Source organism: Williamsia muralis (assembly GCF_002735905.1).
Lineage (GTDB): Bacteria > Actinomycetota > Actinomycetes > Mycobacteriales > Mycobacteriaceae > Williamsia > Williamsia muralis_A.
Genome location: NZ_PEBD01000005.1, coordinates 115,004 through 230,346, shown reverse-complemented (window position 1 = coordinate 230,346; position 115,343 = coordinate 115,004). Strand labels below are relative to the sequence as shown.

Below are 115,343 nucleotides of genomic sequence, written 5' to 3'. Positions count from 1 at the left end.
GCAGTTCGCCGCATGGCCGACGAACGACGATCTCTACCTTGTTGCCGTGATGCGCAAGCGCGACCGTCTCAAGGAGTTCCGTAAGGACCCCGATACGAACATCCAGGAGATCGTGGACGCCATCGACCCGAAGTACGGAGAGAGCCTCCGTGACAACGGCACCCGGGTGGAGCGGTTGCGGCCGATGACCTACCCGGACAACTACCGCCGTACCTCTTTCGGCCCGGGGTGGGCCTTGGTGGGCGACGCCGGCTATCACAAGGACCCATTCACGGGCTGGGGCATCACCGACGCCTTCAAGTACGGCGAGATGCTCGCGCATCGCCTGGTGGAAGGCCTGGGCGGCCAGCGCCCGTTGTACGACGCCCTCGCCTCCTACCAAGCCGACCGGGACGCCCAAAGTGCCGGGACGTACGAACTCACCAAGAGCATCTCGGAGCTCTCCTTGACCCCGTACTACGACTCGGTCTTCCGGGCTGCGAGCAAGAGCCCTGAGTACACGACGAAGTTCTTCGGTCTCATTGCCGGTGGATACCCGGGTGAAGAGTTCTTCGCTCCAGACAATCTCGCAGAGTTGTACGCAACCGTCGATCTGCCGGTCGGCGATCGGCACCTGGTCCAGGCATGAGCGGCTACGGGCTATGTGCCATCGGCGACAGTTTCGTCGAAGGCCGGGGTGATGAGAATGCCGGTGGCGGCTTCCGCGGATGGGTTCCGCGACTTGCCGGCCAACTCGGCCTCCGCTCGGCCAAGGTCTGCAACCTCGGCGCGCACGGCGCCACCAGCTCCGTTGTGGTCAGCGACCAACTAGAGCGGGCAGTCAGTGCGCGGGCACCATTGACCGGAGTCATCGTGGGTGTCAACGATCTTGTCAGCCACTTCGATCGAAATCGATTCAGCGACAACGTAAACACCATCTTCGAGACATTGAGCGCTGTATCACCGACCGTGTTCACGGCCACCTACCCTGATATCCCGGCTCGTCTACCGGTTCCCGCATCGTTCGCCGATCTGCTCCGCGAACGCTTCCAGTACGCGAACACCGTACTGGCCGACGTGTGCGACCGGACCGGAACAGTACTGCTCGACATCGCTGCCGACCGGCAGTGGGCGCGCAGTGACCTCTGGTCGGCAGACGGATTGCACCCCAATGCGCTGGGACACAGCACTTTTGCGCAATCCATCGCGGCAACCATCGCACGGCGTGCGGACACGGACCTCGCGGCCTGACCCGATCGATCCTCGCACCACCAACTCCAGTGGAGACAGACGTGACACTCGCATCACCCCACGACACGGCGGGCCACGGCCCCGAATCGAGCAATCCCAGAAACGATTCGACGCCGTCCGATGTACCCGACACCGAATATGTGAACCGGCGGTTGGCTGACACCCCGATCGCGATCGTCGGCATGTCAGCACTGCTACCGGGCGCAAAGAACATCCGAGACTACTGGCAGAACATCGTCGACGGGAAGGACTGCACCACCGAGGTGCCGCAGTCGCGATGGGACCTGGAGGACTACTACGACGCCGACAGGACTGCGCCCGACAAGACCTATTCCAATCGGGGTGCGTTCATCCCGGACGTCGAGTTCGATCCTGTCGAGTTCGGTATGCCACCGAATCAGCTCGAGGTGACCAGCACCATGCAGACTCTGAGTCTCGGTGTTGTCCGTGACCTCCTCGGCGACGCCGGCGCCAAGGATTCCTCCTGGTACGACCCTTCGCGCACCGGCGTCGTCATCGGCACCACCGGTCCGGTGCCGCTGATGCACCCTCTTGCCGCCCGGCTGTCGACACCGGTCCTCAAGGCGGCCGCTCGTAGCTGTGGTCTCAGCGAGGCCGACACCGAGGCCGTTGCAGAAAAGTACGTGGCCGCCTTCGCACCGTGGGAGGAGAACTCGTTTCCCGGCCTCCTCGCCAACGTCGTCGCAGGGAGGATCGCGAACAGGTTCGGACTCGGCGGTATGAACTGCACCGTCGATGCCGCCTGCGCCGCCTCGCTCGCAGCCATTCGTACCGCGATCGCGGAGCTGGTCGACGGCAGAGCAGACACGATGATCACCGGTGGTGTCGACACCGAGAACTCGATCTTCATCTACCTCTGTTTCTCCAAGGTGGGCGCGCTGTCGCCTACCGGGCAGATCAGCCCCTTCTCCGACAACGCCGACGGCACGCTGCTCGGTGAAGGCATCTGCATGCTTGCCCTGCGTCGACTGTCGGACGCACGTCGGGACGGCAACAAGGTCTATGCGGTCATCAAGGGAATCGGGTCATCGAGTGACGGACGATCCAACAGCATCTACGCTCCCCACGCCGATGGCCAGCGAGTGGCGCTCCAACGTGCGTACGACGATGCCTGCTGCGAGCCTTCGTCGGTCGAACTGTTCGAGGCACACGCCACCGGTACAGCAGTCGGCGACAAGACCGAACTCACAGCACTCGGAAAGATGCTGCGTGCCAACACCGATGAGGAGGCGTTTGCTGCGCTCGGTAGTGTCAAATCGCAGATCGGGCACACCAAGGGCGCAGCCGGTACAGCCAGTCTGATCAAACTGGCGCTGGCTCTGCATCACAAGATCCTGCCGGGCACCATCAACGTGAGTCGTCCCAACCCGGTCATCACAGATGGCGCGCCGTACTACGTCAACAGTCTCACCCGTCCATGGGTGCTTGATCCACATCGCCCGGTGCGCAGGGCGGCGGTCTCGGCAATGGGATTCGGCGGCACGAACTTTCACATGGTTCTCGAGGAAGCCGATACGGACCGAAGTGGGGTGCGGACCTGGCACCAGACGCCGACGGCTTCGCTCTGGCACGCGCAGGACGTGCCGGCGCTCATCGAGGAACTCCAGAGCGGTTCGCCTGTCGACGGGGGCGACATCCCGGCAACCGACGCCAGGATCGGCTTCGTGTGGGTCGACGAGGAGCAGCGCAGCCGGCTCATCGAGGTCGCGTTGGAGACCTTAGCGCGCGACGCTGGCTCACCGGCCTGGAATCACCCAGAGGGCATATACTTTCGCCGGCATGCGCAGGCCGACCTCAAGGTGGGCGCACTGTTCTCCGGGCAGGGCAGCCAGTACGTCAACATGGCGGCGTCCTCGGCCATGAACCTACCCCCGGTGGCAGGGGCCTTGGATGACGCCAACGCCGCTTTCGAGGGTGTGGAGCGCCGACTCGGCTCCATCGTGTTCCCTCCTCCGGCCTTCGACGATGATGAACGGGCCGAGCAGGAGGAGCTACTCAAACTCACCGAGCATGCGCAACCGGCGATCGGTGCGGTATCGGTCGGTCAGTACCGATTCCTGTCAGAACTGGGCTTCACCGCGGAGGCGTTCGGCGGACACAGTTTCGGGGAGCTCGGCGCGCTCTGGGCGTCCGGCGCACTGGAGACCGGGGACTACTTCCGACTGGCGCGCGCTCGCGGCGCCGCGATGGCGAAAGAATCGGGCTCAGACCGGGGGGTGATGCTGGCCGTCCGCGCGTCGCGCTCCGACGTCGACGAGCTGGTCGACCGCACCGACGACGTTTACGTGTGCAATCACAACGCCCCCGACCAAGTGGTGGTCGGTGGTGGCAGTGACGCCGTGGCGGATTTCGCCGAACAGTGCGCTGAGCTCGGCTGGAACACAAGGACATTGCCGGTGTCGGCAGCGTTCCATACGCCGTACGTCGCACACGCCACCGGCACGTTCCGTGAGGCGGTGGACTCGGTCACCATCGGTGCCCCCCAGGGCGCGGTGTACGGAAACGATCCCGAACGTGTCTACGGACCCGATGCTGCAGGCAACGCCGACATCCTCGTCGACCAATTGATGCACCCCGTCGAGTTCGTGGCGGTTCTCCGAGGTATGCGCGACGCGGGCTGCACGACCTTCGTCGAGTTCGGACCCAAACAGGTGCTCACGTCTCTGGTTCGGCGCACGCTGGGCGATGAGGTCATCGCGATTTCCACCGACATCGGACCGATGGGAGACGGGGACCTCGGGCTCAAACGGGCCGCGGTCGCTCTGGCGGTGTTGGGGATGCCGTTGTCCGGCATCAATCGGTATCAGGCCGACCCGCCGGCCCCACCGCGCACGTCGGCGATGGCGGTCACCATCTCAGCACCGGAATACGTTCCGGAAACCCGTCGTAAGGCGTACGCCGACGTACTGGCCAACGGCTATCGGATCAAGACGGTCGGCGCCGACGACCTCGATGATCCCGTTCGACCCGATCCGGTCCACCCCGATCCGCTCGGTGCCGACGAACACCCGACGACCACACCACACACACCCGCAGAACGTCCTGAGGAGTTCACAGTGACACAACACCTTTCCCGCGCCGGGGACCCGAATGACGGTCACCTGAACTCGGCATTGAACCAGCACCTCGACACCCACCGCGAGTTCCTGGGGGCCCAACTCGGAATCGCTCGCGACCTCGCCGACGCGCTGCGTCGCGGCAACCTCGACGACGGATCTATCCGGGCGATCGAAGCGGTCAGCAATCAGTCGGTGGCGTTGAGCGACAGCCATTCCCAAGCGGCACACGTGTTGGTCGGGCTCGCCGAACTCGAAGCAGGGCTGTCGCCCGAGACAACTGCGGTCCCTGCCCGCGCTCGGCGGTCTGTCACCGTTCAGTCGTCGCCGGCGCCCGCCATCTCCGCACCAGTTGACACGGAGCCGGCACGGTCCGATCAGACGACGAACGCCCCGGCCGCGCACACTGCTCGTCAGGACAATGCCGCACCGGTCAGCACCACCTCGACGCCTCCGGCCGAGCCCTCGATACCCGGTTCAGATCTGTCGGAGCCGGCCGCCGAGCCCCCCGCGGCCCCAAGCGTGCCGGCAGTGGACGGACACGAGGCTGCTGCCGACGATCTCCACACCGCCCTTAGGGAGGTCATCGCCGAAAAGACCGGGTATCCGGTCGAGATGATCGGCAGCACGATGGATCTGGAGTCCGACCTGGGCGTCGACTCGATCAAGCGGGTTCAGGTGCTCGGAGCGGTACAGGAGCGGTTCCCGCACCTCCCGAGTCTGGGCCCCGAGCAACTCGGTGAGCTTCGAACGATCGACCAAATCGTCGAGGTCATCTCCGAGGGGAGTGATGCTTACCCAAAAGCGCCGGCCGCGGTGGCGCCGCGGCTCACTGATCACGCCCTGACCTCAGAGCAGACTGATCCGATCGACGTACTTCCATCGGCCGAACGAACACCGGTCGAACTCGTCGCCCTGCCTCGGATCGACCGCGCTGTCGACGTATTCACCACTGATCCGACCGCATCCCTGTTCATCGTCGGGAACGTCAGCTCCCGGCGCGTCGACGCGCTGTCCGAAGCACTGCGGGCACAGCGCTGGCGGGTGACAGGCTCACAAGCGCACTCCGGCACCCCCGGTTCGTCCGAGACTGCAACGGATCAGCCGACGGACTCGCAGGCTGACCTCTGCGTGGTGATCCTGGGTGAGCCGACAACGATCTCAGAGGCTCAACTAGATCTCTCCGACTCGATCCTCGCCATCAAGGCAGCCTCCAAAGCACTGATCCCGAAGGGCCGGCGCGCCGCGTTGCTGGCAGTCACCACCGTCGACGGTGCCCTCGGCTTCGGCGACCTCGATGTCGACCCGGTGGCGGCCATGGCCGCCGGCATCGGCGGTGCAGTGAAGACACTGGCTGCGGAACGCCCCGAACTGTTCTGCCGCGCAGTGGATGTCAATCCTCTGGTCGATCCGGACCAGTTAGCCCGGACGATCATCGACGAGTCACACGATTCGGCGGTCGACACCCTCGAGGTTGGTGTCGGTGAGCTGGGGGAGCGGCACACCCTGGTTCCCAGCGGACACGGGGCCCCGGCCACAGAGTTGTCTGCGGTCGGTGAGGACCCGCTCCACGACATGTCGGTAGGCGCAAACGATCTCCTGGTGGTGTCCGGCGGAGCCCGTGGCGTGACCGCCCTCTGTGTTCGTGAACTGGCCGCCCGCACCGAAGCCCGCTTCATCCTTCTGGGGCGCACCGATCCTTCACCGGACCCGGATTGGGCACAAGGAGTCGACGACGCCTCGCTACAGGGTGCGGCGATCAGGGCGTTGGCCGGAAGTGGACTGACGCCCCGCGACATCAACTCTCGCTGCGCCGGCGTACGGGCGGGACGCGAGATCCGGGAAACTCTGGACGCGCTGGGAGAACGTGGGCAATACCTGAGCGTCGATGTGACCGACGCCGACGCACTGCGCACTGCGCTTGCGCCCTACAGGCAGTCGGTCACGGGCATCATTCACGGTGCGGGCGTCCTTGCCGACTCACTGATCGCGTCGAAAGAGGATTCAGAGATCGCGCGGGTCCTCACCCCGAAACTGCGTGGGATCGACGCTCTGATGGACTCCTTGGACTCAGCCGCCGACGACTCGCCCGTCGAACACCTGGTGTTGTTCACGTCCGTGGCCGGGCTCTTCGGCAATCGGGGCCAGAGTGATTACGCCACCGCCAACGAAGCCCTTGGGCGATTCGCGGTTGCCACGAAGCGTCGGCACCCGGAACGTCACGTCACCGCGATCGATTGGGGAGCGTGGGACGCCGGCATGGTCGATGACGTGTTACGGGCGCACTTCCGCGACAACGGGGTCGAATTACTCCACCCACGGGCCGGCGCAGTGGCTTTCGCAGAGCAGTTCTCGGTAGAACGCAGGGACGATGTAGTGGTACTGATCGGTCCGACGCGTCCGTTGGCTTCCAGATCCGCCCCGGATCCGGTTGCCTTCACCGCACGCCGCGTCATCGAGGATCTGGCGCGCCACCCGATCATCGAGGCGCACCGGATCGGCGAGAAGGTAGTACTCCCTGCCACTTTCGCACTCGGCGCGATGATCAACGTGGCGGAGAGAGCGTTGCCGGGTCGATGCGTCCGAGGGGTCAGAGACTTCCGTGTACTCAATGGCGTCTCCTTTCCGTCGGGTTCGACGGCCCCGCAGCTGCTGGTACATGCCGAGCCGACACGCGACGCGACCACGTTGTCGGTCCGGGTCACGAGTGTTGACGGCGAACGCCTCATCCCTCATTACGTCGCTCAACTCCTGTTGGCCGACAACGAGCCGCCGATGATCACAATTGATCCCGATTGGGGCCACGTCGGCAAGAACGCTCAGTTCATCTACGACGAGGGGCGGCAGTTCCACGGACCAGCCCTTCGTGGGCTCGCGGAGGTCTTGGAGTTGTCCGAATCGCGATTGGTGGTCACCGCCTCGCTACCCGAAGCGGTTGTAGCGCTTGGTGCGTATCAGGGAATGTTGCACAATCCGGTGCAAGCCGACCTGATCCTGCAGGTGCCACCGGTACTCGCACACAGCGCGCTGGGAGCGGCGTGCCTGCCGATGGGCGTGGGTTCCATTGACTTCTACCACCAACTGCCGACCGGCGAGGCATTCACCGTCGTCGCCGACAATCTCAGGCGCGATGCGTTGTCGGCCACTGTTGATGCGGTGGCGATCGCGCAAGACAACACAGTCTTGCAACGCTGGAACGACGTTTCGGTGGTCACCGCGCCTGACCTTTCAGCATTGTTCCTTGAGTCGGCCCGACAGTGGAACTGACCACCGGGAACCACGCATCGAAGACAGGAAGATTTATGGCACACATCCGCTTTGACGGCATTGTGTTCAATCCCATACCTGCCAGACCCGCGGACGTGGTGGAGGCCGCGCCGAGATCCGCCGGCAACCGTACCCGCGAATCGCTCGCACCGCGTGAAACTGTGCCGGTGGGGGCGATGGCACCGCTGGCCGCAGTCCGAGACAGTGTTGTCCGTGCTCACCAAGCCACCATTGCTGCCGCGTCGGCTGTCGCACGGGCGACACTGCGCGATGGCCTCAACCCGGCACCGAGACAACTGGGGGAAAAGACGTGGCCCGAGACCGTAGACACGTTCTCCACCACTCGCGCTGCCGAACTCGCTGCTGTGCGCTGTTTTCGACCTCTGGCCCGATCTGCCAGACGGGAGCTGTCCTCTGAAGACATCGATGTACTCACCCGCGGTGGGATCGAGCAGGTGTTCGGTCCGACGCACCGCCAAACCGCCACCGATCATGCGACCGGCCGAACCATCGCCGCGAACAGCATGTTGACGGTCGCGTCCCACGGACAGGTAGAGAGCATCGAAGGTCTCGAGTCGTCGCCACGCGGGGCCGACTTCGGCGGCCTCACAGTGAGGTACAACGGTGACCCCGTTGCGGCCGCACGGTCCGCGGCCGAGGTTTTCGGTGTGTTCGTTGGTCTGCATCTGTGTATGTCCGATTGCGTGGCCGAATCGCAGGCACACGGCACCGCACCGAATCCACCTTCGTCACAACGATTGTCATTGCGCGTGGTGGAGATCGATCTCGTCCCGATTCCGCATCTACGGGCGCGCGTGAGTATTGATGGGTTAGAGCCGTCCCGGGACAACGGGTTCGATGTCACCGTTGACTTCATACCTCGCAATGGTGTCCCATTGGGTCCCGGTACCAACGGTCACCTGCAGGACTGGACCGGACGCGTGGCGACAACCGGCCGGCAGGCACTGTTGAGCGAGTTCCACATGGCGCATCTGGCCCGTGGTGATCAGGGGATCGCGTTCGGACCCGAGTTCTCGCGCTACACCGGCAACCGGGCCACCCGGCTGCCCACGGGAGGGCTGTTGCTGGTCGACCGGGTCACAGAGTTCTCCGGCACACGAGGCAATTGGGACGCCGGTGCGGACTATCGCACCGAATACGACGTGCCTGCCGACGCGTGGTACCTGGAGGACACTGCAAACGGATCTGTGCCGCACTTCGTCTACATGGAGACCTCGTTGCAGGCCGCTCTGCTGATGGGCTACTACCTCGGCCCCACGCTCGGGTCCACAGAGACCTTGCGACTCCGAAACCTCGGCGGAACCGCCACCGTCAGTCGCAGACTCGACCTCCGGGGAAAGACGGTCGATCAGAGTTCGACGCTCGTGTCGACGACGCTGATGCCCGGGTCATCGCTGCAGAGTTTCGACTACTCCCTTCGGGTGGATGGAGATGAGTTCTACAGCGGCACGACGATGTTCGGGTATTTCAGCGATTCGGCCCTGGACAATCAAACCGGGCTCGACGCAGGACGCCATCGACCGAACTGGCTCGAGACACTGGAGTCTGCACCGCAGATACGCACCATCGATGTGGCGGCACGTAGGGACCGGCGCGAACCGCTGTGCTCCACGGGGGCGTTGGCTCTGGTCGACCACGTCGATGTGGTCGACGGAGGTGGCCAGTACGGCAAGGGGTATCTGCACATGACCCGCGACATCGAGGCAGACGAGTGGTTCTTCGACTGCCACTTCTACCTTGATCCGGTGATACCGGGTTCGCTCGGCGTCGAATCGGTGATCCAGTGCATCCAAGAGTGGATGGTGGATGCCGGGATGCACCGGCAATGGCGTGACCCGCAGTTCCACATTCCCGAGAACGTGCCCTTCAACTGGAAGTACCGCGGTCAGTTCGTCCCGGACGACGGTCATTGTGAACTGGAAGTCCACGTGAAAAACATTCGCCCCCAGTTTAACTCGGTTGTTGTCGTCGCAGACGCGTCGCTGTGGAAACCGGGTTTGCGGATCTACGAACTCATCGACATCTCGGTTGAACTCAGGGAAGGGATCTGACATGGTTGCGCCCTCCACAACATCCGGGACCGATGAGATCGCCCAGACGACAGCAGCATTGTCAGACCTCTCGCGACCATGCTGGGTGATCCGGGACAAAGAAGACATCCGGGTGACGTCCGACGAGGCAGTCGCTGCGCGGTCAGAAGTGCTCGCTGCCGTCGGGCCGTTGACCCCTGACCGTCTCGGCGATCGATCCTTCCAGCATTTTCACGGTGTGCGGTACGGATACATGGCCGGCGCGATGGCCAATGGAATCGCGTCGCCCGATCTGGTCAGCGCGCTTGCCAAGGCCGGATACCTTGCCTCCTACGGCGCTGCAGGCGTCGTACCGGCGAAGGTCGATGCGGCGCTGTCCGAGCTGACGGCAACACTGCGCGATACCCCGTTCGCCTGCAACGTCATCCACAGTCCGAGCGAACCCGCTCTCGAGCGCGCCATCGTGGATGCGTGCCTGCGCCATCGGGTGACCTGCGTCGAGGCGTCCGCCTTCATGTCCATGACGGCGGAACTGGTCCGCTATCGAGTTCTCGGGCTCAGATCCGCTCCCGACGGGGAAATCGTCCGGGGGCACAGGGTGGTGGCTAAGGTGTCCCGGCTCGAGGTGGCAGAGGCCTTCTTACGGCCGGCACCCGCTGCGTTGCTGCGCCAGCTCATGGAATCGGGTGACATCACCGCGGAGTCGGCCCACCTGGCCGCATCGGTACCGATGGCCGATGACGTCACCGTCGAGGCGGACTCGGGAGGTCACACCGATCGCCGGCCATTGCTGGTGGCATTACCTGAGATCATCGCGCTGCGCGACCGCATCGCCGGGGAATCACCTCTCGCCGCGAATGTTCGAATCGGGGCGGCGGGCAGCATCGGGACGCCTGCGGCAGCCGCGGCGGCTTTCGGACTGGGAGCGGCGTACGTCGTCACAGGGTCGATCAATCAGGCAAGCGTGGAGGCGGGTACCTCCGCGGCCACGAAAGAGCTATTGGCCACCGCTGGTTCAGCCGATTGCGTGATGGCGCCGTCCTCGGACATGTTCGAGATGGGGGTGCAGGTGCAGGTACTGCGGCGAGGGACCATGTTCGCCGGGCGCGCCGCTCAGCTGTACGACGCGTACCGCGCTTACGACTCGATCGACGCGATCCCGCAGAAGGTGCGCGACGGGCTCGAACGCGACATCTTCCGCCGGCCGCTGGAATCGGTCTGGGACGAGTGCGTGCGTTACTTCACCGAACGTGACCCGAACCAGATCGCGGCCGCCCAGAACAACCCGCGTCGCCGGATGGCGCTCGTGTTCCGGTGGTACCTCGGCCTCTCGTCGGGATGGAGCATCGGTGGGGACGAGACCCGAACAGCGGACTACCAAGTGTGGTGCGGCCCGGCCATGGGAGCGTTCAATTCCTGGGCGGCCGGAACGCATCTGGCGTCCGCCCGCAACCGTCGCGCCGCGGACATCGCGCATCACGTCATGACCGGTGCCGCATTCCACACCCGGGTGGGCATCCTGCGCGGTGCGGGTGTGCACTTCCCGCCGCAGTGTGCGACCTACTGGCCGTCCCTGTAGTGCGTTCGACGAGGGAGTAGGCATGCCCGAGGTGGTGGTGGGCGGTACAACCATCGGATACCACGACACGGGTGTGCCGGCGGGCGTGCCCGGCGCGCAGACAGTGGTGTTTGCGCACGGATTGTTGTTCGACAGCAGGATGTTCGAGGCTCAGGTCGAGGTGCTGCGGGGACGCTACAGGTGTGTTGCCTTCGATTGGCGAGGGCAGGGAACTTCACCCCCGACAGTCGACGGGTATGACATCGAGACCCTCACCAGGGATGCGTTGGGCGTGCTCCGGGCTCTCGACATCGGGCCCGTGCACTGGGTGGGGCTCTCGATGGGGGGATTTGTCGGTTTGCGTCTCGGCGCCCGCCACGCCGAGATGATTCGGTCCCTCACTCTGTTGGACACCAGCGCCCGCGCCGAAACGCCCGGCACTGTCCGGGAGTACAAGCGACTGGCGTGGACGCAGCAATTGATCGGATTCGGACCGATCGCATCGATGGTCGCGCCTCACATGTTCGGCCCGTCGTATCGGCGAGATCCGCGGAACAAAGCATCGCTCGATCGCTGGCGACAAGCGGTGGGACAACGGAAACGCAGTTGCGTGCGCAAGGCGGTGTACGGGGTTGCCGAACGCGCCTCGGTAGATCACGAGATCGGCGCGATCGCCGTACCGACGCTTGTGCTCGTCGGTGCGGATGACGCCGCCACGCCACCGTCGGAGTCCGAACACATCGCATCGTCGATACCGACGGCCCGACTGCAGGTTATCGACAACTGCGGTCACAGCAGCACCGTGGAACAGCCGGGGGCGATTTCAGCTCATCTTGCGGACTTTCTCGCCGAGGTGTCCCGAACTCAGTGACCGACCCGCCGCCGTCGACAGCTGAATCGCTCGCGTCAGTTTTTCATCAGTCGGATGTTGCGCATGGTCACCAGCCCGGTGGCACATAACGTGTCACCGACCGCCGATGAAGTGAACACGTCTGCGGCAGCCACCGTGATGGTGCTGCCTGCCTTGAGTACTCGACCATGAACCACCAGCTTGTCGCCCTTTGCCGGTGCCAAGATCTTGATCGTGTAATCGACCGTCATGTTGATCCAGCCCGGTGGAAGCAAGGTTCCGGCGGCCGAACCGCCGGCGAAGTCTGCCAGTGAGCCGATGACGCCACCCTGAAAGAATCCGTTGTGTTGGGTCAGCTCCTGGCGGTAGGGCGCCACGAGTTCGACATCCCCGGGTTCGATGCGGGTGAAATCGAAACCCAGATGTTTGGCCGCGGGCATGCTGAGGACGACGTCCCTCACCGCTTGTTCGAAATCAGGGTTTGGAGCTTCCATGTCTACCGTCCTTTTCTGGGACTACTGGGTCCGAGTCGATGCGATGCGGATCGAAATCCCCTGCGAGATAACGACGTCGAGCTGAGGCTCGCATGATCTTCCCGCTGGTGGTCTTGTGGAGTTGTCCCGGCGTCACCAAGAGCACATCGCTGACGGTCACCTGGTGTTCGCGCGTGACCGCGCCTCGAATAGCGAACGAGATGTCGTGACACCGCGACTCGGGCAGTGGGTCTTGGCCTCTGATCTCCGCTATCACCACCAGGGCCTCCACACGGTCTCGTAGCGTGGAGAACGCAGCGCAACCACCAGGCCGGACCGACGGATGTGCCGACTGTACTGTGTGCTCGATGTCGTGAGGGTAGTAGTTCGTCCCGCGGATGATCACCATGTCTTTGAGGCGTCCCACAACGAAGAGTTCATCATCGATGAATGCGCCGAGATCGCCGGTGCGTAAGTACCTCGATCCGGGCGAGCCGTCGATGCGGGCACCGAAGGTTTCCGCCGACTCGTCCGGTCGACGCCAGTAACCTTGTGCCACATGGTCTCCGGCCACCCAGATCTCACCGATCTGATCGGCGCGGCATGGCCGTCGGGTATCTGGATCGATGATGCGAACATCCTCTCGCAGCAGGACCGTTCCCGATCCGACGAGGGTGGGCGACGATGGCACGGGACTGTGATTCTCCACCGGCACAAGGCGTTTACGACCGCGCTCCGCGGGATCGACCACGATGTGGCGAGAGCCCCTGCCTTTTCTCGCGGCCGTCACCAGGAGCGTCGCCTCGGCCAGGCCGTAGCAAGGCATGAACGCGGCTTCGGTGAACCCTGCGGGTTCGAATCGTTCGGCGAACCGTCGCACGGTGTCGTCGCGGATCGGCTCTGCTCCGTTGAACGCAACTTTCCAGTGGCTCAGGTCGAGTCCGGCGACCGTGGCGTCCGTAGCCCGCGCAACACACAGGTCGAAGGCAAAGTTCGGGCCTCCACTCGTGTGCGCGCGGTAACGCGAGATCGCCGACAGCCACGTCAGGGGCCGCCGGATGAACGCGGACGGTGACATCAGGACGCTGGTGGCACCGACGTAGAGCGGCTGCAGGACAGTGCCGATCAGCCCCTGGTCGTGAAAGAAGGGCGCCCACCCCACCACGGTCGATTGACTGTCATGGCCGAAAGCCGCCTGGATCATCCGTTGATTGGCGACAAGATTGCCGTGCGTGACCATCACCCCTTTGGGGGCCGAGGTCGAGCCAGAGGTGTACTGCAGAAAGGCGATGTCGCCGATCGCGGGGTGCCGCGCCTCCAGTTCCGCATCCATCTGGTCGGTGAAGTCGGTGCCTGTAGGTGGCATCTGGTCGACGACGATCCAGCTAATCGTCTGCACAGTCAGCGCCGGCAGCGCCTGTGCCGGCTCCAGCATCGAGCTCACGGTGAGGATAGTCGTGGGTTCACAGTCCCGCACGATGTTCGCTGTGGTGGTCCGCTGCCCATGTGCTCCCGGCGGTACAACCGGCACAGCGACAACTCCTGCGTACAGGCACCCGAAGTAGGCGACGATGAAGTCCGGACCCTGAGGGAACACCAGAACCGCGCGATCGCCGGGTCGGCAGCACGACAGCAGTCGCCACGCCACCTCCGTGGCCTGCCGGTACAGTGCCCCGTAGGTCAGCGTCACCGTCTCGACACCCGAATCATCTAGGAAGACATACGCTTTCCTGTCCGGATCAGAGTCTGCACGTTCACGCAGCAGCTGCGGCAACGTCGGCGATTCGGTAAGGGACCGTTGCGCTACATTCACTTCGCGGGCACCACGTTGTCGAGCGCGCGGACCATATGGGCAGCGATGGCGTCGCGGTGCTGCTGGTGGAAAAAGTGGTCCCCTGTGAACTCATGCGATCGAAATGCATTGTGTGAGTGTGCTGCCCAAGCTCGAACTTCCTCGGGGTCAACCACCGGATCTCCTGTCCCGTAGAAGGCCGTAATCGGACACGGCAGTGTTGTTGTGCGCCCGAACGTGTACTTCTCCGACAGTTCCAGGTCGGCTCTGATCAGAGCCAGCACGTACTGGCGGAACTCGGGGCTCGTTGCCTCGATATCACCCATGCCCCCCATCGTGCGCAGCGCTGTGATCAAGTCCGGTTCTGAGGCGTCGTGTATCGGGGTCCTACTCGGCGAACGATGGGGTGCACGACGTCCCGACACAAACAGGTGGACAGGTGCGGCACCGGCAGCACACAGCTCGTGCGCCAGTTCGAACGCCACCAGTGCCCCCATGCTGTGGCCGTACAGCGCAACCCGTGAGTCGAGAAGACAGATGTCGGAGACCAATGCACTGACCGCCTCGCCGACCCGGCGAAAGTGCGGCTCGGACGCTCGATCCTCTCGGCCAGGGAGTTGGGTTCGCACCACTGCGATGGTGGTGGGGAACAGGCCGAGCCATCGATTGAAGGACGCCGCGCCACCGCCGGCGTGCGGGACGCATACCAAATGGACAGGGGAGTCGTCGGCGCCCCTCAACAGCACGGACGTGGTCATGCCGCCTCATCGATCAGTCGAACCGGGAGCTGGGAGAGCCCGCGGACGATTAAACTGTCTGTCTGCCAGTCGACGTGCTCGGTCACCAGTTCCAGGCGCCGTCCGGAATCGCCGAAGAGAACGCCGATCGCAACCTCCGCCTGTAGCCGCGCGAGGAGGCCGCCGAGACAGCCGTGCATGCCGTGACCGAACGCGAGGTGCCGCTGACCGGTGCGGCTCAAGTCGAACTCATCTGGTTTCTCGAACACAGCGGGGTCTCTGTTCGCAGCCCCGATACAGAGCAGTATCTGGTCGCCGGCTTCCACCGCGCTCCCGCTGATCTCGACTCCGCGGGTGGCGACTCGTTTGGTCATCTGTAGCGGGCTCTGAAAGCGGAGGGTCTCTGCCACCGCAGCGGTTGCCAGGGACCGGTCCGACGTCAGCAGGTTTCGTTGCTCGGGATGCTGCAACAGGGCCAGCACAGCGTTCCCGATCAGCGACTTGGTGGTCTCGTTGCCGGCGACAAAACACATGATGCACAGGACGACGATCTCCTCGGATGCGAAGGCGTCGCCCCCTGAGGTCTTCGCTGCCAGTAGATTGCTGATCAGGTCCGTGCCGGGGTGCGCTTTGCGGTGAGCCACCAGGTCGTCGAACGCAGTGGTGAACTCCTCCACCACGTCGCATACGCGACTGAAGACCGCGACACTCATCAGGCCTGGTTCCAGCAGGAACCGGATATCCCGAGTCCACGGCCCGACCTGTGCACGAATGCTCTCCGGAACGTCCATCCAGTCACACATCACGGTCACGGGCAAAGGTGCGGCATAGTCACCGATGATGTCCATGCCGTCGTGCCGCGTCTGCTCGAACAACTTCTGCGCGACATCGACAATTCGCGGCCGTAGCGAGGCGACAGCTTTACTGCTGAACGCCTGATTGATCAGGCCGCGTAACCGCGCGTGGTCCGGATTGTCGGTGAACACCAGCGACTTCTCGCCCAGCCGCTCGATCCGCGCAAGGTTGCTCTGCGACAGACGATCTGCTTGCCGATTCACCAATTGTGGTATCACCGCTGAGCTGAACGTCCGGTCCATCAACACCGATTCGACATCTGCATGTCGGGTCAGCACCCACATACCCAGGGTCCTGTGCGGTGCCGCTTGCTGTTGAAGGGTGCGGTACTGACGATATGGATCGTCGCGAAACGCGGCGCTGAACGGGTTGAACCGTGGTACGGCCCGAACGGCGCCGGGGGGAGTGACGGAGGTCGGACCTCCGCCGGCTACCGATGATGTGGTGCCGGTCATCTCGACACCCCGCCGAAGTGGCCGTCGGCATAAGGCCGTAGAACTAGGCGCAGGAGACATATCTTGTTCATCCGGAAGCCGATTGCGGACATCCTCAGGTACCGCTCGTACCGAGCAACCACGTCCTCACCGACGAGGGCGTTGGCTTCCTGGCGACGGGCGCGAAGCCGCTGAGCCCACTGTTCGCAGGTCCAGGCGTAGTCGAGTCGGCCGTTGGCAACCGACTGCACCTCGAACAATCCGTCGGCGGCGCTGACTATCTCAGTCAACGTCGGAAGGTCGGCGTCGGGAAAGATCTCCTGTTGCATGAACGAATTGGCATCGCTCCGGGACATGTTCGCGTATGCGATGGTCTGCAGCGACAACGTCCCGTCTGTGTTGAGCCAGGTGCGGCACCGGGAGAAGAACTCGCGGTATATCCCGATCTTCTCCGTCGGGGTATCGTCTGGCCGGGCGAAATGCTCGAAAGCACCGATGGAGATGATTCCGTCGAAACGATCATCGGGCGCGAAGTCCATCCAGTTCGTGGTGCGCACTTCCACGCCGCGTAGGGCGAGCTCCCGAATGTGTTGATTCTGCGTCGCACTCAACGTCAGGCCCACCGCACGCGTCACGCCGTACTCCACCGACGCCTGCTCGAGTATCGCGCCCCATCCGCATCCCACATCGAGGATCGAACGCGCAGTGTCGGCCCGCACCGCCTCGAGGTGGAATCGGAGTTTGCGTTGCTGCGCGACATCGAGTGTGTCCGTGGCGGCAGTGGGCATGGCGCACGAGTACGACAGCGACGAATCCAGCCAGAGCCCGTAGAAATCGTTGCCGACGTCGTAGTGATGACGAATGGCGCGCGTGGCGGCGGACTTCCGCTCCTCTCCGGCGATCTCGTCGACCCGGGCGATCACAGTCGCACGGACCTCTCGTGGACGTATCCGGCCACTGCCCGGAGTGTCGGATTGTCGAACAGGGCCTCTGGCGGAACCTCGACCCCGAAATGTCCTTCGACGTCGATGAGTAGAGACACCGCCAGGGCCGAGTCGATGCCAAGCCGGTCGAAGGTCGCGTCGGGATTCACTCTGTCACCCGGCACTCCCAAGATGTTGCCGACGTAGTCCTGGCACCAACTGACAATCTCGTCGCTGCGAGTGTTCGAACTCTTGTCACTCATGCCGGCACTCCACTCGTCGAGGTGTCACAGGTGTTGTCGGGGATGCGTTTTGCTGCCTTACGTTCGTCGGACGGTAGGCCGACATCCCAGACGAGTCCGCACGCTGCCAGCAACCTGATGAGCCAGTAACCCGGGTCCAGCCGGTACCAGTCCAATCCGAACGAAGCCGACTCGGGGAAAGCATGGTGGTTGTTGTGCCAGGATTCGCCCAGCGTCACAAGGGCGAACACTCCGCCGTTGCGGCTGTTCTCCTTCGACGCGTAGGGCCGCGTACCGAACATGTGCAGGAAGGAGTTGATGGCCCAGACGATGTGCTCGAGGACGAACATCCGGACCAACCCACCCCACAGGAGCCCACTGATCACCCCGGTCCAGCTCTGGTACACCACACCGCCGATCACGGCGGGCAAGATGAGACCCAAGGCAACCCAGTAGTAGTACTGGCGCGCGACGCGGACAAGGGCACGATTCTTGATGAGGTCCGGTGCGTAGTGGACGACGTTCGGATATTCGTGTCGGCGCATCCACAGGAAGTGTGAGTGCATCAGACCTCGGAGACGTCCCTTGACGTCGGAACCATAAAGGTTGGGGGAGTGGGGGTCTCCGTCCCGGTCACTGCATTCGTGGTGTCGGCGATGCAGGGCGACCCACGAGACCACTCCTCCTTGACCCGCCATGGATCCGAGGATCACCAGCGCGGTGATCACCGACTGCTTCGCCTTGAAGGTGCGATGAGTGAAGAGCCGGTGGTAACCAACGGTGATTCCCAGGCCCGTCAGCAACCAGAGCGAGAAGAACAAGACGAGCTCGGTGAGTCCGAGGGGGTGTACGAAGAGGAACGCCAGCGCCGCTAGGGTTCCGACGATCGGGAGGATGTCGAACAGCAGAAAGTGCCGACGTTGCAGCCGGTGCAGATACGCATTGCTCACCGTCTTGGTTCGCGGGGCCTGCGGTGCGCGGGGACTGTCGGTCATCTGTTCCCTGCCTACGCGGACCGAAAGATGGGATACAGGCTGGGACCGCCGGGAAGTGTGATCTCGCCGCCGATTCGCTTCGATCCGAGACGTTCCCACAGTCGGAGACTGCGCAGCGACGAAGCCTCGGCGTACACCCCGAAACCGTGCGTGACACGGAGTTCACGGAAGGCGCCGATCAACATCTCGCGCGCTCCGGTACCGCGGGTTTCCGGTCGGATCGCTGCGTACAGCGCGTGAACGTGCAGCGGCAGATCAGTGGGGTGGTGCGCATCGAGAGTCTCCATGAGCGTGCTGACCCTGGGACCGCACGGTCCACATGCCTGTTCCAACTCGGCCAGGACCGCGATGTCGTCTTCTTCGCTCGATGCCTCTGTCCCCGACCAGACGAGCACGCCATCGTAGGACGCCGTCGCCGCGACGGCACCCCCGTTGTCGAGCAGCTGCCGTGTGGTGATGTCGAAGAACGCATCGAGGTAACGCGCCCGCTCCGGGACATCCTCCGGGATGGCCCATTTGATGACCGGGTCGTCGGCGAAGGCGCACGACAGCGTGGCGACGACTGCCTCGAGGTCGGGGTCCGAGGTGACTATGGGATCAGTTGATGAAGGTTGAGCAATGGTCATGGAACCAGAGGCCTTTCGGTGGTGTCGGTGTATGCCGTGATGATTGCCGCTGCGCAGGCGTCTATGTCCTCGACAGTGGTCTGCCAGTTGCACACCGACAGCCGCAACGTGGGGGTGCCACGCCAGACGGTGGGACTTGCCCAGCCCGTGCCACCGCGTTGCAGGGCTTCGACGATGTGGTCGAGACGAATCGAGGGATCATGAGGGTCGTCGGTGTCGAATACGACCAGCACCTGATTCAGTACCACGTCGTTGACTATCGAGATCCCATCGACGAGTACCAACTGATCGGCCAATCGTCTTGCCAGCGAACAGCATCGATCGATCAACTCGGCAACACCACGTGTTCCGAGGTGCCGCAACGTGGACCACAACACCAATCCACGGGCACGGCGAGACAGATCAGGTGTGTAGTCGGCGGGATCACGGGCACCATCGGGTGCGACGGTGAGATAGTCGGCAGTCGTGCGCAGCGCGGCGCGATGGGCCTCGGGATCGGCGCAGAAGACCAAACCGCAGTCGTAGGGCACGTTGAGCCACTTGTGAGCGTCTGTGGCCCACGAATCGGCCGACGCCAAACCCTCGACATGTTGTCGCGCAGTAGCACTCGCGGCCGCCCACATTCCGAAGGCGGCATCGAGATGCACCCATCCGTCCCGTGCATGCGCGAGTTCGGTGATGGTGTCCAACCGGTCGACCGATCCGGAGTCGACGTTCCCCACCTGACCGCAGACGATCAAGGGCCCGGTTGTGTTCGCGAGAGTCGCTTCCAGTGCCGGAATCGACATCCGGCCCTGATCGTCCACATCCACGGGGTGAATCTGCCCGGCCATGCCGAGAAGCCGAAGCGCCCGATAGACGGTCGTGTGGCAGCCGCGGCTGACCAGCACCCGGGGCACCGGAGCGCCGAACAGACCGTGGCGCTCCACATCCCACCCGGCCCTGGCCAGCACGGCGTGGCGGGCGGCGGCCAAGCCGCTGAGGTTGGCCATGGCGCAACCGGAGGTGATACCGGTCGATGTGCCCTCCGGTAGGCCGAACATGTCGACCAGCCACCGCGCCACCGTCTCCTCGACAACTGACGCTGTCGGACTGGTTGCGTAGAGCGCGCCGCACTGATCCCACACAGAGGTGACCCATTCGGTGGCTATGGCCACCGGGTATGCGCCTCCCATGACAAAGCCGAGAAATGTCGGAGCACCTGAATGCAGCAGCCCGGGTTCACCCTTGGTGAACAGCTCGCCGAGCACGGACCACGGGTCCAGACCGTGGTCCGGTAGTGGCCCGGCGAAGGAGGCCTCTAGCTCGGCGCGGGCCGTCACACGCTCGGAGTTGTCGTCGGCCAGATAGTTGATGCTGTAGTCGCACACTGCGCGCAGCAAGTTGTCGATGTCGGTGGCAGAAGCGCTCTGTAGTGTCCTCATCTCGCGTTCCAGTCTTCTGCGGGCCCGCCGCGGCAGGGGGTGACGGGGCTCTTTGTCATGGACCGATCGGGCAGTGCTATCGCCGGAGCTGATTCACTTGAGACCGCTTCGCACGAAGGCGTTGACGATGTGGCGCTGCAGGATGACATAGAGAACGAAGATCGGCAGGCAGGCCAGACCGGCCAGAGCCATCATCGGCCCCCACTGATCGCCTTCGGTGCCCATGAAACTCCGCAGGCCGAGTTGCAAGACGTCGTTGCTGGATTGGAGTACCACTGCGGGCCAGAAGTACTCGTTCCAGGAGTTGATGAACAACAAGATGGCCAGCGCCGCCAACGCCGGGCGCAGATTCGGAACCACGACTGTCCACAGGATCGACCACGAGGACCGTCCGTCCATCCGTGCCGCTTCGATCAGTTCCTTCGGGAACCCGGACATGTGCGTGCGCATCATCAGGACGGCGAGCGCTGAACTGAGAGTTGGGACAACCACCCCGGACAGTGTGTTGAGCAGCCCCAACTGGTTCAGCACAACGTAATTCGGCAGCATGGTGACCTGGTAAGGCACCAACCACGTGCCGACGAACGCCAGGTACAGCAGGCCCTGGAACTTGAACCGGTAGACCGCAAACGCGTACGACGCGAGGATCGCGATGAGAAGCTGGCCGCAGGTAGATGCAAGCGCAACACCAAAAGTGTTGAGCATCAACCTCGTCACATCGACTTTGTCGGCGGCGTCGAAATAGTTCTCGACCGACAGCGGCCACGGCAGTGGCGTCAAAGAGCTGACGTCGCCGGGCCGTCGGAGCGACGTCGCGACCAGCCAGTAGATCGGGAACATACACGCGAGTGCGATGACCGCCAGTGTGAGGTGTCCCCAGATGCGCGCGAGCACACCACGTCCCGCGCCCGCGGTCGAGGCGGACAATGTCGGCAGGGGAGGACGGACAGGCTCCGCCGTGTCCTCTGCCTTCAACATGCTGTCAGTTGTCATGGAAGGTGATCCGTTCCGACAGCCAGACCAAGAAGCCGGCGACAACGCCGAATCCGAGGAACAGGACGATGCCTGCCGCCGCGCTCAGGCCGGCATTGAATGAGTGGAATCCGTAGTCCCAGAGGAGGTAATAGATGTTTGTGGTCGCACCGGCCGGCCCACCCTGGGTCAGGGTGTCGATCAGCGGGAAACTCCACTGGGCGCTGAGCAGGATGGTCATGAGAGTGAGGAACACGAGAGTCGGCGACAGCAGTGGCAGGGTGATCCGCCGGCCGATCTGGAGCCGGGTCGCTCCGTCGAGCTGTGCGGCCTCGTCGTAGTCCGAGCTGATGCCGGCGAGACCGGCGGCCACTGCCAGCACCGCGAATCCGATCAGGTGCCATCCGGTGATGACGATGATCGCCAGTTGCGCCGTGTTCTTGTCGTAGATCCAGTTGTGGTCGGTTCCCAAGACCCTGTTGACGATTCCGCCACTGGGATCGAGCAACCAACGCCACACCGCTGCCCCTGCTACCGGCGCCACCAGGAAGGGCGCGAAGATGAACCCCTGGTAGATCCGCGAGCTTCGTACCGAGACACCCCGCATCGCGAATCCGATCACCACCGGAACCACCACGGTGAACGGCAGCAGACCGATGATGAGTACAACCGTCAGCCACACAGCATCACCGAGTGCCGGCAGTTCGAACAACTGCTCGTAGTTGTCGGTGCCCACCGACTTCATGGGACTTGCCGGAAGAAGGTTCCATGACACGGTGGACAACTGCACCGCTTGGACAAGCGGACGGTAGGTCCACACCACCAAGAGGATCAACGCCGGGGTGAGGTACAGATAGGGCACGACGCCCCGCGTGAGCCGCGACCACCGCCGGGACCGCACAGGCGGTACCGGGGTGGTTGTCGAACTGTGTACGGGCGTCGGTGTCTCGACCGGAACGAACATCGTGGATCAGTTCGCGTTCGGGGTGAGCGACCACAGTCGTTCGAGGGCCACCGACTGCGGTTCGCTGTACACATCCTCCACGCCGACGACGTCGACGGATGTGGCAACCGCAGATTCACCGAACAGATCGATCCGGCTGAACCCGAAACCGACACCCGCCCGGTGCCGTCCCTGCGGCGGTACCGGATCGGTGCGGTACGACAGCGGCGGCCCGATCCAGACCGGGATGCCCGATATCGCTGAGGCGCCCGTGTAGTGCGCGTGGCCGCAGAGGATCATTCGCACATCGGAGCCGGCGATGACCGACTCGAGCGCGCTCGGATCCGTCAGCCGGAGAAAGTCGACCGTGGCGACCGGCGACCGAACCGGTGGATGGTGCATCACCAGCAGCGTTCCGCGCGGAGCCCTGTCCTCTAATACCTTTGCCAGCCAGTCCAGCTGGACATCCTCGAGACTGCCGTCATGACGCCCCGGCGTGGTGCTGTCGAGTACCACAATGCGCAGTCCACCGATGTGATGGACCGCATCGTACGGCGCGCCGAGGTCGGTCGACCCATTGCGACTCAGGTCCAGGCCGATGCGGAACCCGGCGCGGTCATCGTGATTTCCCATCGCGTAACAGAGCGTTGCGCCGAGCCTCGCCGCGGTGGGCTCCAACATCGTTCGCAGCGTTCGGTAAGCCTCGGGGGACCCTGCGTCGGCGAGATCGCCGGACACGATGATTGCGTCCACCGACCCTTCCCACGCGTCCAGGTGGTCGAGAACCTTACGCAGATTCCGAGTTGTGTCCATCATCCCGTGCATCAGATCGCCGCCGCCGCTCAAATGCGTGTCGGTGAGCTGGATGACGGTGTGGTCGGGCCCGGTCATGACACCGGCAGAAGCGTGTTCGCCTGCTCCTGCGCGGCCGTCAAGGCAGTCGCCGGATCGGCACCCTGGAATACCGCGGACTCCACGGCAGACATCATCCCGTCGCGAATCTGCAGATATTCATTGCCGGGCATCGAGATCCACGGTTCCATCGACTTCAGCTGCTCCAGGTTCGGCTCGAGGAGCGGGTTCTGGGCCGCCCACTCCTGCAGTCCGGCCGGGTCGTCCATCAAACCGGTGCGCAGCGGGAGATAGCCGATGCCACTGGAGATCTTGACGTAGGCCTGTTCGCTGGTGAGGAACTTGATCAGCTCCCACGAAGCACGCTGTTTGGCGGGGTCCTGCGAGAAGATGAACAGCGAGGCACCGGAGTTGGTCGGCACGACGGGCTTGTCGCCGAAGCTCGGCATCGTCGTGGATCGCAAGTCCCATTTGTCTTGGGCGCCCTTGACGAACTGATCCTGAATGGCGCTCGTCTCCAGCAGCATTCCCATCTCGCCGCGAGCGAATGCTTCATAGCCCTGCTTTTGTGTCAGCTTCGGAGTGGCTCCCGAGTTGACCATCTGCTGTGCCATGCTGACCACCTCGACCGCCGCCGGATCGGCAAACGTCAGCGTGTCCCGGTTCTCGGAGATCACCCGGCCACCATTCGAGCGCACCAGGCTCTGGAAGCACCAGTCCTTGGCGGTCTTGGTCAGGCAGTCGATGTAGGCGCCGCCCTTGCCCGTCTTGTCCGCAATGGTCTTGGCAGCGACCGCAACTTCGTCCCAGGTACGCGGCGGGTTGTTCGGGTCCAGGCCGGCTTGCTGGAAAAGTGTTGCGTTGTAGTAGAACACCGGCGTCGAGAAGACGAACGGAACGCCGTATGTCTGACCGTCCCAGTCGCTCAAGGTCCGGGCAGTCGGAGCGAACGGGTGCGTGGTGCCCTCGAAGTTCTTGTCCACTGCGTCTTCGCCGACCAATTGATCCAGCGACTTTGCCTGGAGTTGATTCACCGTGAAGTCGAGATCGGAGAATCCCAGCTGTGCAACGTCAGGGGGATTGCCGGCGGTCATCTGATTGCGGATGCTGGAAATGGTGTCGGTGGCCGGGTTGGGACTGTTTCCAGCCGGCTTCTGCGGGGTGACGGTGATGTTCGGATGCTCTTTGGAGAAGTCTGCGAGCAAGCTGTTGAACGTGTCCGTCCACGCACCCGCCAGTCCGTAGTTGTAGCTCTCGAAGACGATCGAGACCTTCTGGTCGTCCGCCAATTCGGGAATGGCTGAGGTTTCTGTTTCGTCCGAGGTACTCGACAAACAACCGGTGAGCGTCAACAGTGACGCGATCAACGGCACGGCGATCTTGAGTCTGGCCTTCACGGCAGTGCTCCTACGTAAAAGAGAGTTGAGGATGGACGGGTCGTGCCGCCGGGTGCTGCCACTGCAGCCGCCGGCCGTTTTCGGGATCGAAGAGATGAAGATCGGAGCTGTCCGCGACGAGAGTGATCTCCGATCCGATGGTGATGTCGCGGACACCGCCGACCCGGGACACCCGGGCGCACAACGCGACCGAGTTGACCGAGCAGTGCAGCAGGACATCGCCACCGAGGTTTTCGGTGAGCGTCACCACGGCAGGAAGTCGCACCACGTTGCTGGTGGGGTCCTGGACGCGTTCCTCGAAGCGGTCGTCCAGTCGGAGACGCTCGGGCCGGACACCGAGGGTCAAGCGAGCGGTGTTCACCTCCGCCGGCGTGGCCTCGATGCCGAGGGGTACAACCGAGTTCCCGACATGTGCGACCAGTCGACCGGCTTGGACCACGATGTCGACGTCTATGAGGTTCATCGGTGGGGCGCCGAGGAAGGCCGCGACGAACACCGACTGGGGGGTGTCGTACAGCTCCTCCGGAGTACCGACCTGCTCGACGCGCCCCTTGTTCAGCAGCGCAATTCGGTCAGCCATCGTCATCGCCTCGACCTGGTCATGGGTGACGTACAGGAAGGTCTTGTTTACGCGCTTGTGCAGTTCGATCAGCTCGGTACGGGTGACCGCACGCAGTCGTGCGTCCAGATTCGACAGTGGTTCATCCATCAGGAACGCGCCGGGATCGCGAACCATGGCCCGCGCCAGTGCGACACGCTGCCGCTGACCGCCCGACAACTGTCCCGGTCGCCGGTCGAGTAGTTCCGACAGGCCCAGCGATGCGGCCACACGTTCGACCGTCTTTCTTGCCTCTTGCTTGGCCACTTTCGCGGTACGCAAGGGGAAAGCAATGTTCTTTGCCACCGTCAGATGTGGGTACAGCGCGTAACTCTGGAACACCATCGCCAGATTGCGCTCTCGGGGTGGTACTTCCGTGACATCGGTGCCATCGATCACCACGCTTCCCTCGGTCGGTGTCTCCAGACCGGCGATGATGCGCAGCAGAGTCGATTTGCCGCATCCGCTCGGTCCCAGGAGCACCATGAACTCGCCGCTCGGTACGGTCAGATCAATCGACTCGAGTACCGTCGTCCCGTCGAATCGCTTGGTCACCCCATCGAGTAACAGTTCGCTCATTCGACGGGCCCGGGTGTGGCGAGCTCGCCGGTCTCGATCCACTGTCGCACCACGGGCGCCAGCAGTCGCGAATCGGCCAGCCAATCGACGTGACCGCGATGGGTGATTGAAGAGTCGCCTTCGATGTGCCAGCGAGTTACTTTGGCAGAAGACAGCTTCCGCACCAGGAAGTCGACGTTCGATTTCGGCCCGAGGGTGTCGTCGTCCAGCGAGATGGCCAGTACCGGGAGGTCGAGCTTGCTGATGAGCTCGTCATAGTTCAGCTTGGTGCCCTTCGGCCTGTAACGGGCGGTCAACGAATGCCGCGACCAGTCGATCATCACTCCGCCGGCCATCGGACCAGGTATCAGGATCCCGCCCGGCCAGGATCCCTTGACTCGAGCCACCAGCCCGATCCACTGGATGGTCGACAGCGCCTCGATCCAGCGTCGAGGCCCGAATGCGCGCCAGAAGACGGTGCCGGTCCCGATGATCGTGACAGAGGCGACCGCGCCCTGCGTGCCTTGTGCAGCGGTTCGCAGCAGAGCCAGCTGGCCACCGAGGCTGTGTCCGAAGAGGTCTATCCGGGTCGCCTCAAATCGTTGACAGACAGCGTCGATGATCGCGGGGAGATCTTCTTCGAGCATCTCTCGGTAACCGAAGTCGGGACAGTCCGCGAGTGCCGGCCGCGCTTCACCTTGCGCACGGAGGTCACAGGTGGCCACCTGCACGCCAGATTTGTTGAGTGCTTTGATCAAGGGCGCATAGTGCTTGGCCTTCATCGCCATCGCGGGGAGGATCAGGACAACGGGTGCCTGGGCGTCGGTCGTGGGCCAGACACGCACGGTGATCGTGATGCCCGGTGCCGACTCGACGACGATCGACTCTTGCTGTTTGAACGCGTCCGGACGCCCGGTTGTCTGCGTCATCAGACGACCTCTCCGTGCACCACATCGCACACGTACTCGAACGTGAACTTCGCAACGGTGACGTCGTCGGCGTTCAAGACCACCGCTTTGGCCGAGATCTCGTGACGGCCGGTGCTGACCGACGACGTGATGACCCTGAGTTCGCGCTCGTCGACCGTCGCGACGGTTCGCAGGACACCCATCGCAGGCTTGCGGTACGACGCCGTGGCGGACTTGAGCACGAGACGTTCGATTGTGTTCAGTTTGGTCGCGGCGGCGCCGACAAATGCGGCCGCGCCTGCGATATCCGCCGCCGTGTAGATCGCGCCCGCATGCACGGTACCCATGTGGTTCAGACCCGATGCCTCGCCACCTATTTCGACTATGGCGTGTTCTGGGGTCAGTACGGTGATCGTGGTGCCCACATGCTTGCCGAAGGGCACGATCTCGTCAGAGCGTGATCGGAGCGCTTCGAAGTCGGGATCGGCGTAGTCGATGTTGCCGAAAGCCGCGCCGAAGCTGCCGACAGGAACTGTGGTGCTGGTTGACATGATTCTCCTGGAGTTGATGTTGGTCAGTTGGGTAGCCGGCGTAGTGCACGCCGGGCAATCGACCAGCGCAGCACCTCCGTCGGCCCCTCGTAGATCCGAAATGCCCTGGCCTCCACCAGAAACCTGGCCACGAGATGGTCCTCGCAGACGCCGAGCCCGCCGTGGAGCTGGACAGCACGATCGAGGATCCGCCACACCGCTTCTGCCACAAACGCTTTGGCCACCGACGCGTCATGGCGTGCGTCAGAGGCAGCGGGCCCTTGAGCATCGATCACTTCCGCCGCCCGCCGGATCAGCCCCTGGCTCGCCGCAATGTCGATTTCGGTGTCCGCGATCATTGCCTGTGCAAAGCCGCTCTCCGCAATCGGTGATCCGAATGAGGTCCTTGTGGTCACATGCCGGCAGGCCAGGTGATGGGCACGGATCGCGACGCCCAGCCAATTGACGCAGAAGATGACACGGGAGGGAGCAAGTCGGGCCTGCGCGTAGACCATCGCGCTGCCGACCTCACCGAGGCGCGCATCATCACCGACCTCGCAGTCGGCGAACCGAACAATGCAGTGTCCGCCGGGTACACATCGGTCGAGCGTGGTCATCCGTTCCACGACCTCGACACCGGGGTTGTCGGCATCGACGATGAACATCGTGGCGCCGTGCGCAGTGTCGGCAATACAGATGAAAAACGCCGCACCATCGGCTCCGGTGGTGAAGTGTTTGTCTCCGTTGATGATCCATCCGGTCGGTGTCTGTAGCGCAGAAGTCATGAGCATCGACGGATCAGAGCCCGCGCCGGGCGCAGGTTCTGTCATCGCAATCGAAGATCGAACCGTGCCGGACGCCAGGGGAGCGAGGTACCGCTCCTTCTGCTCCGGTGTTCCGGCGTGCTCCAAGAGATGGATGTTGCCGTCGTCCGGTGCCGAGCAGTTCACCGAGATCGGACCGAGGAGGCTGGTGCCCGCCACCTCCATCACGTCGATCAGTTCAGTCAAACTCAGATCCAACCCACCATGTTCACGCGAGGACAGCGGGCCGAAAACTCCTGCAGCTCGCGCTTTTTCCTGGAGGTCGAGACGCATGTCGTCGGTTACCCGCAGGTTGTTGCGGATGACGTCGATCTCGACCGGGATCACTTCGTCCGTGATGAACGTCTGCATCCGCGCCTTCAGTGACGCTGGTGCCTGTGGTGGCGTCGTGGTGGCGGTCATCGAAGCACTCCGTCCTTCGGAACGGGCCAGAACTGTCAGGACCCGCTCGTGGCTGCCTCGTACCGAGGCGGTCTGGAGTCAGTTTCTCCGAGCAGACGAGCCGGAGCGATGGCGATAGGGAGCGTCGATTGCGCGAGTGAGAGGCGCGGGTCGCAGGTACACCAGCTGGTGACGCAAAGCCTCCGACTCCAGCCACCCCCTCCGACTGCAACCGGAGGAACTAACTAAAACCGGAGGAAGTGTGCCGCGGAGTCGCTCAGGCCAGGCGTAGTTCTGGGCCCACCGCAGCGCGGTGACGTCTGGCCGCACCTGGAAGGTGCCGTAGTTGGTGGTCAGCGGTCAGGCGACCCGCCGCCGGCATGGCGGACTCATCCGCCCGCGAGCGGGAATCTGGCAATCCCTTGCCTGGAGGAGCAGTTACTTCGAGTCCTCGAGGTGTAGATCACGCAGGCTGGAACAGCTCGACCAGATTGCCTGATGGGTCGGACACAAGAATCTGCTGGCCTCCTGGGCCACTCACGATGTCACTGCGAAACGGGACGTCGGCAGCGCGTAGGCGGTCGATTTCCGCGGCCAAGTCGTCGACGATCAGGTGGATCCGGTTCCAGCCGCCCGCGGTTGGCACTGCGCCGTCAGGCTGGGCGCGCGCGCCCGAGCTCGTCGGTCCAGAGAGCAGCAGACGCAGTGGACCTCGAACCACGTCGGCGAATGCGGGAGCTGCGCTGTAACGCAGAGTGAAGCCGAAGTGTTCTGTATAGAAGGCGATCGCAGCATCCACGTCAGTGACGATGTATCGCACATTTGCGAGACTCGGATCAATAGATGTCATCACAACGCCTCTCCGGTAGAACGGGCCTTCCGCCATCGGGATTTTAGCGGACGAGCACCGTCGATTTGCCGGCCACCGGGCATGTCGCCGGATGGCCACCGGTCGACGACCTGAAAATCTGACGTTGACCCCACTGCCATACCCGGGACGCCGCTATGCGTGATGTTTGACTCGTGAGGTTTTCGAGCGGGACTCAGGCTCGACTGCCATGGTCGCGTTATTCGCACACATGTGCGAATATGATCTAGATGAACGCGCGCGGAAAGACCGGACTGAGTACCGATGACCTGGCATCGCTGACCACGGCGCTGGATGCCGGCAAGCGGGCCACCGTTTATCTCCGTGATCCGATGCCATCGCTTGATCTGCCCGCGGGAGCATCAGCGCGTGCGATATCCGTCGATGGGTCAACGGTGACAGTGCGGCCGAAAGGTGTCGACGACCAATTGCCGTTCGAGGCCGACGAACTACTGAAGACTCGGACGGCAGCAACACCAACACCAGCGCGCCCGCGGCCGGTCAAGGCGACGCCCGCACCATCAGCACCATCGGGCGCTTCGTCCGCACCGAAACCCATTGCGCCGGAGACAAGGCCGACATCTGAATCTGCGAAACCAACATCGGTGCAACCGAACCCCGCGCCGCCAAAACCGGTGCGACGCCCTAAACCTGCCACCGCAGTGAGTGTCACCATCACGTCGGTTGGCGACACCGCGTGGACGGTGTCGTTGTCACACGGAACCAAAAAGCAGGGCAAGGCCACCGAGGTCACCTCAGACCGGGTGGCGCGAGCAATGCAGGTGCTCGGTGACGACGCCGCCATCCAAGCCGTCAACGCAGTAATCGAGTCGGCACGGGCAGCGGCTCAGAAAAGGATCGACGAGTTGAGCCAGGAGCTCGAAGCAGCGAAGGCCATGCTTGCACATCTCGAGGTACAGGCGGAGAGCTCTGACGTCGAGTAGCTCGCGCCCCCTCACTGTTTCGTCACATGTGACGAAATGAGGGAGGGCGGTGATCAGCCCGGTGTGCCGCCGGGACCGTGCCGCCTAGGCGAGCACACACGCGTTGTCGTGACACGCAGCCTTGGACGGTTGTGGCGCCACAGATTATTGGACAAGTTCGCACGGCCAACGAGATTTCCAAGACTCGGCCGAACGAATTCAGCACGCCGCTGCGGTCCATATCGAGCCTGGGCCGTAAACCGTAAGCCCGAGTTCGAACGCGAAGCCAGGTCGTAGGCGCGCCGTTGCGCACAGGTTCGTGCGTGCAGCAAACCGACGTCTCCATCGGTCTCAAGTGGTCTTACGCCAACGCCGATAAGAAACATTATGTCAAGTAAGCTCCCATGGTGGGCTAGTGCCAAGCGACCATTTTGTCAGGGGGTGAACCCGGCTAACTGCTCGTCAAGCCACGGATAGAGCTCCTCGGCCTTCAGGCCAAGGCGCGACTTCAACTCCCGGGTCGTGTCGTCTGCCAATACCTCGAGCGAACCGTTCACCACGCCGTCGTAGGCCTGCGCCACAACACTTTCCGAACTCACCTTGGGAACGTCCCAGTCGACAGTCATCGGCGTGTCGATCATGCCCACCTGCAGGCCGACAACCTGCGTTCCCTGCCCGCGCAGCACCGTCCGCAACGCATTCGTGGCCGACCATGCCGCAGCCTTTGACGCGGCGTATCCAGTTGGAAGGTTGATCCAGCTCGACAAGGACAGGACGTTCAACAGCGTCCCACCCCCGTTAGCGGCCAACACCGGGATGAACGCGTTCGCCACCCGTAGAGTGCCGAAGAAGTTCGTCTCGAAGATGCGGCGAAGGTCCTCCTCCGGGCCTGAGATCAGGTCGCCGGCCGGTGCAATTCCGGCGTTGTTCACCAGGAGATCGACATCGAGTGCGGTGGCGGCGGCGCGCGACACGTCCTCAACATTCGTGATGTCGAGCGTCAACGGCCGTATGCGCGGGTCACCCCACTGCCGCGGTGTGCGCGCCGCGGCATAGACCGCGTCGGCTCCACGATCGAGCGCCTGGGCCACGAATTGTTCTCCAAGACCGCCATTTGCTCCGGTGACTAGCACCGTCCGCCCGGCCAACGACTTGTTCATCTAGACTCCTCCTATAAATGGGGATGCTCCCCAGAACCATTATGTGGGGATGGTCCCCATATAGTCAAGGAGGGAGGGATGATGGCTGAATCAGATGCCACCGCGAAGGCGCCGCGTCCGTTACGCGCCGACGCCAAGCGGAACCGCGATGCCATCCTGCGCGCTGCGCGCGAGGCCTTCGACAACGAAGGGGTACTCGCTTCTCTCGATGGCATTGCCGTTCTCGCGGGCGTGGGAAATGCCACGCTGTATCGAAACTTTCCCACACGCGACGATCTGCTGTCGGCGGTCATAGAAACGAACATCGACGCAGCCGTTCTCGAGGCAAAGGAGTTGTCGCGCAATATGGCGCCGCGCCGGGCGCTCGTGGAGTGGCTGATCTACCTGGCCTGGCAGCTTCGCATTTGGCACGACCTGCCGTATTGCATCGCCATTGCTCACAGTGACGCGAACTCTCCCGTCGCTGACGCGTGCAACCCGCTCGTGGCTGCGACCGCAGCCCTTCTCGACGCCGCGAGGAGTTCAGGCGATGTGGCCGAATCCATCACCGCCACTGAAGTGTTCGAGCTGGTCACCACCCTTTCGTGGGGCGTGGATCGCTTCCAGGACGACATTGCGGCCGCGAGAAGGCGGGTCACCATGGCGACGGCGGGTATCTTCACGTGACGGCTCACCCTTGCCCGGCGGATGGAGTTAAAGCCTCGGGTCACCCCTCGCCGCGACACGTGCCAGCACCAGCTAGGTCGGCCCGCTTGTCGTCCGCGTCTGTTGAACGGTTTTGGCCGACATGATGGTCGTGGTGAGGCCCACCGACACCCAGCTGTAGCTGCACGGTTCGACGCGGTCCAATAGCGCCATTCTCACAGACGGTAGCGATCGCGCCGTCGAATCGTCTCCGCGAAGCGTCGAGCTGCTTGGACGTCGTTGTCATCTGGGCGGCCCTTGTTCACGCCGCCAACCAGTTTGAACGGCCCCCACGTATCGACACCCCGACACGTAAAAGAATCCACAACCTCGAATCCACGGTTCTCGAGAATGGTTCCCAGCTGCTTCGTGTACCGACGAAAAGGCGGCTCCGGCAGCCCGCTGGTACCAAACACGAATGCCTCGCGGCCGGCCATGTCGGGAAGTTCTTGAATGCAGTGCAGGAGCCGCTCGTCGAAGCCCATCCAGTAGATCCCCGAGCCAAACCCGACTCGATCGGCTTCACGGAGGACGGTAGGAATTGCTTCTTCGGGAGCCAGCAGGCGGGCCCCTAGTACCTCGCTGATCGCGTCTGCGATTCGACGGGTGTTGAGATGCGCCGACCGAGATGATGTCACCAATACGGTTTGCACGAGACAACCTTCCTGTTGTGGAGTTTGCGGATACATCTAATAGACCGTGGCGACGGGGTGATTCGTGACAGCAGATGGATATCCGCAACAGACCGAAGGATAATTTTCCCCGACCATGAGAATGCAGGACCATCGGCGCTTTACACCAAATAAACTGTGGCTCAACGCCTTACATATGCAACGTCAAGTATGTCAAGTCGTCCCGACGACGGGCTGAGCAGGCCGTGCTACCGGTGCCACACACCTAGTTCGGTGACTTCTCCCCCGATCTTCGGGCTGGTACCAACGATGGATCTAGTGTTGACTCGTGCGGTTCGACTTGTCTTCACTGATCGATCCCGAGCTCTGGTCCCTGGCCGATGAGTCGCGAGCTTTTTATGCCCGCCGGCAGTCCGGCCGCGGTGCACGTAACCTCGACGAGTTGCGAGCTTTCCGGTTGCAGGCACCCGCCCCCACGGTCTGCGAACCGCAGCCGGTCCTCGAGCAGGTGTCGGCCGGTGGACGAACCGCGCCGGTGAGGATCCACGCGCCAGCCGGAAACGCTCCGTCCGGCGTGATCCTCGAAATCCACACCGGCGGCTTCTTCATGGGCTCTGCGGCCGGCAGCGACCTCCGCAACCGTCGGCTTGTCGAGACGCTCGGGGTCGCGGTGGTGAGTGTCGACTACCGCCTCGCGCCCGAGTATCCATGGCCGGCCGCACCGGACGACTGCGAAACCGCCGCGCTCTGGCTGGCCGAGCATGCCCAAGCACGTTTTGGCACAACCAACCTCGCAGTGACCGGATTCTCGGCCGGCGCCACTTTGACGATGGCAATCCTTCTCCGGTTACGCGACCGTGGACTCAAAGTCTTCAGCGGAGGCGTACTCCAATGTGGGACCTACGACCTTTCCGCGCAAACACCAGCAGGCAGGTTGATCGCCGACGAGTACTTCCTCGACGCCTACGCCGGTGATGCACCTGACCGGACCCACCCAGATCTCTCACCCGCATTTGCTGACCTCGGCGATCTACCGCCTGTCATGCTCGTGATCGGCACCGAAGACATCCTCCTTGAGGACAACTTGGTTATGGCAACACGACTCGCAGCCGCCGGCGTCGAGGTCGATCTACGCGTCTACCCCGCGTCACCACATGCCTTCAGCGGGCACGCAACCTCGATGGCTCGCGTGGCTCTCGACGACATCGACCGATGGTTGCGCGATCGACTCGGTGTGCTCGACTGAACCCCACCGTGGAAGCCGTGGGCGCGCACGCGCTCGTCGCACTGTTCGACACACCGAACACCGCTTCGCTGGCCCATTTTTCGGCGAGTGGTACCACTTCGACCGATCTTCATCCGAGTCGCAACCACGACTGGCAACTCGCCCAAAGAAAGTCCGAATCGGATAGCTCGGACCGTACTGTGCGTCATCCGCAGAGGACAGGGTGTTAGCCGACTCCGGAGTTCGGTTCGACAACCGCACATGGCGCTGGACGGTGCGAAGCGTCATCGAGAGCGTTGAGTACAAATGCTGCGACCCGACGTGTTGCCGCAAGGCCCCGGTGCGCTGTTCGGTCGATCGCACAACCATCTTGGACCACGATGTTGTTCACTGCCGTGCCGGCGGGACCCGGCGTCAAACCCGCCGTGTACGGAATCACGAGCTCGTCGTATTTCGTGGCGATGTTCGTGTACCGGACGCCTGAAACATACGGCGAGCCATCGGCATTCAGTGCCGTGATGAAGTCAGATCCTGCTACTGCCTGCAAACAGGCCGGGCACAACGGAATCGAGAGCGCACCTGATAGTCCGAGCTGTTCCTGTATCTCCTGTAGATAGTTTTCCCCAGCGGGTCCAGCAGTGCCGTTCCAGAGCGCGCCAAGGGCGATGAGGCTGGAGATAACGTCCTTGCCCCCTAGGACCTTCGCGTAATATCCCGACACCAAGCTTCCCTGCGAATGGGAAATGATGTCGACTTCCGAAGCCCGTGTTGACGTGCGAACGCGTTCGACGAACACCGAGAGTTCGGCGGCATCGTCTTCCAGGGATCAAGGGCACCTATCGCGGACAGAGGCCAGGGCGCATTGTCGATTTGGCCATACGTCAACGCGTAGACGCAGTAGCCCTCGTTCTTCAGCAGCGGACCGTACACTCCCCAATTGACCTGCTGGCTCGCAAATCCGCCGTGTACCAACACCAAGGGTCGCGGGTGCGCCGGGCTTGGCCGGCACGACCAGTCGTTGGTACCGGGCAATGAGCCGTTCGGGTTGGTCAGCTCGGCGACGATCCCCGTGTTGAAGTCGTAGCTGACTGGCAGCGGCGCGGCGGTCGCCGTAGCGGGCGACGCAGCGGGCGACGCAGCGACAAAGCAGATTGCCAACATCAAAACAGCAACCAAGCGTGAACGTTTCGTCATCAACCCCCCTAGTGCGCGACGAATGCGACGCATCGTCAACACACAGATCCCCGAATTCTGTCGAATGCTACTGAGTGTGCAGTGCCTTGGGGTCCATATCGACGGCTTTGGTCGCGAGCAGCTTCGTTCACCGTGTGGTGCTCCTCAGGTGAGCGCCGATAGTTGTTCTATCGCGTAGCCCGGTGGGCACTGATGGCGTCGACGCGCACTTCGATTGGGCCCGCATGGATCGCGCTATTCGCCGACGGCGTCACGCCTGCTCAACATCATGATTGCCAGGCGCCAGTCGAACCCCACTGTGGTGTCTTGGTTGATGGCGTCCGTCAGCCGCTCGGTGAACAATTCGTGCTCGATCGCCGCGCGGTCCTCGTGCGGTATGGCCGCAAGCAATGACGGGCCGAACGACACCCGGATGGCCTCGGCAACGTCGCGGGCGTACTGCCCACGGTCGCCCTCCACGTTCTGCTCGGCGATCGGATCACCCAGGACTACCTCTTCGAAATGATCAAGCGTGAAGGCGGCGTGCGGGAATGGTGCATGCCACTCGGCTGCGGTGCGGTACCACGCCGGGATGGGGGTGAGCGACGTCGTGGGCAGACGTCCTGTTCCGGTCATGTCATCGGCGACGCGCTTGAGTGTTGTCATCACGGTTTCGGCCCCGCTGTTGCCGGCCGCGTCAGCCGACCCGACCACGATGACGAGGCGTCCACTCGTCAACAGCTCACGACCTCTGGCGTCGAGAAACCGGGCCCAGTCATCGCCCGCGCGCCGGGCCCACCGTTCACGCTGGGACTGTGTCCCGTCGGTGTACCACATGCCGTCGAGCGGCCCCGCAGCCGCGCTCAGCCAATGCAGCGCAATTGAACTCCACCCCAGAGAGACGGACCGCGGCGGAAGTATCTGTCGGTAAAACGATCTCCCGACCGCGCTGGTGTAGACAGCGGGACCAGCGTAGGTTCCCGGATCGTCTGCGACAGTGGCAAATAACGAGCTGAAGTCGTTCGTCGGGAGGTCGGTGTGGACCACACTGATCGGCGCATCGGTCGAATGAACGCGGCGCATTTCCTCGATCGCGGCGCGCATCGGGGCCAACGAATTGCGTCCCTCTGAACATCCATAGTCAGCGACCGTCAGCGACCCGCCCGAGGTGGGCGGCACTACTGCGGCTGCTGAGCGCAGCAGCGGTAAGGCGCGTGCCGCAGCACTCAACTGCGCCGTCGAGTGCTCGTTGTACTGCCCGCCGCCCGCCATCGCTTCTGGTTGCGTCATGAGTGGATTCTCCATCGATCGGCGGGCTCCGACATCTGCTCGCTCCTCCCTACCCTCAAATTCCGGATGTCAGGCGGCGAATCGCGAAATACGAACCCGGCCCCACCGCGAGTCCGATGAGTTTCGGCCCTTGTGGTGGTCTAACTTGCATGGGCAAACTCACTTACGGCATGAATATCTCAGTGGACGGCTACATCGCCGACAGGAACGGCGATATCGGGTGGAGCGACCCGGATGCCGAACTGCACCAGTACTGGAACGACCAGGTCCGCAACACCGCGGTGTCGTTGTATGGGCGAAAGCTGTACGAGCTGATGGCCGCCCACTGGCCGACCGCCGACGAGGCCCCCGACGTGTCGCCGGTGGAGGCCGAGTACGCCCGCCTGTGGCGGGATATGCCGAAAGTGGTGTTCTCGACTACCCTCGGGTCGGTTGGCTGGAACTCGCGACTGGAGCGGGGCGATGTCGTCGACTTTGCCACCAAACTCAAGGCCGACACCGACGGCGTGATCGATGTGGCCGGTGCCACGCTTGCCGCGCCGCTGGTTCGGGCCGGCCTCGTCGATGAGTTCCACATGGTGGTCACCCCCGCCGCGGTGGGCGGCGGGCTGCCGTTCTTTCCAACCTTGGACAGCTGGATCTCGTTGGAGCTGACGGAGAATCGCGCGTTTCCGTCCGGTGCGGTTCTTCTCCGCTATGCCTTGAAGAAATAGAATTGGGTGTCGTCGCCTAGTTAGACCTCTGCTAGACGGGTGCCTTGAGCGGTGTTTGGCTCAGCGGGGGGTGAGACCGAAGGGTAGTCCTCTGCGACTAGCCCAGGCGGTGTGAGCACGGCTCGCGGGGGTTGTGGGTGTTCCGAGGCCGTCGAGGCAGTCGAGTTGCTCGCGGGTGTCGAGGGTGGCGCCGAGCTCGCTGAGGATCGCATTGATACCCAGGTTGATTCGGGCGAGCATGACGTAGTCGCTGGGAATCTGCATTTTGCGGACTGCTGTACCGATCGGCCCGTCGTCGAACATGGACTGCACCAAGCCGGTGCTGTCTGCCGGAACGAACGTATGCGGCTGTTCAGTGTTCACACTCGAGGCCATCATGGCCCACCATTGGTAGGCGTCGTCAACACTGAGGTCAGTGTCGGCTGCGACGAAGCCGTGGTCGATCATCAGGCGGTACAGCTCGTGGCGGTCGCCTTCGCAGGTGGCCCGAAACATGGTGACGATCCCGCGGCGAACCCACTCGGGGAACTGTTTGACACAACCGAAGTCGACGAAGCCTACTGTCCCGTCCTCGCCGAATCGGTAGTTGCCTGGGTGTGGATCGGCGTTGAAGAGGTTGCTGTGGCGGTAGGCTCCGAACCCGAAGTAGCTGATCGCCGTCGCCCATTGGTTACGTAGTTCTTGATCGGCGGTGCGGGCCTGTGCCCACCCCACCCCGTCCAGGAAGGTCATGGCGATCACCAGATCGCCGGAGTGGCTGTCGATCACGTCCGGCACTCGGATGAAGGGGTGCCCGCGGTACAGGTCGGCGAACCGTCGGATGCTGCGTGCCTCGTGGCGGTAGTCGAGTTCGTCTGCGATTCGCTCGGCCACTTCAGCGGCCGCGGACCGTTGATCGGTGCGCATCGCCCGCGGCGTCAACGACATCCCGAGTTTGAGGAATGTGGCCAGTAGTTCAGTGTTGGCGAGGTCATCTCTGATTGCGCGGGCGACGCCGGGGTACTGGACTTTCACTGCGACGTCGCGTCCATCGGCGAGCCGTGCCCGGTGCACCTGTCCGATGGAAGCGGCAGCGATCGGCTCAGATGAGAACTCGACGAACATCTCTTCTACCGGGCGGCCCAGATCAGATTCGATGACCTCCCGGGCCGTTGCGAAATCCATTGGCGGAGCGTCGGACTGAAGGCGCTGCAGCGCAGCCTGGTAGGTGGCAAGCGGCCCACCGACGTCTGGATCGACGTCGTAGGTCGACAGGAGTTGGCCTGCCTTCATGAGCACGCCTTTTGAGTGGCCGAGCATGTTCGCGTAGCGCTGCGCGGTGCGGTCGTGGAAGCGGTCAACTGCCTCGGTGTCCCCTGCGCGCGATCGTAGACCCGCCACGACTCGGCCCCCGGCGGCACGAGCGGCGAAGCCCACGACCGGGACGGTTCGGCGGACTCGGCCGGCGCGCACAGATTCGAATCGTTCCGCGCTGCCGAGCCCGGGGGTTTCGTCTTTCATCGGTCGGCTCCATCGGTAAAGATCATGGGGACATAGGTGGGGCCACGCAGTATTCCCGACCGGTTCCAGGTCACTGGCCCGGCGAGCTGTGGTCGTCGAGCGTGCAACTGCCGCAGGGCGATAGCCACTTCCAGCCTTGCTAACGCTGCACCTAGGCACCGATGTCTTCCGTAGCCGAGAGCTAGGTGCGGCCGACCCTTGTCACGGTAGGGACGGAACTCGTCGGGCGCCTCAAATACGTGTGGATCACGGTTGGCGGCCGCGATCGCGACGATTACCCGCGCACCCGGTTCAATGGTGTGCCCGGCGATCTCATGGCGATCGGTTGCGGCGCGCACAACGATCTGGGCTGTCCCGTCTAGACGAAACAGTTCGTCGACGACATCACCGGCGGCCACGTCGTCAAGCGTGTCTATCAACCGCTTGCCAGGGCCCCCGCTGCACAACCGGGTCATACTGGTGCCCAACAGTTTTGCGGTCGTCTCGTGACCGGCGACGGCGAGAAGGATCGCGTTGGACACCACCTCGTCGAGTTCGAGTTCGGGGTCTGTGGCCAGCAAGCTGAGCAGATCATTCTCGGGCTGTTGTCGACGTTCGGCGCACACCGACAGAAACTCGGCCATCACCGCAGTCAGCCCCGCCATCGACGGCACATCATCGGTCGGAAGTATGGTCCCCTCCAACCCGAGCACCAACCCACTTGTTTCGTCCCACATCATCTGCGCAACGTGAGGTTCGAGCGCCAACCACTCTGCTATGACAGCGATGGGCAGTGGTTCTGCGATCGTCGACATCAAGTCGAAAGTTACCCCTGCCGGGACATGATCAATGACCTCGGCAGCAATCGCCCCGATCCCGTCACTCATAGATGCGACGTAGCGCGGCGTGAAAACGTCGCGAAGTGCGCCGCGGGCCCTTCCGTGGTCGGGTGGGTCGAGGGAGAGCATGGTCTGCGCGAGTGGCGCGTCCTCAAGGCCATTGGCCCGCAACGCCTGGCGACTGACCTCGGCGGCCAACGGATCGCTACTCCACCCGGCGCCGAGTAACACATCGCGGGCGGCGTTGTATCCACTGATCACCCACGATTGAGTCTGTTCGTCGAAATGAATGGGACGGCGGCCGTGATCCCACGGCCGAGACAGCACCGACGTTGTGCCGTCTGGCCACTTCCATCCCTGCAGTGCTGACGGATCGGTCACCGCATTCATATGCGCCTCCTTAAGCTCCTAAGTGGCTACTTAGGAGCACACTTGGCTACACTAAGTGCGCACTTAGGTCGTGTCAACGGCGTTGAGGCCATCGGACGGGTCACACGGCGGGCGACCGTACGGGATGAGGGTGATGAACACAGCAACGCGCGACCGATTGATCGAGGAAGCGATGCGCCTCTTCGGAGAACAGGGTTACCGTGCGACAAGCGTGGCGCAGATCGAGGAAGCAGCAGGCCTCACACCAGGTTCAGGTGGGCTCTACCACCACTTTCGGTCGAAGGAACTGCTACTGGAGGCAGGAATCGACCGCCAACTCGACCGACTACGCGCGCTTCGCGACATCGGGCAGATCTTCGAGGGGCTCACCGACATCCGTTCCGAGCTCACCGTCATGGGCCGGTACACGCTCGAGGTCATCGACGAAGAAAGTCAACTCCTGCGCATCGTGTCCTCCGAACTTCGTAACCGACCGGCCAAACTGGTCGAGACCCTGGCCGATCTTGTTGACCAGTCGTACGCGGGCATGGCGAGCTGGGTTCAACGGAATACCCCCGGCATCGAGAGGGAGCGGGCCGAAAACATCGCAACAATCGCGATGAACGCGCTGTTCGCGCATCGGACAATGCCGCACTTTCTAGGCCTACAACCACTTTCGATTCAAGACGACCGCATCATCGGCGAATGGGTCGAGATGGTTGCCGGACGGATCGAACAATGCGACCCCACGCGGGGTGCTCGGGCAGACCAGAACTGAGACACCGATACCAGCGCACCACCCGACTAGCTCTGAGCCGCTGCGTTGTCGTCAACCAACATCAATGTCCATAGGTATAGCGGAGACCGGCGTTGATGAGCTCCCCGATGCGCTGACACATGTGCCGAAACAGGCGGTCATCGGGAGCGGGCGGCTCTACCAGCAGAGTCCATCGAAGTGCCGTCTCACTGCCGCTTCCCGCCAGGTCGAACTGGATGTTCGCGTCCGGTCGCTTTGTCCAGATCGATGACCACACAACAAGTGTCGGGCGCTGGGCGGCAAGAACATGCGGTGGCGTCTCGTCGTCGAGTAGATACAACCACGACCGGCCGGTGGCCCGGCCGGGATTTGCCAGGTCCTCGAACACCACCCACGTCGGGGGCGGCTGAGTGCGCCGCCGAGTCGCGACCGCTTGCATACACGAACCGTACGAGACCGGATGCCGGCAGTCCACCGACTACCCCCTGCGTTACCCGTCGGCCGATGACGCCCCGGCAAATGGGGATGCAATGACCGCTGAGAAACCGGTACGGTGTTTCGGTGTTCCGTCGAGTCGAAGCAGGTACTGGCGCCGCGCGCGCCTCTATGAGATGACTGCGCCCCGCAGCCGACCGTGATGGTCGGCAGCTCAGTCATGTCCTCGCCCCGATGTTTCGGGGAATCGACTCACCGCGTCCCGGACGCGGTCTCATTGCAGGTCCCCAACAGGAGTGCCTGCACGGATGGATGAACCATGAAGACTCTTACCCAGCAGCAGATCATCGACTCGTTTCGCGGCGCGACGCGCAGCGAGATCAAGCGGGTCACGTTCCCGGCCGACTTCAACGACACCGATTTCGATGCGCTCGACTTCTACGGATGGCGGGATCGCAAGATCCAGCGTCGTGGCTACATCTGTGTCCCACATCAGGGCGACGTCATCACCTTGCTGTTGACACAGGCTGAAGCCGTTCCCAAGCGACGGGCGATGTGTACCTGGTGTCGCGATGTCAACCTGACGAGCGCAGCGGTCATGTTCTCCACGCGCCGGATGGGCTCTGCGGGCCGCCGCGGCGACACGCTCGGCGTTCTCGCCTGCGAGGACTTCAGCTGTTCGCGCAACATCCGTCGACTCCCACCCGCCTTCCACCGACAGACCGACCTCGACGCGTTACGGGCCGAGGCGGTGACCGGCCTGCGCGTTCGGGTCGACGCTTTTGTGGCCAACGTGCTGTCGTCTGCAGAGGCATGACTTCACGCCGCGGCGCCGGAGAGGGATGCCGACGCCGCGGCGTTCACTGACCCGATACGCAACGTTGATTCGCTTCCCACTTCGGGGCACATTCGGCGTCAGTGAGTCAACCCTTCGTCTTTACTGCCGTATGCTGCACGGAGTTTGGGTTTGACGACTTTGCCACCGGGATTGCGTGGTAGTTCGTCGACCACGATGAGGTCTTTCGGGTGCTTGAAGCGTGCCAGGTTCTCGTCGAGGTGAGGCCCCAGATCATCAAGGGTGAGCGACTCCGTATCTGCGGCCAGGACCACGACTGCTACCGGAACTTCACCCCACTTCGCGTCTGCCCGGCCGATGATGGCGGCTTCGGCGATTGCAGGATGACTGTAAAGCGCGTTCTCGACCTCGGCGCAGTAGATGTTCTCGCCACCAGAGATGATCATGTCTTTGGCTCGGTCGACTACGTAGAGAAAACCCTCATCGTCTTGCCGGACCAGGTCGCCGGAATGGAACCACCCACCCCGGAACGCCTCTGCCGTAGCCTCAGGATTCTGCCAGTAGCCCTTCATCAAATTGGGTCCGCGATAGACAATTTCACCGACTTCGCCTGGTTTGACGTCTTCCATCAGTGGGTCAACAATGCGAGCCGTCACCGCCGGCACGACCTTGCCAATGGACCCGATCTTTCGGATGGCGTCTTGACCTTCGAGAAGCGTTGTGACCGGCGACATCTCGGTCTGTCCGAACGCAGTCATGTTCAGCGCCTCGGGAAACAGCTCATTCATCTCGCGAAGTACGGTGTCGGGAGCGGGGGCCGCTCCCCAACTGATCGTCCGTAGCTTGAGGTCGCGAGGTTTGGCCCGCTGCGCCGCGCATACCGCCTGCCACTGGGCCGGCACCATGAACACCGAAGTAATGCCTTCGCGCTCCAGGGTGTCGAGCATGTCGTTTGGATCAAACGCGCCGAGCGGATGAATGACTGCTTGAATGCCGCGATAAAAGACCGGGGCGAAGGCCGCGATGCCGGCGATATGGAAGATCGGAGGTACGACCGAGGCTATGTCGCCCCGTTGACCATCGGACGCATTGATTGTGGTCATCGCCTGAGATTGCAGGTTGGCGTGGGTCAACATGGCGCCTTTCGGCTTTCCAGTTGTTCCCGAGGTGTACATGATGAGCGCGACGGTGTCTTCGGGAACGTCGACCTCGACAAGATCATAAGGTTCCTGTGCGAGCAGCTCTTCGTAGTCAAGGTGATCGACGTTGTCGGCGGCAGCGTCGACGACGATGGTGGTGGCGATGGCGCCGGTGGACGCGGACACGGCGTCCGCGAGCGGCGCGAGCAGTTTCTCGGTGAGAAGTACTGTGGCGCCACTATTCTGGACCAGATAACCCACCTCGGCCGGGCTCATGCGAATGTTGACCGGTACCGGGATCGCGCCGATCAGATTGGCCCCGAGGACAGCTTCGACATACTCCGTGCGGTTGAGCAGCGCCATCAGAACGCGATCGCCGAACTGGACCCCGTGGCGTTGCAACGCTGAGGCAAACCGACGCGACCTGTCGTCGAGTTCACGCCACGTGGTTGCGGAATCGAGATACTTGACAGCAACCTGGTCTGGCGTCATGTGAGCATGTCGCCGCACCTGGTTGTTCCAGGTATTGCGGCTGGAACGCATTGGTTCGTCGAGAAGCTTGCTGGTCGATTCTGCAGCAACTGTCATTGCGTATCCCTGGTGTTGTCGGGCGTGGGGCGCGGTCTCCAGCCCACTACTGTGCGCTACGTCTCACTGTAGAGGTTGAGGCGACCCTGGGTCGACAAATCAAGGCAGCAGGTGAAATACGTTCTGCGAGTTTACAAATCGGTGTTCGGTATCCCGCGCTGCGGCTGAGATGCTAGGTGTGGACAAACTTGCTCAGAAGGGTTGAGGGGACCAGTTCCGCGGGATCTCAGGGCAGTGCAGACGCCGTCGCACGCTCAGCGCACAGCAGCCGAGTCAGGGTTGGTCCAGTCGGGTGACCACCCCTCGGTCTCCATCCACGCGAACACGATCGCCGGTCTTCAACGACTGCGTGGCCACCAAGGTGTTGACGACGCACGGTAAACCGTATTCACGCGCCACCACAGCCCCGTGGGACACAGAGCTGCCGATGTCGGTGACAAGTGCACCGATGACGGTGAAGTACGGCGTCCAACCCACATCGGTGACCGGTGCGACCAAGATCTCTCCACGTTGCACGTCGCGCGCCTCGATGATTGATTTGGCAACGCGCACAACGCCTTCAATAGTCCCGCGACTCGCCGGGCGGCCGGTGATCATGTTGTCGGTGACACCTCGCTGAGGCCGGACGACGAGCGGTGTCGGCCGCCCGACAGACACGTCCTCGAACTCCAGCGAGTCCTGGAATGCCAGCGCCTCCCGGCGTTTGACCGCTCGATGCACAAGATCGCCGATATCGCCGGAACCGACGACGCGGTTCAGTTCTGCCCGGTCGAAGAAGAACACGAGATCCGAATCAGGCAGTCGTCCGGCCGCGGCCAGCACCTCGCCCAGATGCCGGTAGCCCAGCTTGAGCGAATGCGCCATCAGCGCCATCTTCGACTTGGTCTCCTCGCGCCCTCGTGCGCCTCCCTGAGCCAACCTGGCGAGAAGTCTGATGGACGCTGCGCTGGGCAGCTCGGGCCTACTCTTGGCCGACCCGCGGTCGGACGGATCGAGCGCGGAACGCACCATCACCTGCATCATCGCGCCCAGCCCGTCCGGGTCCTCGGCCCACGACGCATCGCGCATGCACAGCTCGCGGTATCCACGGTGGCCGTGGCGCTCCAGGAACTTCTCCAGCGCTACCCCGGCCGGGCTGCCGGTGGCACGCACCTCCCTGACCGCGGCACCCGGGTCCCCCGCCAAGAACTTCGTGGCAGTCGCGTCGTCGGCCGCGATGGTGTGTACCACCGAGTCGAGCTCTTCCAGCATGAGCGCGCTCTCGACATCGGACGCACCGGCCATGAGCCTGGTCGCCTCGGCGCGTCCCTCGTCTTCGCTACGTCCTTCTTTGACTGCTTGTCTCATCAAGACGCTCTCGAGGACGTTCGCAGCGACCGCCGCGCGCGACGACGATCGCACATGGGTCAAGGTGATGTCGCAGTACTCTTCCACCCCGGATTCGAGCTGCCGCAACACCTGCCGAGGGTCATCACCGGTCGGCACCTCGAACTCGGCGATCTGATCCTTCAGTCGCCGGATCGCAGGTCCGGCAGACAACGCGTACGTGGTGAGCCGCACGGTGTTGACCAGTCTGCGCAAGAACGGTTTTGGCGGTTTCGGCTTCAACTCGTCAACCACCCGACCGCAGATCGAGGTGGAGAATTGTTCCAGCGAATTGCCCAGGATCCCCGAGCTCAGACCGGTGCCCTCGGTCAGGTTCAAGAACATGTGCCCCTGAAAATAACCGACCTGCAGCCACGGTTTCTCGTACTTCGGCTGCGCTCGCGCCACCACCTGCGTCATCTGCATGGCGTAGTCGATGGCAAAACCGGAGACCGACGCAGTCAACGGGCAGAACGCCCCGGGCATCATCTCGCCGATGTTGCAGCGGGTGTACACATGGTCTGCACCCGCGAGCGGCGAATCCATCTCGCCCAGATCGCCGGGCAGAGTGGTGATAGGACGAGCCTGCAACCACCAGAGCTTCCCCGATTGGTCGATGGCCCACTCGAGATCCATCGGTTTGGCCCAATGTCGGACAGCACTCAAGGCGCCCGCCCGGATGTCGGAGACCTCGTCCGGCGACAGGACCGGCGTCTCACCAACCTCACGGACGGCGGGGTTGCCCTCGGCATCCAAAACAATGTGGTCTGGGGACGCTGACCCGTCGACAAGCGCCTCGCCGAGCCCGGCAATGGCATCGATCACCATGAGGTCGCGTCGACCGGTGGCCGGATCTGCGGTGAACACGACGCCTGCGGCTCGCGCATCGACCATGTGCTGCACCACCAGATGCATTGTGGCCGTGGCCTGTCCACTGTAGGAAGACGCGCGTCCGGAATGAACCGACGCCGCACACGTGTGAACAGCCGCAGCAAAATCATCGACGGAGTCGACACCCAGCACGGTGTCGTACTGTCCTGCAAAGGACTGGTCGTCGCCGTCTTCGCCGACTGCCGAGGACCTCACGGCCACCGGAGTCGCACCTGCCGATGCCATCTGCGAAAAGCGTTCAGCCACGTCATCGATGGCGATCTGCTCGGAAACGTCAGCGATGACAAATCCTACCGGCACAGCAAGTCCCAACCGGCGCAACTGCGCGAGGCCGGCCGCCTTTCCGCCGTAACGACCGTCAAAAACCTCGTCGAACTCGACCGCGGTCAACGTCATGACGATCCTCCCAATTCGTCCACGATCTCCGCGAGCGCGTCGACCTCGATGGGGCCCGGTTGATAGAGGCAGATCCGGTCGGAGACCCCGTCGACCCGGTCGCGGATGTGCGCAGCCACCTCGGATGGGGTGCCACACGCGGCAATGGTGTGCAGTATCTCGTCGTCGATCAGCGTGGCCATCTCTTGCCAGCGGCCCTGCTTTGACATCGCATTCAGTTCGGGTTGCAGATCGCCCCATCCATGGGCGTCGAGAACCGGCCGGTATGCCGGCGTGGAACCGTAGAACGCCAGCAACATTCGAGTCGAGGCGTGATCGTCATCGCGGTCAGTTTCCACCGACACGATGATCTCGGGCACCACCTCGAAGTCGCTTTCGCTACGACCTGCAGCAGCCAATCCCTCGCGCACCGCAGGCAGTGTCGACTCGTGGAGGAACCGCTTCGACCCGAAAGGCATCACCAACAAACCATCGGCCACTTCTGCAGTGGCCCTGGTCAACCGGGGTCCGAGCGCGCCGAGATAGATCGGCGGCGGACCGTACGGGTTCGGCCCGGGTACAAAGGTCGGCGTCATCAAGGTGTGCCGGTAGTGCTCGCCGCGAAAGTCGAGTCGTTCACCCTCGTTCCACGTGGCAAAAATGGCTCGCAACGCCCCCACCAACTCCTTCATCCGCGCGACCGGGTGATCGAACTCGACTCCGTAACGCTTCTCGATCTGCGCGCGAATCTGCGTGCCCAGACCCAAGATGAAGCGCCCCTCGCTGATCAGCTGCAGGTCATTGGCCTGATGGGCGAGCTGAATCGGATTGCGAGGGAATGCAATCGCAACATTCGACATGACGTCGAGATTCTTCACCGACGATGCCAGCACCAGCGGGGTGAAGACGTCGAACGGTCCTTCGAAGGTGAACACGCCCGACGCGCCGGCTTCCTTGAGCACTTGCGCCCGTTCGAGTGCGTCGGTCGGGCCGAACAGCGCTGTCATGATCTTCATACCTGGCGCCTAGCTCGCCGCGTCAGTCCAGTCGGAGAATCCCGACGGATGGTGCGGCCCGATCACGCCGTGCTCGAACAAACCCGCGCCCTCGCGAACCGATCCGTCAGCTTCGGTACACACGGCCTTGCCGACATGGTCGATGAGACTGAACGGCGCCCGGGCCATCACCTCTGGATCCGTCAGATCGAAGTCGACGCGTTCAGCGAATGGTGCGCCCTTCCAGCTGCCGTGGGCCCACGAGGAGTCGCCACCGTAGCCGGACCCGAAAGCGATGGGAGCAAACAGCTTTGACTCGACGTCCAACTCGATCTTGTCTCCGGCGCGGTTCATGAACTCCACGTGGGCGCTCCGAGGAATTCTTGTGCCGGGCTGGTAGTCGACGCTCACCCGGACTCCGTCGAGCTGCTCGACGCGGCCGTCTCGCCACCTGCGTGTGCAGTCGTACAGGCTGCGGTGGCCATCGGGATCTTCCTGCAGGATCAGGAACAGCTGGTAGTCGTCGAACGCCAACGGCAGGTACAGCCACCACATTCCACGGAACGAAGCGTCAGGCCGACCGGCCGGCTCGGCCTCGCCGACAGGTCGGATGCCCCACGAGCGGTCACGGCTCGCCACACTGCTGTCGTGACTGACGTCCAGTCGTTCGCCATCGACATCGATCCAGCCCTGCCACGAACCGACCTGCGCAAAGCGAGACGCCTGCAACGTGACCCGCCTATCGGTGAGCATCTGGTGCGGCTCCTCCAGCGCGGCGGGAAACAGCCCGCGCCAGGTGAGGTCGGCGGAAATACCTTCGGTCTGCGCCAATGTCAGATGCACCTGCTGTAGCGGCTCGACGACATCGAGGCGGTAGCCGTTGACGTTCTGGTGAAGGCGATCGTCGTCGATGGCGTCGCTGAGGTGCACCGCGGTCTGGGTGTCGCCGCGACGAACGACGAAGTAGGCGTCCTTGACGCCGAGGCGTGGGTAATAGCCGATACCGGTCAGGGCCATGAAACGGCCCTCCCGGTCGAGCACGTTGAAGTACGACCGGTCGTAGAAGTTTCGATCGGACGTAGCCGGCCAGGTCAGCGGCGCGGGCGTTTGGTGAATGGGGAACTCGTCGAGCGGGCTCAGATGCACTAGCTCTCCTCAAATACGATGCGTACCGTATTGGAACTATGGTGAAGCCATGACAGCAGAAAGCCGCAGTGAAAACAAGAGCTCTGCGCAGTCCACACCCGGGCGGCCGCGTGACGGCAGGATCGATGCCGCGATCATCGCTGCCACACGCGAGCTGATCCTCCAGACCGGCTACTCCGCGTTGTCACTGTCGGCGATCGCTGCGCGTGCCGGAACCACCACTGCAGCCATCTACCGCCGGTGGTCGGGCAAGGCGCAGCTCGTACACGAAGCCGTGTTGTACGCCGAATCGATCCCCGTGCCAGATGGTTCCGGCGACATCCGCGCGGAGATCCGGGGTCTGGTCGAGACGGTCCGGGTCATCTTCGACAGACCGGAGGTGCGGTTGGCGCTGCCGGGCCTGATCGCGGACACCGTTGCCGATCCTGAGCTGCACGCCATGATGATCGCGCGATTGGGCGGAAATCTCACGGCATTCGAATCTCGGTTCGGACAAGAGCGCCGCGACGACGACCATCTGCCCATGCTCGCCGAGGTGGTCGCGGGCACTGCGATCTTTCGCATTCTCATCCGAAGCGACGCAGCCCTCGACGACACCTGGGTGGACGAGATGACCAAGATGATCACCGACCGTTGGCCCCAGAGAAGTCGCTAGATCACTCCCGAAAAGCGCTCTCCTGCCCACCCAACCGGCATTGACGACGGGGAACTATCGCTCCCGCGGTATGCGCTTTGGTGAGTTGGCGTCGACCGCAGACAATCTATCCTGCAACGCTTTTCGACAGTCGCCTGACCACTGCCACGTCAGCCGCCACCAGATGTCCGCCGGAACTCGTCGGGCGTTGAAATACATCTGTGGGTGCCCGCGTCGACCGCTCGTGCAAACGTGGCGATCGCTCTGCCCGTGACAACCGGCTCGATGAGCGGGAACAAATGACTGGCGCGAGGTATCACGGTCAGATGAGCACGGGGCGAAATCGCTTCGAAGCGACGTTCATTGACGCGAAACTGGTCCCATCCGCCATTGATGAGTTCGATCGGACCTGGATAACGCGCGAGTTCGCCGAGGGCATCGAAACGGGACACCTCGGCGACAACATCTTTGATCGATGCCAGAGCGAGGCCACCGACTTCCATGTCGTCAGCGACTCGGCGCCCCACCGATGCTCGGGTGAGCCACCTGCTGATGGCCGCTGCCTGCTCGGGTAGGTACGCGGTCGTCGCCCCGAACGCCCGAAACGGGGCTGCATAGAACGGACTGGGTTGTGCGGTCGCGCACATCGCCACCAACCCACTGACCAGACTTGGATGCCTGCCCGCGACGGCCATCGAGACGTAACCGCCCATCGACATGCCTGCAACGATCGCTGGTGGCCCGAGCTCCTCGATGGCCTTGACCACCGTGTCAACGGCACCTGCAAGCGTGAACGTCTCCCCCACCCGTCTGCCATGACCGGGCAGATCCGGGAACACCACTTCGCGGTCGGGGATCGCGGCAGCGATTCGGTGCAACGATGCCCCGCTGACACGGATTCCGTGGACGAGAACAACCGGTGCGGGAACGGGCGCAGGCACGGGAGTCAGTATGTCCTCAATCCTCGATGGGCCGACAGGTCCAGCTGCGCCCCTGCGCCAAACTGTCACACCCCGTTCTCGAAAGTGTTGCGCAGCAACACTCGAGATGAACGGCCAGGAAACGGTCAGCTCTCTGACGCAGTCCGATCCTGCGTCCACCTCGGCTGGCTGCGTCCCCGCCGCTTCATCCCAGGCGACGCAACCTGCTCCAGACAGGTCCATGCTCAAGCCACACGTAGTCCGGATTCGGACGCACCGGACGACCGCGTAGCCGATTCAGCCGTGGCGATTCGTCGATCAGTGACGTGAGTATCTCGAGTTGCCGCAGCGTCCATGCCCGCCGGGGACGAACGGCTATCTGATAGGCGCCGAGGTAGTCGGTGATTTCTTCACTGAACGCGGTCTTGAACTGGCCTACCCCGTGGCGGGGATGAGATGGATCGGAAATGGTCGACGTCGACGGTGTCCCGTCGAGGTCGTATCGCTCGCATCCCTGCTCCCGCGCCCACTGCATGATTTCCCACTGCAGCGCGTACGCCGCGCGGCTACCACCTAGTCCACACAGGAACGGGTCGCCAGGGCGCTTACGAATCGAGCCCGCCCCCAGGTAGAGCGCATTCTTGCCCAATTTCGAGACGAACGCGCCGACCACCACCTCGCCCTGGTGCCGAGCCAGGAACAGCTGACCGTCGCCGGACGCTTCGTACTGCTGGAACAGCGCAGTCGACGTCTCGAGGCCGGGGATCCTGAACCGGCCACCGCTGGTGGCGTCGAGCATCTCGTACAGAATGCGGCAGTTCTCGTCGGTGGCCGGGACCCGTTCGACCGTGACACCTTCCTGCGCTGCACGACGGATCGACTTTCGCGCTCGCTTCTTGAAGCGCGCCTGCACGTCGAGTTCGGAGCCCCGTAGATCCACGATGACCGTGCTGTCGTCCAACCAGGTCGGCACCCGGGTAAAACCCTGGGCACGAAGGATTTTGGCGTCGTCTGCATTCGCCTTGAGTTGGGAACGCACCCGAACCGCGGTGATCCCGTTCTCTGCCCCGAACGCCGCCACTGCGCGGCCAGACCGGATCAGATCGTGAACGTCGAGGACAGGCGGTCCGAAAAGCACCCATAGCGCTCCCACAAGCGGCACGTCCACCTGGAATGCCGTCACTGCGTGACCGCCCACGATGAGATAGACGGGCCTGGCACCCTGTAAGGCCATGCCGTCGATGTTGGCGCGACCGCGGTAGACGGTGCCCTCGTCTGGGCTCAAGAGGATCAGTTCGTCCCACCGTGCGATTTCGTCCTCGTCGGCGAAGCGCACGTGCGTTGCTTCAGCCGCAGGCTGAAGACGTGCATCCCCACGTTGTCCGAATCGCCGACCTGAGCGGACAGTTCTGCCCACCGCGTTGACTGCGCTCATCTGGCAGAGCTCCCGGCTAACGCGACGCCGTAGCGCTGCTCGATTTTGTCGGCCTTCGGCGGGTGAACGTTCACCCTGGAGAGGTCGCCGTTGTAGTGGTCGAGCACGCGGGGATCCATCACCTTGCGCCACAGCGGCGGGAAGAACGCCAGAACCACCATCATGGCGTAGCCCGCAGGAAATTGAGGGGCCTCGCTGCAACTACGAAGGGCCTGGTACCGCCGTCCGGCGCGCGCGTGGTGATCGGAGTGCCGTTGCAGGTTGAGCAAGACGACGTTGCTCACGAGGTGGTCACCATTCCAACTGTGCTCAGGACGCACCTTTCCCAATCTTCCGTCCGGAGTGGGCATTCGCAGCAATCCGTAGTGCTCGATGTAGTTCACCGCTTCGAGTACAAGCATGCCGATGACCGCCTGCAGCGCGAAATATGGCAGCATCGCCCACCCGAAGGCTGCGACGATGACGACGACAATCGCGACACTCACCGACCAGGACTGCAGAATTGTGTTGCGCCAGTTCCAGAATCGGTGACCCTGACGCTGTAGACGAGCGGTTTCGAGCTCGATACCCGAGACAAGTCCTCCATAGAGCGCGCGGGGATAGAACGCGAACAAGGACTCGCCGAATCGCGCGCTCGCCGGATCTGCAGGGGTCGCGACCTTCACGTGGTGACCGACGTTGTGTTCGACGTAGAAGTGCCCGTACACCGACTGCGCCAAGGCGATCTTGGCCAGGCCCTGTTCCAACTTCTCGCGCTTGTGGCCCAATTCGTGAGCGGCGTTGATACCGATTGCGGCACTCATGCCCAGAGTGATCGAAAGACCTACCCGCTCACCCCTGGTCATGTCCGCGAAGGCAAGGCACCAGAAGCCGAAGAACAGGCCCGCGTACTGGAGCGGGACGAAGAGATAGGTGCACCACCGGTAGTACCGGTCCGCCGACAACGTCCGCACCGCGTCATCCGGCGGTCCGGCACGGTCGGGCCCTCGGATCAGGTCGAGGAGAGGCACGACCACGAGGAGCAGGTAACCACCGAAACCCCAGAGCAACCCCGACACACTGTTCGCCAGCAGGCACGCGATGAACGGCCCGGCGGGCACGAGTAGACAAAGCGGCCACAGGTGACGTTTGGGGTCCTTCCAAGTGCGAGTATCCGACATACCCCGGTCCTCGACTTCAGCTCTGAGCTGGGTGTGGTGCATCAGCACAGCCACCTCGCCCGCAATCTTCACGCGTCTTCACACTCACGGATCCCTTCCGTGGCACTGCATACCCCAAAACCCGGTTGTTCGACGTCAGGACTGGCTCGCCCGCGATGGCCGCTTCAGTCCGTCTCGCCGTTCACCAAATGCAATTCCCCACTAATCGTCTGATGCGCAATTTAAACACAGAAACTCCGTTACCAGATCGCCAATTCGGTCATGCTGGTCGAACTGTGATTTACCGAACCTCCCCGCGCGTGTTCGCGGGCTCGGAAACATGGTTCTGGTACTGAGCTGTGCTAGCGACTTGGTCGGGAACCAGCTCGTGATTCTGCCGCAGACAGACAGCAATGAGCCAGGGTTCAACACAACGACACGGCCGGCTTCTCGACACTGGGATGACAGTCGAGTCGATCACGTCCACGAGAGTCCGTGTGAGCCACCAATGCTCACGTTTGCTCGCCTCACCGCTCGGCCAGCAAGGGTGATACACGTCCACGAACTCAGTTTCGCGATCATTGATCTACATTCGCAATGTCTCGGCGATTGCCGGGAATGCAGGCGCCGGCGGTTCGTCAGATGGGGTCGCAGCTTCGGGGGTTACCGACTCGGCGTCCGGGGGCGTTTTCCGCACTGAGTAGATGTCTTCCCCGAGCGTTCGCAGCGCGAATACAAAAAGGCAGCCCGGTTCACTCGCGCTGCAAATCGACTGACAAACAGCCGGTTCAAAGCCGCCTGATTTCACGCAGCCACGTCGTTCGGAGAAGCGACGGATTACGTCGCCGCGAGCACCAGGCCTCTTGGTGTCGCCTCCACGTCATCGAACAATCCAACGCAGGAATTTGCAGATCGACGACCTCCGTTGCGTACGGGGCCCTATAGTGGGCCAATCTCCAGTGTCGAGCGACGGCACTGGCGGCACCAGAAGAGACTTTCGTTCGACGGGTAACGCAGCACCGCCCGAAGACGACATCTCCTACAGTGCCTTAGTCGTCGGGGACCGAGATCAAGGAGCCAGTCCCCGCATGCCCTCACCTGCAATCCCCAGCGGCAACCTCGTTCCAGCTTGGAGAGTCGCCTCGACCGACAAGCAGCCCGGCAGGTCCAGTGGTCGGCGCAGGCCCCGGATTCTGTTCATGAGCGCCGTTGTGGCCGTGCTCAGTATCGGATTGACGGCTGCGAGTTCGTTCCTCTTCACATTCACGTCCGCATCCGCGCTGACCGGCCATCCGGAGGTGCTGCGAGACGGTTGTTCGTGGGACTCATCCGGCAGCTTCGTACAGAACTGCCAGGTCTGGTCCCCGTCACAGAACAAGTGGGTCACGGTCCAGATCCGCGCGTCGCAGGGCAGCGACCAAGGCGTGTATCTACTCGACGGCATGCGAGCCCGTGAGGATCGTTCGGCGTGGACAACCGATGTGAGGGCCGCGGACGTCTACGACCACACCACCGACACCACACTGGTGATGCCCGTCGGCGGCGCGTCCTCCTTCTACACCGACTGGAACGGCGGCGCGGGCGACCAGAACAGCACCATCAGGCAGGAAACATTCCTGACCGACGAACTACCCGCATATCTCGCACAGAACTTCGGCGTGAGCCCGTCCAACAACGCCATCATCGGCTTGTCGATGTCGGCCGGCCCCGCGGTCACCCTGGCCGAACGTCACCCCGAGCAGTTCAAAGTCGTGCAGGCGATGTCGGGTTACTACCAGACAGACAATCCGCTGGGCGCTCTCGGCGTCTTCGCGTCTCAGACGTTGGTCTCCAACTACACAAACGGCATCCTCAACATGTGGGGTCCCCCCGGCAGCGCGCAGTGGACCGAGAACGACCCCTCGAAGAACGTCAGCAAGTTGAAGGACAACGGGCAGGTCCTGATCATCTCCTCTGGTAACGGCTTGCTGACACCCGGTGAACTCGCCCATCTGGCGCCGCAGGATCAGATCAGCGCCATCGCATTGGAGATGTTGTCGGCGGTGTCGACCATCTTGATGCAGATGCAGGCCAGACAAAGCGGCGCCAACGTGGTCGTCCTTCCCAACTACGGCGGGCACACCTGGGAGAACTGGGGCCGCGGACTCCGCGATGGGCGAGAAGAAGTGACGCAGGCGCTACGCAGCACCCCGCCTGTGACCGCCAAGACCCAGGTGGTCACCGCCTCGGGATCACCGGTGCCGGACGGATCGGCGAAGGCCACCGATGCCGCATTGCTGGCGGCGCAAACCCCCTCGGTGCTTCCGTCCGACATCCCGGAGACGGCAACCGCGCCCGAAAGCGTTGATCCGAGCTCCGACCCATCGGCCACGGAATCCGCGCCCAGCGGGCCGGCGTCCGCAACGGAGCCGGCGGTGACTGGGACGACGCCCACCGATACCCCTGCAACCACCACGCCCAATGCGGAACAGTCGCAAGTGAACACCGAGGTACCTGCGTTGGACATTCCGTCGGCGACGACCACACCCACGGCCACGAGTGGAGCGTCTTCGGCACCGTCGGCTCCATAACCGGGCTTCAGCGGGCGGGTGACAGCATCGCTGCCGGATCGACGGTCCACCGTCGGCCATGGGCGAGCTACGAGGGGTGACCCGCCCGCTGCCTGCGAAGCGCCGACCACGCCCCGGTCGACCAGAGCGCCCAGGCGATCAACACCGGCTGGAAGAGCAGTCGGGTGGCACGGGCCTGGTCGGTGTTGAGCCCGAACGCATCACGGTGGTTGATGAGCTGCGCCAGGTTGCCCGGGAACACCGCGACGAAGAACGCGGCCAGCACCAGACCGACAGCAGCTCGACGGCGTTTGAGGAAGACGGTCGAAGTTCCCAGCGCGATCTCGACCACACCTGAAGCGAGAACGGTCACGTCCGGGCCGAACGGCACGAAGTCCGGTACCTGAGCCTGGAAGTCCTGTCGCGCAAACGTCAGGTGTCCGATACCCGCGAACACCAAGGCTGATCCGAGCGCAACGCGTGCAACAGCGCGCGCCGGCTCCTCAGCTGAAGGAGAGTCGGCGAGAAACACCGTCAGTGGGTTCGGCCGATTCGTCATTGATTTCACCTTGGAGTCGAGGTAGCCGAAGTGGCGTGCTCACCAGCGTAGGCAAGCGCTCTGCACCATGCAGCTCATGTGAGCACATCCGTTGTCCGACGTTCATCGCTGCGCCGTGCGGTTGATCGGTTGTCGCGACCGTCAGGCAGTCGATCTGGGGACGTGGTTTACTGTCGCGGGGTCGGGAGCCCAGTATCGACGGCACGGGGGAATCAGTAAGTGAGACGGCGGTTTTCGGCCATTGTGGCCATTGTGATCTTCTGTGTCATAAGTGAGCTTGCGGCTGCGCCTGCGGCGATGGCGGCACCGATGAGTGACGGCCTTGCGGCGTCTGCGCGCATCGAGACGTTGGTGATGGTGACGCCTCAGCGAGCAAAGCTCACCGTCTACTCGCCGATGATGCGCCGGACCGTTCGTGTTGATGTGCTGTTGCCGACGCGGCCAATGGCCGCCACCCCACGCCCGGCGATCTACATGCTCGACGGTATCGACGCCGGTGTCTATTCGGGCTACAGCCAGAGCGGATGGACCCAGTACACGGACATCGTCGAGTTCATGGCAGACAAGAACGTCAACGTCGTGCTTCCCATCGGCGGCACCGGCAGTTACTACACCGATTGGAAAATGGACGATCCCGCGTTGGGCAGGAACAAGTGGGAAACCTTCCTCACCCGCGAACTCCCCCCGCTCATCGACTCGACGTTCGAGGGCAACGGCCGCAATGCCATCGAAGGGTTATCGATGGGTGCCACCGGCGCATTGATGCTGGCTGTGCGGAACCCTGATCTCTACAGAGGCGCTGCGCTCTTCAGCGGCTGCCTCGACCTCGGAGACCAGACGGCCCAGAATGCCACCACCGCAAGCGTGATGACTCGCGGCGGGGATCCGGCCAACATGTGGGGCCCGGCCTACAACGAGACGTGGCTCGCCCACGATCCAGGCGCGAACATCGGCGCCCTGCGCGGCAAACCGCTGTACGTCGCGGTCGGAAGCGGCGTGCCGGACTGGTCGATGGGCGTGGCGGGGCTTGCCTCACCCGTCGGCGGAGCTCTCGAGGCCGCAGCGTTGGCCTGCACCCGGACCTTCGAGGCCAAGGCCGAGGCGGCGGGCGTAGACATCACGTTCGACTATCGAGAAGGCCTGCATTCCTGGGGCTATTGGAACGACGATCTGCATCGCTCGTGGCCGACGATCCGACAGGCTCTCGGCGTGTGACTCCACTTGTCGCCGGTCGCTTCGGTGCGGGAGCACGCACGCACGCGCTCTGATTGCTGCCTGTCTCGACAGAGATACAGGAAGCGGGGTGTGTCAGGCCGTCGCCACCGGAAGCCTGGCAAGTGCCACCACGGTGACGTCGTCGGGATTGTTCGTCCGGGATGCCATGCCAGAGATCACATCCACGATCTCGCTGGCGGACGAGGCCGCCACGGCAACCGCTGCGACGTGGTCGACAGCGGCCATCGATCCGTCGTACAGATCCAGCACACCGTCGCTGAAACACACCACCATGTCCCCCGGCTGGAGAAACAGTTCTTGCATCGTCCAGTCATCGTCGAGTCCGAGTCCCAGCGGTAGGTCCTCGGATCCGAGTCGCTCCCACGATCCATCGGCGCGAGCGACCAGTGTCAGTCCATGCCCGGCATCGGCGTAGAGCATCCGGCCATCCTCGGCGCGAATCCTGGCGTGAAAGAGGGTTGCGAACGATTCGGTGTCACCCAGATCGGTTGCAAGGCAATCTGCGGTCCGTGTGAAAGCGACGACCGGGTCCTCATCGTTGCGCGCGCTTCGGACCACAGCCCGGGCTGTCGCCGCGATGATGCCCGCACCGACACCCTTGCCCATCACGTCTCCGAGAGTGAAACCCAGGCCCCCGCGAATGGGATACCAGTCGAAGAAGTCGCCTCCGATCGCGGTGGACGGAATGCACGCGCCCGCAACCTGATAGCTCGGCAGTGGCGTTCCGCTCTTGGGCAACAATGCCCGCTGAACCCGCGAAGCCTGGTCGAGTTCACTGGTCGTCGCACGTTCTCGGCGTTGGATGACAGACAGTTTCTTTCTCGACAACCGCGACAATTCGTTCACCACGGTCGCTGCGAACGTGAATGCACACGCACTGAACAATCCGCGCCACAATTCGTTGGGATTGTCGGACACACTCGTGCCCAGGGCAAATGGCACGAGAAGGGCCGCACACACACCGAGGAATGAATAGAAGATGAACCGGCGGCCCTCTGAACTGGCAAACCAGATCACCGGGAGTATCAGCAGAGACGCAAAGATCGACCTGCTCTCTCCCGTCGAGAAGCGGAGCGCGCCACACGCGAACAGGTCGAGCGTGGGAACTATGAAGCCGTACCTGTACAACGACTCGTCTCGGGAGAAGGCAACCGCGAGAACGGTTGCGATCATGGTGACCACCACCGCACTCACCAGCACCCGCGCATCGCTGACGACCAGCGTCGGGATGGTCCCACTGAGAACCACCGCCACCGAAAAGAGCGCAACGAACGGAAGTTGTTTGAGGAGGGGCGAAGGTCGATCCACACCCAATCGGTGACGAAGAGAGCCTTGCGGCATGAACTCTCCTTCCCGAGAGACGAATTGTCTGATTCGACACTAGTGGACAGATCGACGATGAGCTCGGGCGCATTCGATGTTGTGTCACGTTTGCTTCCCCGAAAACTGCGGCTGCGAAGACATCAGCCCGCTCGATGACCATCGATAGATCGGGCCGGAACGTTAAATGGACGTCTCCGATTACATTTCAGGTCCGATCGAATGCGGCGAGCAACATTCGCGCGCCGGTCGAGATCAGATTCTCTCGGTCTGATCGTTCAGGTCGCAGTAGAGCGATGCGCAGACAGAGGCTTGCGGTCGCGCCCATCGTGAGGAAGACGAGGTCGTCGAGCGCCCCGCCCTCGAGGTCGGGACGCAGGCGGGCGGGGAGGACGCGGGCCAGCGGTACCAGAGGGCCCTCGACCTCGCGCCAGGCGTCACCGAACTCCGCCTCATCCGAGGCAAATGAAGCACGGAGCACAGGGGCGTGTTTCTCGAACGCAGAAGTGAGGGTTTCCACCACGATCACCATCGCGTCCATCGGATCTTTGTCCATTGCGCTGCCGACGCCGGTTGCGAGTTCGGTGGTGATCTCGTGAACCGCGGTGGTTCGCAGGTCGTCGATGATGGCGTCCATATCCGCGAAGTAGCGATACACCGTACCGATGCTGACGTGGGCAAACTGGGCCAGTTGCTGGGTTGTCGGTCGACGCGAGGGCTCGCGCCGGAGAAGCTCGACAGTTCCCTCCAGCAGCGCATCACGCATGTCGACCCCGCGTTTCTGTCGCGGTGTCACGCGTCGATGTGGTGGGGTCGTACGGGCCCTCGGAGTGGTCACAAAAGTGAATAGTAAGTGAGGATTCCTCGTGTTTGACTGAGATCATGACTACAGCGCCACCCAGGGCCCTGGTGAATACCGAAAAAGCGGTCGCTCGATTCGGCGACGCCGGTCGGGTGTGGCTCGAGGCCATGTGGCTGGGTGACGACCTGGCGGATGCCGTCGTGAACGACGACTTCTCCGAGACGTCGGCCGCCTCGGCAACCGAAGCGGTGTGGGCTGCGCTCGCCGACGGTGTTCAGTCGGTGTCAGACGCCCCGCGGTCGTTGCAGGATCTCTTCGCATTTCTGGACACCGAGCCCGATTGGGTGGACCACGAGCGGCTCGACCGTGCCGCAGATGCACTGGTTCGTCACACCGCCGCGCTGGGAATCGTGCTGGGGGCAGCATCGCTGGTGCGAGGTGCAGGTAACACCATCGCCGGGAAGCCGCTGGCACTGACGGGCCGGTACGTATCTCAGCCGGCCATCCGATCGGTCGAGGTCGGCGAGTGGTTGCGTAATGTGATCACACCCGGGGGAATGCGTCGTGACGGCGACGGCTTCGCGTACACCGTGCGGGTTCGGATGATTCATGCGCACGTGCGCCGCGCCCTTCGGGATCTGGAGGTGTGGGAAGAGGCAGCATGGGGAGTACCCATCCCCCAGCCATACATGGCGTTCACATTGGCCGAGTTCGGCCACATCGCCATCGATGCAATGCACAAGCTGGGCGTTCGGTTCACAGACCGCGAACTCGCAGACATCTACCATCTGTGGAGATACGTCGGACATGTCGTCGGCATGGACGAGCGGCTCAACCCGGTTTGTGAATCCGATCAGGTCCGGATCGAGGAACTGTACCGGTTGACCTCACCCGGGCCAGGTGAAGACGACCGCGACTTCGTCGTGGCACTCACCGACGACTATCTGATCCCCGAACTCGCCAATGCGTTGCCTGGACCGCAACGGATCCGCCACGCGGCCGCCTCCACGCTGATGCGATCGCTGCAGAGGGTGTTCATCGGCGACGACGCGGCCGACGAGTTGCACATTCCCGACGGTCGACTCAAGCACATCGTGGGTCGCGTCGGTCCACTCCTGGCTGTCGCGGTGCGTGCCCGGCAGGTCGTGGCCGGAGACCTTGACCGGATGACCCGCAATGCCTACCTCGCGCGCGACGAGGACCTGGATCGGATGCGGGCCGCATATCGGGTCACCCATGATCTCGTGGACAACGCCCCGCCCACCCCGTTGCGGGCTGCAGCCGGACGGGGCTGACAGCCTCAGGCGTCTCTGACGCAGTGAGCCGTCTGCGACAATTCGAACAATGACGTCCCCGATCACCGCCTCCCGCTCTGATTGTCTCGCCGAGCATTCATGACGCGGTTTCTGGTTTTTGCACTACTGCTCGCGCTGGTGTCCTACTGGCTCCACCGGCGACTTGTCCGAGCCACCGGTGTTGCCCGCCCGTGGTCGATCGTCGTCGACATCCTCCTCGGACTGCTGTGGGTTCTGGCGATCATCGGTGTCGGCAGCGGGGAGCTGCTCGACCCGTCGTGGGCTCGCACCCCTGGATTCGTCGGATGGGTGTGGCTGGGAACAGTTTTCTACCTCGTACTCGGACTTGCGGTCATCGCAGTGGCATCCCTTGTCGCGCGGATGGTTCGGCGTTTTCGGGGCTCGCGGAGCGAGTCGTTCGATTCGTCCCGTCGCCGCGCGATCCGGATTGCCACCGTAGGGGTGGTGATAGCTGCTGTCGCAACGACGGGCTACGGAGTGGTCGAAGCGGCACGACCCGAGGTCGTCCGTGCCACCGTGCCGCTCGCGGCGCTTCCCGACGAGTTCGACGGACTGCGGGTGGCTCTGATCTCCGATCTCCACGTGGGGCCCACTCGCGGCGGCGAGTTCACCGCACGCGTGGTGGAAACGGTGAATGCCGAACGCCCAGACCTCGTTGCCATCGCGGGTGATCTCGTCGACGGAACGGTCGCGAAGGTGGCCGGCGACCTGCAACCACTCGAACGGCTGTCGGCGCCACTAGGGGTGTATGGCGTCAGCGGCAACCACGAGTTCTATGCCGACGACGGAGGCCGGTGGCTCGACGTGTGGGACAGGCTCGGTATCAAGACGCTTCGCAACGAACACGCCGTGGTCGAACGAGGGGGCGCAAGCATCGACATCATCGGCATCCACGATTACTCATCTCCGAAGCCCTACGAACCCGACCTCGGCCGAGCACTCGGCGGGCTGAACCGCGAACGCTTCGGTTTGCTCCTGGCCCACGAACCGCGCCAGGCGTTCGAGGCATCCGACATGGGTGTCGATCTCCAGCTTTCCGGTCACACCCACGGAGGTCAGATGTGGCCGATCCGCTACCTCGTGCCGCTGCAACAGCCATCCGTCGAAGGCCTCGACCGAGTGGGTGGGACCACCTTGTACACAACACGGGGCGCCGGAGCGTGGGGTCCTCCGACCCGTGTCGGCGCGGCGCCAGAGATCACCATCTTGGAGCTGGTGCGTTCTCGGTGAATGGTTTTCGCCCGAGACACGCGGGAAACATGCGGACGCCGCGCCGACCCACCGGCGTGTCGACGGGGCAGCGGTCGCGCGTCTCGAAGACTCTTGCTTAGATGTGTCCTATGAGTACCTACACGTCGCTCGACGCTGCCATCGACACATTCCTCAACACCAACCCTTGGGCCGTTGACGTCCTCCAGTTCTTCTTGAACGGCCTGCCCTGATCAGTCGCTGAACGGGCTTGGTGCCCGCAGTGCAATTGTTCGACCGAATCGGTCCGTCGCCTCACGGCGACGGGCCGATTTGCTATATGCAACATGGCCATTCATGAGTTGACTCCGGAACTCTCCGGGTCTCGATTCCTGACTCCCCCGTAAATTCCCCGCCTGACAATCCACGGTTGCAGCACCCGGTCGATCGACCAGGCCGGAAAGCGAAACGGGCGGCCGGAGGGTGTGAACACCTCGAGCCCGTCCGGTTGGACGCCTAGGACCGACCCCCACCTCCGATTGCGCGGACGGTAACCCCGTAATGAACGCCCGGCCAATTCCGCACGAACGTTGCGAGCGACGAGGCGGTCGGCCCTGTTCCGAGCCGACCCACGCAAGGGATCGCTCGCAGCCACATCCCCCAGAGCGAAAACACCCGGGTGCCCCGGTACTCGCAGCCGATCGTTTACGCGAACGAATCCCCCTGCGTCGAGCACGCTTTCGGGCAGCCAGCCGGTGTTCGGACGTACGCGGCCGACCGCCCACAACACTGCGTCGGCAGACACTGGAGCCTGCCCGGTGGTCCACGTGACGGATCCTGTCGTGATCTCATCGCCGACGAACCCGACGTCCAAGGCGGCACGATGGCCAGGGTGGAGCTGTACTCCGAGGTCCGTCAAACGGCCCCGAACACGGCGCCAGGTTCGGATGTGGTGTTGGGGAAGCGCTCTCTCGCCGGGGTACCAGAGGCTGACCTTCTTGTCCGGCCACGTGCCTGCCACGTTGGCCGCGCTGCTGACAGCTGCCGCCCCGCCTCCGATAACCATCACAGATGGTGCCGCAGCAAGCCGTTCATGCGCTGCGAGTAGACCGGCCCTGACCTCATCGGGCGACTGCATCGTGGGTGTGCGCCAGAATCCGTTGCTGACTCCTGTCGAGATGACCAGGGCGTCATAGGATTCGACCGACGTCGAACCGTCCGCACTCCTCACGGCCAGGGTTCGTGCCACCAGGTCGACGTCGGTGATCGTGCCATGGACGGTGCGAACGCCATCGAGACCCCGAAAGCGGTCGAAGGAGACCCAGTAGTCACGACACCAGTCGTCCGGCCGGCTCAACCGCGTTCCCAATTCCTGCCCGCTGACCAGACCAGGTTTGACCGAGATGCCCACGACATCGACGTGGCCCGCCAGGTGGATCGCTGTCAGCACCCCGCTGTCGCCGAGGCCGGCCACGACAACTCGCTTGCGTGTCACACGGTCACCCGTCGCGGACGCCATGGGACAAACCTCGGTACGCGGTCGATCACGTCCTGGTATCCCGCGCGGCGTTCCAGGCTGCGCTTCTCCATCATCGGAATACTGGCCCCCAAGAACATTCCGAGCATTGCGGCTGCGCCCAGGAACAACCACCACGCGTCAGATGGCGACACAGCAACCCCGAACAGCGCCAAGGCAAACCAGAAACCGCACTCCCCGAAGTAGTTCGGGTGTCTCGACCAGCCCCACAGACCCCGGTCCATCACCTCTCCGGGTCTTCCGTCCCGAACGAATCGATGTAGCTGAGCGTCGGCGACGAGCTCGAGCCCCACGGCGGCCAGTCCCACAACGAACGCGATCGCGGTGAGCCAGATGATGTCGTCACCCGAACGGGTGACGGCGATGTAGACCGGGAGCATTCCCGCGAAGACCTGCAAGGTGGGGATCACGTGGATGGCAAGAAGATCGGTGATGAACTCGAATCGGCCTGCCTGACCGCGCAGCATCCCGTACCGCCAGTCCTCGTGGTGCAGGCCGGGAAAACCGCGGATCCAGTTCGCCGTCAGCCGTACTGCCCAGAGGGTCACCACGATCGCGATCAACCAGCAATGCACCTCATCGATGCCGAGGTCGCCGCCGGCCCACCAATAAACCATCAGGAGCGGCGGAACCACACTCCAGTAGGCGTCGTAAAAACTGGAGTTGCGATAGAACCGGCTGAACCCGAAGATGACCACGGTCGCCAGAACGTCGGCAATCAACGTGTCCAGCCACAGCCACGCCGACTTCGGGCCCCATCCCAACCAGAGGACGGCCACCAGGATGGCGATGGAGTATGCCACTGCGATGCGTACGAGTGATGCTGTCTTCGTCACGAGGTCTGATGATGCCAGTACCGATCCCACCGGTGCCGTAAATCGACCATCATGGCCTCCTGCCGATCCCACTGAAGCGGGCTCAGGCCAGGATGATGACCGCGCACATCGTGAGCACCACGTGGACGAGGCTGTACAACTTGTAGGCCAAGCGATTCCGTGCCCGAGTGTTGCGGATCGCGGTGAGTACCGCCGTCGGCCAACACAACAACGCCATCAGCCCTGAAGCGATCGCGACTGCGACATCGGATCCACCGCTGGTGCGGAACAGCACCAGATAACTGATCGCCGGCCAGATCACCATCATCACGACGAACCACGTGCGCACAGCGGTGGCGCCGAAGAGCAACGGCTGGGTCACCCGTCCGATGATCCGGTCACCGCCCATGTCCCGTACATCTTCGATCGAGAGAGGGATGATGAACATCGTGGCCAGCGCGACTATCCAGAACCAGGCTGTGGCGTCCAGTGAATGCGCTATCGCCCACGACCCCCCGAGCTGTGCGATCACACCTACCCACGTCGTGACCGGCTTCCACAAGATGTAGAACCGGGGCTCGAGGAAACGGTGCGTGATCTGGACCGTCGCGATCCAGACGAGGGCGGCAACAAAGGTGGTGAGACCGAGGGTTGCCGACAGGCCGACAAAGATGGCCGAGCCGACATAGTTCCTGCGCCACATCCCGGACGGCGTGACCAGGCCTGACGGAATCGGGCGGTAGGGCTTGTTCGCATGGTCTTCTTCAGAGCCGCCCGCTTGATTGGCGGTGTCGAAGACATAGATGAAGAGCGTCGACCACAGCACACTTGCGAGCATCGCGACGGCCAGATCGATCGCATCGAGGTCGAATCGCAGCGCGGCGGTCAACGTGAAGAGCACCGGCGGCAGGCTTGCGACCCAGACGTTGTCGGCGTTGAGCCTGGCGGTGACAACAAGCTCACGGCGCAAACTCCACCGCGGTGTCACCGCTCGTGGAGACTTCTCCTCGACGTGCACGACTTCCCCGTCTTCCTCAACCATCGGTCGGCACAATTGCCGAATGCCAATACGCTACTGAACACGCGTTCACAGTTCGAACCGAACCTCGGTCAAGTGTTCATCGTCAGAATCCGCCTCGGGGCGGAACTACCGTTTGTACCGGTCGGCCGGCGTCGGCCTTCACTTGAAAGGAGCCCACCAATTGAATCAGCTCCTGCTCGATGAGGGATTCCCCCACCGACCCCGCCGGGAGCTCGCACCCGGCGCGGTCCACATCCCGGCCTGGTTGACGCTCGAGCAGCAGCGGTGGCTCGTGGCGAAATTCGACGAGTGGGTGACCGGGCCGGTACCCATCCGCGCAGCGCGGGTGCGTGGTCGTGAGATGTCGGTGCAAATGGTGTGTCTGGGGTGGCACTGGCAGCCGTATCGGTACAGCCGGATGGCCACCGATGTCAACGGTGCGCGAGTCCTCGACTTCCCGGACTGGATGGCCCGACTCGGCCGCAAAGCAGTCGCAGACACTGCCGAGCACACGCCGTCCGGGGAGGCTTATGAGCCCGACGTCGCCCTCGTCAATTACTACGACGACTCTGCTCGCATGGGGATGCACCAGGACAAGGACGAACTCTCCAGAGCGCCTGTTGTCTCCCTGTCGATCGGTGACACATGCCGATTCCGATTCGGGAACACCGAGAGCCGCAATCGCCCGTACAACGACATTGACCTCGAATCCGGCGATCTGTTCGTCTTCGGCGGGCCTTCGCGGCTGGCCTACCACGGGGTCACGAAGATATACCCGGGCACCGCACCGCCCGGTTGTGGTCTGGCTCAGGGCCGGATCAACATCACCATTCGGATGACAGGGATGGAAGGCTGACCGGTCACCAGTAGATTCCGGGGACGAGGCGGGCAATCCGCTTCGCGGACTTGGGGATCGGCGGGGTGGCCGGCAGGCTCGACCGCGTCTGACGATCCGCCGACGACTCCGCCGAAGTGGCTCCGTCGTCCGCCGGTGCACCCTTGGCTGCGGCAGAGTCCGGGAACAGGCGGTAGGCCTGATGCAACAAGAGGTGTTTGAAGCGGGGCGCGAACAACCCGGTGAACTCGGCAGCGGTACCGACTGGGGTGTCGATTCTGTCGGGACGTTTCTCGAGCGCGCGGACCACCATCTTCGCCGCGTCGTCGGGTGAGGCCACAGGAAGCGATTGATAGATCGTCGTGGGCGCAATCATCGGAGTCCGCACCAACGGCATCCGGATCGAGGTGAAGGTGATCCCGTCGTCCAAGGTTTCCGACGCGATCACGTCGCTGAACGCATCGAGCGCGGCTTTGCTCGCGACGTAGGCCGAGAACCGCGGCACCTTGCTCTGCACCCCGATGGACGAGATGTTCACGATATGACCGAAACGACGCTCGCGCATCGATGGCAGCAGCGCGAGGACCAACCGAACGGCCCCGAAGTAGTTGACCGCCATGGTTCTTTCGAAGTCATGCATCCGGTCCGTCGACTGCGCGATGCTCCGCCGGATGGAACGACCGGCATTGTTGACGAGGTAGTCGACGTGGTCGTGTTCGTCGAGGGCCGTCTTGACCATGGTCTCCACCGATTCGTGGTCGGTGATGTCGCACGGGTAGCCGAACGCCGAACCCCCCTCTGCCCGAATGTCTTTTACTGCCGCCTGTAGGTCCTCTGCGCCGCGAGCGATGAGTAGGACCGTCGCTCCGCGTTGGGCGATCTTGTGCGCGGAGGCCAGACCGATTCCCGACGATGCACCCGTGATCATCACGACCCGGTCTGCGAGTTCTCCTGCGGGACTGGGCCTTCGGGCCAGGTCCGGATCTAGATGGTCGTACCAGTACCGCCAGAGCTTGTCGGCATACGATCCGAACTTCGGCACTGTCAGACCACTGTCGGCCAGTGCAGCTCTTGTCGTCGCCGAGGCGAACAGGGAGGGAAATGTGAGATGTTCGATGACCACTGGCGGTATACCGATCTGGTCGAGCACGAGATCGCGCGCGATCTTCACGCCCGGTAGATCGCCGAGCCCGAGAAGGGGACGTGCGATCGGCGCCGGTACAGAGCCCACTGCCATCGGTGCACCTGCGGCACGCGCCAGCGCTCCGTAGACCTCGCGGACCGATTGGGGCTTCGGGTTGACCAGATGGAACGCCCTCCCGTCGAGGCCGGGCTGCAACATGAGCTCCACGAGCGCCGCGGCCACGTAGTCGACAGGCACCATGTTGGTGGTACCGATGTCAGGTACCGCTGTGGGCAGAAACGACGGCAGTCGGCTGAGCATTCTCAGTGCGGTGAAGAAGTAGTACGGACCGTCGATCTTGTCCATCTCGCCGGTCTCCGAGTTACCGACGACGATTGCAGGCCGATACACCCGCCACTTCAGTCCGGGTGATTGACGAACCAACTGCTCGGCGATGAACTTGGTCTCGTGGTACGGCGAAGGAAGGCCTTGCCCCAGATCGAAATCGTCCTCGGTGAAGACGCCGGCATGGTCGCCCGCCACCGCCACCGAGGACACATGGTGGAACGTGGCGTCGAGTTCGTGAGCCAGGTCGATCATCGATCGGGTGCCGTCGACATTGGCCGCCTTCGACTCCTCGGCGCTTGCGGTCATGTCGTACACCGCACCGAGATGCAGGACGTGATCTGCTGCCGGTGGCGGTTTCTCGAGGCCCAGTCCCGGCGCGGTGAGGTCTCCGACGACCGGAACCACCCGATCGCCGCCCACCCAGGTGGCCGCCAGCCGCTCCATCCGCTCGACGGAGGCTTTGCGCACCAGCACATAGACCTCAGCGTCAGGATCTCGTTCGAGAAGTTTCGGCAATACGTTCCGACCAAGGAAGCCGGTTCCGCCGCTCACCATGTATGCCATCTGACCTCGACCTCCACGCTCATCGTTCGCACTCGGCTGTCGGCGCGCGTTACTCGTCGGTAATGAGCGTAGGTCAACTGATCGCCCGGCAACTCCCGCTTCTTCATATTCCAGGCCACCTACCGCCGGGCGATCACCTAGTCACATGCTCCTACCGACGATCCGGCCGCCGCCTGCGTTCTTGGCCCGGTACATCGCCGCGTCGGCGTTAGCGACCATCACATCGACGATGTCGCCGTCCGCCGGGGGCCACGAGGGGACGAACGTCGTGACCGTCCCGATGCTGACGGATACGAAATCGGTTCCTTCTCCCTCCGCCAGACTCTGCCTGATCCGTTCGGCGAAAGCCTGGGCCTGCTGGGCATCGAGGTGCGCGAAGATGGCGAACTCGTCGCCTCCGATTCGCGCGAGAGCGTCGGCTCCCCGGCACAAATCGGCAAGGCAGTTCGCGGTGCGCGTCAGAACGGCATCCCCGGTGATGTGGCCGTGCGCGTCGTTTATCGATTTGAACTTGTCGATGTCGACGACAAACGCGGTGAGTGGTGACCACGGCGGGTACACAGCATGCGACTGCTGCAGCGCCTCGGCCAGACCACGCCTGTTCAGCACGCCGGTGAGTGCGTCCGTGAACGACTCCTTCGCGTCGCGACGCAGGAACGTGAGCGCGATCTGCGCGAGGATGTTCGTCGAGAGTCCGGCGCACATTGCGGTGAGTGCGAGCGCAGAGGCCACCAGGACGGACGTGCCGGGCGACATCACCGAGTACGTGTACGTGGCAGCTATGACCGCAAACAGGTAGACCAGCTGCGCGGACATCAATCGGGGCCCGTGAACGAAAGTCACGTACATCCCCGGGACGACAAACAGATTCAGCAGTGCAAGGGAGACGAGCGGCTCCCCGACAAACAAATACGTGGTGATGGCCGCATCGACGAAGACGATGAACCATGCCGAGGTCGTCTCGCGGGGCCACGGACGAAACCACCAGGCGGCCGAACAGACCGCGAAGCCCACCGCTGCTGCCACGACAAGTCCGTTGGGCAACAAGCACCTGCAGGGGTTGATCGAGATGACGAGTACCCCGAACAACGCATACACAAGGCAGCAGATCATCGCGCAGACACGGGTGACCAACAGCCACGTGCGTGACTCACCGTAGGTGTGCGCCCATTCGTAGTCGTAGGGCTGGGTGTACCACCAGCGCAACAGGCGAAAGACAACAGCCCAACGGTGTTTGCGAGATGGCTGTGGCAGACGAGGCTGTCGACGCTCAGTCCCGCGGAGAAGCCTCATTCACCTTCTATCGTGACGGATGGTCAAAGCGTTAGATCCTGTTCGCAATTGAGCACGGACTGGCACGGGTGTCGACGCTGGACACCTACCTCAGACGACAGAACCCCGGCCACGGTTTCACCTCGAAGAGATGGCGCAACAGAGCGATTCCGGGGAAATTGCCTTTCGGACAGATGATTGACGCTCGCAAATCTGGGTACATCGATCCTTAGGTTGGAGCCGACGGCCTATCTCTGCATCTACTTACTAGAGAGAACGCGAGACACACAATGACATCTTCAAGTGGTATTCCCATCCACGATCAGATGACGCCGAGTTCTGGGCCATCGCCGACTTCTGGTGAGACGTCAACCGCAGACGTCGCCAAGCAACAAGCAGGCGATGTGGCCAGTGGCGCGACAGATGCCGGTAAGCACGTTGCATCGGTCGCAGGCGATCAGGCGTCGCAGGTAGCCGGCGAGGCCAAGACCCAGGCGAAAGACCTGCTGCACCAGACCAAGGGCGAATTGACAACGCAGGCTTCCGAGCAGCAGAAGCGTGTTGCCGGTGGTTTGCGGGCACTCTCGGACGAGTTCGGTTCGATGGCCGACAAATCCGACAATCAGGGTATGGCAACCGATCTCACGCGTCAGGCCGCCCAGCACGTTCAGACGGTCGCATCGTGGCTCGACGACCGCGAGCCCGGACAGGTCCTGGATGAGGTCACCCGATTCGCCCGGCGCAAGCCCGGCATGTTCTTGGCTTTGGCCGCAGGTGCCGGCCTAGTGGCCGGGAGGCTCGGCCGAGGACTGACCGCAGCCAACAGCAGTGACAGCGGCTCCAGTTCGGGTGGAACGCCCAGTGCGGCGAATCTCCCCGACAACACGCAAACCGCGCCCATCCCGCCGATCCAGGCTGCTCCCCCGGTCGGCGGTTACGGCAGCGGACAGCATGCGGCTCCGCCTGCGCAGCCCGGTTATGTTCCCGAGCCTCCCCCCTACACCGTCGCGCCGGGGTATCAGACGCAACCCGGTTACCAGGCACAGCCGGGTTACCAGCAGCAGCCCGGCTACCAGCAGCCGCCGGCCCCGGGCGTGAACCCATGAGCGCCCCGTACGGCGCACACGCCGGAGAGGGAGCCGAGACAAACCCGCCGTCGATAGGCGAGCTGCTTTCGAATGTGAGCGAAGACCTGTCCATTCTCGTCCGACAGGAACTCGCACTCGCGAAAGCCGAGGCCACTCAGACCGCCAGCCGGGTGGGCAAGGGTTCAGGAATGCTGGCAGGCGCTGCGGTGGCCGGCTACTTCGTACTCCTGTTCCTGTCCATCGCCCTGTGGTGGGGGCTGGGCAACGCAATCGGGCACGCATGGTCGGCTCTTGTCGTCATGTTGATCTGGGCCATCATCGCCGGCGTTCTGGCCGTCCTCGGACGCACAGCGCTACGCAAGGCCAAGGGACTCCCGCAAACCACCGACACAGTCAAGAACATTCCCGGCGCACTGACGCCCCATCCCCAGGAGAGATCATGACCAGCAGCTCAGACCCCGATCAGATTCGTGCCGAGATCGAGCGCACCCGCGCGGCGCTCAGCTCAGACGTGGATACCCTTGCGTACGAGGCCAATCCGGCCACCATGGCCAAGCGAAAGGTCGGTCGCGTCACCGGTCGGCTCAGTGGCGTCCGTGAGCGCGTGATGGGTTCGGCTCAGGACTCCGCCCAGAATGCCTCGGCCACAACCAGTTCGGCAGCATCCTCGGTCACGGGTGCGGTTCAGTCCGCGTCCGGCACAGTTCAGGATGCCGTGCAGTCTGCACCCGGTGCGGCCAAGGCCCAGACCCAGGGCAACCCGTTGGCCGCTGGCTTGATCGCCTTTGGCGCGGGCCTGCTGGTGTCTGCGCTCATCCCCGCCAGCGAGAGGGAGCAGCAGGCGGCAGTGGCCCTCCAAGAGAAGGCTCAGCCCCTCAAAGACGAGGTCACCGAGGTGGCCAAGCAGGCCGCGCAGAATCTGCAGGGTCCGGCGCAAGACGCGGCCGCAGCGGTCAAGGAAACAGCCACCGACGCCGCTGACACCGTCAAGCAGGAGGGCACCTCTGCGGCCCAAGATGTGCAGGAGCACGCGAAGGACGCGACAAACAAGGTTGCCGACCAACAGAAGTGACGTGGGGTGCCGCGCGGTGGGTCTCCCATCGCGCGGCCACGTGTGCGTCCGCGAGCCGTTCGGCAATGGTCCTTCCCCGATCCTCTATCGTTCTTGCACCACCCACAAAGGAAAAATGAGGCAGACATGAAGAAGTTCGCGGCACTGGTGGCTTTCATCGGTTGCATGTTGTTCGCCGGCGCATGCAGCAGCGACGATGTGCAGGAAGCCACCGATCGAGCTACGGACAGTGCGAAGCAGGTGGCCGGTGACGTCTCGGATGCCACAGGGGATCTACGGGACGACGGCTACATCGAAGCTCTGAAGACGCAGGACGTGACCTTCGGTGATCGCACCAAGCAGATCGAGACCGGAAAACTGGCCTGCACGGAACTGTCCGACGGGTCGAGCATCGCCGACACCACAAAGAAGGTGGCCGAAGATGCCGGTATCAGCGAAGACAAGGCTCGAACATTGATCAACATCGCCGTTCCCGCGTACTGCACGCAGAACTCGGCGAAACTCGCCGGCAACTGACCGCTTTTTCATACCCACTTCCGGCCCTGACCCAGTCAGGGCCGGAGGTTTATCCGAAGCTGGGTTCATAGTCTAGACTGTGAACTATGATCGACAGCGTGGCAGCCGTTCTCGGAACCGTGGGTGATCGCTGGGCTCTGCTCATCGTCCGAGAGGTCTCACTGGGGCTGCGACGTTTTGACGAGATCCAGCGCGCCACCACCGCGCCCCGGCAGGTCGTCTCTGATCGACTCCGCCGGTTGACCGACGCCGGCATCCTCGCAACTCGGCCCTACTCTTTACCGCGGCGGCGATCTCGCGATGAGTACGTGCTGACGGATGCGGGGCTCGATCTGCTTCCTGTCTTGTCCGCATTGTCTGACTGGGGCGAACGCCACCTCGGGTCCGGCGCCCTCCCCGACGTCGTCTACCGACACAGCGGCTGCGGCGGCCGGGTCACCGCAGTCCTGCGTTGCGAATGTGGCGACCACGCCGATCCGCACCATCGCCTCGTAGCCGAGGTCAACCGACTGTGACCACAGCTCTGCGTCAACCGTCTGCACCCCTTGGAGGACTGATCATGCCCCTCGTCCACGTATCGGACTCCTCGTTCGACAGCGACGTCTTGAATGGTGACCGCCCTGTGCTCGTCGAGTTCACCGCCCACTGGTGCCCACCCTGCCGGATGATCGCGCCGGTACTCGACCAGATCGCCGCCGACGAAGCGGACGTCATGGATGTGGTGGCGATAGATGTCGACGAAAATCCCGTCACGACAGCGCGTTACCGGGTCATGAGTATGCCAACGCTCGTTTTGTTCCACAGCGGCCAAGAGCGGGCGCGCATCGTGGGTGCGAAGTCGCGACAGGCGATCATGCGTGAACTCCGGCAACACCTGCCGCAAGCTGCACCTGTACATCAATAAATTGTGACCCACCCATCGCCGGGCTGAGGCATTTACGCTTTTCAGGTGCCGAAGCCTGATGGGAACGCCTGATGACGCCGTCGATTCTCATCGCGATGGTGGTCATCATCGGCTGGTCGCTTCTGGCCGGGCGGCTCGAACGGTGGCGGATACCCGGTCCGCTGCTGATGGTCATCGCCGGCATCGCGATCGGTTTCAGCACTCGCAACGAGATCGGCAACACACTCAACACCGTGATCGCCGAACGAGCCGTAGAACTCATCCTGGCCCTGCTCCTGTTCGTTGATGCCACCGAGGTCAAAGGCGGTTACTTCGGAGGTGAGCGTGCCATCACCGCACGATTGCTCTGTATAGCCCTGCCTCTCTCGCTCATTCTCGCCACGGCGCTCGGAGTCCTTCTCCTGCCAGATCTATCGGTTGCCGTAGTGCTCATCGTGGCGTGCGTGGTGGTACCCACAGACTTCTCGCCGGCGTCCTCGATCTTGCGTGACAAACGGCTTCCGGCACGCGTTCGACACGTGATCAATGTGGAGAGCGGATACAACGACGGCATCGTCGCACCGATCTTCGTCTTCGCTCTCACGCTTGCCGGCGACCACGAGCATGCCGCCACGCCCATCGAAGCGCTCGAATCGGCGTTTCCTGCGGCGGCGTTCGCCATCCTGGCGGGCGCCGCCGTAGGCCTGATCAGCGCCTGGCTGACCAATTCGGCTGTGCGCCAACACCTCACCACAGCTCAGTCGCTCAGGATCGGGATCGTGATGATCCCACTGCTCGCCTATGGGTGCTCGGTCACACTGGGCGGCAATGGTTTTGTGGCCGCATTCATCAGCGGCATCGCCTACCGGGCGGCCCGACATCGCCAAGAACTGGGCGACGAACAATTGGGCCTGCTCGACGAAGTGGGCATTCTGGCCGGCCTGGTGATGTGGTTTGTCTTCGGGAGCACGTCGGTGCTGTTGCTGTCGCTCGGGATCGAGTGGTTGATCGTGCTGTACGTGGTGCTCGCCTTGACCGTCGTACGAATCGTGCCCGTCTACCTCGCACTCACCGGGTCCGACCTCTCGCGGTCGGACCGGTTCCTCGTCGGCGCAATCGGCCCCCGCGGGACAGCGTCGATCGTGTTCGGGCTTCTCGCCTTCAACGCCCTCGACGACGACTTCGCCGGGGAGACCCTCTACGCGATGACCATCACCATCATCGGCAGTCTGGTCATCCACGGTCTGGGGTCGTCGCTGATCGCTCAGCGGATGGCTTCAGATACACGTCCAGCGACCGGCAAATCGGTGGGCTGACCCAACCGATCAGATGTCGGCGAGCTTCTTGCGGGCGGCCTCCAGTCGCGCTTGTGCGTGTTCGGCCTTGTGTTCTGCCGCAGTCACATTCGACGCAGCGGCCCGTTCGGACTTGTGCGCGAATTGCCTCTCCTGCTCCGCTTGTGACAGCTGGCTGCGCAGGTCCTCGATTCGCGAATCCAATTCGGCAACCCGGTCGGCGGCTTCTTGCGCGTCGGCCTGGGCGGCGTCGACGGCTTCGCGAGCTTCGAGCTCCGCACGTTCGGCTGCATCCACTTCGGCTTGTGCGTCGGCTCTTTGCTTCGTGGTGTCCGGCTTCTTTTCAGACGTCGTCGGTTTCGATCTACCGCCCACCACCGTCATGCCCGCAGGACCCATCCCGCTGTAGCTCGCTGCGGTGACGAGGCGTCCGGCCCGTACCAGATCGGCGATCTCCGGGTCGGCCAGTGCGGCGTGCAGTGACTGCCCGACCTCACGGGCCGCCGTCTCACTCACCTGCTGCCCACGTGCTGCCGCCAACTCACCCGCGCGGCGCGCCATCGCCCGGATCACGCGCTGTCGTTGAGTGGTCAGTGCGCGTAGGTCGTCGCCCGACAGGTGACGTTGCGCGTCACGGAGGGCCTCGCCCAGTTCGAGTAGTTCTTCGACTTGCCCGGGTTCTTCTCGAGCGAAGTTGTTCACCACCCAGGCGACAAGAGTCGGCCTGCGCATCTTGCCTATCGCGGCCGCGAGTTCGCGATCACCCTCTTTGCGCGCCTGCGTGACACGACCCTTGCGCGTTTCCACGAACTCGGACGGGTCGAGCCCATACAGCTCATCGGCGACCTCGTCGATGTCCATCGGTCGACTGCCCGTTTCCCTACGACCCGGGCGGGATCGGCGAGAGGAAGAAGACCGGAATCGTACGTTCTGTGCGCTTCTCATAGACGGCGAAGTTGGGCCACACGGCAAGCATCCGCTGCCAGGCCTGGTCCCGTTCGGTTCCGGTCACCTCACGCCAAGAGACCTGGATGGTCTTGCGTCGGTAGACGATCTCCGCCGTCTCGCAGGCACGGAGATTCAGAACCCAGACCGGCATCTGCTTGGCCCCAAAGTACGAGCCCGCGATCAGCCAGCCGCCGTCCTGGGGCACACAGAGAAGGGGCGTGGATCGTGGGACGCCCGACTTCCGGCCCGGCACGGTCAACGTGATGTTCGGTAGACCGGCGATGTCCAGCGCACTGAGTCGCCCATCGCTGACCCGTTGCAACCGGGTGTCCCACTTCTCGATCTGCGGCAGCAACTTCGGCATCCACGAGACCGCACCTATTTTGATCGCCACCGGCGTCAGAATCCCCACCGGAACAAGGCTACTCACAACTGCGTCACCTCATGGGAGAAGCAGCATCGCGGCTGTCACGTCTCGGTTGTGTCCATGGTGCTCCTGCGCCGCCGGACGATCCCGGTGACCACCGCGAGGATCGCGCCGACGGCCAGGACGATGGCCGACGCGAAGGGAAGGGCATTGTCGACGAATCCGACGATGATGACGGCAGGGATGGCCAGTGCCGGCCACGGGAAGATGGTCTTCCAGTTGCTCGAACTCCAGCCGACGATGCAGCAGACACCGCTGATGAACAGCGCCAGACCACCGCACAGCACCCACCGCCCGGTTGCCGTCAGTTCACCGACCGGATGCAAGACGTACTGTTCGATGCCGACCCCGAGAAGAGCGGCACCGAGGGTGAGCGGCAGATGCCCGTAGATGTACCCGTCGGCGCGACCGCTGCCGACCGCACTCTCGTCGTCCTGCAGCAGCGTCTTCGCCTCTGCGCCACCGATGTCGAAGTACATCCACCACACGGCAGCCGCGATGGTGAAGCCGAGAGCAGCAACACTGAGCGACGACCACGCCCAATGGGTCTCGTGCATTCCGAGCACGATGGCCGAGATCGATTCACCGAGAACCAGGATCACGAACAAACCGAAGCGTTCCGGCAGATGTTCGAGGTGCAGTGGGACATCAGGACCCCACCGGGTGGCTGCGAACGGCGCCATCGCCTCGATCGCTATCCCCAACGCCCAGAGCCAGTACGTGATCGGCGACGGGGTCAGCAGCGAGACCGTCCAGATCAGCGCGCTGACGACCGTCGCGGCGAAATACAGGTTGATCGTGACGCGGACTTCGCTGATGTGTCGCCATGCCCTCAGATAGAGGCCGGCGAGGATCACGCGGGTGGCGATGTACCCGACCGCGAAAGCCACTGTGCCGTCGCCACCGACGGCCGCGGACGCGCTCGCCGCCATGACCGCGACCGCGAACGTGGCAGCCAGCTTCAGCACTCGGTAGAGGACGTCGTTCGTGTCGAATCTGTTCGCATACAAGGTGGTGGTGACCCACGACCACCATGTGACTGCGAACAGGCCGGCGAAGACACCCACGCCGTGCCAGCCGAGATCGTCTTTGAGCGCCAGCGCGAGCTGGTGGATGACCAAGACGTACGCAAGGTCGAAGAACAGCTCGAGTCTTGTCGCGGCTCGATCATCTTCGGTGCGCAGACGAGGCGGGGCCATGAGCGGGGTGCGCTGGTCTCCCCCGGTGTCCGCACTGTCACCGTCGGATCGATCGCCCCCGAGCTCAGATGTGCGGTCAGCCATTACGTGGAAGGTCCTAACTGTTGGCCCCGACGAGGGGACGCGCGACCTGAGCCGGCACAGCGCATCCTCCGTCAGTACCCCGTGCAACGTAAACGCAAACCGGACATCTCACCACCCGGGTAGGTGCGTGCCGCGATCAGTTCGACGCGGCCACGGGGCTGCGTGGTCGTGTCGAACCTGCGGCCAGAAATCGAACACGCGGCGCCAGCAGGGCATCCACGCTGAGACGACCCGCGCCGACCACTGCCAGGAGCAGCGATCCCATCCCCAGCGACAGGACCAGTTCATATCCGCCGTCAGCCACCCAGAGGCCCATGTCGATGTGCGCGAAGAGGTAGGCGCCGAGCATGTCGAGTGCGAACAGGGCACCGACGATCGGGGTGAGCACACCGACGATGAGGGCGATTCCGCCGAGGATCTCGAGCCACGTGACCACAAACGCGGACACCGAAGCCATGGGCACATCCATACCCTGGAAGCTGGCCTTGGTGCCGGCATACCCATATGTGTTCAGTTTCTGGAGCCCATGCGCCAGGAACACCGACCCAATACCGATGCGCGCCAGGAGAATTCCGACACTCCGCACGATGGAATAGTTCATATCACCCTCGATCGACTCGTGAATCACTTGATGTTTCAAGTGAACCTTAGAGTGGTAATAATTGAAGCGTCAACTGAAGCATCAAGTATCCGACGCGGGTTTACACTCTTTCCATGACTGGCCGACCGCCGACACGATGGCTCGATGAGCAGGAGATGGAGGCCTGGCTGCAGGTGGCAATTCTGCTGTCCAGACTTCCGCATGCACTCGACGCCCAGCTGTTACGCGATGCCCAGTTGACCCACTTCGAGTACGAGGTCCTGGCTGCACTGTCAGAAGCATCCGAACGAACACTCCGGATGAGCGCCCTGGCCGAGTTGGCGAACGGATCCCTTTCCCGCCTGTCCCATGTCGTCAAACGGCTCGAACAACGCGAATGGGTGTACCGCTCCGCCTGCCCCGAAGACGGTCGGTTCACCAACGCCGTCCTCACCGACGCCGGGTGGGAGAAAGTGGTGCAGACAGCACCGGGCTACGCCGAGAACGTCCGCAGGCTGGTCATCGACCCGCTCACTCGCGCCCAGCTACGACAACTCGCCGCAATCGGCCGGCGGATCAACGACGGCGGCCCACCCTCCCGGTGAGGCCGACAAACGCCAGGGCCAGTGGGTCACGGAGCCACGGAAAACCAGTCAGCAAAGCCCGATCGGTCGTGCCGTCCGAGAGCTCCGTGCTCGAACAAGCCAAAACCCTCCGAGCCGTCAGCCCCGGGCCCATGACACACCGCCCGCCCGACGTGGTCGATCACCCCGAACATGATTCGTCCCGCGACGCTTTCGTCGGTGACGTCGTAGGTGCGGCGTTCGGTGAACTTCTCCCCTTTCCACATCCCGTGGGTCCAGTCCGGGTCACCGCCGTATCCACCGCCGAGGTGGATCGGTACCGCCAGCCGTGATTCGATCTCCAGCCGCAACTGCTGTCCATCCGGGGTGGTGCACATGATGGTTGCGCCGGTCGGAGTTCGGGTTCCTGACTCGTACCGGATATCGACCTGCGGCCAGCCCAGTTGCTCGACACGGCCGTCCTTCCACACCCGCGTGCAGTCGTTGAGGATTCGGTAACCGTCCGGGTTCTCTTGGATGATGAGAACGATGGCGAAGTCGTCGAAACGCATCGGCACGTACAGCCACCACATTCCATCGAAGGGCGGGTCGGCCGGCTTACCGGTGGGTTCGGCTTCTCCGACCGGACGTATGCCCCACGACCGGTCACGGGTCCCGACCCATTTCTCCGGGTCCACCTCAATGTCCTCACCGTCGATGGTCAGAGTTCCGCTCCACGTGCCGACCTGAGCAAAACGCTGAGCCTGCAACGTGATCCGACTGCCGGTGCGCATGATGTGAGGCTGCTCCTGCAGCACATCAAATGACCCTTCCCAGGTCACGTCCATCGCGATGCCCTCGGTCTCCTCCAAGATCAGACGCAATCTCCGAAGTGGCTCCACGACCTCGATCCGATAATTGCCGACGCGCTGGTTGAGCCGGTCGGAGTCGATGGCATCACCGAGGTGGACCGCTGTCTGTACGTCACCGCGCCGCACGAGGACAAAGGCATCCTTGGTGCCGAGGTTGGGGTAGTACCCGGCCCCGGTGATCACGAAGATGTCGCCGGTCCTGTCGTGCGCGTTCAGATAGCACCGGTCGTAGAAGTTCCGATCACTCGCGTCCACCAACCCGATCGGCAGCGGCGCCTGATGGATGGGGTACTCGTCCAGCGGCCCGATCACAGCGCATCCTCCGTGCCGTCGCCGATGAGGTCTGCGAGCAGTTGCCGATGATGGAACAGACCGTCGACTTCTTCCGGCATCTCGATCTCCCCGAAGTGGACCTGCCGAGCTCCCGTTCTCATGAACACACATCCCCAGATGACTGCGGAATACGTGTAGAACCAGGTCAAGTCACCCACCTCGACCCCGGTGAGCTCTGTGTACGTGCTCAGCACATCTTCCTCGCGCAACGTCGTCGGCATCCCCGGCAATCCGAGAGACGTTGTGATGTGCTGAAACACCTTGTGTGCGAATATCATCCATGCCAAGTCGAGCTCTCGTGGGCCGAGTGCTGTCATCTCCCAATCCAGTACGGCCACGGGCTCGAAGTCCCGGTACACCGTGTTCCCCAACCGGGCGTCGCCCCACAGCAAGACCGGTTCGGCCGCATCGGCTTGTGCCGGCCAGTTCTCTTCGAGCCAGACGAATGCGCGATCGAGCAACGACGAGCGCCCGATGCCAGGGACAGCGAACTCGTACCAGGACTTACACCAGTTGACGTTGCGCCGCAAAGCGGTATCGCCCGTCAACCCGTCGCCGAGGAACGCGAAGGTCTCCACGGGCTGAGGAATGGAGTGCAGTTTCGCGAGAACCGCGACGGTCGCATCCTGCAGGTGCCGTTGGCGTTCGACCGGGGCGTCATGAAACCAGTTGTCGCCGAACGTATAGGGCATCACATCCGGGGGCACCACGCCTTCCACGTGATCCATCAGGAAGAAGGGCGTTCCGAGTACGTCCCCCGTCGCCTCCATCCAGTGCACCCTGGGCACGGGAACGTCCGTCAATTCACCCACCAGACGCATGACCTCGAACTGATGGTCAAGGCGATAGCTGGGGAACACCGGGATGTCTTCGTCCGCCGGCGTCACCCGGGCCACCCACCGCTGCTTCTTCTGCTCTGCGCCGTCGGTCCACACCGCGTTCAATACGATGGTCTCCGACGACATCCCATTCGAATCGATACCGCTCTCCACCGTGATCTGCGGCGTCGCGCCACCGGGAACCACGGTGCACAGCCAGGACGCCAGCCGATCTGGAAGAGTGGTGACATCACGACTCGAGCGTTGGAGTTTCATGTCTGCAAGTGGTTGTTCAGCGGCCAAGGTGCCCCTCCGGAAACTCGTACGCCCCACCAGAAGTGTGACGCAGATTACGGTACGGTCGGTTGCGTAATGAAAGCAGACGAGACAGTGGAAGACAAGACCGCCGGCGCCGGACGGCCGCGTGACCCCCGCATCGACGAATCGATTCTGGCCGCCACCGCAGAACTGCTCGTCACCATCGGTTACCCCGCCCTGACCCTTGCCGCGGTTGCCGAGAGAGCCGGAACCACCAAGACCGCCCTGTACCGACGTTGGTCGGGCAAGGCACACCTGGTCCATGAGGCCGCGTTTCCCGCGACGTGGACAACCCTCATCCCGGAATCCGGGGATCTCGCAACGGACATCCGGGCGATGATCGACGGTTCACGGAGGATGTTCACCGACCCGGTTGCACGGGCCGCTCTGCCAGGACTTCTCGCCGAGATCGGGGCCGACCCGCAACTCAACGAACTCGTCATGCGACGGTTCGAAGACGGCGTGTTCGCCGCCATGCGTACGCGCCTCGCGCAAGCGGTGGCTCGAGGCGAGGTCCGAGCGGGCGCGGATCCCGACCGATTGCTCGAAGTCGTCGGCGGGACCACGATCATCCGGCTGATCATGCGACCAGGCGATGACCTCGACGATGAGTGGGTTGATCAGACCACCGATCTGATCCTGCATGGCATTGCGCCCCTGGCGATCACCTCAGGCGGACAGAAGGTGGCAGACAGTGCCACGTGAGGGCGAACCACTCAACAAGATGGGTTTCCTGACCATCGGGCGGTTCGATCCGGCCGATCCCGGAACAGGCCACGAGGAATTGCTGCGAACCATCGAACTCGCAGAGGAACTCGGCTTCGACAGCGTGTGGCTTCGACACCGGCACCTGCAGTTCGGCATCTCCTCTCCTGTCGCGGTACTGGCAGCGGCAAGCCAGCGCACGAGCCGGATCGAACTCGGTACGGCGGTGATCCCACTCGGACTCGAGAATCCCTTGCGACTCGCCGAAGACCTCGCGACGGTGGATCTGTTGTCCGGGGGTCGGTTGAATCCTGGGGTCTCGGTGGGAACCCCTATGCGGTACGACGACTTCAAACACAAGCTCTATCCCGAAACCCACGCGCAAGAGAACTTCAGCAAGGACCGGGTGACCCGGCTGATGGACAACATCCGCGGAGTGCCGGTGAGTGACTTCGAGGGCACAGTTGGCATCGAGCAGTACTCGAGAATCGTCCAGCCACATTCACCCGGGCTGATCGACCGCCTGTGGTACGGCGGAATGATGTCCTCGGCGATCTGGGCCGGACAGCAAGGATTGAATTACCTGACCAGCTCGGTGGTGACCACCGAGGGCACATCCTCCACCGACTTCGCCTCGATTCAGGGTGAGCACATCGATGCTTACCGCGCGCATCACCCGAAGCCCGAAAAAGCCCGGGTGTCACAGGGATTGGTTGTCATTCCGACCGATTCGGCGACCCCGGAGCAGCGACGCAGATACCGCGACTACGCCGATGCCCGGTTCGACCGGACTCTTTCGCCTCAGGGCCCGCGCCGAATGCTCTTCGCCCCTGACATCGTCGGAACCTCGGACGAGATAGCGGAACGGTTGTTCGCCCACGCCGGCTTCCAGAGAGCCGGCGAGGTGGCGTTCGCGTTGCCCTTCTCGTTCGACGAGACCGACTATCTGCAGATCATCACCGACATGGCCACCCATCTGGGCCCGAAGATCGGCTGGTCACCCCGAGTCTGAACGGCCACCTGTGAACGTCGGCAGGCCTTCCGACAAGACGAACCCGGCAACGAGAGTCCCCGGCGTCCCACCACAACGTCAGGTGTCCTTCGTGTCGGCGTCACCTCGGAGACCTCGGACAGACAGCTGATCCTGGTCGAGTACTCCTGTGGCGTCACCCGAGTTGTCGATCGACCGAGACAAGGTTCTGCGGGCCGGTACCACCCGTCGCAGGTTCTTGACCTGGGCTGGCGTGGCCGGCGCCCTGGCATTCACTCCCGGTTTGGTCAGTTCCCCCACCGCATTCCCCTCGCCCGCTGCTCGCGGCGATCACGTGTTCACCCTCGGCGTCGCTTCTGGCGATCCACTCGCCGACGCGGTGATCCTGTGGACCCGGTTGGCTCCAGAACCCCTGTCCCCGCGGGGCGGGATGTCCGAGTCCGATGTGCCGGTCGACTGGGAGATGGCCCTGGACAACAAGTTCACAAACGTGGTTCGACGCGGCACCGTGAACGCAACCGCACGCGACGCGCACAGTGTGCACGTGGACGTTCGTGGCCTCGAGCCATCCACCGAGTACTACTACCGTTTCCGGTCCGGCGGTCACATCTCCGACGTAGGGAGGACACGGACCGCACCGGCGGCGAGTGCTGATGTGGCCGGCATGACGTTTGCCTGGGCATCGTGCCAGGCCTGGGCAGATGGTTTCTTCAACGCGTACGGGGACATGGCCTCGGCTGCACCAGATGTCGTCTTCCACCTCGGGGACTACATCTACGAGAAGCCGATACCGGCGGACGGTGGGCGACGCGGATCGTCTGCCATGCCGAGCTCGTGCCACTCCGAGGCACACAGCCTCGATGACTATCGCGATCGATACGCTCTGTACAAGCTCGACCCTCATCTGCAAGCGGCACATCGCACCTCGCCGTTCATCGTCACGTTCGACGACCACGAGATCGAGAACAACTGGGCCGCAGATATTTCCGAGGACAACGCGCCTCTGCCGGAGTTCTTGACACGGCGCGCGGGCGCACTCAAGGCGTGGTGGGAGAACACACCCGTCCGGGCGACCGTTCATCCCACGCGCGGTGACATCCGAATCTATCGCCGATTCACGTTCGGCAGCCTCGCCGAGTTCAGCGTGCTCGACACCCGCCAATATCGAAGCGATCAGGTCAACGGAGACACCGACGGCCCGCTGAACAGACTGACCGCGGACCCCGCTCGCACCATCACCGGCGATGTCCAGGAGCGGTGGATACTCGACGGCCTCGGCTCCAGCACAGCGCGATGGAACGTACTGGCCCACCAGACGCCCATGGCAGACCTCGCCCGCTCGCGGCGGGGATCCCGTGCTGTGAGCATGGACGCCTGGAGCGGATACGAGGCATCGCGCAAGCGCGTCCTCGACGGCGTGGAAGCCCGGGGCGTCGAGAATCTCGTGTCGATCGTCGGCGACATCCATCGGTCCGTGGTGTCCGAACTCAAGTCCACCTATACACGGCCCGCGCCCGCGGTGGGCGTCGAGATCGCCGGCACGTCAATCGCATCCGGAGCCGACGGGTCTGATAGCGACGAGGGAGATCGCCAACTCAAGACGGCATCCCCGCACGTCAAGTTCGGCAACTCTCAACGCGGATATGTTCTGAACACACTGTCGAGGTCGAGCTGGGAGGCCACGTTCCGGGTCGCCGAATCGATCGCCGATCCCGGCAACACCCTGCATACGCGGGCCACGATCACCATTCCGTCCGCCAGGCCAGAAGTCCAGGTGACGTGATCACATCGGGGTGATGGATTCGGCCAGCTCGCAGGCCTCGTCAACGTCCACAGCATTCTTGTTGCTCAACCAGGTCATCCACCATCGCTCGCCCGCCTTTTCGACGACGGCCGAGAACACCTCGGCATCTGATCGAGACCGGTCATCGAACTCGACGCGGTAGAACTCGAAGGCCCCGGTGGTCTGAGCACCGCTCAGCGTTCCGCCCTCGCGGTCCACACGGGTACCCGAATTCGGGAAGAAGAACTCCCCCATACCCGAACCGAGTTCTTGTGCGGCAACGCGATTGTCCGCCCGAGCGGACGCAAAGATGGACCCGTCGAGCACTCCGATGAGAATCATCGACGCATCGTCGCCCTTCTTCGTGAGCGCGACATCCCCGTAGATGAGTTCGTCGGAATCGTCTCGGACCGTCCAGCCCGGAGGCGCGGTGATACTGAACCCGGCGTCCGCGAACTCGATGAAACCGACCGGTCTGGGATCAGCGACGGGCACAGCCCGACCATCGACACCCCTGGCGCATCCGCCGACCATCATCATGCATATCCACGCCGCGACAACAGTTGCGGTCACCATCCCCCGAGTGGTCACGCCCGCGACTCTAGTACATCCTCGGCCGGGCCGATCTGCCCCGGAGGTCCGTTCAGGTCCGGGCAGGCCATTCTGGCCGACTCGACCCACGGGGTACCAGAACAGTTTTGTACCGGCCCGGGGTGTGCGACATCGAGACCTGTTCGGTCACCCCCTGATAAAAGCCGAGTGGGGTGTCCGCGGTGAAAGTCTCCGGATCTCGGTACATGTGTTCGTCACAGGATCCGGACGCCGTTGTCGCGTATGCCGTGTCGAACACCCCCATGGACAGGATCCACAGTGCGGCCCTCGTCAGGGACACATGCACCTTGTAGCTGCCACCGTGGACAGCCCTGCGATGCAACGCCTCTACGATGCCCGCGGTCATCAGCCAGGACACTATGTAGTCGTTGACCACCAAGATCGGCGGCAGCCGCGGCGGGCCGTCCCCACCCTCCAGCGTCATCATGCCCACAAGGGACCCTGCAGTCTGATCGAACCCCACGCGGTCGGCCCACGGCCCTGATTCACCGTTGAGAGAGGCTGTGGCATAGATGATTCCGGGTCTTTGCCGCGCAGCCTCTCGTGGACTGACGCCGATGCTGTCCAGATAACCGGGCCGTCGATTGGCGTAGAAGACGTCTGCATTGCTCAGCAGTTCGCCGATTCTGGCGGCGCCCTCGGGCCGATATGGATCGATGGTCGCCGACCGGCAACCCACGTTCGCCGTGATGTAGGTGACATCATGTTCGAGTTCGTCCGGTCGCCACAGATTCAGGATGTCCGCGCCGTGCAGGGCCAACGTTCGCCCCACGCCTGCGCCGGCGATGACATGGCCCATACCGAGAGCCCTGACTCCGGAGAGAGGCTGATCGTCAGACCCGACCCTCCAGTTGGCGGAAGACAGCGGTTCCGGCGCGCTGTCGCCGATCTTGGTGATCTCGATCAGGGGCATATCCGCCAGGACGTCGCGGTAGTGCGGCTCGTCGAGCAATTCCTCGGTGGTCCGCAGCATGGGCATCACCACACCGGCGTCAGCGCCTGCTTGTTCGAGCTCGGCGCCTTTCCAACCGGCGACGGCGCGGGCGACCGCGTCGGGATCGTCGGGCACGCCCAGCAGTTTCTGCGCACCTACTTTGATTTTCGGATATGGGTTGAGCGGCATCACCCATCGATCGTCGGCCGTGCGGTAGAAGCGAAATCCCAAGGCCTGCGAGGGATTCGACGGCGCAGTCGCCGGATAGCCGTTGAGCAGTTCCCATCGCCTGTCGTAGAACGGGCACAGCCGGTGGGGGGTCACGCGAAGGTCGACAGAAATGTCTTGGCCTGGAAATCCTCGTGATCGACCGAGTTTGGCGATGGCGATCGACTTGGCGGCCAGCGCGATGGCCGACGCACCACCTAGCCGGAGCGTGCTGGGGACCACCGGGTCGGCGCCTTTGAAGGACGTGGATCCACCGGAGTCACCCGCGGTCATCCCGAGACCGGCGAGCACGTCGGACAACTCCGCATGGACATCGAACTTATCGTTCGAAGCGGGTTGGGTGACAGCCTGTGTGAGTCTGCCGGTGAGCGTCATGACTGCTTCCGGACTCGATCGAGGACGGCGTCGGGTATGACCACGTGTTTGGCGCGCAGGTATTCACCCACAGCCTTGCCGACCTGATCGACCCGTACGTTGGACGAACCGCCGGTACCCAGCAGGCCGCGCACCACAAAGTGCACCGCCCGCAGTTCCGGGAACTCATGGCGGACGATGTCGAGATCTTTTGTCTCGGGCATCAGCCGATGCAGTTCCTCGGTCGAGAGGAACCGCCGTAGCCACGGCCAGACCTTCGGGTAGGGGGTCCAGATCCCGACGTTGCTGTTCCCGCCCTTGTCCCCACTGCGTGCATGCGCAACCACCCCGAGCTCAACGGTGGTTGCGGCCCCCGCATACTCCGGATCGGCCGGCTCGGGATGCTCTGGCTGGCCCGGCGTCCGGGTGACGGCAGACGGGGCGATATCCACGGTTACGTCGTCGAGCACTGCGCGGTGGCCGATCGCAGCCAACGGCAGCAGAGCAGGCCAGTAGTCCACACGTGGTTTGGGTGTGGAATGCAGACCGGCGGCGCCGTCATGAAAGAAACCTGGGATGCCCTGCAGGTAGAGGGCGCCGAGGCGACGTGACATGTCCGCCGATGCCAGCACGTCGGCGTCGGCTGACATCGCCATCACCCGCACCGCGATGGTTGCGTCCCACTGCGTGTGCGGGTCGGCTGCCGCCGTCCCGATCCGAGTGCAGTGAACTTCCACCCCGTCAGGCATATCCCGGGCGATCTGGCTACGTAGCAGCGACACCTTCTCGTCCACATCCGGAGCCGTCACGAATACCGTGTTGACCACGCTGTACCCGACGAGCCCGAAAACAGCGACCTTGGTGGTGGCGGGCGGCGGCGAACCCGTGACACCGGTGACCCGGATCCGGTCTGTGCCTTCGGGCTGCAGCCGGATGTTGTGAAGATCAACGGTCACATCGGGGTTGAGGTACTGCGGCCCTTGTATCTCGTAGACGATCTGCGCGGTGACCGTGTCGGCTGTCACCACGCCGTCGTCGGTGCTGTGCTTGGTGATGACCGAACTGCCGTCGGCCTCGATCTCCGCGATCGGGAACCCCGGGGTCAACGTCGGCCGCAGGGCTCTGAAACCGGAGAAGTTCCCACCTGTGGCGTGAGGCCCACATTCGATGATGTGCCCTGCCATCACCGCGCCGGCCAGGCTGTCCCAGTCGTCGGTTGCCCAGCCGTGCCACCACGCCGCCGGGCCGACGGTCAACGATGCATCGGTGACTCGTCCGCACACCACGATGTCCGCCCCTGCATCCAGCGCTGCCGCGATACCCCAGCCGCCCAGATAGGCGTTGGCGGCAATCGGCGTGACACCCCACTCGGACAGACCCCGTCCGGTGTCCATGTTCTCCAATCCATGACCGGCTCCCTGCAGGTCGTCGAGTTCGGCGAAGACGTTGTCCCCCTCGACATGTGCCACCCTCAGCGACAAGCCCAAGGTGTTGATCTCTGACCGCAGCGTCGCGGCGAGGGCAGCCGGGTTGAATCCACCGGCGTTGGTGACCACCCGCAGGCCCCGGTCGGCCAACGCGGGCAGGTGGGGCCGAACCTGGTCGACGAAGTACTCGACGTAGCCTTTGCTCGCATCACGCGCATACCGCGCTGCCAGCGCGGCGAGCGTGATCTCAGCCAGATAGTCGCCCATCAAGACATCCACCGGGTCGCCGCGCATCACTTCGTCGAGCGCGGTGTACCGATCTCCGAGGTAGCCCGAGAAGTTTGCTATCCGGATCGGAGGAACAGACATTCATGAACTCCTAGCGCCGTGCCCGATGTCGTCTTCTGGGAGACTATGACGCGCATGGCCGGAGGACCATGACCAAGTTCAGTGGGCCAAGATGACCGCAACGGTCCGGTCCGCGACTAGCCTGATCCGGGTGGACATGTTGCACCTGCGCTACTTTGTCGCCGTTGCCGAGGAGGGCACCTTCGCGCGCGCCGCGCAGCGACTGCACATGGCGGCATCACCGCTGAGTCAACGGATCAAATATCTCGAAAACAGCCTTGGTACAGCACTTTTCGTGCGGTCACACCACCGCGTCGATCTCACAGCCGCGGGCCACGCCCTGTTGCCACAGGCACGCGATCTGGTCGAACGATTCGACGCCATCCCGCGGCTCATCGAACTCGCCACCGCCGATCTCTCCCCCACTCTCGATGTCGGTGTGGCCTCCGACGTCACCAGCGAACTGAGGACCCGCGTACACGATGAGTTTGCCCGGAGCCACCCCGAACTCGTCGTCACCTTCCATCCCGGCGCCACCGAACCGCTGCTGCAGTCGTTGCAGGCCGGACGCCTCGACGCCGCGCTCCTACACGGACCGATCGTGGCGCGAGGGATCGAGACGGTGCGCCTCGACACCGCAGTGGTGAAGGTTGCGGTCGGGCGCGGCAACGGATTTGACGGCCGATCGAGCGTGCGACTCGATGAACTGGCGCACCTCGCCTTTGTGTCGATCGAGCACGACGCCGCTCCGGCCATCTATCGAGGGATCGATGACCTACTCCGCCGTCACGGAGTGCACAAACGAATCATTCTGCCCGACCACAACTTCGGAGGTCTGGCGCATGTGGTGGCCGGCGGAAGGGCGTTCTCACTCGTCGGATCTCCAACGGGCGCCATGGCAAAAGCGTTTGTCGGCGAGCCGATCGGCGTGCTCGACGTGGAGGGAATCCGATTGAGGCTGCCCACCCTCGCCGCCTGGCGCTACGACGCCGACGGCGCGATACCGAGGGGCTCGCTGGCCGACGTCTTCCGGACACTCGCCCGCAAAACAGGTCGGAAGACCGAGCCCCCTGTCTGATTCGTCGATCAGCTCTTGGACATCTGCGGACTGCCGATGTCGTCGGCATCCATGGGCCCGACGAACTGACTGTTGTACAGCCGGTAGTACGCCCCCTGCGCCGCGAGGAGCTCGTCGTGCGAGCCCTGTTCGACGATCTGTCCCTGTTCCATCACCAGGATGGTGTCGGCATCGCGGACCGTGGAAAGTCGGTGGGCGATCACGAAACTGGTGCGATCGGAGCGCAACGCGGCCATCGCCTTCTGGATCAGCAATTCGGTCCTGGTGTCCACCGAACTGGTCGCCTCGTCGAGGATGAGGAGGGTCGGCCGCGCCAGAAAGGCCCGCGCAATGGTGATCAGCTGCTTTTCGCCTGCGCTGACACCGCCACCCTCCTCATCGATGACAGTGTCGTATCCGTCCGGCAGGATCCGCACGAAATGGTCGACGTGGCTGACCCGCGCCGCCTCCATGATCGCCTCATCGTCGGCTTCGGGATCGCCGTACGCGATGTTGTCGCGAATCGTTCCGCCGAAGAGCCAGGAATCCTGCAGCACCATCCCGGTACGTTCGCGAAGGTCATCCCGGGTCATCAACGATGTGTCCACGCCGTCGAGACTGATCGTTCCCGAATTGACGTCATAGAACCGCATGATCAGATTCACCAGGGTGGTCTTGCCCGCTCCCGTCGGCCCCACGATCGCGACCATGTGCCCGGGTTCGGCCACCAGCGACAGTTGCTCGATCAGCGCGCGATCCGGGGAGTAACGGAAGGAGACGTCGTCGAACGTGATGCGACCCTTGCTCGTTCCGGGGCTGATCGGGTCGGAGGGATCGGGTACTTGCTCGTCTGCGTCGAGGATGTCGAAGATGCGCTCGGCGGACGCGACACCGCTTTGCATCAGATTGAACATCGACCCGATCTGGGTCAGAGGCTGGGTGAACTGTCGCGAGTACTGGATGAAGGCCTGGACATCACCAAGGCTCAGCGAACCCGAGGCCACCCGTAGGCCGCCGACCACTGCGACTGCCACGTAGTTCAGATTCCCCAGGAACATGATCGCCGGCATGATGATCCCGGAGATGAACTGGGCCCGCCAGCTCGACTCGTAGAGCTTCTCGTTCCGGTCGTCGAATCTTGCCTCGACGTCGTCCTGCATGCCGAAGGCCTTGATCACCTCGTGTCCGGTGAACGCTTCCTCCACCTGACCGTTGAGGCGTCCGGTGCTCGACCACTGCGCCAAGAAGTGTGGTTTGGAGCGTTTTGCCACAAGGGTTGTCACCATCACCGCGGCAGGGATCGTGACGATGGCGATCAGCGACAGCAACGGTGAGATCCACAGCATCATCACGAGGATGGCGAGCACCATCAACACCGAGTTGAGCAACTGGGCAATTGTCTGCTGGAGACTTTGCGAGACGTTGTCGAGGTCGTTGGTCACCCGGCTCAGTAGGTCACCCCGCTGATTGCCGTCGAAGTAGCTCAGCGGCAGGCGGTGGATCTTGTTCTCGACATCCGAGCGCATCCCCTGCACGGTGCGCTGGGTGACGACGTTGAGCAGACGCCCCATCAGCCAGCTGAGCAACGAGGAACCCGCGTAGAGCCCGAGAACCAGTATCAGCACCCGGCCGACGGCGTCGAAATCGATTCCGACACCCGGCGTCAGGTTCATCGCAGCAACCATGTCGGCGAATGTCCCGTCGCCGTCTTGTCGTAGCGCCTCCACGGCCTCGGCCTTCGTTTCGCCTGCGGGCAGGCGGTCGGCGATCACCCCGGAGAAAATCAGATCTGTTGCATGGCCGAGTAACAACGGGCCCACGGCATTGAGAACCACCGACGCCACAGCGCAGAAGAGCACGGCCCACAACGCGATGCGATGGGCTGACAGCACTGCGATCAGCCGCTTCACCGAGGGACCGAAATCGCGTGCCTTCTCAGCGGGCATCGCACCCATCGACGGTCCGCCTCCGCCACCGGGGCGGGTCATCTCCGACCCTCCACAGAGAGCTGGGATTCCGCGATCTCGATGTACGTGGGGCAGCCGGCGAGCAGTTGCTCGTGTGTACCGATGCCGGCGACGGTTCCGCGATCGAGTACCACGATCTGGTCTGCGTCGGCGATGGTGGTGATGCGCTGGGCCACGATGATGACACAGGCGTCGCCGGTGGCAGGTTTGAGCGCTGCCCTCAGGCGTGCGTCCGTGCTCAGGTCCAACGCCGAAAACGAGTCGTCGAACAGATAGATGCTCGGCTTCCGGATGAGGGCGCGCGCGATCGCCAGCCGCTGACGCTGCCCTCCGGAGACCGTCGTCCCGCCCTGTGCCACCTTGGTCTCGAGCTGATCCGGCATGTCTCGCACGAAGTCTGCGGCCTGCGCAACGGTCAACGCCTCCCACATCTCGGCTTCGGTCGCGTCCTTCTTGCCGTAACGCAGGTTGGACGCGATCGTTCCCGAGAACAGATAGGGCTTCTGGGGAACGAGGCCGATCGATTCGCGTAAGACAGCGGGGTCGAGCTCACGTATGTCGGTCCCCCCGATGAGCACGGCACCATCCGTGACGTCGATCAGACGAGGCAGCAGCGCCACCAATGTGGTCTTACCCGAGCCGGTCGACCCGACCACAGCGGTGGTGGTGCCCGGCGCGGTTCGGAAACTGATGTCGCGCAACACCGATTCGTCTGCCCCTGGGTACCTGAAGCACGCGGAGCGCACCTCCACGATGCCCGCCGAAGTACGGAGCGGCTTCGGGTCGGTGGGCGGCACCACCGATGTCTCGGTGTCGAGAACCTCGTAGATGCGCTCGGCGCACACCGATGCCCGTGGCGCCATCATCGCGAGGAAGGAGGCCATCATGACCGCCATGAGGATCTGCATCACGTAGGCGATCATCGCGGTGAGTGCGCCGATCTGGACGTCACCGTCTTCGATGAGGTGACCGCCGAACCAGATGATGAAGACGATGGTGACGTTGCTGATCAGCATCACCGACGGGAACATCAGTGCCATCAGACGCCCGACCCGCAGTGCGGCATCGGTCAGGTCGTCGTTCGCGGCGGCGAATCGCCTGCGTTCGTGGGGTTCCCGCACGAAGGCGCGAACCACCCTGATCCCGGTGATCTGCTCGCGCAGGACGCGGTTGACCGTGTCGATGCGCTCCTGCATGGCACGGAAACCCGGCATCATCCGATAGATGATCACCGCCATGGTCACCCCGAGTATGGGGACCGCAACCACGAGAACCCACGCAAGTTGGCCCCCGACCCCGATGCCGAGGACGATGCCGCCGATACACATGATGGGGGCGGTGACCAAGATGGTGCAGGCCATCACGCCGAGCATCTGGACCTGCTGAACATCGTTGGTCGTCCGCGTGATCAACGACGGCGCCCCGAATGCGCCGACCTCGCGCGCGGAGAAGCCGTCCACGCGGTGCAGCAGGTCGTGCCGGATGTCGCGGCCGGCACCGAGTGACGCGCGTGCACCGAAATACATCGACACGATCGATCCCAGGATCTGGATCAGCGAGACGACCACCATCACCGCCCCCACCCGCAGGATGTAGCCGGTATCGCCTTGCGCCACACCGTTGTCGATGATGTCGGCGTTGAGAGTCGGCAGGTAGAGCATTGCCGCGGTGGCCACGAATTGGAGGATCACCACCGCACTCAGTTCGCGACGGTAGGCGCCCATGTAGGTACGCAGAAGGCGGGTCAGCATGGGGCAGTCACAGGTCCGACGGTATCAACTCCCGCTCAGCCCGGTCACACCATTAATCAGCGGTGTTGGTCCGAGTCCGATTTGCGAACTCTGCCCATCTCGTCAGATGTCGAGGCCCGAGTACATCGTGCGCGCGGGGTCGTATTTGGTACGGACGGAGCGCAGGCGCGGAAGATTGGCACCGAAGTAACGAGACGGTGCGACCCCGGATTCGATGTAGTTGACATAGGCACCCGCGGACGCCGCGCCGATCGTGCTGTGTGCACTTTTCACCCACGACGTCGGCGACAGATACGAAGCACCGGGGGCGACGTCCGTGAACCACTGCAGGCTCGCCGCGTGCGTGCGCCACGGGAATGCCGTGGCACCGGGAGCGACCCCGCTGATCGCACCGTCGAGCGGGTCGATGATCACCAGCCCGGCGCCGCCGGCCCTGGAACGGTTCCGCACCGCGGTGACGATCGCTGCAGCGATGGGGTCGGTGATCTGGGCGAGGATGTCGGACCCGGCGACAAACCCATGTCGTGGCGCGGTCGCGCCACCCGACAGCCGCAGGAACGTCGCCATCGGATCAAGCGTCGAGTAGTCGCTTCCACTCGGCGCCACCCCGACGGCCGCCGAGATGTCGGCCGCGATGCGGCGGCCCGCGCCGGTTGCGCAGACGAGCAACACCGAACAGGTGACGCCACCCCGTCGATCGGAACCGATGTTGACATTCGCCCACGCCGACGGTTCGGCGACCGAAAGCCACCGCCGCCACCCCGATATCACCGTGGCCGCCGACGCGGGTGGAAAATTCATCGTCACAACGTCTTTGCCCACCGATGGTGCGGTGCGGAAGGTCAGCGACGTGACGATCCCGAAGTTCCCGCCACCTCCGCCGCGCAGCGCCCAGTAGAGGTCGTCCCGTTCTCCTGGCGCAACGGTGACGGCTTCCCCGCTGGGCAACACCATCGTCGCGGCGGCGAGGGAGTCACAGGTGAGCCCGTGTAGCCGCGAGTCGACGCCGAGCCCTCCGCCGAGCGTGAGGCCGGCGACACCGACCGTCGCGCATGTCCCGACGGGAACCGACCGGCCTTGCTGGGCAAGACCGCCGGCCACGGCATACAGCGTGCTCGCCGGCGTGACGGTGGCCAAGCCATTTCCACCGTCATATCCGATCCCTCCGTCGAGCCTGCGCAGATCCACCACCAACAACCCACTCGCTGCTGACGCACCTGTGTAGGAGTGCCCGCCGCTGCGCGTGGCCACCCTCAGCCTGTGCTTCACGGCAAAAGCCATACACCGCTGTACATCGGCGACAGTCTTCGGCGCCACGACGGCCACCGGGGTCGATCCGTCGTAACGCGTGTTGAAGATTTGTTTGGCCTGCGTGAATGCGGCGCGTTGCGCGGGCAGGATCACCTGGCCACTGATCGATGCCGCGAGCGCCGCCCAGTCCGCCGACCGTGGGGCGGCCCAGGCTGTCCCGGTGCCACCCGCGACGGCAACTGCCAGACCGCTCACCAGCGTTCCCTGCAGCAGCCGCCGACGTGTGAGGTGCCAGGGGGCTGGTAATGGTTCGTCGAACGTCATGACAGGTAGTGCCTCTCGATCGCCCGACGACTGCGCCACAGACTATCCGCGATCGTGGGTCCACGTCACAGAACCATCGATCGGGATGCCCGACGGAGCACGACGACGACCGTCAAGTATTTGCCGTCTCATTGAGCCCAGGGTGGTGTGATGACCGCACCGTCGGCGGTGGTCGCATGCAGACCGGGGGTGGTCGTCACCCATGCTGTCGATTCGGTGGTGCCACCATCGATCCGCACCTCGGTCCCGGCCGGAACCACGATGACCGTGCCGACGCCGGCCGGCTCCTGCACGCCGTCCAGACCGACCGTCAGTTCTCCGTCGAGCACGAGAAGGACCTCTTCGCGACTGGGTCTGTGCGCCACTCCGATCTGGCCGGCGGGAACCGTCAACCTCCAGGCGCAGAGCTCTTTGCCCCCTCGCCGCGAACTGACATACGAGTGGAAGGTGCTCCCGTGTGCCGGGAACACCTCGGCGTCGTCGGGTTGGATGACCGGCATGCTCTCCTCCTGAGAATTGATAGACAAGCCACTTGACCATATAGACAAGCGTGTTGTCTGTCCATGCTCGACGCACTGGGTCATACTTCGACTGTGACCGATTCCGACTGGGCAACTGCGACGGCCGTGCTGCGGGTGTCCGCACAATTGGTGGATGACATCTCGACCGGACTCGCCGAGCGGGGCTACCCCGATGTGCGACCCGTTCATGGGTTCGTGTTCGCGGAGTTATCCGACAACGCCTCCACCGCAGCCGATCTCGCCACGACGTTGCAGATCACCAAGCAGGCCGCAGCCCAATTGATCGTCTATCTGGTCGAGCGTGGCTATCTCGACAAACACCCGGACCCGAACGACCGTCGCGCTCAACTGGTGACACTGACACAACGCGGTCGCGAGTGCATGGTCGCAGCCCGCGAATCCGCGGAGCGATGCGTTCAGGTATGGCGAGATGAACTGCCGGACAGGGACTTCAAGGCACTGACCCGAGCCTTGGACGTCATTGCGATACCGGGCAGACTCAAACCGAGCTGGTGATCAGCTGGTCGTGCGCGTCCGGGCCTCCGGCACGGCGAGGAAGTCTTCGAGGATGGCGACGACCTGATCGGGGCTTTCTGCGTGAGGGTAGTGACCGACGCCGGCGAGAACCTCGAGTCGACTGCCCGGAATCGCCTCGTGGGCCGCGTAGCCGTGCGACACCGGGATGATCTTGTCTGCATCGCCCCAGATGAGGAGCGTGGGCAGGGCGGAGTTCAGGTACAGCCGGTTCAGGGCGCTCACCGCCTGACCGCGGTAGTCCACCACCGACCGCAGGGTCCTCAGGAACGCCTGCCGCGTCTCGCGATCGCCGAGCGAAGAGTATGCGCGCCACGTTTCGTCCGCCCGCGGCGAGTGCACGCCGGCGGACGCGATCCACGAGCGAATCTTGTTGCCTGCCCGAAGAACTGGTTGCGGCGCAATCACCGGGAGCACGAACTCGGCCCCAGGAGCCGAGAGCACCCGCAGGGTCCAGTTCACGTCGGGTCCCAGTCCACCGCTGCCGATCAAGACCAGGCGCTCGCAATACTCCGGATGTTGATAGGTGAACTGCATGGCCACCCCACCACCGAGCGACTGCCCGACCACCGTCACCCGATCGATTCCCAATTCCCGCAGCAGGTCACGGAGGAACGCGGCGAACGCGCCCAGCGAATAGTCGCCGCGCGGTTTCGACGATTGCCCATGACCGGGCAGATCCGGGGCGATGACCCGGTGTCTCGCGGCAAGGGACGGGAGTACCGCATTCCACGTCTCCGAACTCCCCGCCATCCCGTGGATCAGCAGGAGAACCTCCGAACCGCTCCCCTCGTCCCGATATGCGACATGGTCGCCGTGCAGATCCACGTATTTCAGTGCAGTCATTGAAGGATTTCCTGTCGCGATGAAGCCAGGGACTCGAAGCGGTCGGCGTCGATCGACGTGCCGATACCGTTCGGCAGTACGCGCGGCATCGTGCCGCAATCCATCACCACGATGATGCCCCCTGACAGAGGCCCAATCTACGCGCTGGGGGTCCATTCCCGCTTGCGATCACCGATCACGAACGCACACTGCGCCCGTCACCGATCGCGCCTGCCGACCCCCTGCGAGAGCTCCGCGATCCTCCGGGCAGGCCCGTCCGGCGCCAACGGTTCGGTATCCATCCCCGAACCCTCCCGGACCCCTTCGATGAACTCCTCCAACGCGTCCTTCGCGGTGTAGCGCGGCGACCAGCCGAGCTCTCGTCGAGCGCGAGTGATGTCCATCAGGGGCAGTCGTAAGACGGTGTCGAACAGGCCAGGTGAGGCGGGGATGACATGGGCGTGCCACGCTGCCCATACCCCCGCACGCAGCAACGACGCCGGCGCAGGGATCGAACGCGCCCCGAGCATCTTCGCCAGGTACTTGGCGTCCACCTTCTCGTCTGTCGCGAGATTGAATGCCCCGCGGACCGGCCGGACGGCCGCCTCGGCAAATGCCTCGCCCACATCCGCGCTGTGCAGCGCCTGGAACGACAGCCCCGGAGTCCTCGGAACCACGGGGATCAAGGCGCTGCGGACCAGCTGCCGAGGAAGGAACGGCCCGACGAAGAGGCGCCGTTGGGCCGTTGATGCCTCACGTTTGAAGATGAACCCAGGCCGCATCCTCACGACCCGCATCTCGGGGTTGTTGTGCTCGAAGCCGTCCAGCCATCGCTCGAGATACGCCTTCTCGCGCGGATAGGCAGCGCCCGGCCAGCCGTTCGTCGGCCAGCTCTCGTCGACGGGGGTGTCCTTCGGGCCAGGCGAGTAGGCGGCGACCGAGGATGAGTACACAACAGCCGACACATCCTCGGCCGCGGCGGCCTCGAACACCCGGATCGCGCCGCCGACGTTGTTCTCCCATGTCGAAACGGGGTCATGGGTGGGTTGAAAGATCCACGCGAGATGGATGACGACGTCTGCCCCACGAAGCAGAGGGCGCAGATCGTCCTGTCCCGTATCGGCAACGAAGAACTCGGTTTTCGGATACGTGAGATCGGTCGGGCGGCGTGCGATGGCGCGGATGGACGTCACCTCCGAACGGGAACCGAGAGCTTCGATGACGCTCGTGCCCACATTTCCCGTCGCTCCGGTGACCACCACGGTCAGTGGTTGTGTCTCGCTCATTTGCTCCGGGTACCCAGGGCTCCCCGGCTCGACACCATAAGACGGCAGAACCCCGCGCACGGCATCGTGCACGGGGTCCCTCGGCCCAGATCAGGTAGGTGTGTCAGACCTTGACGGTGGCCCGGGTGTTGTCGTCCCGATCGGCCGACTCGGAGTCGCCGAGCGTTTCGGATTCGGTCCCGTCGGGTGTCGAGTCGAGATCGATCGTCCGGCGCAGCGGCCGGTTGGGCAGGAGCGACACCGCAATCAGCGCAACCACCGCTGCCGCAGCTGCGATCAGGAAGATCCGCCCTGTTGCGTCACCGTAAGCGGCGCGGACGATCGATTCGACCGGGCCCGGCAGTGAGTTGAGGTCGAGGCTGCCGCCGGAGGAGCCGCCTGTGATCCCGAGCCGGGCAAGGCCGCCCGACGAGAGGTCCGCCACGCGAGTGGCCAGGACCGACCCGAGGACCGAGACGCCGATTGCGCCGCCGAAGGTCCGGAAGAACGCCACGTTGCTCGAGGCAGCCCCGATGTCGTGAACGCTGACCGTGTTCTGGACCACCAGCACGAGGTTCTGCATCAGCATGCCCGTGCCGAGCCCGACGATCAGGGTGAAGATGCTCACCCACCAGAGGTTGGTCGCGTGGTCGATCGTCCCCAGCAGAGCGAAGCCGACGATGAGCAGGGCCGAACCGGTCACCATGAACACCTTCCACTTGCCGAACCGGCTGATCAGTTGGCCCGATCCCACCGACGCGATCAGCATTCCGATGACAAGCGGAATCGAGAGCATGCCGGCGACGGTCGGCGAGAATCCGCGCGCGGTCTGGAAGTACTGGCCCAGGAACGTCGTCGAACCGAACATTCCGAGTCCCACTGCGATGGACGCGATGATGGCGAGTCCGGTGGTGCGCTCGGTCACGATCTTGAGCGGGATGATCGGCGCTTTGACACGCGATTCCACCAGCACGGTGGCCACCAGCAGAAGCAGTCCGCCACCGACATACATCGCGGACTCTCGGGAGATCCAGTCGTAGTACCCGGCTTTGCCCGCGAACGAGACCCAGATCAGCAGCACGGAAACGCCTGCGGTCAGCAAGGTGGCTCCCAGCCAGTCGATGGAGATGTTCTCGGCGCGCTCGGTCTTGATCCGGAGGGTCTTCTGCAGCAGGAACAGCGCGATCACTGCCAGTGGCACGCAGACGAAGAAGCACCAGCGCCAGCCGAGTGGGCTGTCGACGATGACGCCGCCCAGGATGGGCCCGCCGGACATCGAGACGGCCATGGTGGCGCCCATGTATCCGGAGTACCGGCCGCGCTCACGCGGAGACACGATGCTGCCGATGATTGCGACCACCAGCGCGGTGAGACCACCCATTCCGATTCCCTGGATGACGCGGGCCGCGAGGAGAATCGGCACATTGTGCGCCAGGCCGGCGATGATCGAGCCGACCACGAAGATGATGATCGCGCTCTGGACAAGCATCTTTTTGCTGAAGATGTCGGCCAGCTTGCCCCAGATCGGCGTCGACGCCGCGTTGGCGAGCAGAGCGGTGGTGATCACCCATGCGTAGGCCGTCTGCGACCCCTTCAGGTCGCCGATGATCGTCGGCAGGGCGGTGGCGACGATCGTTGTGCTCAGCAAAGCGGTGAACAACGCTGCGAGCAGCCCGATCATCGCCTCGAGGATTTCGCGGTGGGACATCGCGTATGGATCGTGCTTCGCCACCGCCTCGGTTGAACTTGACATCTACTTCCCGTCTTTCCCTGTGATCGTTTTCTGCGCCGGCCGATCGGCCCGGTGCGCGTGTCTGGTCAATGAACCTCTGAGTTTGCGAAAGGCGCTGCCGGCCGCTTGCGCGTCTGCTTCGTCCCAGTCGTCGAGTGCGGTCTGTAACGACTCGGCACGCGCAGCCCTCGTTCGACCGAGGAGCTCACGACCTGCACTCGTCGTCAGCAACTGCGTGGCCCGCCCGTCGCCGGGGTCCGGACGGCGAGCGACGTATCCCTCGGCGACCAACTCGGCCACGTGCCGACTCAATGCGGACTGACTGATGCACAGATCGGATGCCAACTCGTTCTGGCGGCACTGCCCTCGTGCCTCCAGGGCCATGAGCACACCGAGACCACCCGGCAATGCCGGCCGTTCGTCCGTGGACACGACGGCACCCCGAAAAGCGCGACCCATCAGGTACAGCTCCTCGATCAATTCGCTCGCTGTTCCTGACGACACCGGCACGACGACTACTCCCTCATATAATTGATTGCACTACACAACTTATATAAGTTACATGCGGCAATCAACTATTCCCTGGGCGCGGAGTACGCCCGCGGACCGAACGGAAGCCTTGGCGGAGTCCGCCGTACCACTAGCGCGTCAAGCGCGTATCGGGCGAGGCCAGCGGGTATCCGCGGCGTACGGTTCGGTCGAGGATGCCGAGGGTACTGCGTAGCGCGGTGGCAGAGATCACCGGAAAGATCCCTTTGGCTCGCCACTCCGGATGGATGTTCGACCAGTCGTAAAACGACACCACGCGCGTACCGGTCTCACCCTCGGGATGAAGCTCATAGCCGTAGACGTGGCCGATCTGCGGCCGTAAACGGCCTTTGACGGTCCACGAGATCTCGCGACCCGGCACAAACGTCTGGATGACAACCGAGACGTCGTACTCCCCGATCGGTACGTCCCCCAGGGCCTCGCGGTCCATGTGCACCACAAACGTGTCCCCGATTGCAGTGACACGGTCGCCTGTGGCACTCATCAACATCCCGGATGCGTCGATCGCCACGTGACCTTGCGGATCGGTCAACACCGCGAACACATCTTCGACGTTCGCGGGGATGACACGTTCGGCCTGTAGTCGCTCGATCATGGGCAGGACGGTATCGCGTTCACCGATAACAGCGCGGTCTGCCGCGCGCTAGGGCCCAACCGTGTTGAGCTCGGCGACGAGATCGAAAGCGGGATCGTCCGGGCCGATGTCGAACGTGCATTGCTGCTCGCGCGGATCCGGCACGAAGGCCCAGAACAGCGCTCCCGCAGTACCGGCGGCGCGCTGGCCGTCGATCTTGGTCTCGAAGTCGTCCACCCGATCCTCACGGGTGCCGCACGACCCGGCGTTCTGCCCGATCTCGGCGACCACCAGTGGCTTGCCGACCGCCTGGGCCTGCACGATGTGGGTGGCAAGGCCATTCCACACGTCGCCGGGCAGCGGCACGCCGTCAGCGCCGTAGTCGTGGTACTCGAGCACGTCGACGTGGGGTGAAGCCCCCAACAGCTGATAGTCACCGCCGGCCGACCCACATTGCCCGCCACCGAGCAGGCCTGCCCAGATCGGGGTGGACGGATCCGCCGCCCGAACCTTGGCGCCGGCTTGGTCGAAGAAGTTCCGGAGGATCTGACCCGAGTCGGACGGGCACGTCCGGTTCTGCCAACTGCACGCAGAATCGCCGCACAGACTCGTCTCGGGTTCGCCGACCAATTCCCAACCGGCCAGCGCAGGCGACGACTTCCATCGGTCGACCGCTGTGGTCACCCATTGATCGAACCGGAGGGGCGCCCCTGCCGGGACCAGGGTCTTCCAGCCGGTCGTGTACCAGCTCCGACCCTTGAACAGCTCGTCTTCGCAGGCACCGTCGCCACCGGTGAAGACCGGCACGACCATCTGGTCATGAGCCGCGGCCGCGGCGAACACCGCGTCCATCGGACCGAAATCGAGCTCGCCCGTGAACTTGTTGACTGCCAGGCGCTGGAAAGCGTTGAAGCGCGTGAGGGAGTTGGGCTCGAGCGACGAGAAGTAGGAGTCGAGGTCGACCATCGCGCCGCAACCCTGGTTCACCGACCAATCGGTCGCGAGCTGGTAGGCGTTGAAACCGCTCGGCCACCATGGCGATCCATCGAGCTCGAGACCGTCGGCCGTCGCCTCCACCCTGTTCGGCCCGGCCGCTTCTGCGGACCCGGCCTGCGCCCACTGGGTCGATCCGACACCGACCAGCAGGATCATGGCCAATGCGAAGAAGTAGTACGTACGATGCGTGGTGCGTTGCATGTGATGGAGAGCCCGTCCTCGTTGTGACCGTGACGCTCATAGTTGCACAGCATGGTGAACGAGGAAACTGCTTCGCAAAGGAAACAGCGAGAACGCGACCGTCCTCCAAAAGACACGGTGACCTGCGCGATCGCCGCCGGCACGACCGAAGAGGACCGATGACCCTGTCAGATCACGTAGATGTCTTGATCATCGGAGCAGGACTCTCAGGAGTCGGCGCCGCCTGCCACGTGCGGGAGAAGTTCCCCGACCGGAGCATCGCGATCCTGGAGAGCCGGCCCCGCATCGGCGGTACATGGGACCTGTTCAACTACCCCGGAATCCGGTCCGATTCGGACATGTTCACCCTCGGATACAAGTTCCGGCCCTGGGTGGGTGACAACGCGATCGCAGACGGCCCCTCCATCCTCGAATACGTCCGGGCAACAGCCGCCGAATACGGGATCGATGAGACGATCCGGTTCAACCGCCGGGCCGTGCGTGCGGAATGGTCGGGCAGCGAACAGCTCTGGAGGGTTCACATCGAGCGCACCGACGTGGGCACCGAAACCCAGGCCGAGACCATCTCCGCCAACTTCCTGATGTCCTGTAGCGGCTACTACCGCTACGACGAGGGCTACACACCCGACTTCCCTGCGATCGAGCAGTTCTCAGGGACCATCGTGCATCCGCAGCACTGGCCGAACGATCTCGACTACACCGACAAGCGGGTGGTGATCATCGGCAGCGGGGCCACCGCGGTCACCTTGGCACCGTCGATGGCCCCCGAAGCCGCGCACGTCACCATGCTCCAGCGTTCGCCGTCCTACGTCATCTCCATTCCCAAGCAGGATGCCATTGCGAACAGACTGCGCAAACTGCTTCCCGAGAAATGGGCTTACGCTGCCGCGCGCGGCAAGGGAATCGCCGTCTCCACCGCCATCTATCAACTGTGTCAACGTTATCCACAGTTCATGAAGAAGCAGATCAGGTCATGGCAAGAGCGGCAACTGCCAGATTTCGACATCGATACCCACTTCGCGCCGCGCTACAACCCCTGGGATCAGCGCCTGTGTCTCGTGCCCGACAGCGACCTGTTCCGCGCCATCAGAAAAGGGTCGGTGTCCATGGCCACCGACCGGATCGCCACGTTCACCGAAAGCGGTATCGAGCTGGAATCCGGCGACCATCTCGACGCCGACATCGTCGTCACGGCCACCGGCCTCAATCTGCTCGCCCTGGGCGGGCTCACGTTCGTGGTCGACGGGGAGGAAGTCGACCTCACCGACACGATGACCTACAAGGGTATGATGCTCAGCGGCATCCCCAATTTCTTCTACGTTGTCGGGTACACGAACGCGTCGTGGACCTTGAAGGCAGACCTGGTGTGTGAGTACATGTGTCGCCTGCTCGAACACATGGACGCCAACGGATACGGCGAAAGCGTCCCGGTGAAGGACCCGTCCGTGCAGGAAGAACCGTTCCTGGACTTCGCCGCCGGATACGTTCTGCGTTCGGTCGACTCGTTTCCGCATCAGGGTTCACGTGCCCCCTGGAGGCTGCGGATGAACTACTACCGCGATGTCCTCACCTTGCGCCACGGCACGGTTGCGGACGCGCCGATGAGGTTCCGGGAGCGCAGCGCTTCCCTGACGTCGGCCGGCTGATCAGCCGACCGGCGTCGACTTCTCCCGCAGCCGCGTCGCCAGCCACTCGCAGACGGCTTCGTTGTTGAGCAGGGTGAAGTGGTGGGCCGACCCGAGATGCATCCCGTCGTCGTCACGAAAACCTATGTCGCGCAACTTGTCCCGGCCACGGGCACTGACATGCAACACCAAACCGTCACCGAGGTAACGGCCGAGCAGGTGTTCGGGGTCCCGGGTGATCGAGGCCGAGACAAAACTGTGCTCGGCATCGGCGAGCAACGGGACCTCTGCTATTGCGGCCTGGCGCAAGGCATCGAGGTCTCGGCCCGTCCAGTCCTCGTCCACCAGCGAACCGGCGTACAGGTCCCGGATCCCCGCGCTGCGCCTGTGTAGTAGCCGGCCGATCGGACGGGACTCGGGCAGCATCTGCAACAGCGCAGTGGCGGTGTGTACGGTCCTCGCCAACGGGGCCCCCAGATGCGGAGATCCGAGACAGACGATGTGGCGGACCTTTCCGGCCCACCCAGCCCCGACGAGGGAAGCCCCGTGACAAGCGCTACGTGCCACGAGACCACCCATCGAGTGCCCGACCAGCACGATCTCCTCCACGGGTACAGGCCAATTCCTCACCACCTCCTCGATGAGCGCGGACAGTTCACGGCCGTTCTCGGAGATGTGCCTACCCGTGTTGTAACGCACCTGCAGTTCGCTGAAGCCGAGCTCCGCGGACAATCTGGCCCCATACGTCGGCCTGCCGCCGATACCCCAGGCGACTTCGGTCTCCATCAGTCCGTGCGTGAAAAAGACCAGCTTGGGCGTCGCATGAGGATACGCGTTCGCGAGGGATGCCTTGTCCGCGTGTTGAATTCGCCCGTCGACCCGAAGCGACATCGGCGTGGCCAGTGGTGAATCCTGTTCGGCGAGCGCGTCTCCGATCAAACCGGTCAACGCACCGAGCGCAATCGCACCGCGTTTTGTCTCCGATGGCATCCGCCCACGTCCGTCGACCGTCCGTGATGCCACCTGCGCTGCCACCTCACAGGCAACGGCGATGGATCGATATGTTCCATCGGCAATCGCGTTGTGAATGATCCGCGAAGGTGCCGCCCAGGGGCCGACACCGAGCTGCACTCCTGAGAACACGCGGTCCGAGATCGCCCGGTGCACGATGCCCACTCCGGTGACCGCCTTCCCGACCTCCTCGAAGGCCAGTTCCGCCAGCGCGCGAACCTCGTCTTGCCGCGGGTCATCCACATCGATCATGCATTCAGTGTACAACCGTGCACTGAGGTGTGCGTATGCGGCGGCTGCTTCCTGACAGCGCAGTGCACACCGGCTACCGTCCGACCATGGGATTGCACCGCTCCGCACCGACTCGAGGGTGGCGTTGGAAGTGAGCGCTGCCACGCCCACCTCCAGGCCCACGCCCGGCCCCGTCCTGGTTGTCGCGATCCTCGCGTCTTTTGTCGCGTTCCTCGACGGATCGGTGGTGAACCTCGCCCTTCCCGCCATCTCGGACGACCTGGGAGGTGGGCTGAGTACACAGCAGTGGGTGGTCGATGCATACCTCCTCACCCTGGGCGCACTGATACTGGTGGCCGGCGCGATCTCTGATGCGTTCGGACGCCTGCCGATGCTCCGGATCGGGCTCGTGATCTTCGGCCTGGCATCCGTGGCGTGCGCGGCTGCACCGACCGACCTCGTCCTGATCATCGCCCGCGGGCTGCAAGGTGTGGGCGCGGCCCTGCTGGTGCCCAGTTCGCTCGCATTGATCAACTCGGCGTTCACCCCGGACGACCAGCCCAAGGCGATCGGTACATGGACCGCATGGACGGGCACGGCCTTTGTGGTCGGTCCACTACTCGGTGGTGTACTCGTCGACACGTTGAACTGGCGGTGGATCTTTGCCGTCAACGTCGTGCCGGTGACGATCACCCTGGTGCTGTCGATGCGACTCGTCGAACCGGCTCGGACGACGCCGCGCGAACGCATCGACGTACCAGGCGCAGTGCTGACGGCCGGCGGTCTCGCCGGAACCGTCTACGCCCTCATCGAGCAGCAACGTCTCGGTCTGAGCAACCCCGCCGTGGCTGCAGCCTTGGCGCTCGGACTGTTGTGCCTGGCAGGGCTGGGCTGGCGCGAAACGCACACCGACCATCCGATGATCCCAGCGAAGATGTTCGCGGTCAGGAACTTCGGTGTCGGCAATCTCGCGACGACGTTCATCTACGCCGCATTGTCGATGGGCACGCTGGTGACGGCTCTGTTCCTGCAAGAGGTCGCGGGCTTCTCGGCCTTGATGGCCGGGCTCGCCACGTTGCCGGTCCCGCTGCTCTCGTTCTTCATCGCTCGGCCGGTGGGGGCACTGTCGGCACGCTATGGGCCCCGCGTGTTCATGGCATCCGGACCGATCGTTGCCGGATGCGGTTACCTGCTCATGCTCACCACCGTCGACGATTTCGATTTCTGGACACAGATGCTCCCCGGGCTCGTGCTCTTCGGGCTCGGCCTGTCGATCACCGTCACGCCGCTGACCTCGGCCGTCCTCGCATCGATCGCTCGGCAACACAGCGGGATCGGCTCGGCGTTGAACAACGCGATCTCGCGGATCGCTGGACTGATCGCTGTTGCCTGCACCGGGATCATCGTGGGCGGCACCCTGGACACCGCGTCATTCCACCGTGTTCTGGTGGTGACCGCGGCCCTGTTCATCGTCGGCGGCGTGGTGGCGGCCATCGGTATCCGCAACCACGGCCACCATCCCGAACAGGTCGCGGTGACGGCGGCCGCACAGTGCTGTGATCGCTCGACCACTCCCCCTGACGTCCGGCCGGTCGTCGGCCAGTGACCGGCGGGGATCCGCCGACGCACCGACGCACCGACTACATTTGAAGCGAGGGTCTGGTGGTGGGAACATCGGGACGATGACCGCACTGCTGACCGAATCCGGCATCACCGCCGCACTCGCCGATCTACCCAAATGGCAACGCAAGGGCCAATCGTTGACTCAGACGATCGATTGCCCGGACTTTTTGGCGGCGATCGCATTGGTGAATCGGGTGGCCGAGGCCGCGGAAGAGGCCAACCATCACCCTGATATGGATATCCGTTGGCGCACAGTGACTTTTACCCTCAGCACACATTCGGCGGGCGGAATCACAAGCCTCGACGTGATGTTGGCGCAGCGAATAGACAACCTGGCACCCTGACCTGACCGGCGTTCCCGACGAGCGAGTCCGTATCGAAGACACCGCCGGGCGAGCCTGCGCGGCCCGCCCGGCGGGTGTTGCGCCCCGTGCGGATGAGAACAGTGAAGCGGTGTCAGGCCTTGGTGAGCGCCGCGTATCGCGCTATGTGCATGTCCGCAGAACCGAACTCGTACTCAATGGCCGTGAGCCGTTTGAAATAGTGACCGATCGCGAGTTCCTCGGTCATGCCCATCCCGCCGTGCAACTGAACGGCGTTCTGCCCGATGAAACGCGCCGCCCGACCGATGGTCGCCTTCGCCGCCGACACCGCCAGCGCGCGTTCGGTGGGCTCGGCTTCCAGATTCAAAATCGCGAGGTACACCGCGGCAATAGACTGTTCGAGCTCCATGTACATGTCGACCATCCGATGCTGCAACGCCTGAAAACTGCCGATCGCCTGACCGAACTGCTGACGCTGCTTGGCATATTCGACAGTGTCGCCCAACACTTTTCGCATCAGCCCGACAGCCTCGGATGCCACCGCGGCCGTGGCCTCGTCCACTGCACGGTCTATCGACGCCCATGCATCGCCTTCGCCGCCCAGAAGGGCATCGGCGGGTAGGCGCATCCCGGAGAACACGAGATCCGCCGCACGCCGGTCATCGATGGTGCGGTAGGCGTGAACGGCCAAACCTTCAGGAGGGTTGTCGGCATCGACATCGATCAGGAACAACGAAATCCCCGAGGTGTCACGTCGCCCGCCAGCAGTCCGGGCCGTGACGAGCAGATGGCCGGCTAGGGGTGCACTGCTGACAACCGCTTTCGTGCCGTCGAGCACCCACTCGTCGCCGTGTCTACGGGCGATCGTCGACACGTCATTGAAGTCAGGACCCGATGTGGGTTCGGTGGCAGCGAACGCCGTGATCGCATCCCCCGCGACGAGTCTCTCGAGAACGGCCGTGGCGCGGTCCCCACCCGCCCTGTGCAACAGACCGCCGCCGAAGACGACGGTGTCCACGAAGGGTTCGACAACAAGTGCCTGGCCGAGCGCTTCGGTGACAATCATCAATTCGACCGGCCCACCGCCGATTCCACCGGCTTCTTCCGGAAGTGTCGCACCGAGGATTCCGAGTTCGTCGGCGAAGGCTCGCCAGATCGACGGCTGCCATCCTGCCCCCGTCTTGGCAGCCGCCCGACTCTTTTCCAGGTCGTAACGGTTGGCCAAGAACTTGGCGAGGCCATCGCGGAGCAGTTCTTGCTCTTTGGTCAAGTTGAAGTCCATCAGAGCCCCAATGCTGCTTTCGCGAGAATGTTTCGTTGAATTTCGTTGCTACCGGCGTAGATCGAGCCTGCCCGGTCGTTGAAGTAACGCAGTGGCGCAACTGCCTCCCAAGGTTCGCCGCTGACGTAACCGTCCGCGGGCTCGGTGAACTCGGAGATCGGACCACCAGGCTTGGTCGCGTGCGGCTGGTAGACCCGTCCGCGTGTACCAGCGGCCTCCAGGGTGAGTTCGGTGAGCTTCTGGCTGAGCTCGGTCGCAAGCACTTTGAGCATCGACGAGGCGGGACCCGGATCTTTGCCCGACGCCATCGCCGACAGCGTTCGGTATTCCAGGATCTCCAGGACCTTTGTGCGGATGCGGGCTTCGGCCAGCTTGGCAGAGAAACCGGGATCGTCGATGAGCGGGCGTCCACCAGGCCCCGGCTGCGACGCCGCCGAGGTGGCGAGCGACTCCGCCATCACCTGCAACGCCGGGGCGGCCGCGCCCCCGCCTCGTTCGAACACGAGGAGATACTTCGCCACGGTCCAGCCGTCGTCGATCTTTCCGAGCACGTTCGCCTTGGGCACCCGCACATTGTCGAAGAACACCTGGTTCTGGACCTGCTCACCCGACGTCATCACCAACGGCCGTACTTCGATGCCCGGCGAGTTCATGTCGATCAGCACGAAGGTGATGCCCTGCTGCTTCTTCTGCTGCCGGGATGTGCGAACGAGGCAGAACATCCAGTTCGCCTCGGTGGCATGGGTTGTCCAGATCTTGCTGCCGGTGCAGACCAGGTCATCGCCGTCGTCCTTTGCCGCCATCGAGAGGGACGCAAGATCCGAACCGGCCTCGGGTTCGGAATATCCCTGGCAGAAAAAGACCTCGCCGGTGAGGATCCCGGGCAGGTAGTAGTCCTTCTGTTCCTGGGTGCCGAAAGCGATGATGGCGTGGGCGACCATCCGAATCCCCATGGGAGACAGCGACGGTGCACCGGCGATGATGGACTCGCGACTGAAGATGTAGTGCTGGGTGAGGGTCCAGTCGCAACCGCCGTACTCGACCGGCCACGCAGGCGCTGCCCAGCCCCGCTCGTGCAAGATGCGCTGCCACTCCATGCTCGCCTCGTGGTCGGAGTAGACGCTGGTCATCAGACGGCCGGCCCGGCGCAGGTCCGGGGTCAACTTCTCGTCGAGGAAAGCGCGCACCTCGTCTCGAAACTCCGAATCGGCGGCCGACCATTGCAAGTCCATGTGCGCTCCTGAAGCGGTGTGCTGATTGACCGGAGGGCCGGTCGGAGACAAAATCTACTTATGTCTCACCAGACCGTCAACAGCCGGTCACACCCTCGCGTGCACCGTGACGACGTGATCGACCTCGCTCACGACTGGTTCCTCGCCGGCAGGCGGGTCGACATACAGGCGCTGTCGCGCGAACTGAAGATCGGCCGCGCGACGATCTACCGATGGTTCGCGGGCCGGGAAGTGGTTCTCGGCGAAGTGGTGTGGCGAATACTCATCGACGCCATCGAACGAGTCGAGGCGCGTGGTGGAGAGCTCGACGCCAACAAGTTCGTCAGCAACTTCGGTTTCCTCGCCGAGACCGTTCGTAACTACCAACCGCTCGAACGGTTCGTCGCAGATGACCCTGAGTACGCGCTGCGGGTCCTCACCTCGCGGTACAGCGTGGTTCAGGGCAGGTTGATCGAGTGGACCGTGGGCAAATTGGCGGCCATGCCCGAGCTCTCGCGCTATCCGGACACCTCCGGTCTCGCGTATGCCGTCGTGCGCCTGGGTGAATCGTTCATCTGGAGCGACATGATCACCGGCGACCCTCCGCAACCCGACAAGGCCACCGCGATGGTGGGCATGTTGATCGCGGGCGCGTGCGCGAAATCGTCTGGTCGAGGCTGATCTGCGCCGTGGCCGTACAGCTTGCGCGGGTACCGGTCCGGCTGCACCCGGGCCAGGCAGGCGACGTGCGGATAACATTCCCCCATGGCGTCGCGACCACATCATCGAGCTGCCGGCCATGACTGACATCCGCTGGGCGACGTTCGACTGTTACGGCACGTTGATCGACTGGCGTCACGGGATCTCGACCGGGATTGAGCTGGTCTTCCCGGGCCGCGGCGCGGACCTTCTCGACAAATTCAACCGGCACGAACCGCAGGTCCAGGCCCAGTACCCGGAGATGCGCTACCGCGATGTGTTGACCGAGGCGTTTCGTCGCACCGCCGACGATGCCGGGCTTGTCCTCAGGGCCGACGACGCCGACGTGCTGGCCACGGGTATCGCCTACTGGCCGCCCTTCCACGACACAGCTTCCGAGCTGGCGCGCCTGCGGGCATCGGGGTGGCGCCTTGCCCTGCTGACCAATTGCGACCGCGACATCATCGGCGCAGCGCAGCGCCGCCTCGGGACTCCTGTCGATGCGGTCATCACCGCCGAGGACGTGGGTTCGTACAAGCCGGCCCATCCGCACTTCGAAAGGTTCGCCCAGACCTTCGACCCCGGGCCCGGTCAGTGGGTCCACGTCGCGCAGGGCTACTTCCACGACATCATCCCGGCTCATGCTCTCGGCATCCCCCGGGTGTGGGTCAACAGACTCGGCCAGAGGGATGACCCGTCGATCGCCGATGCGGTGATCCCCGACCTGAGCCGGCTGACCGAGGTCGTCGCCGCAGTCGGTACCGGCGCCGCGGCGCGCTCGTGAGGAGTCGAACGTCACGCACCGCGATGTGTAGCGCTGCGAACTGGCGGGTATCCGCCTGACGGCCCGGGCAGCAGCCTCGGGTGAGTACGGTGACGAGAGGGAGACATGGCGGAGTATCGAGTTCTCAATCCAGACGAGGATGTTGTCGACAAGGTCGAATTCAACAACGCCGAAGACGCCTACGAGTGGTTCAAGAATCGCGAGGTGCCTTCAGGACAACTCGGTTTCCGTATGGAGGTCAACGTCGACGGAGACTGGCGATTCTTCGACCAGACTGACGGAACCAGGTCACGCGACTGACCTCGCCCGGCCGAACGGCCGAGGAACCTTGCTGCATCCAACGGACACACCGTTGGATGCAGCTTTTTTCTCTACTCCGCCGTTCGCGACCGCTCGGCGAGCAACGCCAGACGCCGCAGGGCTTCCGAGTTCCTCGGATGAACCGCCAAGTGCTGGACCTGGTCGGGCATCAGTGACCACGGTGGGTTTGCCGCGTGCTCGATCATCTCGATGCGGCATCCTTGCGGGATCTCGTGCAAGCGCAGGATGATCTCGGCCTTGCCGAAGGGCAGTGCCCGCGCGATCAATCGCAGCTCGCGCCCTTCCTCCATACCCACCGACTCCGTCCGGTCGTTGAGCAGGACGGGCCACAGCCCAACCGAATGAGCGATGTTGCTTCCCGGTCGCGGCCAATTCGCATCGACGGCACGTATCCGTGACGACCCGACAACCCAATTGGCATACGACCAGCCGTCTGCGAGTACACGCCACACATCTTCCGTCGACGCGGTTGTTTCATGCGTTGTAGCCACGAACCCCTCCAGTGCTCTCGGCAGGCCTGCGGATCGGGACTCGACCCGCGCGAAACGGCAGTGCCGCTATCTCAGCCGGTTGTCGGTCTTACGGATTCGATGTACCCACCGGCGGCGATCTCACACGTGAACCCGGTTTCGGGGTACGGACGTCGCTGCGGCCGACGGCGATTCGTCCGGCTGGTGACCCGCCGAACTGTTAAGCTCCGCGCGAGTCAAGGCGGCGCTCGGGCGGCCGATGGCCGCGCGAAAGGTGAATACGTTGCAGTTGCGACGCATAGAGCATCACGTCCGTCGATCGCTCTCGCTGGCTGTGGCCGCGGTGATCCTGGCCGCCTGTGGAACCGGGGGTGATGGGGACGGGGCCGGCAGTGTCGCAGTGCAACCAGTCGATGCCACGTCCGAACCGGTCTCGACGCCTCCGCCCGCTCCGGCTCGACTCGAGAGCAACGTTGCGATGGAACGACTTTCGCCGAACGCCAAACCACCCCAGTTCGTTTTGTTTTCTTTCGATGGTGTCGGCGTATCAGAAAACTGGGATCTGTTCCTGGACACCGCGAACGAGGTCGATGCACGCTTCACGGCCTTGATGACCGGCTTGTACTTCCTCACCGACAAGAACAAGAAGAAGTACACCGGTCCTGGTTACGCGGCCGGAGAGTCGTCACTGGCTTTCGGAGGCACCGAGAAGGAGGTCATCGAACAAGTCGACTATCTCAATCGCACGTGGTTCGCCGGTCATGAGATGGGCACTCATTACGTCGGCCATTTCTGTGTCGGCACAAAGAACCCCGGCCGCGATTGGACCACCGCGGAATGGAACCACGAACTCGATCAGTTCTTCCGGCTGATGACCGAGTGGAAGTCACTCAACAACATCCGGAACACACCCGATCTCGCTTTCGGTCCCGACGCCGTCAAAGGCGGGCGAACGCCCTGCCTCGAAGGCGGTATGGGGCAACTGTTCCCGGCGTTGGGAGCGCACGACATGACGTGGGACTCGTCGAAGGCGGCCCGTCAACCGGGCATCTACTGGCCGACGAAGGTCGGCAGCATCTGGGAATTCCCCATCCCGTACACGTGGTCACCACCGCTCAACCACAGGCAGACCGCCCTCGACTACAACTACTGGTTCACGTTCAACCAAGCCAAGGACAGCCCCGCCAGCGCACCGAAGATCCGCCGTATCGTGAAGGAGTCCTACGACTACATGTTCCGGCGCGCCTATGAGGGCAACCGGGCCCCGTTGGTCATCGCCAACCACTTCAATGATTGGAGCGGGAACGCGTTCAACCCCGCCACAGCTGATTTCATGCGCGAGGCATGTGTGAAACCCGAAACGGTCTGTGCCACCTATCAAGACGTGATCGCGTGGATGGAGCTGCAGGATCCGGCCGTGTTGGCGCCATGGCGAAAGATGGCGCCGGTTGCCGTCGACGCCGACAGTTGACCCGCACGCCCTCTGTGCCCCCATCCCCTGCGTGCCCATCTGGGCGCAACGCTCGTAGTCCGGCCATCGGTCGAGCGATGAATCCCGTACCCCACCGTCTGAACACCATGGAAGGTTTCCTGATGCGACGACACCGCATTCTTGCCCTGCTCGGTTCACTGGCCGCCACTGCGGGCCTGATCGCCGGCTGTTCGGACGATGGGGGCGACGCCGGACCAGTGGGTACCCAGTCGTCCGTTGCGAGCGCCGGGCCCTCGGTCTCAGACGAGGTCACGGTGACCCGGATCGACTACCCGACTCTGGACGGAACGGACCCGGAGCAGAACTGGGGTGATCTCTATCTGCCCGCGGGACCGCAGGCGGTGGACTCGACCCGACTGGTCGTCTTGATCCATGGCGGCGCATGGCAGTCCCAACTGGGTGCTGATCTCTTTGATCCCTTCGCCCGCGACCTCGCTGCACGGGGAATGGCGGTGTACAACATCGAATACCGCCGGCTGGGTTCAGGCGGTGGTTGGCCGACCACATTCGAGGACGTTTCGCAGGCCCTCGACAATGTCATCGCGATCGACAAGAGGTTCCCCCAATTGGAGACCACCGACGCACTGGTGGTCGGACACAGCGCCGGGGCCCAGTTGGCGGTCTGGGGCGGGACACGACACAAACTGGATCCCACCGAGGTCGGTGCCAATCCGAAGTTCCGGCCCACCAGAGTGGTCTCCTTGGCCGGTCCGCTGGACATGGTGCAGGCAGTTCGCAACGGCGACGACCGGATCGTCGCGGCCCTCGGCGGAACTCCCGGGCAGGTACCGGAGCGTTACGCGTCGGTGGACCCGATCCAGAATCTCGATCCCGGAACTCCGGTGATCGCGGTCCACGGCACCCGGGACACTGTGGTACTCCCCTCGTTGTCACAGCGATACGTCAGTGCGCTGAAGAACGAGAACGGCAGTGGCCGTGTGGTGTTGATCGACGGCGAGGATCACGGTTCGATCGTGAGCTCGAACTCCGCCGCCTATCGCCAGATACTCGACATCATCACCGAGGGATCAACCAAGACTGTCGACCAACTGAGCGAGTGACCAACGGTCATCTCACAGTCGCTGTGACCAACAGGTATTCCCACTCCATCACGCCGTCGTGGTTCATCGCAGCGCGGGCGAGATCGTCCAGACCGTCGTCGAGTGCTGCGACAGCCGTGGGGTTCCCCGCGTTCGCGTTGTACACCGCGATGGTGGGTCCGTACGTCGTCTTGAAGAACCTGCGAAACTCCTCCGGAGACTGAAAGCGGTCGACGGTGAGTGTCCGCCGCTCGGCAGTGATGTCGGCATGGTCGCCGAACAGTTCGCGGACATGGGTCTCCTCGCCCCACAGTGGTGGGGGCTGTGCCCCGGGTTGTGGGGCGGGTGCGTACGGCTTCATGGTCGCGAACATCCGGCCGACGAATCCGCCGGGTGTCCAGCTGATCAATCCGATACGCCCTCCGGAGCGGCAGACCCGGATCAGTTCAGCGGCAGCTCGCTGGTGATCAGGAGCGAACATCACGCCCACGCACGACATCACCACGTCAAAGCTGTTGTCGGCAAAGGGAAGAGCCTCGGCGTCGGCCTCCTGCCAGGTCAGCTGTACCCCCTGCTCGGCGGCAAACGCACGACCGGCTTCGAACAGCTCGGGGGCAAGGTCCGCCGCGATCACCTCGGCTCCGGTCCGGGCTGCCGGTACGGACGCGTTGCCCGAGCCGGCCGCCACGTCGAGCACGCGGTCACCGCCCTGCAGGTCGAGTTCGGCCACCAGCATCTCGCCGAGAGCTGAGATCACCTCCGTCGCGACCGCCGGGTAGTCACCCGAGGCCCACATGGCGCGATGCCGCGCCTTGAGTTCATTCGTGTGGTGACCTGACGTGGTTCTGGTGGTGTCGGTGGTTGTCGAGTCGGCGGCCATGGCATGTTCCTATCTCTTGCGTGATCGGTTCATCTCAGAATCCGACCGTGGCCCGCAGGCAGTCCAGTGCTGGATCTGAACCGATCCAGTACAGATTTTGTACTGGTCCGTGCCGGGGACGAGGTGTGTACTGACTGGAGTGGTCCGAAAGGAGGGTTGATGTCCGGATACGGCCAGTTCTGTCCTGTCGCGAAGGCGATGGAAGTGCTCGACGAACGATGGACTCTGCTCGTAGTTCGTGAGTTACTCGCCGGCAGTACGCATTTCAACGAACTACGGCGCGGTGTCCCGCGGATGTCACCTGCACTGCTCTCCAAGCGGTTGCGGACTCTCGAGCACGCGGGCGTCGTCGAACGCCACGTTGCGGGCGGGCGGACGAGCTACGCGATGACTGCAAGTGGCAGGGAGCTGTCGTCGGTGGTCGAGGCCCTCAACGCCTGGGGCATCCGCTGGATCGGCGAACTCGGAGACGAAGACCTCGACCCCCACCTGCTGATGTGGGACATGCGTCGGACAGTACCCACAGACGTGTGGCCGACGAGCCGCACGGTGATAGCCTTCCGGCTCGGCGGCGTGGCTGCCAACGCCCACCGCTGGTGGCTGGTCGTGACGCAAGGCCAGGTGGACATCTGCGACTGCGACCCCGGCTTCGAAACCACCGCCACGGTCGTGGCCGAGCTCCGTGACCTCACCGCGGTCTGGCGGGGTGACCGCTCTTGGGAGACAGCCTGTTCCATCGGCACGGTCCAGATCGTCGGTCCCGACGACGTGCGCCGTCGTGTGCCCGGCTGGATCGGGCAGGGGCAGATGGCCGCGATCCCCAGGCCTGTCACGGCAGACCGGACATGATCACCGCGTGCCGGAGATGAGTCCTTCGGTGGCGTCCCACAGCCGGGCCGCCAGCTCGGCGTCCTGGGCCTCCTTGCTGGGCTCGGTCTGCTTGCCGCCTTTGACGTAGCGGCCGGTGAATGTACCCGCCTCCGGTGCGGATGCCGCCCACACCGCTGACCGCGCACCTTTGTCGACGGTGGCCATGAACGGGGTGAGCAACACGCCGATCACCTGATACCCGAACGGCAGATCACGCCCGAGAGTGGTGCCTTTGACGAATCCCGGATCGGCACAATTCGCCACCAACCGAGCTGGGTCGTTGCGGCGCGCGAGTTCGGTCGTGAACAGCGTCAGCGCCAACTTCGAATTGTTGTACACGCGTTGACCGCTGAACTTACGGCCCTTCTCCTGCAGATCCTGGATGTCGATGTGGCCGCCACGGTGTCCCGACGAACTGATGTTCACTATCCGCGACGGTTCGCCGGCAGCGGCTGCTTCCGCCATGACGGGCGCCAGCGACGTACTGAGTACGAAGGGCGCCAGGTAGTTGACCGCAAAGGTGAGTTCGAACCCGTCCTTGGACTCACGTGGGTCACCGATGTCGATGCCGGCGTTGTTGATCAGCACATCGATACGCTCGAAT

105 protein-coding genes (2 of these 105 running past the window's edge) are annotated in these 115,343 nt (G+C 63.5%); 40 read left to right on the top strand and 65 right to left on the bottom strand.

Features of this window, described 5'->3' with window-relative positions; all coding sequences use genetic code 11:
* The 6 genes in view from CSW57_RS07870 to CSW57_RS07845 are tightly spaced (at most 41 nt apart) and all read left to right on the top strand, a layout consistent with a single transcriptional unit that may run on beyond the window.
* Nucleotides 1–628, top strand: partial view of an NAD(P)/FAD-dependent oxidoreductase gene (locus CSW57_RS07870; RefSeq protein WP_099382273.1) — the 3' portion only. 608 nt of this gene lie to the left of the window's left edge; 628 of the gene's 1,236 nt are visible here — the last part of the coding sequence; the start codon falls outside the window, past its left edge; the stop codon is at nt 626–628.
* A complete protein-coding gene (locus CSW57_RS07865) occupies nt 625–1,230 on the top strand; it encodes an SGNH/GDSL hydrolase family protein (RefSeq protein WP_099382272.1) in 606 nt (201 codons plus the stop codon). Before CSW57_RS07870 ends, CSW57_RS07865 begins: the two co-directional genes overlap by 4 nt.
* A gap of 41 nt (nt 1,231–1,271) precedes the next feature.
* Complete coding sequence (locus tag CSW57_RS07860; protein WP_223249117.1) at nt 1,272–7,574, top strand: type I polyketide synthase; 6,303 nt, start codon at nt 1,272–1,274, stop codon at nt 7,572–7,574.
* A gap of 35 nt (nt 7,575–7,609) precedes the next feature.
* Nucleotides 7,610–9,646, top strand: a complete 2,037-nt coding sequence (locus CSW57_RS07855; RefSeq protein WP_099382271.1) for a beta-ketoacyl synthase — start codon at nt 7,610–7,612, stop codon at nt 9,644–9,646.
* A gap of 1 nt (nt 9,647) precedes the next feature.
* Nucleotides 9,648–11,204, top strand: a complete 1,557-nt coding sequence (locus CSW57_RS07850; RefSeq protein ID WP_099382270.1) for a PfaD family polyunsaturated fatty acid/polyketide biosynthesis protein — start codon at nt 9,648–9,650, stop codon at nt 11,202–11,204.
* 22 nt (nt 11,205–11,226) lie between these two features.
* Nucleotides 11,227–12,054: an alpha/beta fold hydrolase gene (locus CSW57_RS07845; protein ID WP_099382269.1), complete on the top strand. Its 828-nt coding sequence runs from the start codon at nt 11,227–11,229 to the stop codon at nt 12,052–12,054.
* 35 nt (nt 12,055–12,089) lie between these two features.
* On the opposite strand, the gene CSW57_RS07840 is transcribed toward CSW57_RS07845, so the two are convergent.
* The 18 genes from CSW57_RS07840 to CSW57_RS07755 form a co-directional block, all read right to left on the bottom strand.
* Nucleotides 12,090–12,527, bottom strand: a complete 438-nt coding sequence (locus CSW57_RS07840) for a PaaI family thioesterase (protein ID WP_099382268.1) — start codon at nt 12,525–12,527, stop codon at nt 12,090–12,092.
* Nucleotides 12,508–14,319 (bottom strand): fatty acyl-AMP ligase, encoded by a 1,812-nt coding sequence (locus CSW57_RS07835; protein WP_223249116.1) that lies wholly within the window; start codon nt 14,317–14,319, stop codon nt 12,508–12,510. The genes CSW57_RS07840 and CSW57_RS07835 overlap by 20 nt, the downstream gene beginning before the upstream one ends.
* Nucleotides 14,316–15,056, bottom strand: coding sequence for a thioesterase II family protein (locus CSW57_RS07830; RefSeq protein WP_099382266.1), 741 nt, complete (start codon nt 15,054–15,056; stop codon nt 14,316–14,318). The genes CSW57_RS07835 and CSW57_RS07830 overlap by 4 nt, the downstream gene beginning before the upstream one ends.
* On the bottom strand, nt 15,053–16,345 hold the full coding sequence (locus tag CSW57_RS07825; protein WP_099382265.1) for a cytochrome P450: 1,293 nt from the start codon (nt 16,343–16,345) through the stop codon (nt 15,053–15,055). The genes CSW57_RS07830 and CSW57_RS07825 overlap by 4 nt, the downstream gene beginning before the upstream one ends.
* Nucleotides 16,342–17,247 carry a class I SAM-dependent methyltransferase gene (locus CSW57_RS07820; RefSeq protein WP_223249115.1) on the bottom strand — a complete coding sequence of 302 codons (906 nt, stop codon included), beginning with the start codon at nt 17,245–17,247 and terminating at the stop codon, nt 16,342–16,344. Before CSW57_RS07820 ends, CSW57_RS07825 begins: the two co-directional genes overlap by 4 nt.
* Entirely contained in the window at nt 17,244–17,510 is a 267-nt protein-coding gene (locus CSW57_RS07815; protein WP_099382264.1) for an acyl carrier protein, read from the bottom strand. Before CSW57_RS07815 ends, CSW57_RS07820 begins: the two co-directional genes overlap by 4 nt.
* Entirely contained in the window at nt 17,507–18,484 is a 978-nt protein-coding gene (locus CSW57_RS07810) for an acyl-CoA desaturase (protein ID WP_099382263.1), read from the bottom strand. Before CSW57_RS07810 ends, CSW57_RS07815 begins: the two co-directional genes overlap by 4 nt.
* A gap of 11 nt (nt 18,485–18,495) precedes the next feature.
* Nucleotides 18,496–19,110: a GNAT family N-acetyltransferase gene (locus CSW57_RS07805; RefSeq protein ID WP_099382262.1), complete on the bottom strand. Its 615-nt coding sequence runs from the start codon at nt 19,108–19,110 to the stop codon at nt 18,496–18,498.
* The gene (locus CSW57_RS07800; RefSeq protein WP_099382261.1) at nt 19,107–20,534 is read right to left on the bottom strand and encodes a pyridoxal phosphate-dependent decarboxylase family protein; all 1,428 of its coding nucleotides are present in this window, start codon (nt 20,532–20,534) and stop codon (nt 19,107–19,109) included. The genes CSW57_RS07805 and CSW57_RS07800 overlap by 4 nt, the downstream gene beginning before the upstream one ends.
* 93 nt (nt 20,535–20,627) lie before the next feature.
* Nucleotides 20,628–21,374 (bottom strand): carbohydrate ABC transporter permease, encoded by a 747-nt coding sequence (locus CSW57_RS07795; protein WP_223249136.1) that lies wholly within the window; start codon nt 21,372–21,374, stop codon nt 20,628–20,630.
* Between the two features lie 142 nt (nt 21,375–21,516).
* Nucleotides 21,517–22,470 carry a carbohydrate ABC transporter permease gene (locus CSW57_RS07790; protein ID WP_084248259.1) on the bottom strand — a complete coding sequence of 318 codons (954 nt, stop codon included), beginning with the start codon at nt 22,468–22,470 and terminating at the stop codon, nt 21,517–21,519.
* A 6-nt stretch (nt 22,471–22,476) separates the two neighbouring features.
* Nucleotides 22,477–23,340 carry a metallophosphoesterase gene (locus CSW57_RS07785; protein ID WP_062798230.1) on the bottom strand — a complete coding sequence of 288 codons (864 nt, stop codon included), beginning with the start codon at nt 23,338–23,340 and terminating at the stop codon, nt 22,477–22,479.
* Complete coding sequence (locus CSW57_RS07780; protein ID WP_099382259.1) at nt 23,337–24,698, bottom strand: ABC transporter substrate-binding protein; 1,362 nt, start codon at nt 24,696–24,698, stop codon at nt 23,337–23,339. Before CSW57_RS07780 ends, CSW57_RS07785 begins: the two co-directional genes overlap by 4 nt.
* Nucleotides 24,699–24,708: 10 nt before the next feature.
* Complete coding sequence (locus tag CSW57_RS07775) at nt 24,709–25,875, bottom strand: ABC transporter ATP-binding protein (RefSeq protein WP_099382258.1); 1,167 nt, start codon at nt 25,873–25,875, stop codon at nt 24,709–24,711.
* The gene (locus tag CSW57_RS07770) at nt 25,872–26,783 is read right to left on the bottom strand and encodes an alpha/beta hydrolase family protein (RefSeq protein ID WP_099382257.1); all 912 of its coding nucleotides are present in this window, start codon (nt 26,781–26,783) and stop codon (nt 25,872–25,874) included. Before CSW57_RS07770 ends, CSW57_RS07775 begins: the two co-directional genes overlap by 4 nt.
* Nucleotides 26,783–27,313: a YiiD C-terminal domain-containing protein gene (locus tag CSW57_RS07765; protein WP_062798237.1), complete on the bottom strand. Its 531-nt coding sequence runs from the start codon at nt 27,311–27,313 to the stop codon at nt 26,783–26,785. The genes CSW57_RS07770 and CSW57_RS07765 overlap by 1 nt, the downstream gene beginning before the upstream one ends.
* 23 nt (nt 27,314–27,336) lie before the next feature.
* Entirely contained in the window at nt 27,337–28,518 is a 1,182-nt protein-coding gene (locus CSW57_RS07760) for an acyl-CoA dehydrogenase family protein (protein WP_099382256.1), read from the bottom strand.
* Nucleotides 28,519–28,960: 442 nt separating this feature from the next.
* The gene (locus tag CSW57_RS07755; protein ID WP_099382462.1) at nt 28,961–29,347 is read right to left on the bottom strand and encodes a VOC family protein; all 387 of its coding nucleotides are present in this window, start codon (nt 29,345–29,347) and stop codon (nt 28,961–28,963) included.
* 248 nt (nt 29,348–29,595) lie between these two features.
* On the opposite strand from CSW57_RS07755, the gene CSW57_RS07750 reads away from it, so the two are divergent.
* Nucleotides 29,596–30,309 (top strand): DUF6319 family protein, encoded by a 714-nt coding sequence (locus CSW57_RS07750; protein ID WP_099382255.1) that lies wholly within the window; start codon nt 29,596–29,598, stop codon nt 30,307–30,309.
* A 413-nt stretch (nt 30,310–30,722) separates the two neighbouring features.
* On the opposite strand, the gene CSW57_RS07745 is transcribed toward CSW57_RS07750, so the two are convergent.
* On the bottom strand, nt 30,723–31,448 hold the full coding sequence (locus CSW57_RS07745; RefSeq protein WP_099382254.1) for an SDR family oxidoreductase: 726 nt from the start codon (nt 31,446–31,448) through the stop codon (nt 30,723–30,725).
* 78 nt (nt 31,449–31,526) lie between these two features.
* Here CSW57_RS07745 and CSW57_RS07740 point away from each other — a divergent pair, with 78 nt between their 5' ends.
* Entirely contained in the window at nt 31,527–32,114 is a 588-nt protein-coding gene (locus CSW57_RS07740) for a TetR/AcrR family transcriptional regulator (RefSeq protein WP_223249114.1), read from the top strand.
* Between the two features lie 194 nt (nt 32,115–32,308).
* On the opposite strand, the gene CSW57_RS07735 is transcribed toward CSW57_RS07740, so the two are convergent.
* Nucleotides 32,309–32,821, bottom strand: a complete 513-nt coding sequence (locus CSW57_RS07735; RefSeq protein WP_223249113.1) for a flavodoxin family protein — start codon at nt 32,819–32,821, stop codon at nt 32,309–32,311.
* Between the two features lie 271 nt (nt 32,822–33,092).
* Between CSW57_RS07735 and CSW57_RS07730 the strand changes: the two genes are divergently transcribed.
* Nucleotides 33,093–34,010: an alpha/beta hydrolase gene (locus tag CSW57_RS07730; protein WP_099382252.1), complete on the top strand. Its 918-nt coding sequence runs from the start codon at nt 33,093–33,095 to the stop codon at nt 34,008–34,010.
* Nucleotides 34,011–34,215: 205 nt separating this feature from the next.
* On the opposite strand, the gene CSW57_RS24670 is transcribed toward CSW57_RS07730, so the two are convergent.
* The gene (locus CSW57_RS24670; RefSeq protein WP_223249112.1) at nt 34,216–34,785 is read right to left on the bottom strand and encodes a lipase family alpha/beta hydrolase; all 570 of its coding nucleotides are present in this window, start codon (nt 34,783–34,785) and stop codon (nt 34,216–34,218) included.
* Nucleotides 34,786–35,417: 632 nt separating this feature from the next.
* Nucleotides 35,418–36,452, bottom strand: a complete 1,035-nt coding sequence (locus tag CSW57_RS07720) for a hypothetical protein (RefSeq protein WP_189339172.1) — start codon at nt 36,450–36,452, stop codon at nt 35,418–35,420.
* 149 nt (nt 36,453–36,601) lie between these two features.
* Between CSW57_RS07720 and CSW57_RS07715 the strand changes: the two genes are divergently transcribed.
* Nucleotides 36,602–37,165 (top strand): dihydrofolate reductase family protein, encoded by a 564-nt coding sequence (locus CSW57_RS07715; RefSeq protein WP_099382250.1) that lies wholly within the window; start codon nt 36,602–36,604, stop codon nt 37,163–37,165.
* A gap of 60 nt (nt 37,166–37,225) precedes the next feature.
* Here CSW57_RS07715 and CSW57_RS07710 read toward each other — a convergent pair whose 3' ends face one another.
* Nucleotides 37,226–38,665, bottom strand: a complete 1,440-nt coding sequence (locus CSW57_RS07710) for an ABC1 kinase family protein (RefSeq protein WP_099382249.1) — start codon at nt 38,663–38,665, stop codon at nt 37,226–37,228.
* Nucleotides 38,662–39,873, bottom strand: coding sequence for a cytochrome P450 (locus CSW57_RS07705; RefSeq protein ID WP_099382248.1), 1,212 nt, complete (start codon nt 39,871–39,873; stop codon nt 38,662–38,664). Before CSW57_RS07705 ends, CSW57_RS07710 begins: the two co-directional genes overlap by 4 nt.
* Before the next feature lie 133 nt (nt 39,874–40,006).
* Between CSW57_RS07705 and CSW57_RS07700 the strand changes: the two genes are divergently transcribed.
* On the top strand, nt 40,007–40,630 hold the full coding sequence (locus CSW57_RS07700) for a TetR/AcrR family transcriptional regulator (protein WP_099382460.1): 624 nt from the start codon (nt 40,007–40,009) through the stop codon (nt 40,628–40,630).
* A gap of 61 nt (nt 40,631–40,691) precedes the next feature.
* Here CSW57_RS07700 and CSW57_RS07695 read toward each other — a convergent pair whose 3' ends face one another.
* The gene (locus CSW57_RS07695; protein ID WP_099382247.1) at nt 40,692–41,048 is read right to left on the bottom strand and encodes a hypothetical protein; all 357 of its coding nucleotides are present in this window, start codon (nt 41,046–41,048) and stop codon (nt 40,692–40,694) included.
* Nucleotides 41,049–41,363: 315 nt separating this feature from the next.
* Here CSW57_RS07695 and CSW57_RS07690 point away from each other — a divergent pair, with 315 nt between their 5' ends.
* Nucleotides 41,364–41,861 carry an FBP domain-containing protein gene (locus CSW57_RS07690; RefSeq protein ID WP_099382246.1) on the top strand — a complete coding sequence of 166 codons (498 nt, stop codon included), beginning with the start codon at nt 41,364–41,366 and terminating at the stop codon, nt 41,859–41,861.
* A gap of 98 nt (nt 41,862–41,959) precedes the next feature.
* Here CSW57_RS07690 and fadD5 read toward each other — a convergent pair whose 3' ends face one another.
* From fadD5 to CSW57_RS07670, 4 genes are all read right to left on the bottom strand, one after another.
* Nucleotides 41,960–43,567: a fatty-acid--CoA ligase FadD5 gene (gene fadD5 / locus CSW57_RS07685; protein ID WP_099382245.1), complete on the bottom strand. Its 1,608-nt coding sequence runs from the start codon at nt 43,565–43,567 to the stop codon at nt 41,960–41,962.
* Nucleotides 43,568–43,840: 273 nt separating this feature from the next.
* The gene (locus CSW57_RS07680; protein ID WP_099382244.1) at nt 43,841–46,219 is read right to left on the bottom strand and encodes a PEP/pyruvate-binding domain-containing protein; all 2,379 of its coding nucleotides are present in this window, start codon (nt 46,217–46,219) and stop codon (nt 43,841–43,843) included.
* On the bottom strand, nt 46,216–47,214 hold the full coding sequence (locus CSW57_RS07675) for a TIGR03617 family F420-dependent LLM class oxidoreductase (protein ID WP_099382243.1): 999 nt from the start codon (nt 47,212–47,214) through the stop codon (nt 46,216–46,218). Before CSW57_RS07675 ends, CSW57_RS07680 begins: the two co-directional genes overlap by 4 nt.
* A gap of 9 nt (nt 47,215–47,223) precedes the next feature.
* On the bottom strand, nt 47,224–48,339 hold the full coding sequence (locus CSW57_RS07670; protein ID WP_099382242.1) for a hypothetical protein: 1,116 nt from the start codon (nt 48,337–48,339) through the stop codon (nt 47,224–47,226).
* A gap of 49 nt (nt 48,340–48,388) precedes the next feature.
* Here CSW57_RS07670 and CSW57_RS07665 point away from each other — a divergent pair, with 49 nt between their 5' ends.
* A complete protein-coding gene (locus CSW57_RS07665) occupies nt 48,389–48,994 on the top strand; it encodes a TetR-like C-terminal domain-containing protein (protein ID WP_099382241.1) in 606 nt (201 codons plus the stop codon).
* Nucleotides 48,995–49,143: 149 nt separating this feature from the next.
* Here CSW57_RS07665 and CSW57_RS07660 read toward each other — a convergent pair whose 3' ends face one another.
* The 3 genes from CSW57_RS07660 to CSW57_RS07650 all read right to left on the bottom strand — a co-directional run bounded on the left by CSW57_RS07660 (nt 49,144) and on the right by CSW57_RS07650 (nt 52,530).
* The gene (locus CSW57_RS07660) at nt 49,144–49,914 is read right to left on the bottom strand and encodes an alpha/beta fold hydrolase (RefSeq protein WP_223249111.1); all 771 of its coding nucleotides are present in this window, start codon (nt 49,912–49,914) and stop codon (nt 49,144–49,146) included.
* Nucleotides 49,915–50,098: 184 nt separating this feature from the next.
* Nucleotides 50,099–51,328, bottom strand: a complete 1,230-nt coding sequence (locus CSW57_RS07655) for a lipid II:glycine glycyltransferase FemX (RefSeq protein WP_099382239.1) — start codon at nt 51,326–51,328, stop codon at nt 50,099–50,101.
* Nucleotides 51,325–52,530, bottom strand: coding sequence for an alkane 1-monooxygenase (locus CSW57_RS07650; RefSeq protein ID WP_370623931.1), 1,206 nt, complete (start codon nt 52,528–52,530; stop codon nt 51,325–51,327). The genes CSW57_RS07655 and CSW57_RS07650 overlap by 4 nt, the downstream gene beginning before the upstream one ends.
* A 1,025-nt stretch (nt 52,531–53,555) precedes the next feature.
* Between CSW57_RS07650 and CSW57_RS07645 the strand changes: the two genes are divergently transcribed.
* Nucleotides 53,556–55,037 carry an alpha/beta hydrolase gene (locus tag CSW57_RS07645; RefSeq protein ID WP_099382238.1) on the top strand — a complete coding sequence of 494 codons (1,482 nt, stop codon included), beginning with the start codon at nt 53,556–53,558 and terminating at the stop codon, nt 55,035–55,037.
* 67 nt (nt 55,038–55,104) lie between these two features.
* Here CSW57_RS07645 and CSW57_RS07640 read toward each other — a convergent pair whose 3' ends face one another.
* Nucleotides 55,105–55,575, bottom strand: coding sequence for a DoxX family protein (locus tag CSW57_RS07640; protein ID WP_143696498.1), 471 nt, complete (start codon nt 55,573–55,575; stop codon nt 55,105–55,107).
* A 309-nt stretch (nt 55,576–55,884) separates the two neighbouring features.
* Between CSW57_RS07640 and CSW57_RS07635 the strand changes: the two genes are divergently transcribed.
* Nucleotides 55,885–56,790: an alpha/beta hydrolase gene (locus tag CSW57_RS07635; RefSeq protein WP_317615573.1), complete on the top strand. Its 906-nt coding sequence runs from the start codon at nt 55,885–55,887 to the stop codon at nt 56,788–56,790.
* A 93-nt stretch (nt 56,791–56,883) separates the two neighbouring features.
* Here CSW57_RS07635 and CSW57_RS07630 read toward each other — a convergent pair whose 3' ends face one another.
* Together CSW57_RS07630 and CSW57_RS07625 are read right to left on the bottom strand one after the other, a co-directional pair.
* Nucleotides 56,884–58,152 carry a PP2C family protein-serine/threonine phosphatase gene (locus CSW57_RS07630; RefSeq protein WP_099382237.1) on the bottom strand — a complete coding sequence of 423 codons (1,269 nt, stop codon included), beginning with the start codon at nt 58,150–58,152 and terminating at the stop codon, nt 56,884–56,886.
* Between the two features lie 187 nt (nt 58,153–58,339).
* Nucleotides 58,340–58,897, bottom strand: a complete 558-nt coding sequence (locus tag CSW57_RS07625; protein ID WP_099382456.1) for a TetR/AcrR family transcriptional regulator — start codon at nt 58,895–58,897, stop codon at nt 58,340–58,342.
* Between the two features lie 116 nt (nt 58,898–59,013).
* Here CSW57_RS07625 and CSW57_RS07620 point away from each other — a divergent pair, with 116 nt between their 5' ends.
* A complete protein-coding gene (locus CSW57_RS07620; protein WP_099382236.1) occupies nt 59,014–60,228 on the top strand; it encodes an oxygenase MpaB family protein in 1,215 nt (404 codons plus the stop codon).
* Nucleotides 60,229–60,327: 99 nt separating this feature from the next.
* Entirely contained in the window at nt 60,328–61,479 is a 1,152-nt protein-coding gene (locus CSW57_RS07615) for a metallophosphoesterase (RefSeq protein ID WP_099382235.1), read from the top strand.
* A 313-nt stretch (nt 61,480–61,792) separates the two neighbouring features.
* On the opposite strand, the gene CSW57_RS07610 is transcribed toward CSW57_RS07615, so the two are convergent.
* The 3 genes from CSW57_RS07610 to CSW57_RS07600 all read right to left on the bottom strand — a co-directional run bounded on the left by CSW57_RS07610 (nt 61,793) and on the right by CSW57_RS07600 (nt 64,831).
* Nucleotides 61,793–62,932 carry an FAD-dependent oxidoreductase gene (locus CSW57_RS07610; protein ID WP_099382455.1) on the bottom strand — a complete coding sequence of 380 codons (1,140 nt, stop codon included), beginning with the start codon at nt 62,930–62,932 and terminating at the stop codon, nt 61,793–61,795.
* On the bottom strand, nt 62,929–63,810 hold the full coding sequence (locus tag CSW57_RS07605) for a DUF1295 domain-containing protein (RefSeq protein WP_223249109.1): 882 nt from the start codon (nt 63,808–63,810) through the stop codon (nt 62,929–62,931). Before CSW57_RS07605 ends, CSW57_RS07610 begins: the two co-directional genes overlap by 4 nt.
* A gap of 82 nt (nt 63,811–63,892) precedes the next feature.
* Nucleotides 63,893–64,831 carry a UbiA family prenyltransferase gene (locus tag CSW57_RS07600; protein ID WP_099382233.1) on the bottom strand — a complete coding sequence of 313 codons (939 nt, stop codon included), beginning with the start codon at nt 64,829–64,831 and terminating at the stop codon, nt 63,893–63,895.
* A gap of 160 nt (nt 64,832–64,991) precedes the next feature.
* Between CSW57_RS07600 and CSW57_RS07595 the strand changes: the two genes are divergently transcribed.
* Entirely contained in the window at nt 64,992–65,666 is a 675-nt protein-coding gene (locus CSW57_RS07595; protein WP_223249108.1) for an alpha-ketoglutarate-dependent dioxygenase AlkB family protein, read from the top strand.
* Between the two features lie 4 nt (nt 65,667–65,670).
* On the opposite strand, the gene CSW57_RS07590 is transcribed toward CSW57_RS07595, so the two are convergent.
* Together CSW57_RS07590 and CSW57_RS07585 are read right to left on the bottom strand one after the other, a co-directional pair.
* Nucleotides 65,671–67,680, bottom strand: coding sequence for an SDR family oxidoreductase (locus tag CSW57_RS07590; protein ID WP_099382232.1), 2,010 nt, complete (start codon nt 67,678–67,680; stop codon nt 65,671–65,673).
* A gap of 141 nt (nt 67,681–67,821) precedes the next feature.
* Nucleotides 67,822–68,886 (bottom strand): GGDEF domain-containing protein, encoded by a 1,065-nt coding sequence (locus tag CSW57_RS07585; RefSeq protein WP_189339170.1) that lies wholly within the window; start codon nt 68,884–68,886, stop codon nt 67,822–67,824.
* A 356-nt stretch (nt 68,887–69,242) separates the two neighbouring features.
* On the opposite strand from CSW57_RS07585, the gene CSW57_RS07580 reads away from it, so the two are divergent.
* From CSW57_RS07580 to CSW57_RS07550, 7 genes are all read left to right on the top strand, one after another.
* Entirely contained in the window at nt 69,243–70,058 is an 816-nt protein-coding gene (locus CSW57_RS07580) for a hypothetical protein (protein WP_223249107.1), read from the top strand.
* The gene (locus CSW57_RS07575) at nt 70,055–70,483 is read left to right on the top strand and encodes a phage holin family protein (RefSeq protein WP_023958217.1); all 429 of its coding nucleotides are present in this window, start codon (nt 70,055–70,057) and stop codon (nt 70,481–70,483) included. The genes CSW57_RS07580 and CSW57_RS07575 overlap by 4 nt, the downstream gene beginning before the upstream one ends.
* Complete coding sequence (locus CSW57_RS07570) at nt 70,480–71,112, top strand: DUF3618 domain-containing protein (protein ID WP_099382229.1); 633 nt, start codon at nt 70,480–70,482, stop codon at nt 71,110–71,112. The genes CSW57_RS07575 and CSW57_RS07570 overlap by 4 nt, the downstream gene beginning before the upstream one ends.
* A gap of 126 nt (nt 71,113–71,238) precedes the next feature.
* Nucleotides 71,239–71,628, top strand: coding sequence for a DUF732 domain-containing protein (locus tag CSW57_RS07565; protein ID WP_099382228.1), 390 nt, complete (start codon nt 71,239–71,241; stop codon nt 71,626–71,628).
* 86 nt (nt 71,629–71,714) lie between these two features.
* Nucleotides 71,715–72,143: a winged helix-turn-helix transcriptional regulator gene (locus CSW57_RS07560; RefSeq protein ID WP_099382227.1), complete on the top strand. Its 429-nt coding sequence runs from the start codon at nt 71,715–71,717 to the stop codon at nt 72,141–72,143.
* A 44-nt stretch (nt 72,144–72,187) separates the two neighbouring features.
* Nucleotides 72,188–72,532 (top strand): thioredoxin, encoded by a 345-nt coding sequence (gene trxA, locus CSW57_RS07555; RefSeq protein WP_099382453.1) that lies wholly within the window; start codon nt 72,188–72,190, stop codon nt 72,530–72,532.
* 71 nt (nt 72,533–72,603) lie between these two features.
* A complete protein-coding gene (locus CSW57_RS07550) occupies nt 72,604–73,827 on the top strand; it encodes a cation:proton antiporter (protein WP_099382226.1) in 1,224 nt (407 codons plus the stop codon).
* Between the two features lie 9 nt (nt 73,828–73,836).
* On the opposite strand, the gene CSW57_RS07545 is transcribed toward CSW57_RS07550, so the two are convergent.
* The 4 genes from CSW57_RS07545 to CSW57_RS07530 all read right to left on the bottom strand — a co-directional run bounded on the left by CSW57_RS07545 (nt 73,837) and on the right by CSW57_RS07530 (nt 77,065).
* Nucleotides 73,837–74,667 (bottom strand): hypothetical protein, encoded by an 831-nt coding sequence (locus CSW57_RS07545; RefSeq protein ID WP_099382225.1) that lies wholly within the window; start codon nt 74,665–74,667, stop codon nt 73,837–73,839.
* Nucleotides 74,668–74,686: 19 nt separating this feature from the next.
* Nucleotides 74,687–75,166, bottom strand: a complete 480-nt coding sequence (locus tag CSW57_RS07540) for a nitroreductase family deazaflavin-dependent oxidoreductase (protein ID WP_099382224.1) — start codon at nt 75,164–75,166, stop codon at nt 74,687–74,689.
* A gap of 56 nt (nt 75,167–75,222) precedes the next feature.
* On the bottom strand, nt 75,223–76,464 hold the full coding sequence (locus tag CSW57_RS07535; protein ID WP_099382223.1) for a low temperature requirement protein A: 1,242 nt from the start codon (nt 76,462–76,464) through the stop codon (nt 75,223–75,225).
* 136 nt (nt 76,465–76,600) lie between these two features.
* On the bottom strand, nt 76,601–77,065 hold the full coding sequence (locus CSW57_RS07530; RefSeq protein ID WP_099382452.1) for a DoxX family protein: 465 nt from the start codon (nt 77,063–77,065) through the stop codon (nt 76,601–76,603).
* Nucleotides 77,066–77,178: 113 nt separating this feature from the next.
* Between CSW57_RS07530 and CSW57_RS07525 the strand changes: the two genes are divergently transcribed.
* The gene (locus CSW57_RS07525; protein ID WP_189339169.1) at nt 77,179–77,649 is read left to right on the top strand and encodes a MarR family winged helix-turn-helix transcriptional regulator; all 471 of its coding nucleotides are present in this window, start codon (nt 77,179–77,181) and stop codon (nt 77,647–77,649) included.
* Nucleotides 77,650–77,675: 26 nt separating this feature from the next.
* Here the strand turns inward: CSW57_RS07525 and CSW57_RS07520 are convergent, their stop codons facing one another.
* Both CSW57_RS07520 and CSW57_RS07515 read right to left on the bottom strand, forming a co-directional pair.
* On the bottom strand, nt 77,676–78,791 hold the full coding sequence (locus CSW57_RS07520) for a hypothetical protein (protein ID WP_099382222.1): 1,116 nt from the start codon (nt 78,789–78,791) through the stop codon (nt 77,676–77,678).
* Nucleotides 78,788–79,906, bottom strand: a complete 1,119-nt coding sequence (locus CSW57_RS07515) for a phosphotransferase family protein (protein WP_099382221.1) — start codon at nt 79,904–79,906, stop codon at nt 78,788–78,790. Before CSW57_RS07515 ends, CSW57_RS07520 begins: the two co-directional genes overlap by 4 nt.
* Nucleotides 79,907–80,002: 96 nt before the next feature.
* On the opposite strand from CSW57_RS07515, the gene CSW57_RS07510 reads away from it, so the two are divergent.
* From CSW57_RS07510 to CSW57_RS07500, 3 genes are all read left to right on the top strand, one after another.
* Nucleotides 80,003–80,653: a TetR/AcrR family transcriptional regulator gene (locus CSW57_RS07510; protein WP_099382220.1), complete on the top strand. Its 651-nt coding sequence runs from the start codon at nt 80,003–80,005 to the stop codon at nt 80,651–80,653.
* The gene (locus tag CSW57_RS07505; RefSeq protein WP_099382219.1) at nt 80,643–81,665 is read left to right on the top strand and encodes an LLM class flavin-dependent oxidoreductase; all 1,023 of its coding nucleotides are present in this window, start codon (nt 80,643–80,645) and stop codon (nt 81,663–81,665) included. The genes CSW57_RS07510 and CSW57_RS07505 overlap by 11 nt, the downstream gene beginning before the upstream one ends.
* 148 nt (nt 81,666–81,813) lie before the next feature.
* Nucleotides 81,814–83,427 carry an alkaline phosphatase D family protein gene (locus CSW57_RS07500; RefSeq protein ID WP_099382218.1) on the top strand — a complete coding sequence of 538 codons (1,614 nt, stop codon included), beginning with the start codon at nt 81,814–81,816 and terminating at the stop codon, nt 83,425–83,427.
* Here CSW57_RS07500 and CSW57_RS07495 read toward each other — a convergent pair whose 3' ends face one another.
* Genes CSW57_RS07495 through CSW57_RS07485 form a run of 3 tightly spaced genes read right to left on the bottom strand, consistent with a single transcriptional unit; the run spans nt 83,428 to nt 87,351 of the window.
* Entirely contained in the window at nt 83,428–84,018 is a 591-nt protein-coding gene (locus tag CSW57_RS07495) for an APA family fibronectin-binding glycoprotein (protein ID WP_099382217.1), read from the bottom strand.
* A 52-nt stretch (nt 84,019–84,070) separates the two neighbouring features.
* Nucleotides 84,071–85,576: a CoA transferase gene (locus tag CSW57_RS07490; protein ID WP_099382216.1), complete on the bottom strand. Its 1,506-nt coding sequence runs from the start codon at nt 85,574–85,576 to the stop codon at nt 84,071–84,073.
* A complete protein-coding gene (locus CSW57_RS07485) occupies nt 85,573–87,351 on the bottom strand; it encodes an acyclic terpene utilization AtuA family protein (RefSeq protein WP_099382215.1) in 1,779 nt (592 codons plus the stop codon). Before CSW57_RS07485 ends, CSW57_RS07490 begins: the two co-directional genes overlap by 4 nt.
* A 91-nt stretch (nt 87,352–87,442) precedes the next feature.
* On the opposite strand from CSW57_RS07485, the gene CSW57_RS07480 reads away from it, so the two are divergent.
* Entirely contained in the window at nt 87,443–88,408 is a 966-nt protein-coding gene (locus tag CSW57_RS07480) for a LysR family transcriptional regulator (protein ID WP_099382214.1), read from the top strand.
* An 8-nt stretch (nt 88,409–88,416) separates the two neighbouring features.
* Here CSW57_RS07480 and CSW57_RS07475 read toward each other — a convergent pair whose 3' ends face one another.
* The 4 genes from CSW57_RS07475 to CSW57_RS07460 form a co-directional block, all read right to left on the bottom strand.
* Nucleotides 88,417–90,375, bottom strand: coding sequence for an ABC transporter ATP-binding protein (locus tag CSW57_RS07475; RefSeq protein WP_099382213.1), 1,959 nt, complete (start codon nt 90,373–90,375; stop codon nt 88,417–88,419).
* The gene (locus CSW57_RS07470) at nt 90,372–92,105 is read right to left on the bottom strand and encodes an ABC transporter ATP-binding protein (protein ID WP_099382212.1); all 1,734 of its coding nucleotides are present in this window, start codon (nt 92,103–92,105) and stop codon (nt 90,372–90,374) included. Before CSW57_RS07470 ends, CSW57_RS07475 begins: the two co-directional genes overlap by 4 nt.
* A gap of 102 nt (nt 92,106–92,207) precedes the next feature.
* Complete coding sequence (locus CSW57_RS07465; RefSeq protein ID WP_189339168.1) at nt 92,208–93,611, bottom strand: FAD-dependent oxidoreductase; 1,404 nt, start codon at nt 93,609–93,611, stop codon at nt 92,208–92,210.
* 197 nt (nt 93,612–93,808) lie between these two features.
* Entirely contained in the window at nt 93,809–94,180 is a 372-nt protein-coding gene (locus CSW57_RS07460; protein ID WP_099382210.1) for a cupin domain-containing protein, read from the bottom strand.
* 93 nt (nt 94,181–94,273) lie between these two features.
* Here CSW57_RS07460 and CSW57_RS07455 point away from each other — a divergent pair, with 93 nt between their 5' ends.
* Nucleotides 94,274–94,717 (top strand): MarR family winged helix-turn-helix transcriptional regulator, encoded by a 444-nt coding sequence (locus tag CSW57_RS07455; RefSeq protein ID WP_189339167.1) that lies wholly within the window; start codon nt 94,274–94,276, stop codon nt 94,715–94,717.
* Here the strand turns inward: CSW57_RS07455 and CSW57_RS07450 are convergent, their stop codons facing one another.
* The 6 genes from CSW57_RS07450 to CSW57_RS07425 form a co-directional block, all read right to left on the bottom strand.
* Nucleotides 94,718–95,581 (bottom strand): alpha/beta fold hydrolase, encoded by an 864-nt coding sequence (locus tag CSW57_RS07450; protein WP_099382208.1) that lies wholly within the window; start codon nt 95,579–95,581, stop codon nt 94,718–94,720. It lies immediately after the preceding gene.
* A 197-nt stretch (nt 95,582–95,778) separates the two neighbouring features.
* Nucleotides 95,779–96,846, bottom strand: a complete 1,068-nt coding sequence (locus CSW57_RS07445; protein WP_099382207.1) for an NAD-dependent epimerase/dehydratase family protein — start codon at nt 96,844–96,846, stop codon at nt 95,779–95,781.
* Nucleotides 96,847–96,949: 103 nt separating this feature from the next.
* Nucleotides 96,950–98,533 (bottom strand): MDR family MFS transporter, encoded by a 1,584-nt coding sequence (locus tag CSW57_RS07440; protein ID WP_099382450.1) that lies wholly within the window; start codon nt 98,531–98,533, stop codon nt 96,950–96,952.
* A 45-nt stretch (nt 98,534–98,578) separates the two neighbouring features.
* Complete coding sequence (locus tag CSW57_RS07435; RefSeq protein WP_223249105.1) at nt 98,579–99,061, bottom strand: MarR family winged helix-turn-helix transcriptional regulator; 483 nt, start codon at nt 99,059–99,061, stop codon at nt 98,579–98,581.
* A gap of 136 nt (nt 99,062–99,197) precedes the next feature.
* On the bottom strand, nt 99,198–99,701 hold the full coding sequence (locus CSW57_RS07430) for a polyketide cyclase (RefSeq protein WP_099382205.1): 504 nt from the start codon (nt 99,699–99,701) through the stop codon (nt 99,198–99,200).
* A 48-nt stretch (nt 99,702–99,749) separates the two neighbouring features.
* Nucleotides 99,750–100,877 (bottom strand): beta-mannosidase, encoded by a 1,128-nt coding sequence (locus tag CSW57_RS07425; protein ID WP_370623922.1) that lies wholly within the window; start codon nt 100,875–100,877, stop codon nt 99,750–99,752.
* Nucleotides 100,878–101,035: 158 nt separating this feature from the next.
* On the opposite strand from CSW57_RS07425, the gene CSW57_RS07420 reads away from it, so the two are divergent.
* Nucleotides 101,036–102,523: a flavin-containing monooxygenase gene (locus tag CSW57_RS07420; RefSeq protein ID WP_099382204.1), complete on the top strand. Its 1,488-nt coding sequence runs from the start codon at nt 101,036–101,038 to the stop codon at nt 102,521–102,523.
* Here CSW57_RS07420 and CSW57_RS07415 read toward each other — a convergent pair whose 3' ends face one another.
* The gene (locus CSW57_RS07415; RefSeq protein ID WP_099382203.1) at nt 102,524–103,765 is read right to left on the bottom strand and encodes a lipase family alpha/beta hydrolase; all 1,242 of its coding nucleotides are present in this window, start codon (nt 103,763–103,765) and stop codon (nt 102,524–102,526) included.
* Nucleotides 103,766–103,895: 130 nt separating this feature from the next.
* Between CSW57_RS07415 and CSW57_RS07410 the strand changes: the two genes are divergently transcribed.
* On the top strand, nt 103,896–105,350 hold the full coding sequence (locus tag CSW57_RS07410) for an MFS transporter (RefSeq protein WP_099382448.1): 1,455 nt from the start codon (nt 103,896–103,898) through the stop codon (nt 105,348–105,350).
* Between the two features lie 76 nt (nt 105,351–105,426).
* The gene (locus tag CSW57_RS07405; protein ID WP_099382202.1) at nt 105,427–105,711 is read left to right on the top strand and encodes a 4a-hydroxytetrahydrobiopterin dehydratase; all 285 of its coding nucleotides are present in this window, start codon (nt 105,427–105,429) and stop codon (nt 105,709–105,711) included.
* A gap of 112 nt (nt 105,712–105,823) precedes the next feature.
* Here CSW57_RS07405 and CSW57_RS07400 read toward each other — a convergent pair whose 3' ends face one another.
* Both CSW57_RS07400 and CSW57_RS07395 read right to left on the bottom strand, forming a co-directional pair.
* Entirely contained in the window at nt 105,824–106,972 is a 1,149-nt protein-coding gene (locus CSW57_RS07400; protein WP_099382201.1) for an acyl-CoA dehydrogenase family protein, read from the bottom strand.
* Complete coding sequence (locus CSW57_RS07395) at nt 106,972–108,204, bottom strand: acyl-CoA dehydrogenase family protein (RefSeq protein ID WP_099382200.1); 1,233 nt, start codon at nt 108,202–108,204, stop codon at nt 106,972–106,974. The genes CSW57_RS07400 and CSW57_RS07395 overlap by 1 nt, the downstream gene beginning before the upstream one ends.
* A 60-nt stretch (nt 108,205–108,264) precedes the next feature.
* On the opposite strand from CSW57_RS07395, the gene CSW57_RS07390 reads away from it, so the two are divergent.
* The 3 genes from CSW57_RS07390 to CSW57_RS07380 all read left to right on the top strand — a co-directional run bounded on the left by CSW57_RS07390 (nt 108,265) and on the right by CSW57_RS07380 (nt 109,966).
* Entirely contained in the window at nt 108,265–108,864 is a 600-nt protein-coding gene (locus CSW57_RS07390; protein WP_099382199.1) for a QsdR family transcriptional regulator, read from the top strand.
* A gap of 118 nt (nt 108,865–108,982) precedes the next feature.
* Entirely contained in the window at nt 108,983–109,666 is a 684-nt protein-coding gene (locus tag CSW57_RS07385; protein ID WP_099382198.1) for an HAD family hydrolase, read from the top strand.
* A gap of 105 nt (nt 109,667–109,771) precedes the next feature.
* Nucleotides 109,772–109,966, top strand: a complete 195-nt coding sequence (locus tag CSW57_RS07380; RefSeq protein WP_023958137.1) for a hypothetical protein — start codon at nt 109,772–109,774, stop codon at nt 109,964–109,966.
* A 71-nt stretch (nt 109,967–110,037) separates the two neighbouring features.
* Here CSW57_RS07380 and CSW57_RS07375 read toward each other — a convergent pair whose 3' ends face one another.
* On the bottom strand, nt 110,038–110,478 hold the full coding sequence (locus CSW57_RS07375; RefSeq protein WP_099382197.1) for an SRPBCC family protein: 441 nt from the start codon (nt 110,476–110,478) through the stop codon (nt 110,038–110,040).
* 262 nt (nt 110,479–110,740) lie between these two features.
* Here CSW57_RS07375 and CSW57_RS07370 point away from each other — a divergent pair, with 262 nt between their 5' ends.
* Entirely contained in the window at nt 110,741–111,928 is a 1,188-nt protein-coding gene (locus CSW57_RS07370) for a polysaccharide deacetylase (protein WP_143696497.1), read from the top strand.
* A 77-nt stretch (nt 111,929–112,005) separates the two neighbouring features.
* Nucleotides 112,006–113,010 carry an alpha/beta hydrolase family protein gene (locus CSW57_RS07365; protein WP_223249104.1) on the top strand — a complete coding sequence of 335 codons (1,005 nt, stop codon included), beginning with the start codon at nt 112,006–112,008 and terminating at the stop codon, nt 113,008–113,010.
* Between the two features lie 7 nt (nt 113,011–113,017).
* Here CSW57_RS07365 and CSW57_RS07360 read toward each other — a convergent pair whose 3' ends face one another.
* Nucleotides 113,018–113,869, bottom strand: coding sequence for a class I SAM-dependent methyltransferase (locus tag CSW57_RS07360; RefSeq protein WP_099382195.1), 852 nt, complete (start codon nt 113,867–113,869; stop codon nt 113,018–113,020).
* A gap of 159 nt (nt 113,870–114,028) precedes the next feature.
* On the opposite strand from CSW57_RS07360, the gene CSW57_RS07355 reads away from it, so the two are divergent.
* On the top strand, nt 114,029–114,718 hold the full coding sequence (locus CSW57_RS07355) for a winged helix-turn-helix transcriptional regulator (RefSeq protein ID WP_099382446.1): 690 nt from the start codon (nt 114,029–114,031) through the stop codon (nt 114,716–114,718).
* On the opposite strand, the gene CSW57_RS07350 is transcribed toward CSW57_RS07355, so the two are convergent.
* Nucleotides 114,719–115,343: the 3' portion of an SDR family oxidoreductase gene (locus CSW57_RS07350; protein WP_099382194.1), read on the bottom strand. Its footprint extends 266 nt past the window's final position; 625 of the gene's 891 nt are visible here — the last part of the coding sequence; its start codon lies beyond the right edge, outside the window — the gene reads right to left on this strand; it ends in the stop codon at nt 114,719–114,721. It abuts the gene before it with no gap.

Bases quoted from the DNA above. Each gene is read 5' to 3' on its own strand.
- CSW57_RS07865 (WP_099382272.1), top strand. From the start codon at position 625: ATGAGCGGCTACGGGCTATGTGCCATCGGCGACAGTTTCGTCGAAGGC.
- CSW57_RS07855 (WP_099382271.1), top strand. From the start codon at position 7,610: ATGGCACACATCCGCTTTGACGGCATTGTGTTCAATCCCATACCTGCC.
- CSW57_RS07850 (WP_099382270.1), top strand. From the start codon at position 9,648: ATGGTTGCGCCCTCCACAACATCCGGGACCGATGAGATCGCCCAGACG.
- CSW57_RS07845 (WP_099382269.1), top strand. From the start codon at position 11,227: ATGCCCGAGGTGGTGGTGGGCGGTACAACCATCGGATACCACGACACG.
- CSW57_RS07840 (WP_099382268.1), bottom strand. From the start codon at position 12,527: ATGGAAGCTCCAAACCCTGATTTCGAACAAGCGGTGAGGGACGTCGTC.
- CSW57_RS07830 (WP_099382266.1), bottom strand. From the start codon at position 15,056: ATGACCACGTCCGTGCTGTTGAGGGGCGCCGACGACTCCCCTGTCCAT.
- CSW57_RS07825 (WP_099382265.1), bottom strand. From the start codon at position 16,345: ATGACCGGCACCACATCATCGGTAGCCGGCGGAGGTCCGACCTCCGTC.
- CSW57_RS07815 (WP_099382264.1), bottom strand. From the start codon at position 17,510: ATGAGTGACAAGAGTTCGAACACTCGCAGCGACGAGATTGTCAGTTGG.
- CSW57_RS07810 (WP_099382263.1), bottom strand. From the start codon at position 18,484: ATGACCGACAGTCCCCGCGCACCGCAGGCCCCGCGAACCAAGACGGTG.
- CSW57_RS07805 (WP_099382262.1), bottom strand. From the start codon at position 19,110: ATGACCATTGCTCAACCTTCATCAACTGATCCCATAGTCACCTCGGAC.
- CSW57_RS07800 (WP_099382261.1), bottom strand. From the start codon at position 20,534: ATGAGGACACTACAGAGCGCTTCTGCCACCGACATCGACAACTTGCTG.
- CSW57_RS07795 (WP_223249136.1), bottom strand. From the start codon at position 21,374: ATGTTCCCGATCTACTGGCTGGTCGCGACGTCGCTCCGACGGCCCGGC.
- CSW57_RS07790 (WP_084248259.1), bottom strand. From the start codon at position 22,470: ATGTTCGTTCCGGTCGAGACACCGACGCCCGTACACAGTTCGACAACC.
- CSW57_RS07785 (WP_062798230.1), bottom strand. From the start codon at position 23,340: ATGACCGGGCCCGACCACACCGTCATCCAGCTCACCGACACGCATTTG.
- CSW57_RS07775 (WP_099382258.1), bottom strand. From the start codon at position 25,875: ATGAGCGAACTGTTACTCGATGGGGTGACCAAGCGATTCGACGGGACG.
- CSW57_RS07770 (WP_099382257.1), bottom strand. From the start codon at position 26,783: ATGACGCAGACAACCGGGCGTCCGGACGCGTTCAAACAGCAAGAGTCG.
- CSW57_RS07765 (WP_062798237.1), bottom strand. From the start codon at position 27,313: ATGTCAACCAGCACCACAGTTCCTGTCGGCAGCTTCGGCGCGGCTTTC.
- CSW57_RS07760 (WP_099382256.1), bottom strand. From the start codon at position 28,518: ATGACCGCCACCACGACGCCACCACAGGCACCAGCGTCACTGAAGGCG.
- CSW57_RS07755 (WP_099382462.1), bottom strand. From the start codon at position 29,347: ATGACATCTATTGATCCGAGTCTCGCAAATGTGCGATACATCGTCACT.
- CSW57_RS07750 (WP_099382255.1), top strand. From the start codon at position 29,596: ATGAACGCGCGCGGAAAGACCGGACTGAGTACCGATGACCTGGCATCG.
- CSW57_RS07745 (WP_099382254.1), bottom strand. From the start codon at position 31,448: ATGAACAAGTCGTTGGCCGGGCGGACGGTGCTAGTCACCGGAGCAAAT.
- CSW57_RS07740 (WP_223249114.1), top strand. From the start codon at position 31,527: ATGATGGCTGAATCAGATGCCACCGCGAAGGCGCCGCGTCCGTTACGC.
- CSW57_RS07735 (WP_223249113.1), bottom strand. From the start codon at position 32,821: ATGTATCCGCAAACTCCACAACAGGAAGGTTGTCTCGTGCAAACCGTA.
- CSW57_RS07720 (WP_189339172.1), bottom strand. From the start codon at position 36,452: ATGACGCAACCAGAAGCGATGGCGGGCGGCGGGCAGTACAACGAGCAC.
- CSW57_RS07715 (WP_099382250.1), top strand. From the start codon at position 36,602: ATGGGCAAACTCACTTACGGCATGAATATCTCAGTGGACGGCTACATC.
- CSW57_RS07710 (WP_099382249.1), bottom strand. From the start codon at position 38,665: ATGAAAGACGAAACCCCCGGGCTCGGCAGCGCGGAACGATTCGAATCT.
- CSW57_RS07705 (WP_099382248.1), bottom strand. From the start codon at position 39,873: ATGAATGCGGTGACCGATCCGTCAGCACTGCAGGGATGGAAGTGGCCA.
- CSW57_RS07700 (WP_099382460.1), top strand. From the start codon at position 40,007: ATGAACACAGCAACGCGCGACCGATTGATCGAGGAAGCGATGCGCCTC.
- CSW57_RS07695 (WP_099382247.1), bottom strand. From the start codon at position 41,048: ATGCAAGCGGTCGCGACTCGGCGGCGCACTCAGCCGCCCCCGACGTGG.
- CSW57_RS07690 (WP_099382246.1), top strand. From the start codon at position 41,364: ATGAAGACTCTTACCCAGCAGCAGATCATCGACTCGTTTCGCGGCGCG.
- fadD5 (WP_099382245.1), bottom strand. From the start codon at position 43,567: ATGACAGTTGCTGCAGAATCGACCAGCAAGCTTCTCGACGAACCAATG.
- CSW57_RS07680 (WP_099382244.1), bottom strand. From the start codon at position 46,219: ATGACGTTGACCGCGGTCGAGTTCGACGAGGTTTTTGACGGTCGTTAC.
- CSW57_RS07675 (WP_099382243.1), bottom strand. From the start codon at position 47,214: ATGAAGATCATGACAGCGCTGTTCGGCCCGACCGACGCACTCGAACGG.
- CSW57_RS07665 (WP_099382241.1), top strand. From the start codon at position 48,389: ATGACAGCAGAAAGCCGCAGTGAAAACAAGAGCTCTGCGCAGTCCACA.
- CSW57_RS07655 (WP_099382239.1), bottom strand. From the start codon at position 51,328: ATGAGCGCAGTCAACGCGGTGGGCAGAACTGTCCGCTCAGGTCGGCGA.
- CSW57_RS07650 (WP_370623931.1), bottom strand. From the start codon at position 52,530: ATGCACCACACCCAGCTCAGAGCTGAAGTCGAGGACCGGGGTATGTCG.
- CSW57_RS07645 (WP_099382238.1), top strand. From the start codon at position 53,556: ATGCCCTCACCTGCAATCCCCAGCGGCAACCTCGTTCCAGCTTGGAGA.
- CSW57_RS07640 (WP_143696498.1), bottom strand. From the start codon at position 55,575: ATGACGAATCGGCCGAACCCACTGACGGTGTTTCTCGCCGACTCTCCT.
- CSW57_RS07635 (WP_317615573.1), top strand. From the start codon at position 55,885: ATGAGTGACGGCCTTGCGGCGTCTGCGCGCATCGAGACGTTGGTGATG.
- CSW57_RS07630 (WP_099382237.1), bottom strand. From the start codon at position 58,152: ATGCCGCAAGGCTCTCTTCGTCACCGATTGGGTGTGGATCGACCTTCG.
- CSW57_RS07625 (WP_099382456.1), bottom strand. From the start codon at position 58,897: ATGCGTGATGCGCTGCTGGAGGGAACTGTCGAGCTTCTCCGGCGCGAG.
- CSW57_RS07620 (WP_099382236.1), top strand. From the start codon at position 59,014: ATGACTACAGCGCCACCCAGGGCCCTGGTGAATACCGAAAAAGCGGTC.
- CSW57_RS07615 (WP_099382235.1), top strand. From the start codon at position 60,328: ATGACGCGGTTTCTGGTTTTTGCACTACTGCTCGCGCTGGTGTCCTAC.
- CSW57_RS07600 (WP_099382233.1), bottom strand. From the start codon at position 64,831: ATGGTTGAGGAAGACGGGGAAGTCGTGCACGTCGAGGAGAAGTCTCCA.
- CSW57_RS07590 (WP_099382232.1), bottom strand. From the start codon at position 67,680: ATGGCATACATGGTGAGCGGCGGAACCGGCTTCCTTGGTCGGAACGTA.
- CSW57_RS07580 (WP_223249107.1), top strand. From the start codon at position 69,243: ATGACATCTTCAAGTGGTATTCCCATCCACGATCAGATGACGCCGAGT.
- CSW57_RS07575 (WP_023958217.1), top strand. From the start codon at position 70,055: ATGAGCGCCCCGTACGGCGCACACGCCGGAGAGGGAGCCGAGACAAAC.
- CSW57_RS07570 (WP_099382229.1), top strand. From the start codon at position 70,480: ATGACCAGCAGCTCAGACCCCGATCAGATTCGTGCCGAGATCGAGCGC.
- CSW57_RS07565 (WP_099382228.1), top strand. From the start codon at position 71,239: ATGAAGAAGTTCGCGGCACTGGTGGCTTTCATCGGTTGCATGTTGTTC.
- CSW57_RS07560 (WP_099382227.1), top strand. From the start codon at position 71,715: ATGATCGACAGCGTGGCAGCCGTTCTCGGAACCGTGGGTGATCGCTGG.
- trxA (WP_099382453.1), top strand. From the start codon at position 72,188: ATGCCCCTCGTCCACGTATCGGACTCCTCGTTCGACAGCGACGTCTTG.
- CSW57_RS07550 (WP_099382226.1), top strand. From the start codon at position 72,604: ATGACGCCGTCGATTCTCATCGCGATGGTGGTCATCATCGGCTGGTCG.
- CSW57_RS07545 (WP_099382225.1), bottom strand. From the start codon at position 74,667: ATGGACATCGACGAGGTCGCCGATGAGCTGTATGGGCTCGACCCGTCC.
- CSW57_RS07535 (WP_099382223.1), bottom strand. From the start codon at position 76,464: ATGGCTGACCGCACATCTGAGCTCGGGGGCGATCGATCCGACGGTGAC.
- CSW57_RS07530 (WP_099382452.1), bottom strand. From the start codon at position 77,065: ATGAACTATTCCATCGTGCGGAGTGTCGGAATTCTCCTGGCGCGCATC.
- CSW57_RS07525 (WP_189339169.1), top strand. From the start codon at position 77,179: ATGACTGGCCGACCGCCGACACGATGGCTCGATGAGCAGGAGATGGAG.
- CSW57_RS07515 (WP_099382221.1), bottom strand. From the start codon at position 79,906: ATGAAACTCCAACGCTCGAGTCGTGATGTCACCACTCTTCCAGATCGG.
- CSW57_RS07510 (WP_099382220.1), top strand. From the start codon at position 80,003: ATGAAAGCAGACGAGACAGTGGAAGACAAGACCGCCGGCGCCGGACGG.
- CSW57_RS07490 (WP_099382216.1), bottom strand. From the start codon at position 85,576: ATGACGCTCACCGGCAGACTCACACAGGCTGTCACCCAACCCGCTTCG.
- CSW57_RS07485 (WP_099382215.1), bottom strand. From the start codon at position 87,351: ATGTCTGTTCCTCCGATCCGGATAGCAAACTTCTCGGGCTACCTCGGA.
- CSW57_RS07480 (WP_099382214.1), top strand. From the start codon at position 87,443: ATGACCGCAACGGTCCGGTCCGCGACTAGCCTGATCCGGGTGGACATG.
- CSW57_RS07475 (WP_099382213.1), bottom strand. From the start codon at position 90,375: ATGACCCGCCCCGGTGGCGGAGGCGGACCGTCGATGGGTGCGATGCCC.
- CSW57_RS07470 (WP_099382212.1), bottom strand. From the start codon at position 92,105: ATGCTGACCCGCCTTCTGCGTACCTACATGGGCGCCTACCGTCGCGAA.
- CSW57_RS07460 (WP_099382210.1), bottom strand. From the start codon at position 94,180: ATGCCGGTCATCCAACCCGACGACGCCGAGGTGTTCCCGGCACACGGG.
- CSW57_RS07450 (WP_099382208.1), bottom strand. From the start codon at position 95,581: ATGACTGCACTGAAATACGTGGATCTGCACGGCGACCATGTCGCATAT.
- CSW57_RS07445 (WP_099382207.1), bottom strand. From the start codon at position 96,846: ATGAGCGAGACACAACCACTGACCGTGGTGGTCACCGGAGCGACGGGA.
- CSW57_RS07440 (WP_099382450.1), bottom strand. From the start codon at position 98,533: ATGTCCCACCGCGAAATCCTCGAGGCGATGATCGGGCTGCTCGCAGCG.
- CSW57_RS07430 (WP_099382205.1), bottom strand. From the start codon at position 99,701: ATGATCGAGCGACTACAGGCCGAACGTGTCATCCCCGCGAACGTCGAA.
- CSW57_RS07425 (WP_370623922.1), bottom strand. From the start codon at position 100,877: ATGCAACGCACCACGCATCGTACGTACTACTTCTTCGCATTGGCCATG.
- CSW57_RS07420 (WP_099382204.1), top strand. From the start codon at position 101,036: ATGACCCTGTCAGATCACGTAGATGTCTTGATCATCGGAGCAGGACTC.
- CSW57_RS07415 (WP_099382203.1), bottom strand. From the start codon at position 103,765: ATGATCGATGTGGATGACCCGCGGCAAGACGAGGTTCGCGCGCTGGCG.
- CSW57_RS07405 (WP_099382202.1), top strand. From the start codon at position 105,427: ATGACCGCACTGCTGACCGAATCCGGCATCACCGCCGCACTCGCCGAT.
- CSW57_RS07400 (WP_099382201.1), bottom strand. From the start codon at position 106,972: ATGGACTTCAACTTGACCAAAGAGCAAGAACTGCTCCGCGATGGCCTC.
- CSW57_RS07395 (WP_099382200.1), bottom strand. From the start codon at position 108,204: ATGGACTTGCAATGGTCGGCCGCCGATTCGGAGTTTCGAGACGAGGTG.
- CSW57_RS07390 (WP_099382199.1), top strand. From the start codon at position 108,265: ATGTCTCACCAGACCGTCAACAGCCGGTCACACCCTCGCGTGCACCGT.
- CSW57_RS07385 (WP_099382198.1), top strand. From the start codon at position 108,983: ATGACTGACATCCGCTGGGCGACGTTCGACTGTTACGGCACGTTGATC.
- CSW57_RS07380 (WP_023958137.1), top strand. From the start codon at position 109,772: ATGGCGGAGTATCGAGTTCTCAATCCAGACGAGGATGTTGTCGACAAG.
- CSW57_RS07365 (WP_223249104.1), top strand. From the start codon at position 112,006: ATGAATCCCGTACCCCACCGTCTGAACACCATGGAAGGTTTCCTGATG.
- CSW57_RS07360 (WP_099382195.1), bottom strand. From the start codon at position 113,869: ATGGCCGCCGACTCGACAACCACCGACACCACCAGAACCACGTCAGGT.
- CSW57_RS07355 (WP_099382446.1), top strand. From the start codon at position 114,029: ATGTCCGGATACGGCCAGTTCTGTCCTGTCGCGAAGGCGATGGAAGTG.